The sequence below is a fragment of the Bradyrhizobium sp. SRL28 genome (assembly GCF_018596315.1).
Lineage (GTDB): Bacteria > Pseudomonadota > Alphaproteobacteria > Rhizobiales > Xanthobacteraceae > Bradyrhizobium.
The window spans coordinates 224916-338689 of record NZ_JAHEAG010000002.1 but is presented as its reverse complement, the minus strand read 5'-3'; the positions used below and the strand labels follow the sequence as shown (position 1 = coordinate 338689).

The window sequence follows — 113774 nt, the reverse complement described above, 5'->3', positions numbered from 1 at the left end:
GGCTTCTGCTGGGCGAAATCTTCGAGCACCTTGAGCTTCTTGTCGGTAACTTCGGCGATGTGCACGTCGAGCACGCAATGATGCGTCGGCGGATCGATCGTGACCTTGCCGGACGGCGCATCGATGCTGATCCCGGTTTCGAGAGCATCGATAACCTTGATCCGATCGACGCTCCCGGCCTTCTTGACCGCTTCTGCCCATAACCGGAACCCCTGGTAGGTTCCCATCGCAAGTTCGGTAATGTTTGGGTAATCGGCGCCAAACCGCTTGTGGAAGCTGGCGACAAATTTCTCGTTCACCGGGTTCTTCAGATCCTGGAAGTAGTTGTAGCAGACCAGCATGCCGTTGCATTCGTCGGGCGACAGCACGATGTGCTCGTTACCGACCGCAAAGGTGGTTGACGCCATCGGAATGCTCTTGCGCATGCCGGCCGCCGCCCATTGGCGGTAGAACGAGATGTGCGCACCGCCGACCAGCGCCGACCAGACGAAGTCGGGCTTCGCCGCCTGGATCTTGGAGATGGTCGGACCAAAATTGGTGACGTCGAGCGGGAAGAAGTCGATCGAGGGCACCTCGCCGCCATTTTCGGTGACGTATTTCTTCACCCATTGCGAGGTGATCTGGCCGTAGTTGTAGTCGGCCGCGATCACGTAAACCTTCTTGCCCCATTTCTTCATGGCGTGAGGCACCAGCTTTTCCACCGTCTGCGCCGGTGTCACGCCGGTATCGAACTGGTTGCGGTCGCAGACGCCACCCTCATATTGGGTGTTGTAGAAATACAGTGTCTTGAATTTGCCGAGCACCGGCCGGATTACCTCGCGGGAGGCCGAGGTGATGCCGCCATGGACCACCGCGACCTTGTCCTTCAGCGCCGCCTGCTGCGCGAACTGCGTGTAGAGCTGCATGTTGGACTGGGTGTCGTAGTTGATCAGCTTTATCTGCCGGCCCAGCAACCCGCCTGCCGCATTGGCTTCCTCGATGGCAAGGGTCAAGGCATCGACCATCGGCTTGCCGTAGATATCGAGGCCGCCGGAGAGATCGTGGATGCTGGCCACGTTGATTGGATCTTCCGCCCAGGCGCTGGAGGAAAACATCCCGGCGGCAGCGGTAGCAGCCGTACTTTGCAAAAACGTTCTGCGATCGACTCTCATGGCCCTGTCCTCCTCGCGGTTGCCGATGATTCATGAAATCAGGTATTTTTTCAGTATTGACGCGCCCATCGTGTATTTCGGGTCGACCATGTTGCCGAGCCGGATCCGTCCGGCCTGGCTGAGCAGCATGTAGGCGTCGATCTCGTCGAAGCCGTAGTCCGCGCTCATCCAGCGAACCAGTTCGCGATAGGCGATGCGCGCCGCATCTTCGAGCGGCCGGGCGCTGCCGATCGTCATGACAAAATCCTTTGTCTCAAGCCGCGGCCAGGCAAAGCTCCAGCCCTTGATGACGTCGATCTGCATCGTGACGGTGGCGCGCTGTTCGATCGCAACGCCCGACAATTCGCCATCGCCCTGGGCGGCGTGGCAATCGCCGACATAGAGAAAACCACCTTTGACATGCACGGGGAAGTACAGAATCGCGCCGGGCGCGACGTCCGGCAGGTCCATATTGCCGCCGTGATAATCCGGCTGCAGCGACGAGATCGCCTCGATCTCCGGCGAGATTCCAATGGTTCCGATAAACGGCTGATAAGGCAGCGTGATCTTGTCGCTCCAGCGCACGCCGTTCTTGTCGACGTGCATCACCCTCACCCGTTCGGGTAACGGCGGATTAAGCAACGCGGTGGACGCCGTTCCGACAAGGCCACCGAATTCCGGAATGATGCAGGTCTTGCCGGCCGGCTGCGCGCCCCTTGTCTCCACGGCATGAATATGCACAGCCAGACAATCGCCCTTCTCGATCCCGTTGACGGCAATCGGCCCGCATTGCGGATTGAGGAAGGGAAACTTCAACTTCGCCGTCGGGCTGTCCTGCTCGCTGGTGATGACGCCGCCGAAGGCGTCTTCGGTCTCGACCGCGACGACGTCGCCGGGATCGATGGTGAGAACCGGCTTCGTGTAAGGCCCATAGACGTAGTGGAAACTGCCCTGCCCCTCGATCGTGAGCTCGTGGCGCTTTCCAGCCTGGCCTTTGGCAAGGCCGCGCTTTGCCATGATCGAGGTCTTGAGCCAAAGGTCGTCGGTCATCGCGATATCCTCGAAGCTTGGCGACGATGCAAATCGCACGCCAAAGTCAGATTTGACTCGTTCGTCCTAGTTCAACTTCCAGTCTCCACCGGCCTCGATCGCCCGAGCCAGACGTATCAATGTCGTTTCCTCGAAGTGGCGCCCGACCAGCATCAGGCCGACCGGCAATCCATCGATGCGGCCGCAAGGCACGGTGAAGGCAGGATGGCCGGACACGTCGAACGAGCAGGTGTTGGCCTGCATGTTCAATGCGGTATCGATCACGGTATTCAGCGGCGCATCGGGCGGCGGGATCAGCGTTGCGGTAAAGGGAATGGTCGGCATCACCAGCGCATCGAACTTTTGCAGCGTTTCATCGTAGGCGCGACGCAGCAAAACCCGCAGATTTTGTGCCTTCGAATGATAGCGCCCATGATAATGCCGGTGCATGTACTCGCCGAGCATCAGCACCAGCTTGACGGTCGGCGACACGTCGTTGATCCGCGTTCCCATGCCGCGCGCAAGGGCCTCCTGCATCGATAGCGGATAGTAGCCCGGGACATTGTTGCCGACGCCATAGCCCTTGAGCATCATCTCGGCAGCGCCTTCCAGAATGATGCCGCTCCAGACATGCGGTCCATCGAGATGCCAGGGCACGGAGACCTCTTCGCTTGCGATGCCGGCCCGCCCGAGCGCCGCAATGGTTTGCCGCACCTTCTCGTTGACCGCGGGATCGCTCTCCGGGTGGCCAAATCCTTCGCGCAGCACGCCAATGCGCAGTCCCTTCGCGGGATTGCCGAGCGCGGCCATATAGTCGCCGGTGCGCGCTGCGATCGTTCGCGTATCCCAGCCGTCGTGGCCAGCGATAACGGTCAACAGGCGCGCGACGTCCTCAACCGACGCGCACATCGGACCGCAATGATCGACGGAGTAGCTGATCGGCATCGAGCCGGTGGTCGGCACCAGCCCCCAGGTCGGCTTCAGGCCATAAACGCCACACCAGCTTGACGGCGTACGGATCGAGCCGCCCTGGTCTCCGCCGAGCGCCATCGTTACTTCACCGGCCGCCACCAGCGCGGCGCTGCCACCGGACGAGCCGCCGGCACTGTGGCTCGGATTGTGGGGGTTGCGGATCACGCCGCCTGCGCAAGTATGGCTTGCCCCTGAAAAGCAGAGATCCTCGCATGCCGCCTTCCCGGCGATGGTGCCTCCGGCGTCGAGAATACGCGTCACCACGGTGGCATCGAGTTCGGGGACGTAGCCTTCAAGCAGTGCCGAGCCGTTCATCATCGGGACGCCCGCGACACAGATGTTGTCCTTGATCGCGACCTTCTTGCCGCTCAACAGTCCTTCCGCGCCGGTCTTGATATTCGTTTTCCAGTACCAGGCACCGTAAGGATTTTCCGATGCCGCAGGCCGGTAGCCCGGCGATCGCGGAGCAATCGGCGCCAGGGCTGGCGGCACCAATTCGTCCAACCGGCCGTAAGAGGCCAGCGGTCCCTTGAAGGCCTCCTGAAATCCAGCAATCTCGTCTGCGGTGAGAACGAGACCAAAGTCAGATCCGAGGCGATCAATCTGGTCCAGCGTCGGAAGGCGAACTGCCATGCCCATTTCCCGTCTTTGGGAGACAAAACGAAAAAAGCCATCCGCGGCCCGAAAAGGCCCCGAATGGCATCAATGCCGCTGATATCGATGGTCGCGTAGGTTACGATGCAGAACGAAACTTGGAAGTCTTCACTCAGACGTCATCGGCTGCGCGAGAACTCTTTCGCCATGCACGCGTTCACGTACCGAGATATTCTGTCTTAGCGTCGCCAGCCTTGTCAATGCGAAGCCAGCACGTTTTTTATGCTTGTGGCTCGAATGACGCGCAGCGCAGATTGATGATACAAGGGAACAAGGCCTGCTTTCTTGCGACGAGACAGTTGCCGCACAGCACTCGAGCTACTTGATGACCAAGCCGTCCATCCCTCTTGGCCTCGTATTTTCCCAATCGGGACCTTACGCCATGATGGCTGGCGAGATGCGCAAAAGCGCGTTGATGGCGGTCGACGAAATCAATCAGAGCGAAGGATTCGATTTCACGTTCACGCCTCACCTGCGCGACCCCGGCGGGGTTGTCGCCGGGTATCATACCGCCTGCGCAGATCTGATCCGCGAAGAGCGTGTCGATCATATCGTCGGCTGTTACACGTCGGCCTCACGCAAGCAGGTTATCCCGATCGTCGAACGGACCGAGCGGCTGCTCTGGCACCCGGCACGGTATGAAGGGTTCGAAAGCAGCGACAACGTCATCTATGTCGGAGCCGCGCCCAATCAGCACGTCGTGCCGCTCGTGCGCCATATGCTGGACCACATCGCGATTGACGTGTTCTGCATCGGGTCGAACTATATCTGGACCTGGGAAATGAACCGGGTCATCCGTGAAATCGTGACCAGCGCAGGCGGACATATTCTTGCCGAACGACTGCTGGAACTCGGCGAGACCGCCGTGGACCACATCGTCAATGAGGTCGTCGACCGAAGGCCGCCGGTTGTGTTCAATACGCTGGTGGGTGAATCAAGCTACGCCTTCATGCGCGCCCTGCACGCGGCGGCGTCGCGTGCCGGCCTCTCGATTCCGATGCTGAGCTGCAGCCTGTGCGAGCCCGAGCTCAAGCTGATCGGGTCGGCGGCGTCGGTCGGATGCATCACCTCATCTGCTTATTTCGAGAGCATCGAGGGGCTCGAAAATCGCGCTTTTGTGGCGCGGTGGAAGGCCCGCCACGGCGCGGACAGCAGCCCCTCCGTCGATGGACAGTCGACTTATGTCTGTGTCATGCTGCTCGCTCGCGCCATCCGCCGCGCGGGATCGGCGGACGTTGGCGCCGTCCGGCGCGCTGCGGCCAATCATCGCTACGATTCCCCGCAGGGGCCGGTATGGGTCGACCCCGACAACAATCACTGCTTCCTGACGCCGCGATTGGCACGCTCCGTGCCTGGATGCCAGTTCAACATCTTCTGGGAGGCGGATGCCCCTGAACGTCCCGATCCCTATCTTTCGAACCTCGATCTCGCGGCGATTGGCACGAGGCCGGGAAAGAGCAATGATGCGATGACGAAGCGCTCAACCCATCTGCGTATCGTGAAATGACCAAGCTATCGCCTTTCTCCGTCCGCGGCCGTCGCGCTCTCTTGGTGATGAGAGATGAGCGCGATATCGCTATCGTGCGCCGCCAGCTCAGCCGTCTGGGCATGACGATTTCAGAGCACGATCCGGCCGGGCCACCACCGCCGAACCAGGCCGTTGACGTCATCCTGATGGATGCGGACGCCATTCCCATCAAGTCCGATCAGGCCACATTGTGGAAAGGCAGCGTGCCGATCATCGCGCTGATCGGAACGGAAACGCCCAGCCGGTTAAAATGGTTGCTCGATCTGCGGCCGGCGTCTTTTCTCGTCAAGCCGCTGCGATCGGCGGGACTATACACCGCGCTGGTGGTTGCGTTCGATTCCGCCCAACGAAGGGTTGAAGACGCGGCACACATAGAAAAGCTGGAGGATCGCATTCGATCCCGGCGCGTCGTGCTCTCTGCCGTTCTGCAGATCATGCGCGGTCACGATATGTCGGAGACGGATGCGTTCGCACTCATTCGACAGACCGCGATGCGCCATCGCACGACGATCGAGGTCTTGAGCGCGGAAATCATCGCGGCCGGTGGAATGCCGAACCGGACGACACGAACCGCATAGCAATTACAGCACTAAAGATCGTTGACACGCTGCACGCCGGCCTCGGCCATCCCTGCCCAGGCGGCATCCAGCGAGCCCGCCAGATCGATAGCCCGGCATCCACTCTCGACAAGCACGGTGTCGAAGCCGAGCCGGCGCGCGTCCACGGCGGAATAATGGACGCAAAAATCGGTAGCGAGTCCGACCATGAAGATTCGCCGCAAACCGCGGTCGCGCAAATAGCCAGCGAGACCGGTAGGCGTGTGCCGGTCGTTTTCAAAGAATGCCGAGTAGGAATCGATCTCGGAGCGAAAGCCTTTCCGGATGACCAGCCCTGCCCGGTCGGTCACCAGTTCCGGATGAAAGGCCGCCCCGGCAGTTCCCTGCCGGCAATGTTCGGGCCAGAGGGTTTGCTGGCCATACGGCATGGCGACGCTGTCGAAGGGGTTCGCTCCCGGATGCGACGTCGCGAAAGAGCTGTGGCCTGACGGATGCCAGTCCTGGGTCAGCACGATGTGGTCAAAGCGTTCGGCGAGGCGATTGATGACCGGTACCACGGCATCGCCGTCGGCAACCGCAAGCGCTCCGCCGGGGCAGAAATCGTTCTGCACATCGATTATAAGCAGCAAATCATCGTTGCCTGGCCGGATCAGCATTCTGGGCCTGTGTTTTTCTTGAGCACTGAACTCTAGCGCAAGACAAGGGCGCTGACAGCAGGAATGCAAGCGGGCGATTATTCGCGGCTGCTTGCTGTCAGCCGACATGCGGGCGTAACGGTTCGAGGTCCGCAACGAGAAGAAGCGACCATTTAATTTGCCCTCCCGAAACAATCGGCCCGCCGCTGGCATTGAAGCGCCTTCGGTTCAGCTGCCCCTGTTGGTTGTTTCTGGATTTTCTTTGATCTCCCAGTGCACACATCGCGCACACACCACCCTCTAACTGATTGAAAACACTGAACTATTGCTCCAATCCATCATGGAGAAGTTTGAGCAAGGCCAGCCGCAGCTACGAGATCTAACGTCACCGACCGCTTTGCGCCAACATGGCGGTCTCGTCGTCTTCCGCTTCAATGTTCGTTCGCTCGACCTGGCAGGGTCGGCCACATCCCGCGCAAGACCTCGTCCTTGATCACATGGTGATGGAAAAGCGCGGCCGCGGAATGAAACAGTGCTACGGTGATAATCACATTTGCGATCAATCCGTGCCATGCATTGATGCTGCGCATGAATTCGTCTCCGCCGAATTTCGGAAAGTGCCAAAGATTGAATAGCGGAAAACCATGCGCAAACACATTGGTGATGCCCAGCGCAACCATGATGAGCAATAGAAGATCGAGCAGCCGGTGCGTTGCCACCGCGGTCAAGTGGAGGACACCGCCGTTTAGCGGCGACAATCTACGGCCGTGTGTCGCGCGCCAAAGCAACCCCACCACCACCACGCCGGAGAACGCAAACCCGAACAGGACGTGCACGGACCAGATGTCGACCCGAAGCGGGCCACGCGGCAGAAGGCCCGTCGTTCTGCCGATCAGAAACTCGATCGCAACGAGGATTGCGGTCACCCAGTGCAGCGTGATCGTCGTGCGGTCATAGACTTCCGGCGCACTTTCTGAGTGATCAGTCATGCCGCGGCTCAATTCGCTTGCAGCGGGGCGTACTTCTTCTCGAAATCCCACACCTCTTCAAAGCCAATCAACGAGCTGAACTCGTTGAAGTCATAGAGCGGCGCCTGCACCGGCTTGCCGTCGGCCAGCGAACCATAGACATTGTTCAGTGCATAAGCGGTGGCGAGCAGGCCCGCTGTCGGATAAATCGCCATCCGGTAACCGATTTCCCTGAGTTTATCCCGGCTGAGGATGGGGGTCCGGCCCCCGTGCAGCTGATTTGACACCAGCGGCACGTCCAGGGACGATCCGATCTTTCGCATCTCCGCTTCCGATTCCGGACTCTCGATGAAAATAACGTCCGCCCCGGCTTTGGCATATGCCTCGCCACGTTGGATCGCCTCGTCGAGGCCAAGCGCCGTGCGTGCATCGGTGCGCGCGATGATCAGGAAGTCTTTTGAAGAGCGCGCATCGCTCGCGACCGTCAGCTTGTTGATCATTTCCTTGACGGGTATCACGTGGCGGTTCGGCGTGTGGCCGCATTTCTTGGGGTTCTGCTGATCTTCAAGCTGGATCGCTGCGGCTCCCGCCCTCTCGTAGCCACGAACTGTATGATGAACGTTGAGCAGGCCACCGTAACCGGTATCCCCGTCGGCGATCAGCGGCTTGCGCACGGTTTGAACGATAGCTTGCACGCGATCGAGCATCTGTGAGTAGGTCGCCAGTCCGGCATCGGGCAGTCCGAGATAGGACGCCACGACTCCATAGCCTGTCATGTAAAGCGCATCGGCCTTGGTACGATCGGCGAGCTTGGCGGAGACCAGGTCAAAGACCCCGGGACAGGTCACAAACGACTTTTCCTCAATAAATGTTCTTAAGGCGTTCGATCTCATCGTGATCTCCTCAACTGATTTTGGCCCGCAGCCTCTCTGCTGGATTTGACGCTCGTCGTGAGTACATGGATCACTCCAACGTATAAGTGCGCGGTCTGCCCCCGGGCAGTCGACGCTTTCCGTGTTGGACCTAATTCGGCGCACTCAAAAAGATATGCACGAGGCCACCTCACACCAATTAAGTACAAATTCATTTGCGGGTTCGGCCGATCACGACTCGCTGATGGCCCGTCATCGCATCGACGATACCAGCAAGCAGAATGAATTTTTTTATAATCGATTTCATCGACATCGCACCCCATCTCAGGATGGGCAGGACCTAGATGGACTATGACCATGAGAACGATTCAGAAGGTCGCGATTGCCTCGACAATCGCTTTTTCCGCACTTGCATTCTTCCCGGCGACGGCTCCCACAGCGCAGGCCGGACCAATTGTGCCGTTGGGCCATTTTTGTCTGTCATACGACTACGGTGGCACCGACTGCAGTTTCACAAGCTATGCGGAATGTCAGGCCACGGCGTCGGGACTCGCCGCCGAATGCTACGGCAAGACCGTTCGCAATGACGAGCACGAACGCCCCTGGGGCGCCGGCCGCGATCGCTCCCTGCGGTGAGCGGGAGGCGACGTGATCGCCTTCAATCGCGCCGGTCCGGACAAGCAATCTCCACCCTGCAGGCCGGCCCCGGTTGGATCGTCAGGCGAAAACCATGCAGCTTCACGATGGCGGCGACGAGGCTGAGGCCAAGACCGACGCCCGGCGTATTTCGAATCTTGTCGGAGCGGTAAAACCGCCGCAGCACGGCTTCGCGCTCCTGTTCGCTGATGCCGGGCCCGCTATCGTTCACGCTCACGACGGTCTCGTCTCCGCTGCGGCTCAACCTTATGTCCACCGTTCCGCCCTCCGGCGTGAACTTGATGGCGTTGTCGACGAGGTTGGCGACCGCCTCAATCAGCAAGTCGCGGTCGCCGCGCACGGAGAGCGGATGAGGCGCCTCGACATGCAGGGCGATGTTCTTGTTTTCCGCGATCGGTTCGTAGATATCACCCACCTCACGCAGCATGTCCTGCAGGGCAACGTCGTCGAAGGCGGCCGAGCGGCGGCTGTTTTCTATCTCGGCCAGGCGCAACAGCGCGGTGATGATCGTCAGTGACTGATCGATGCCGGCGATGGCCTTGTCCACGACCGCCTGAAGCTGCTCCAGCGAATGGGCGTTGGTACGCCCGCGCTCCAGCGCAAGCCGGGCACGGGTCAGCGGCGTCCGCAAATCATGGGCGATATCGTTGCCGACCCCGGCAAGCGCGTGGATCATCGTTTCCATTTCATCCAGCATGCCGTTGACGATGACCGCGAGCTTCGAGAACGGCTCGTCGACGGCACGGTGCGGCAGCCGCTCGCTGAGATCGCCGGCGATGATGCGCCGAACCCGTTGATTGACCTCCTCGACCCGCCTCTGCGCACGCACGCTGAGCCATGCGCCCGCCAGCAGGCAGAGGAGAAACCCGGGCAGCAGACCGAGCGCGAGCGCCTGCCCGACGACATGGGAGATCTCGCTGGCCTCGTCGACCTTGCGCCCGAGCAGCAGCACGTCGCCATTAGTCATCCGCTGTGCAATCGCGCGGATCGTCTGCCGCTCCTTGTCCCCCCGATCGATCCTGACGATATCTGCGCCTTGCGCCGGGCCGTCGATCCGCAATTCGGCAGGCAGCTGCTCCACATTTCCGATCATGCGGCGGCCGTCGGCGGCGAAGATCGCCGCGACCTGCACGCCGCGGGGATCCTGCCTCAGGCGCTCTTCGGTTGCCTCCAGACGCCGTTCAGGCGAAAGGCCGGCTATTCCATCCAGTTGCGCCGTTATCACGCGGTCGGATCGCGCGATCAGATAGCCGTCGATCTGCCAGTAGATGAATCCAAACAGCACCAGGATGAAGGCCGCGAACACGCCGGCCACCATGAACGCCCAGCGGAAGGTGTTCGAGCGCGCGAATTGCAGATGGCGCATCGGGATTTCGCCGCCCAGGTTTCAAGGCACGGCGCGAAGGATGAAGCCGGCACCGCGAACATTGTGGATCATTGGCGCTTCGTCAGGGCCGTCCACCTTGTGGCGAAGGCGCCCCATATGCACGTCGACCAGATTGGTCGCGGGCACGAATTTGTAGTGCCAGACCTCCTCGAGCAGCATGGCCCGCGTCAGCAACTGATCCGGACGGCGCATCATGTACTCCAGAAGGCGAAACTCGCGCGGCAGCAATTCGATCCCGCGATCCCCTCGTCTTCCAGTACGCTCGATCAGGTCGAGCTCCAGCGCTCCGACCTTGAGGGTCGTCTCGCGCGATTCCGCTGGCCGGCGCAGCAACGCTTCCATCCGCGCAACCAGCTCGACGATGGCAAACGGCTTCGTCAGGTAGTCATCGCCGCCCATGCGCAATCCACGCACGCGATCGTCCACCGCGCCGAGCGCGCTCAACACCAGCACGGGGGTGCGGACCTGTTCCTTCCGCAGCGTCTCGATAACCGTCAGGCCATCCATGCCGGGCAACAGCCGGTCGACGATCATGGCATCCGGCTCCGTCGAACGCGCCTTGTCGAGACCCTCAATGCCGTTCGCCGACCAATCGACGTCGAAACCGCGATCGGTCAGTTCGGCCCTGATCTCCTCGGCCGTCTCGCCATCATCCTCGATCAAAAGAACTCTTGCCATATGCTTCTCGACTGCCGCGAGATTCCTCACAATACCCTGGTTCGGTATCCCGGGAACGTCGCGCACGCTGACCATATTCAGTGCCATGCCGTCAGCTCCCTGCAAGCGCCAGGATCGTACATCGAAACTGCGTCTCCGCCACAGGGGCCGGACGGCGCCGACCACCTCACCGGGGGCTGCAAGGCGTGGCGCGCGCCGTCCGCTTGGCGGCCATGTTGACACCGCCTCCGGGGGGCGAGTGCGGTGGGCCGCTCTGCAAAACAACATAGGTCCGCAGGGCCTGCCTCGCCATTAAATAGGATTTTAGAAATGAGGCTGCCGCGGGCGAGGCCAGCTCAGGACGTCTGCGTCATCGGGGCGCGGATGCGAACCTTGCTGCCGTCAGTCAGATCGACCGCGGGGTTGAGGATCACCTGATCGCCCGCCTTCACGCCGCTGTTGATCTCAACCTCCTGCCCGAGATCGCGCACGATCGACACCTTGCGCAGATGCACCGCACCGTTCTCGACCACGGCAACCTGCAACCCGCCCGCGTTGAAGATGACGGCGTCGGCGGATACCCTCAAGCTCGGCGTCTTGCGCGGAATGTGCAATTCGATCGTGCAATAGATTCCCGGCGCCAGCGCGCCATCGGGATTCGGAATGTCGATTTCGGTCAGCAGGGTGCGGGAACCCGGCTGCAGCGCATCGGCGATCCGGGTCACCTTGCCTGAAAAGACGCGATCCGGAATCTCGGGCACGTGCACCAGGGCGTCGATTCCCGGCTTCAGGCCGAACGCCTCGTCCTGCGGGACAAAGACCTGGGTCCGGATCACCTTGCCTTGCATGATCGTGAACATGAAGGTGCCGCTGGTCGAATCGGCCTGCACCAGGCTGCCGATGTCGATGTTGCGCTGGGTGATGACGCCGTCGAACGGAGCCACCACGCGCTGGTAGAGCTTCTGCTGGTGCAATACCTGCAACTGGGCCTCTTCCGCTACCACGTTGGCTTGCGCGACCGAGACCCCTGCTTCCTGCGCTTTCAGGGTCTGGACGTCGGTGGTGCCTTGCTGGGCGGTCAGCCAGCCCTGCTTCACCAGCGGCCCGTCGCGATCCCACGTGACCTTGGCGAGCTCGCGGTTCGCCTCGGCCTGTTGCAGCGCCGCCTTGAGCTGACCGAGCGTCGCCTCCGCCTGTGCAATCTGATGATCCAGTTCCGGCGCCACGATTTCGGCGAGCAACTGTCCGGTTTTCACGTGGTCGCCGATATCGACCTCGCGCTTGTCGATGTAGCCGCTGGCACGCGCAAAGATATTGGCGGCCGAGAACGCCGAGGTGGTGGCCGGCAGGGTGACGATTTCGGTACCGGCGCTCGGTCGCACGGCCGCGACACGAACCTGCGGAACCAAGTCGCGGCCCTGCTCTGCGGTGGCCACCACCTGACGATGCTGCTCATAGTGGCTCCATGCCCCGGAAGCCAGCGCCGTCCCCAACGCGAAGGCGGCTCCGAAGAGCGAAAGCCGGCCGAGCCATCGTCTCTGGCCGACGCGAGGCTGTTCGGATCCCTTTGCCGTCTCCTGCGAAGTTTCCGGCTCAATGTTCAAAGGCGGATTGAAATTCATTCCAGCACCTCGTCGAATACCCCGTGATGTTCGTTGCCGTCATTGCCCTTGCGCAGCATGGCGAAGAGATACGGCACCACCAACAGCGTCGTCGGCGTGGCGAACAGCAAGCCGCCAATCACCGCCCGCGCCAGCGCGGCGTTCTGTTCTTCGCCCGGCGCCCCGATCGCCATCGGTATCATGCCCACGATCATCGCCGCAGCGGTCATCAGCACCGGCCGGATCCGGGTGTGCCCGGCCTCGATGGCGGCCTGGAATGCCGTCTTGCCGGCAAGCTGCTGCTCGCGGGCGAATGTCACCAGCAGAATGGAGTTTGCCGACGCGACGCCGACCGCCATGATCGCTCCCATCAGCGAGGGTACGTTCAGCGTGGTGCCCGTGATGAACAGCATGGTGAGAATGCCGCACAGCGTCGCCGGCAGCGCCAGGATGACGACGAACGGGTCGCCGAAATTCTGGTAGTTCACGACCATCAGCAAATAGACGAACACGGCGGCAAACAGCAATCCGATGCCGAGATTGATGAACGCGCCGTTCATGCTCTGGATCTGGCCGATCACCTGGATGGTGTTTCCGGGCTTGAGCTGCTTCTGCAGATCAGACACGATGCCGCCGATCTGGTGGGCGACACTGCCGAGATCGCGGTCCTGCACGCTCGCATAGACCTCATAGACCGGCTGAATATTGGCCTGATTGGCATTGGTCGGCACGCTGCCGCGCCGGAAGGTCGTGACGTTGCTGAGCAGGCCGGGCACGGGAACGTCGGTCAGGGTAGTGGAGATCCCGGTCGAGACCGGCGTATTGCGCAGATCATTGAGCGAACTGATCTTGCTCTCCGGCGTCTGCACCGCGAGATAATACGGAATTCCCGATTTCGGATCGGTCCAGAAATTGGGGGTGACCTGCTCCGACGAACTCAGGCTGACATTGACGTTGGTGGCGATGGTGTTCGCGTTCAGCCCGAGCTGCGCGGCGCGGGTGCGGTCGATATCGGCATAGAATGCCGGCGCATCGACCTCCTGCTGCAGATGCGCATCCGCGATCCCCGGTATCGCCGCAATCCGCCGGCGCAGTTCGTTGGCGACGCGCAGATTGTTGTCCTTGTCGTACCCTACAGTGCGGACGTCAATTTGCGCCGGCAGGCCAAAATTGAGGATTTGCGTGACGATATCGGCGGCCTGGAAATAGAAGGTGCTTTCTGGAAATGCCGCGGGCAGAGCTTCCCTCAGCTTGCGAATATATTCGCTGGTCGGCCGGTGGCCATCCTTCAGCGACACCAGGATGACGCCGTCATTGACGCCAATGGTCGAGCCATCGGTGAACGCCAGATTGTAGGCCCGCGCCGGCAAGCCGATATTGTCGACGATCAGATTGCGCTCGCTCTCAGGAATGATTTCACGGATCTTGTTCTCCACCTCTTGGAAGATCTTCTCCGTGGCCTCGATCCGCGTTCCTGCAGGCGCGCGGACATGAAGCTGGATCTGTCCGCCGTCGATCGCGGGAAAGAAGTCGCGGCCGACGAACGGAAACGTCACGACCCCGAGCGCCAACAGCAATAACATGAACATTGGAATGACAAGGCGATGCTCGATCAGCCCGGCGAGCGAGCGTGAATAGCCGTGCCGCATCGTCTCGAAACGACGCTCGAAAGCGGCATGAAAGCGCGCGAAGAAGCCGCGCGCAGGGCCGGCGGCCGGGCCATGATTCTCGCCCTTGAGCAGCAATCCGATGACGATGGGCGTCAGGGTTCGCGACAGGCCGTAGGACGCCAACATCGCGAACACCACCGCAAGTCCCAGCGGGGTGAACAGAAATTTCGCCGGTCCGTCGAGGAACACCACCGAGGTGAAGACGCAACTGATGGCAAGGGTCGACACCAGCGTCGGAATCGCTATGCCGGCAGCACCATGCAGCGTCGCCTGCGGCAGCGGCAGCCCTTCCTCGGTGAGCAGGCGATGGGTATTTTCGATCGTGACGGTGGAATCGTCCACCAGAATGCCGACCGCCAGCGCCAAACCGCCGAGCGTCATCGTATTCAGCGTCTCGCCGAGGAAGTACAGCACGACCAGCGAAGTGAGGATCGACAGCGGAATCGAGATCATCACCACCAGGGTCGAACGCCACGATCCCAGGAACAGCAATATCATCAGTGCCGTGAGACCGGCCGCGATCGCGCCCTCGCGCAACACGCCGGCCACCGACTGCTTGACGAAGACCGACTGATCGAACAGCTCGTTGATCTGCATGCCCGGAGGCGCCGCGGCGCGTGCAGTCTTAAGCGCCTCATGGACGGCGTTGACGACGCTCAGCGTCGAGGCGTTCCCGTTCTTGATGATACTGAGCAGCACGGAGCGTCGGCCGTTCTGCCGCACCACGTTCTGCTGCACCAGCCAGCCATCGTGAACCTGGCCTACGTCCTTCACGAAGATGGTCGCGCCATTGACGACCTTGATCGGAATGTTGTTGAGGTCGTCGATGGAGGCCGGCGTGGCGTTGGTACGGACCGCGTATTGCGTGTGGCCGAATTTAGCCGTGCCTGCGGGCAGCGTCAGGTTCTGCGCATTGACGGCGTTCACCACGTCGAGCGGCGTAAGTCCCTTGGCGAGGAGCTTTGAGGGATCCAGATCGACCATGATCTGGCGGTACTTTCCGCCGGCCGGCGTCGGCAACGTGATGCCGGGGATGGGTGCCAGCTGCTGGCGGATCCGGTAGATGCCGTAATCATAGAGCTGCTGTTCACTGAGGGTGTCGGAACTCAAGCTGATCTGCAGCACGGGCACACTGGATGCATTGAACTGCACTACCAGCGGGGCCTGGATGCCGGGCGGCAACAGCGCACGGATGGCATTGGTCGCTGAGACGATCTGAGCGATCGCGAGGTCGAGATTGACGTCCGGCTGGAAGTAGATCTTCTGCACCGAAAGGCCGGCCATCGTCTGCGCCTCGATGTTCTTGATGCCGCTGACATTCGAGCTGATGGCGTACTGACTATAGGTGGTGACGCGCTGTTCCATCTCCGGCGTGCTGAGACCGGTATAGCTCCAGACCACCGTCACCACGGGGATGTTGATTTCCGGAAAAATGTCCGTCGGCATCTTGATGGATGCGACGACGCCCAGGAATAGCACCAGGGCGGCGACCACGTAGAACGTGTGTGGAAATTTCAGAGCGAAACGAACGATGCCCATTGGCTCAATTCCTGGTGCGCGGGCTTGGTGGTCACAAGCGAGATCGCTCGTTTGCGAACGAATGTGCACGAGAACAAGATCATCCTACCTCCGCATGAGCGTTTTGCGCGCGAGTTGCTCACGGCCCGGCCTTGCGTTTCACCCAAACATTTTTTGAAGCCGTTCTCGCGGGGAGAACCGAGATACGCTGAACATGACGACCCAATCGATCGCCCTCAATTAAAAACCAGTTTATGATTCCGACAACGCGCGAGAACCTGCAGAGCCCGGCGCTTGGGCCAGGTAAAATGGCTCTCATTCAATCAACGGCGCGTGACGCGCCGAGCGGACAAGCTCACGACTGCTTGAGAAGATGAAAAGCGATATACCGAGGTTTTCAGGGCGCGGGGGCGACGGATCTGAAATGCCTCACCGCGGCGCGCTTGACCTTTTCGAAGGCGACGATCTCGATCTGCCGCACGCGTTCGCTCGAAATGAACAGCTCACGCCCGAGTTGCTCCAGGCTCGGCGGATCATCGGCGAGCCGTCGTGCCTCGAAGATGCGCCGCTCACGTTGAGAGAGAGCTTCAAGGGCCGAACTCAGGGCCTTTGCCTGTTGCGCATTTTCATCCTGTTCAGCGACGATCGCCTCGGCATTCGGCGAATCGTCGACCAGCATGGCTTCCCATTCGGCCGGCCCGTCATCGCTGACGGGCGCATTCAGGGACAGGTCGCCCGTCAGCCGGCGGTCCATCTCGATCACTTCGAGAACCGGCACCGCAAGTTTTTGAGCCACGGCATCTGCCACTTCCAGCGTAAGCCCTGCTCTTTCGCCTCCAACCTTTCGCATCGCCTTCCTGAGGCCAAAGAACAGCTTCCGCTGGGCGACCGTCGTCCCCATCTTGACCAACGACCGCGAACGCAGAATGTAATCGTGGATGGCGGCCTTTATCCACCACAGCGCGTAAGTCGAAAACCTGGCGCCACGGTCGGGCTCAAAGCGCGAGGCCGCGATGACCAGGCCGAGATTGGCCTCGCTGATCAGATCGGCAAGCGAAAGGCCGTATCTCTGATAGCGGCGCGCCACCTTTGCTGCCAGCCGAAGATGACTGGTGACGAGCGCATCGGTCGCCCGGCGATCTCGATGTTCGTGCCAATCTCGCGCGAGCTGCTGCTCCTGGTCCGGTTCGAGCAACCCGTATCGCTTGATGAGGGAAGCGTATTCATCCACGAGGTCTCGCGACGTGCCTTCAGTCAAGGTCTCCAACCTGCCATATGCTACGGCTGTGCTGTGGGCGTTCATAGGTGGCTCCAATCCATGGGGTCCGGCGGCTCGACCCTAGGAAGAGATGACGGGACGTCGCCACTAAATTGGAATTGAGAAATCTAAATTCGCTGTTAGCGAATGCCATCCCGGCAATCTTCCAAATCCGATCTCGATTGCTTCATTGCATCGACGCTCACTGCAAGAAACAGCCACGCCTCAAGATTAGTTGAACTTTGTGAAGGGCAATTTAGTGGGACGATATCGCGCCCACCATACATCCCTGTCGTGCATCCGCCACCCGGATGCAGCCTCAAGCGATCAGTTTGCATTCGGAAGAACCCACGCCCGCTGCGGTGTGTGACCGCGCCTGCGCGTCCGGCGAATTCTAGCATCGACGATATGGAGAAAGACAATGACTTCGATCAAGACAATTGCTGTCGCCGGATTGCTGTCGGTGATGGCAGCAGCACCCGCGTTCGCGCAAGCCGCCATTCAGGAGCCGGGCGCGTTTTCATTTTATTATCCGAATTTGGACGTCCTGAATGATGGCGCGCCGACGCCGGCGTACCGGCTGGCATCGCTGCCGCCTTCGGCGACACAAGCCTATGCGCTGAGGGAAAGCGGCCTCGCCGGCACAAAGGTCTGGCACCATCGTGTCCGTCACGATCGATAACCTCAGGCGTCGAAGACTCACATCAAGTTGAAAGCACGTGAACCGAAGTTTCCTTTGGATGATGGCGAGCCTGTCGCACCTCACAACGAGAAGCCAGCCTGGCTTCCCTGACTTATGGAGATACAAAATGAGCAAAGTAAAATATCTGTCGGTTGCGTTGATCGCTGCAGCCACCTTCGCCACTCCGGCCCTTGCTGCCAAAGGCACGTCGCGGCATGTCACAACCAGCGACTATGCCCGTGCCACGTCGGATATGCGTTCCGGTGGCGATACGTGCGTCCGCGCTCCGCGTGTAGGCGCGTTTGCCACCGAACCGTGGACAGATGCGGCCCCTTGCGAGCCGTACACGGGTTACTGATCCGCTTGCTGGACAGGACCGAAAGCAAAGGCCGGGCTGGCGGATATCCCGCCGGCCCGTCTTGTTTTGAAAGTGCTCGCGCGCCTGAAGTGCTCTTCCGCCGTGCCGGTTCGTGATCGCAAGGCGGTGGCGACTAACGCCGAATTTAATGGATGCCTTGTCAATCGCGCCTATCTGTCTCTGAACCGACGTTCGGTTGCCGCATGCCTCGTTGAGCACGCGCGACACCGCGCCGAACAATGACTGAAAGGAGTGTCATGATGAAACGGATGATCACGATATTGGCGACGGCCCTGCTCGCTTCGAGCCTGCTTACGGGCGCGGCTGAGGCCCGTGGTGGTGGTGGCGGTGGCGGCAGTCACGGCGGGGGCTTCGGTGGTGGCGGCCATATGGGAGGCTTTGGGGGCGGCGGCCACATGGGAGGTTTTGGGGGCGGCGCCCACATGGGCGGCTTTGGTGGCGGACATATCGGGAGCCCCGGCGGAGTTGGCGGTGGGGTCGGCCACTTCGGCGGCAGCTACTTTGGCGGACTGCACCAGCACGCCATGCACCGCTTCGGAGGATATCGGCACGGATACGGCTACTATCCCGGATACGACTACTACTACGGCTACCCCGATTGCTATGACCTGTATTACCGGTATCCCAACTACCCCTGGCCGCCGAGCTGCAGCTGAGTTCGTCGCGCTGGTGCTGCAGGCGCGTTGTTCGGACCGGAGGGATTCCCCAATGCCCTCCGGCCGAGGTTGTCGTCGCCTTCTAAGATCAAGAGGATCCAGTGGCCGATTGACAGAGACTCGCCGCTTACAGTTGCGGGGGCAGCTACGGCGTTGGGGATACCCCCGCACCGCATTCCCTTTTTATCCCCCGGGGCGGGGAAACCGTCGCGATTATGGTAGAAATTTGTCATCACGCGAATCAATGGCCGCTAAGCAACTGTTGACGCGATTGCAGAACACCCAAAAGGTAAAAGAGCCGTCATCGGCGAAAAATGAATTCTCGGGACTGCCGACGGTGCTCCCAGCCAGCCAGCTCCAATTCTGGAATTTCATCTTCATCCAGCGGATAGCCGAGGCAAAAATATCCGATAAGGCGCCAATCCGCAGGGATATCAAGAATCTTACCGATAGCGATGGGATCGAGGATCGATACCCATCCCATGCCAACACCTTCCGCCCGGGCCGCCAGCCAGATTGAAAACATCGCCGTCACCACGGAATAATCGGCCATCTCAGGCATCGTTCGTCGGCCGAGACCGTGGCCGACAACAGTTGAGCGGTCGGTGAATACAGCCAGGTGACACGGCGCTTCGCGCAAGCCGGCCAGCTTCAAGGCGGCATATCGCGTCGACAGATCGCCGGTATAGTCTCCGAGCGCGTCGGCATTGCACGCCCTAAAATTCTCGATCGCCGCCTCGCGACGGCCGGCATCGCCGACGATCACAAAGCGCCACGGCTGGCTGAGGCCGACCGACGGCGCCAGACAAGCGATATCGATGAATCTCTCCAGCATGCCTTGAGGCAGCGGCTCAGTGCGGAAGCGGCGCACGTCGCGGCGCCAGGCAAACAGATCAAGCAAGCTTGCGCGAAACGTGCTGTCGAAATTGGGCGCGGCCGGCTTATGGTTCATACTCGCCTCCCCTGGTGCTCGCAAACAACCCGAGAGGCCGAGCCAGTGTCGATTGTGCAGGAGTTATCAGCTTCCAGGTTGCAGCCCAGTTTTGGTCTGCAGGCAAGCCAATTGGTGCGTTCGGGGCAATTCAGGGTATTTGAACTTGGGGTGACATTGTGCTTTTTAGCAATGGTCATCGGTGCCCTCCAAGAGGGTGAAACGGGAATGCGGTGCGGGCCAATTCGCCCAATTCCGCAGCTGCCCCCGCAACTGTAAGCGGCCATTCTCGATCCAGCTATGCCACTGGACCTGCCACAGGTCTGGGAAGGCGGATCGCGAGACGACCGCGAGCCAGGAGACCGGCCGCTGACGAGGATTCAACTCGTTCGACGGCGGGTCGACGGAAGGGGCGTTATGGGTTTGCTGAAATTTGCTGCCGGCTCGGCAGCCATTGTTGCGTTGGCTTGTTGTCACAGCGCTGCGCGCGCCCAGTCGAAACCCGATCAGCTCCCGCCCGTGGAGGTCAATCCGACCGAGTCGCCGAAGCCGGTCCGCCAAATTCGTCGCGATCGAGATCGCCGTGCGGCGGGCCAGGTTCGGCGGGCCGCAAGCGCCCCCACCTCAGCCCCCCCACAGCCAACGGAGGTGGTGGTAACGGCCGACAGGGAGCCCGAGCCCATCAGCCGCACGGGCAGTTCGATCAGCGTGGTCAAAGGCGAGACGCTAGCGACCAGCAATCCCGGTTCGCTGGTCGACGCATTGAGAACCGTTCCCGGCCTCGACATATCCGAAAGCGGTGGACCGGGTTCGACCACGAACATCCGGCTGCGCGGCGCCAATACGGGCCAGACATTGGTGATGATCGACGGGATCCGGATCAACGATCCGACCGCCGCGAGCGGCGATTTCGATTTCGCCATGTTTGCGCCAAGCGCCATCGACCGGATCGAAGTGCTGAAAGGCCCGCAAAGCGCGCTCTATGGTTCGGACGCGATGGGCGGGGTCGTCAACATCATCACCAAGAAGGGTATGGGCCCGGCGCAATTCAACGTCCGTACCGAAGGCGGAAGCTACGGCACCGCGGCGACAACGGGATCGATGGTCGGATCACAAGGGCCGTGGTCCTATGCGTTCACCGGCGGCGGCCAGAGCAGCGAAGGCTTTTCGCGTTATGGCTATCGCATTCCCGCCATCGAGGCAAAAAATCCCAATCTTGAGCGGGATGGTTTCAGTCGATTGGGAGGCTCTGCGCGGATTGGCTACGATGCCGACGGCGTGCGGGTTGAGACCGGCATATTGTCGACGCTCACTCGGTCAAACTATGACGCGTCGGGGGCGGATGCCCCCTTCTACCAGGCGCGGCGTCTGCTCGATCAGGTGTGGGCGAAAGCTTCGGTGGATACGCTCGACGGCAAGTGGACGCACAGTCTCAATACATTTGCGACCCAGGCCGTTCGGTCGTTCAGCGAACTGTCTTATCCCCTGGTCAGGTCCTCGACTATCACGGACTATACCGGAAATAGCGTCGGAGCTGAATATCAGTCAATCCTGCGCATGGGCTCGCTGGGTTCGCTGATCTACGGGGCAAAGACCCAGCACGAGACCGCGGATATTTTCCAGACCAGCTTCGTGCCGAGATTCTCCGCCTACGTGCCTCAGGTGCGAGGCCAGCAGGACACCAATTCCGTGTTCGGGCTGTGGCAACTGCCGATCGGAGAACGTCTGATTATCACCTTGGGAGGTCGTGTCGATGACGTGGTGAACGTCTCTCGGTTCGAGACCTGGCGGGCCACTGCGGCCTATACGATCTCCGAAACCGGCACCAAGCTGCACACCAGTGCTGGAACAGGCGCGAAGGCTCCCACCTTATATCAGCTCTACTCTGTCAACAGGGGTTCATCGCTTGCCCCGGAACAAAGCTTTGGCTACGACGCCGGCGTCGATCAAAGCCTGCTCAATGGCCGCGTGACTGTTTCGCTCACTGGCTTCTCGAACAAATTCAGCAACCTGATTGATTTTGTCAGTGCTGGTCCTGGCGTCTCCTGTCCCGTGGTGAACTCATCGGGATGCTATTTCAACGTCTCGCGCGCCGAGACCAACGGTCTGGAAGTCGGATCCACTGTCGACGTGCTCCCCGGTTACGTGAAGTTCAATGCGGCCTATACCTATCTTCACGCGATCGATCTTGCGACCGGCCTGGTGCTGGCGCGGCGACCGAAAAACCTGGCAAACTTCAGACTCACCATCACACCCACGGACAGATGGCTGATCGAACCCCGCATTCTCACGGTTTCCAAGCGCTTCAGCAGCGCCGGCCAGACCAACCGGGTCGATGCCTATACCCGGGTCGATCTCTATACCGAGTACAAGATCGACAGGAACTGGAAAGTGTTTGCGCGCGGCGAAAATATCCTGAACGAGCACTATCAGGAGGTTTTCAACTTCGGCACCACCGGTCCCGCGGCGTATGCAGGGTTCAACGCCACATGGTGACACCGGGTCCGCCCAGACGTGTGATGATCGCCACCACCGGGCTTGCCGCGTTGGTGGCATTGCTGGCGCTTGGCTCGCTCGGCACTGGACCCGTACGGCTGTCGCCGCTGACCGTGATCGACGCACTGCTCGGCGGCGGAACCGACATACAGCGGATTATCGTAGGGGAAATTCGCCTTCCGCGAATGATCCTCGGATTGGCAATCGGCGCGATACTCGGCCTGTCGGGCGCTGCCCTGCAGGGCCTGCTGCGCAATCCGCTGGCGTCGCCTTCCCTGTTCGGCGCGCCGCAATCGGCCGCATTCGGAGCTGTGCTGATGATTGCGCTCGGCTGGGCCGACGTCCGGTCCTACGCGTTGCCGGTTGCAGGTATCACGATGGCATTCGGGTCGGTGTTCGTGCTGCTCGGCATCGCCGGAAGGAGCGCCGGGCTGCTGTTGCTGATTCTTTCAGGTCTGGCGATTTCCAGCCTTGCGGGAGCCGCGACTGCGCTGGTGATGAACCTGTCATCCAATCCCTTTGCCGCGCTCGAAATCGCATTCTGGCTGCTCGGCTCGCTGGAGGACCGCAGCTTCCGCCATGTAACGCTCGCGTTGCCGTTCATCATCGCAGGAGCCATCGTCCTGATCAGCCAGCGCAGCGCTTTTCGTGCACTGAGCCTCGGCGAAGAGACCGCGCAAAGCCTTGGCGTCGATGTCAGCCGCTTGAGGTTGCTGGTGATCGCAGGTGTTGCGCTGGGGGTCGGTGGCGCGGTCGCCGTCAGCGGAACCATCGGCTTTATCGGTCTGGTTGCGCCGCATCTGGTGCGGCCGCTGATCGGCCACGATCCGGCGCGCCTGCTGATCCCGAGTGCGCTGACCGGCGCGGCGCTATTGCTGGCCGCGGATATCGCGGTGCGAGTCATTCCGTCCACGACCGACATCAAGGTGGGCGCGCTCACCTCGATCATCGGCGTACCGTTCTTCCTCTATCTGATCGTGCGCGAACGCCGGTCGCTCGGTGGAGGCGTCGCATGAACGGCAAACCGACGTTGGCTGCGCAGCAGCTGGAAGTGGCGCTGTCGGGCCGAACCGTTCTGCACGATGTTTCGCTGTCGCTGCCTTCAGGGCAGCTTGTCGCATTGGTGGGACCGAACGGCGCCGGAAAGACCACTCTGCTCCGCGCCCTGGCGGGTCTGGTGCCCTCGACCGGCGCGATCGAGGTTGGCGGCGATCATTTGTCGTCGCTCCCGCTGCGGGAGCGCGCGAAGCGTTTTGGATACCTGCCGCAGGGCCATCTGGTGCATTGGCCGTTGCCGGCCAAGGATGTGGTCGCACTGGGGCGGTACCCGCACGGCGCCACCGACCCGGCACGGCTGTCGCCGCGTGACGAACAGGCCGTGATGCGCGCGATGCAGGCCACTAACGTTGTCGAGTTTTCTGAACGCCCCGTTACGGAATTGTCCGGCGGCGAGCGCAGCCGCATCGCGCTGGCGCGGGTACTGGCCGTCGAAGCACCGGTCTTGCTCGCAGACGAACCGACCGCCTCGCTCGATCCGCGCTACCAGATCGACGTCATGATCAACCTGCGCGGCGCCGCAGACCGCGGCGTGCTGGTGGTTGTGGTGACGCACGATCTCGGCCTCGCCGCACGCTTTGCCGACACCGTGCTCGTGTTGTCGGGCGGCCGTCTCGTCGCGCACGGAAACCCCGCACAGGCGCTTTCGGAGCAGGTCATGGCGGATGTGTTCCGGATCAGCGCGTACCGCGCCGATTACCGCAACGAGGCCGTGATACTGCCGTGGGCGGGGGTCTGACCGATGGCCAGGCTAGTCGCTCAATGCGACCGCCAGGCGGTCGAGACCGACGGCGTCGGGAGGCAGACCAAATCGCAGGAGGTCGTCGGCCCAGTCGAAACTCCGGCACCAGATATGCCGTCGCGCCAGCGCGGCATGCAGCTTCGAGGCATGAGGATGTCGGGCAAGCCGGAACAATGGCGTACCTCCGGCAATCGTAAAGCCCGCTTTCACCAGCACCTCGTCAAGCTTATGAGCCTGCTGTTCAAGCTTGCCACGCGTGTGATCGGCCCATGGTCGATCGCCGAGCGCCGCCGTACCGATCAACAGTGCCGGCCCGGAACACGGCCATGGCCCCAATGCCCCGGCGATACGATCGATCATATCAGGTGCGCCTATCGCGAATCCCAGCCGCAATCCGGCAAGGCCATAGAATTTCCCGAACGAGCGCAAGATCAGTACAGGCCAATCGGTGCACAATGCGGCTGCACTGATGGCTGGGTCGACATCGGCGAAGGCTTCATCGACGACAAGCCATCCGCCGCGGCCTTTCAGTTGCGCCGCAATCCGCGTCAGCGCGGCGTGGTCAGTGACGCGACCATCGGGATTGTTGGGATTGACGACGACCGCATGGACCGCACTTTCGGGGCAAGAGTCGAGGTTGTCGATCTCGATCACGGGATGACCGGCATTGCGCCAGGCGAGCGCATGTTCGCTGTAGGTCGGTCCGACAATCGCAACGGGCCCGGGTGCGGCAAGATAAGGCAGCGACTGGATCAGCGCCTGAGTCCCGCCAGCAGCGGCGATATCGGCACCGTCAGGCACGCCGTAGGTTTTTCGCGCGACCTCCAGCAACGCCTGCGTTTCAGCGCGCGATGGCAGACGCTGCCACACGCTTTCCGGCAGATGCTGCGGGATTGGCCACGACCAGGGATTGATCCCGGTCGACAAATCCAGCCAACTGCCGGGCGCGCCGCCATGGCACGCGATTGCGTCGGTCAGGTCACCACCATGTTTCATGGGCGCTTCATGCCACCATCGGCATTAAAATGCGAGAGGCTGCGGAGCGCTCTTGTGGCAATCGCCATCCTGACCTCCGTCAGCTTGCAAGGCGTCTCGTACGCCACCGAACTGCCGCGGATCGCCTCGATCAATCTCTGCACCGATCAGTTGCTGGTGACGCTGGCGGACCCTGCGCAAATTCTCGGTCTCAGCCCCTATTCCCGCGATCGCGCGCGATCCTGGGATGCGGCAAAGGCCGCTCAATTCCCAAAACTCTCCGGCGAGGCCGAGGACGTATTGGTTTTGAGGCCGGACGTTGTCGTCGCCGGGCGTTTCACCAAGCGCGCGACACGGGAGCTGCTGAAAGAAAAGGGGCTGCGCGTTGTCGAATTCGATGCCGCACGCTCGCTGGATGACGTGAAAAAGCAAATTCGCCAGATGGGCGATCTCGTGCGGCATCCCGACCGCGCCGCCGCCGAAATCGAGCGGCTGGACGCAGCAATTGCGCACGCGCGCGAAGTCGTGTCGCGCAAGCCCTATCGCGTGCTGGCGCTATCCAGGCGCGGCTGGGTTTCAGGCGGCGACAGCTTGACGAGTTCGCTGCTGGCGACCGCCGGCCTCAGCAATGCCGCTGCCGATCTCGGCTTCAAGCTCGGCGGATTTGCCTCCCTGGAAGCGATAGTCAGTCTGAAGCCCGATTTCCTGCTGGTATCCGACGCCGGCGACTTTGCCGAAGACGAAGGCCGGGCGTTCATGCTGCATCCGGCCCTGGAGCGGCTTTATCCGGCGTCAAAGCGCCTTGTAGTCCCGGAAAAACTGACTGTATGCGGCGGCCCGAGGCTGTCGGAGGCCCTCGATCGCCTCGCCTCGGAACTCGAGCGCGTGGCGCACTGAAATGTTGATCTGGAGCGATACGCTCTTTGTTGTCATCGCTGCCCTGGCGTTCGACGCCTTGATCGGGGATCCCGATTGGCTGTGGCGGCGGCTGTCGCATCCGGTGGCCCTGATCGGATCGTTGATCGGATGGCTCGACCGTTCGCTCAATCTCGATGCGCGCTCCGCCGGGCAGCGAAAATTTGCCGGCGTCTGCGTGGTCGTCCTGCTCCTGGTCGCTTCCACACTCATCGGATTTCTGATCGAATTTGCGTTGCGTCAGATCCCGTTTGGAAATGTCCTGCTTGGACTGGCCGCCTCGACGCTGATCGCACAACGAAGCCTTTATCAGCACGTCGCGCGGGTACGCTCGGCATTCGCCGATGGCGGGCTCGCTGAAGCCCGCCGCGCCGTTTCCATGATCGTCGGCCGCAATCCAGATCAACTTGACGAGGCGGGTGTGTGCCGCGCGGCCATCGAATCCTGCGCCGAGAATTTCTCCGACGGCGTGGTGGCCCCGGTATTCTGGCTGGCGCTATTCGGCCTGCCCGGATTGATTGCCTATAAAGCCATCAATACCGCCGACTCCATGATCGGGCATCGCAACGCGCGCTACGAGTCCTTTGGCTGGGCGGCCGCGCGGCTGGATGATCTCGTCAATTTGATCCCGGCACGGCTATCGGGGTTACTAATTGCGATAGTCGCTCCGATTGCGGGTGGCACGACTGCGACCGCGCTCAAGGCGATGTGGCGCGATGCGGCGAAACATCGCTCGCCCAATGCCGGGTGGCCGGAAAGCGCCACAGCCGGCGCGCTTGGCCTGGCCCTCGCCGGGCCACGCCGGTATGGCGACCGGATCGTCGATGATCCTTTTCTCAATGCCGAAGCACGCAAGGATGCGCTGCCCAGCGATATCGGCCGCGCGCTCGATCTTCTGGTCGCTGCGTGTTTGCTCGAGGCCGCAGCCTACGCCGTGCTCGCGTTGGTCGTTTGACGGCTGCGCGCGATCTTCAGAATTTGCTCGATATCGAGATGCGTTTCCAGATGATCGGCGAGCCCGTCCAGTGCTGCTTCTATGCGAGCCTCATAGGCCAAAGACGATGCGATGCCGAAATGTCCGAGCCACGCTTTTCGAAAGGCGTCGCCGGTAAACAGGCCATGGACATAGGTTCCCTGCACCCGGCCGTCAGCCGAGCTGGCGCCATCGGCACGGCCCTCGATATCAAGCAGAGGCCGCTCGCAGTCGCCACCTTCGCTGCGGCCAAGATGAATCTCATAGCCCCTGATCGCCGCGCCGGTCGCGCAATGCCTGCCGCTAACGAGCGTGGTAGATTTGTCTGAGGTCATGACGGTCGTGATATCGAGCAGGCCCAAGCCTTCGACCATGCCGGCACGGCCATCTACGCCGTCCGGATCGGCTATTGTTCGGCCGAGCATTTGATAGCCGCCGCACAACCCGAGCACATGGCCGCCACGGCGTACATGTGCCTTGATGTCAGTGTCCCAGCCCTGCGCGCGCAAGAAGTCGAGATCGCCGATCGTGGACTTGCTGCCGGGAAGAATGACAATTTCGGATTCGGCAGGAATAGGTTCGCCCGGCTTGACGAAGACCAGCTTGACACCGGGCTCCATCCCCAGCGGATCGAGATCGTCGAAATTGGCGATGCGCGCGAGAACCGGCACTGCGATGACGCGCGTGGACGATGATCCATGTGCGCGCTCGAGGTCGACGGCATCTTCCGCCGGAAGCCAGGCCGCCTGGGGCAACCACGGCACGACACCGAGCGAGGGCCAGCCCGTGAGGCGGGTGATCGCCGTCAGGCCTTCTGCGAACAATCCAACGTCGCCGCGAAACTTGTTGACGATGAAGCCGTGGATCCGCGCCAATTCGTCCGGCTCCAGAACGAGATGTGTGCCGGCAAGGCTCGCGATAACGCCGCCGCGATCGATGTCCCCGAGCATCACCACGGGTACATCGGCTGCTGCGGCAAATCCCATATTAGCGATATCGCCGGCGCGAAGGTTGATCTCCGCCGGGCTGCCGGCGCCTTCCACCAGGATGATATCGGCATCTTGCGCAAGAAGGCCGAAACTCTCCAGCACCGCCGGCAGCAGGACCGCCTTCTTTTCCAGATAGTTTTTTGCCCGCAGCGTGCCCCAACGCTTGCCCTGTACGATGATTTGCGCGCCAGTATCGGTCTCCGGCTTCAGCAGCACCGGGTTCATGTGAACGCTCGGCGGCATCCGCGCCGCCCGCGCCTGCACCGCCTGCGCGCGGCCGATCTCGCCGCCCTCGATGGCCACGGCTGCATTGTTCGACATGTTCTGCGGCTTGAACGGCGCCACCTTCAGGCCACGCCGCACCAGCGCCCGGGCGAGCCCTGCGACAATCGTCGACTTGCCGGCATTCGAGCCGGTGGCCTGGATCATCAGTGCGGGCGTCGGCCGCTCCATCAGAATTCGATACCCTTCTGACCTTTTACGCCGGCACGGAACGGATGCTTCACCAGTGTCATTTCGGTGACGAGATCGGCCATCTCGATCAGTTCCGGCTTGGCATTACGGCCGGTGATGACGACGTGCTTGTCGGCGGGTTTTTCCTCGCGCAGGAACGTCAGGACGTCGTTGAGGTCGAGGTAATCGTAGCGCAGCACGATGTTGAGTTCGTCGAGCAGCACCATACGGTGGCGGCCGTCACGGATAAGCTCCTTGGCACGTTCCCAGCCCTTGGTGGCGGCGGCGATGTCGCGCTCGCGATCCTGGGTTTCCCAGGTGAAGCCTTCTCCCATGATGTGCAGGGTCACCAGCTCCGGGAATTTCGCCAGCACCTTCGCCTCGCCGGTGTCCCACGCCGGCGATTTGGTGAACTGCACGACTGCCACGGGATAGCCATGTCCGATGTGCCGAAACACCATACCGAGCGCGGCCGACGTCTTGCCCTTGCCGGTGCCCGTGTTGACGATCAGGAGCCCCTTCTCGCCAATCTTGGTCGCCATGATCTTGTCGCGCGCCGCCTTGTGCTTTCGCGCCTTCTCCCGGTGCCGTTCATTCTCGGCTTCATCTGATTCAGTCGGGCTCGTGGTCATGCGATTTCCTTCTGCGCGGTCGGCAAGAGTTCGGCGATCAGGTCAGCGGCGCGATTGGAGCGCGGGGTCCAAAGTCCCCGCCGGATCGCCTCGGCAAAGCGATCCGCAGTCTCGCGTAGCGCCGCCGGGTTGGCGGTTTGCATAAAGTCTCGTACGCGCTCATCTTCCAGATAGGAAGCGAACAGTTGATCGAAGTGATGGTTGGAGACAGCATCGGTCGAGGCCGCAAAGCCGAATAGATAATCCACGGTTGCCGCAATCTCGAATGCGCCCTTATACCCATGGCGCATTACGCCGGCGATCCATTTCGGATTGGCGGCCCGGCCGCGTACCACCCGCGAGATTTCGTGGCTGAGCGGCCGCGACAGCGGCGCTTCCGGCCGCGAGGTATCGATATGGGCAACACGCGGTGCCCGCCCCCGCAGGGTCTGCACGGTCGCCGCCAGACCGCCCATGAACTGATAATAGTCGTCGGAATCCAGGATGTCGTGCTCTCGGTTGTCCTGGGTCTGCGCGACCAGATCAACGCCCTTGAGGCGCTCGGCGAAATCGTTCCGCGCGCCCTCGCCTTCGGTGCCGCTGCCATAGGCGAAGCCGCCCCAATCGAGATAGACATCGGCCAGGTCGCCACGATTGCTCCAGCCACCCTCGTCCATCAGAGCCTGCAGGCCGGCACCATAGGCGCCGGGTTTGGAGCCGAACACCCGATATGCGGCGCGGCGTTGCGCCGCCTCGCCGTCCATCCCATCAGCCTCGAGCACCTTCCGCCGGATACGAACGTTGGCGGCAATCGGATTGGCGTCATCCGGCTCATCGAGCATGGCGATGGCGTTGACGGCGCTTCCGATGATATCCATCTGCGTCGGAAAGGCGTCCCGGAATAGTCCGGACACGCGAAAGGTAACGTCCACCCGCGGGCGCTTCAATTCGCTGAGAGGCGTAATCGCAAAGCCGGTGACCCGGCCCGACGTCTCCTCCCACAACGGGCGCGCGCCGATCAGGGCCAGCGCCTGGGCGACGTCATCACCGCCAGTGCGCATGTTGGCAGTGCCCCAGGCCGACAGCGCGATCGCACGCGGCCATTCGCCAGCCTCCTGCCAATACGCTTCAACCAGGCGTTCCGCCGCCAGTTGCCCGATCCGCCACGCCGAGGGCGTCGGCACTGCCCGCACGTCGACCGCAAAGAAATTGCGCCCCGTGGGCAGCACATCCGGCCGTCCCCGCGTCGGCGCACCGGATGGACCGGGCCGGACGAAACGGCCGTCCAGCCCGCGAAGAAATGCGCTGATCTCAGCCGCCCCGCAGGCGTCAATGACGGGACGGAGTTTGGCATCGATCCAGTCCAGCACCTCCCGTGTCCGGCTCCAGGCGCCGTTGCAGGGCTGTAGGCCCGCGACCAGTTGAAGTGCCAGCCATTCGATCCTCTCGACCGCATCGCCTGCTGTGCGCCATGCAGCGGTGCTGGCTCTTGCAAGGATTGCGGGACGCGGTCCTTCGAAATCGGCGGCAAGATCGCGGGTCAACGGATCGAATTCGCCAAGGCCAAGATCGAGCGCAAGCGCCCGATGCAACGAAGCATCCTGGGCCTTCAGATCCGAACGGGGGAGCCGTGCGATCGAAACGATGAGGTCGTTACGTTGAGCATCAGCAGGCACGCGGCCAAATACATGCAGGCCATCGCGGATCTGCATCTCCTTGAGATCGCACAGATGCGCGTCGAGCGCGCGCAAGGCGTCGTTTGTCGGCGTATCTCGCGTTACATTCACGTCGGCATCGAGCCGCTGCGCGCGCGCCAGCGACAAAATGTCTTCGGCAAGCACCGTGGCCCGCTTGGGGTCCAGATCGGCGGCGAGCGCATATTCGTCGACCAGCGTTTCCAGTCGCGCGAGGTCGTCGTGCAATTCGGCACGGGTCATCGGCGGCGTCAGATGATCGATAATGACCGCGCTGGCACGGCGCTTGGCCTGGATGCCCTCACCGGGATCGTTCACGATAAAGGGATACAGATGCGGTAACGGTCCCAGCACCGCATCCGGAAGGCAATCGGCAGATAGACCCGTGCTCTTGCCGGGCAGCCATTCGAGATTGCCGTGCTTGCCGAGATGCACGACGGCATGCAGGTCGAATTCGCGCCGGAGCCAAAGATAGAATGCGAGATAATGATGCGGCGGCACCAGGTCGGGATCGTGATAGGTACTTTTGGGGTCGATATTGTAACCACGCGCCGGTTGCACGCCGACGACGACATTGCCGAAGCGATGCAGGCCAAGGCGAAATTCGTCGGCAACGACATGCGGGTCCTGCTGCGGTTTTCCCCATCGAGACTCAACGGCACGCTGCACGTTCTCAGGCAAGGTCGCGAACGCAGCCGCATAGTTCGCGAGCGGCCACGATACGCCGCCGGAACGTGACGCGCGGCCCTCGATTGCGTTGGTCGGACCTTCCTGCAACAGATCCATCATCGCGGCGGCGTCATCAGGCGCCTCGCCGGTGAGATAGCCTTCGCCGCGCATCGCGGCGAGCACATCGATCAGGCTTTGCGGCGTATCGAGGCCGACGCCGTTGGCGAGCCGTCCATCGCGATTGGGATAATTGGCCAGCACCAGCGCAACACGGCGCGCAGGCGGAGCGCCCCGCCGCAATCGCACCCAGGCCAGGGCGAGATCCGCCGCCGCATCGACCCGATCGGCTACCGGCTGGAATGTCATCGGCGCAAAGCCGACGAGGCTCTCGCCACGCTCCTTGAACGCGATGGCGTTGGCAAAGATGCGGCCATCGACTTCCGGCAGCACGACATGCATAGCGAGATCGCGCGGGTTGAGTCCACGCGATGAGCCCTCCCAGCTCGCGCGGGATATGCCGGCCTGCGCCACCTGCAGAATCGGGCAATCGGATATCGAAAGGATGCCTGCATCGTCATTGGCGGTTGCCGTGGCAAACGCCGTGGCGTTGATAATGATATCGGGTGGATATGCTGACAGCGCCGCGCGTAGGAACGCCGCCAATCGTTCATTCTTCAGGCTCGTGACGAACAGGCACACTGCATTGAGGCCACGCGCCAGAAGCGCCACCCGCAGCGCATCGATTCCGGCGGTATCACCTCCCGCGACCAGCGCGCGGTAGAAGATAACGATGGCATTGGGCCGCTCATTGTCCGCCGGTTCATCGCGCCAGAAGCCGGCCGACGGCATCGGCCGTGCCCGCGGCGGCGCCTCGCCATGCCCGATCAGATGCGCGGCGAAACGTAACGCGAGCTCAGCATTCTCGACACCGCCCTCGCTGCAATAGCGCCAGAGCGCGTGGGTTTTGTCGCTTCCGAGCGTGCCGCGCGCTGCAAGTGCGGCGTTCCAGTCCATCTCGCCGGGTATGCACGCGAACAGCGCCCCGCGGCGCAGCGCGTCCGAACGCAGACTTTCGACACCATGCGGCCAGTAGCTTTCGCCGCCGAGCATCCGGAGCACCACAATTTTGGCCTCGCGCAGGGTTCGCTCGACATAGAGATCGACGGAAGCCGGATGCCCGAGTGCGAGCAAATTGGTCAACCGCACGCTCGGAAAGTCGCCGGCCAGCGTCGCATAGGCCGCACCAAATGCGGCGAGGTCGCTATCTGCCGCCGACAGCACGACGATGTCGGCGGGTTCCTGCCCGAGATCGCGGGCAACGTCGCCATCGTCGATACTGCCGCTGCTGTCGAGCTTCAGGTGCATATGTGTGGAAGTCCTTGGCTACCCCTGCAGCGCCCGGCGGACGGCGTCGCCATCAAAACCCTTCAGTCCGATCACCACGAGATGCTCGGCCTGCTTCAGGTCGGGACGCGCGAATGCGAGGTCAACTCGGCCCCCTACCCCCTGCACCACGATCGGCGCTGCCTTGTCGGCGATGCGAGCGTGACCCTTGACGCGCAACACGCCGGTGAGATTCAGGGCGTTGCTGACGCGCGCGCGCATGGCATCGACGCTGGCAGCCGCGGGCGGCATCACAACGATGCTGTCGAAATCGTCGTGGTCGTGCTCTTCTTCCTCGCCGTGATGACCGGCTCGCGCCGCCATGTCGTCTTCCGCGGCCGCGTTCAGGCCGATCAGCACCTGTGCCGCCAAATCGCCCTTGGAACGCACGATGTTGACGCCGGGCCGCAGTACCGATTTGAGACGCGCCTCGATCCCAGCCAAGACCGTCGGCGAGACCAGATCGCTCTTGGAGAGTACCACCAGATCGGCACAGGCGAGCTGATCCTCGAAGACTTCCTCGATTGGATCATCATGATCCAGGGAATCATCAGCGGCCCGTTGCGCGGCAACAGCATCCTCATCGATGGTGACGCGGCCTTCCGACAGCGCCAACGCATCAACCACGGTGACCACGCCGTCGACCGTGGCGCGGGTGCGCACCGCCGGCCAGTCGAACGCCTTCAAGAGCGGCTGCGGCAGCGCCAGACCAGAGGTCTCGATGACAATGGCATCCAGCGGACGGTCCCGCGCCAACAGTTTGTCCATGGTCGGAATGAAATCGTCAGCAACCGTGCAGCAGATGCAACCGTTGGTCAGTTCAACGATATCGCCGGGCGCGCAGGCTTTTGCCGCGCACTCCTCGACGAGCCCCCCGTCGAATCCTGCATCACCGAACTCATTGACGATCACGGCGATGCGGCGACCATCGGCCTGCGTCAGCAGCGAGCGCAGCAACGTGGTTTTGCCGGCGCCGAGAAATCCGGTGAGCACAGTGACGGGGACACGGGACATTGCAAGATTCTCCTTAAGGCGAACTCTTCAGCCAGAGCGGAAGCCCGGCTGCGATGAACACGACATCGGGAACGGCGGCGGCGACGATCTGGTTGAGGCGCCCCTGCGCGTCGCGAAAACTGCGGCCGAGCGGCGTCTCGGGCACCAGGCCGAGGCCGACCTCGTTCGACACAAGTACGACGGGATATTTGGCCACGCCGAGAAATCGCGTGAGCCGACGCGCTTCCACCTCGGGATCACGCTCCGCGAACATCAGGTTTGACAACCACAAGGTCAGGCAATCCACCAGCACGGCGCGCCCACGGGTAGCCTCCCGGGTCAGTGCATCGACCAGCGCCAGCGGCTCCTCAACGGTAATCCAGCCGTCGCCGCGCCGCTCACGATGATGGGTGATGCGAGAACGCATCTCCTCATCGCCTGCGGTTGCGGTGGCGAGGTAGATCGGCGCAAGTCCACTGTTTCCGATTAATTGCTCGGCAAAGGCGGATTTGCCGGAGCGCGCGCCGCCCAGCACCAGCGTGGTGGCAAGCGCCGTCATTTCGGTGCGCTTCCGTCGTCCGGCGACCAGCGCATCGGCGGCACCCGCGCCACCATGCCCTTGCGCAGAACGTCAGCACGCTCGCGCCACGGCACCAGGCCGTAGTCGGACTTCTGGTAGGATTTCACGAACGACACCAGGGCCGCGGTGCCGCTATCGGTCTGGAGGTCGCCGAACAAAAACGTGTAGCCGTCGACGCTTGTCACCGCGACGGTGGCGGGCCGCTTGCAGACGCTGAGGCATTGCACCGGCCGGACCTGCACGTAACCGGATGTGCCGATCGCAGCCTTGACCGATTCGAACATGTCCGGACCGACCACGGTAGCGCCATCGGCGGCCTTGCAGGTGATGCACACGCTCACGAGGATGGGGCCGGTGGGCGCGTTAGCGCGCGCAACTCCAATCAACGCCAAATCAGCGGAATTTTGATCAGCGTCCTCGCGATCCATCACAGGCTCACATCACGGCCGTCAGGCCACGAGCTTTGTTGGGTCGCGCCGATGGTTCATCGCCATCAGACTCGCTCCCGTCCGGTGCACCCCGCCCCGACGACGCCTCCAAAGCACAGTTCGTGATGGCAGGTCTCCTGGCTCGCGGGTCGTTGCCATCAGCCGCCTTCCCGGGAATTCCCAGTGGCACCGGCTTGGGGCTCGTCGCTTACAGTTGCGGGGGCAGCGCCGGCGTTGAGCGAACTCGCACCGGCTTCCCTTTTCACCTCCCACGAGGGAGGACCATCGCGGATGACGCTAACCGCAGGGGTAGCCGGGGTCAACCGGTGTCGCCGCCGAACCTCACCACTTGAACGATGCGGCCACCTCATAGCTGCGCGGCGCACCGAGGATGATCTGGTCGGTATACCCGGGATCGCCCCACGAAGCGTAGAGCTTGTTGGTCAGGTTCTTGACACGGAAGCTAAGTCGGGTCCGGTCCACACTATTGAACACCGATTTCGGAATATCCACGAAAGCGTGGGCGTCCACGGTCGTGTATCTATCCATGGTAACGAGGTTATCCTGGAAATTAAATCGATTCCCTACGTGGCGCAGCGAGGCGCCGATTTCGACCGGCCACGCGGTTTCAAAGCGATAGGACGCGCCTGCATTTGCGACAAAACTCGGGACGTTAGGTGGCGTCATGCCCGAATACGACTGGAATACTCCGTTGCCGTCGATGTAGCTGAAATCGACAAATCGCGATTGAACAAACGCGGCGTTGCCCCATAGCTTCAATCCGCCAAACGGGTTTGCCGCTGCGGCGACTTCAAAACCTTTCGATGCAATCTTGCCAGCGACGTTGAAAACGATCCCGCTTTCCGGAACGTACACGTTCTTACGCTCGATATCGAAGGCAGACACGACGAATTCCAGCCGCTTGTCGGCAGACAGGAGCTTGACGCCCGTCTCATACGTCCGCGAGGTCGTGAGCAGCAGCGGCACCGTCGGGGCCAGGATGAAGATGTTGGCAACGGTTGGGTCGGCTGCAGTTGCATACTGGCTATAGAACATGATCCCTGGAACGGCTTCCCACGTGTAGCCGACGCGACCGGTTATGGGATTGAAGGTCGTCGAGAACGGATATCCCCTATCGGAACGAAGCACGCCGGTAGGCGAGAATCGCGTGCGCGCCAGTTCGATGTCCTCGAAGCGGATACCGCCGATCAGAGCGAAGGTCGATGTGACCTTCAACCGATCCTCAAACGAGAGCGAAGCCTTGTCGAGGTGGGTATAGATTTTCTCATCGCTGCGCGGTCCATAGAGGCCGCGGTCCGGATTGATCAGATTGACCGTGTCTGAAAAGAACAGCGTATCCTGAGAAACGTTAAACTGTTGGCTGCTCGCCGCAACCGTGGCCACGAGCCGGTTGTCCATCCCACCGATGTTTGAATTGATCGTCAGGTCGGTGACGTTGCCGTAAAGTCTCTGGGCGTGATCGAGCGCAAGTCGCTCGCGATAGACGTTGTTAGGGCCAGAATCGTCGAACGAGCTGATTTCGTTGTTGAACCAGTCGCGATGAGCGTCGTAGCCGTAAACCTGACTTCTGAGCGATATGTTGTTGGTAATGTCCCACTGGAAGCCACTGCGTAGCCATAGCTCCTTGGCTCCACTGTGATTATTGAGCACGTTGAAGTTCGTAGTCAGCGTCCGCGCATCGATAGTTACCGGATTCAAAGCACCGGTATGCCCATTGAGATAATAGTTGGTCCAAACGCCTGACACGATTCCGCTCGTCGGAACGACGCCGGGCGCGTTGGCCGGCACCAGCGGCGTCCCCCAGTAGAAACGGTCCTTGTCCTGCTTATACTCGGCGGCGCCCCAGATCTTGAGACTATCGGTGACGCGATAATTCAGCTGGCCCGAAACATTGCTGAGCCTGGAATAGGTATCGTCGATGAAGCCAACATTGTTTGAATGGGTGATGTCGAAGCGATAATCCAGCCCGTCGACCAGTGTACTACCGCCGGAACCATATCCAGCACGGTAACCTTTGAACGAATCGAACCCTGTGAAGGCTTCGTTGACGATCGGCCCGGTGTGCGGGGCTTTGGTCACATAATTGACCACGCCACCGGTGGCGCCTATGCCCGACAACAGCGAAGCCGGACCCTTCAATATCTCGACCCGCTCGAGATTGGCCGTGTCCATCGGGCGACCTGTCATGGTCGATGGCCCGATCCAGATGTCGTTGTACAGCGTGTTGATCTGGTCGCCGGCAAAGCCGCGCATCGAGAATATGGCAGGAGCCCCGGGGGCATCGCCGCCGATTACACCGGTCGCAGCTTTTGCGACGTCGGTTGTCGTCCGGAGACCGCGGTCTTCGATAACCTGCTTGTCGATAACCTCGACTGTCGCCGGAGTCTGGCGGGCTGTAAGACCGAGTCGCGAGCCGACCTCGGTTACGACGTTCGTGTCGAGCGGAGTTTGGGTTGCCCGTCCGTCGGTTGTAGCTGGAACCACCACGGCCGTTTGCGGACGAGGACGACCCGCAACGCGCGCGGGAGCCTGGCTTCGTCGCGCTCCCGGATCAGCTCGACGCACCGGCTTGCGCTGCGGCGGCGACACGACGATCGGCCCCAGGCTGTCGGGCTTATTCCCCGCTTGCGCCACAGTCTGCGCCAAACCCGCATCCATCGATCCCGAGGCGAGGAAGGCTAGCAGACCAAGCGGAGCCACGGATGATTGCAAATATCGCTTGAACGCGAGTCCACAGCGTTGATCCTGAAACATGTGCTGCCAACGGCGCGAAAAATGACCGGCAATGAAATTTGGCACTGTACGGCTCGACGGCGAAACGATACCCGTCAGCGCGCTTGCTGTCGCATTCTGCCCTCGCCCCAAGCGGCAGATACAACAGCTACTCTTGCGACATCGGAGCACCCCGCCCGACGCGCTCGCGCGTGACCATGACCGGCAGCAGGTTTCCTGGCTCGCGGGTCATCACTTCGGACCACCTTCCCAGAGACCCTGTCCATCCCCAGTGGCATTTATGGTCGTCAGCTATCCGCCTACAGTTGCGGGGGCAGCCGCGGATTTGCACACCCATGTGCGCGCACCGCATTCCCTTGGTTAGCCCTTTCGGGCACTACCGTTCATAAACGTGGCATCGGATTGTGTTGGGAGTCAATCGATTGCCGCCCCCCTGTTAGACAACAAGCTCCGCTAAGTTGCCGCGGGGCCACACCGACGGTCGATTGATGCCATCCAGCAAACCACCCATTTGGCGGAATGATATTGACGCGCTGGCGTTTCAGCCGGGGGACCACATTGGTCTTTGCATGGTGCATCGTCGCGCGTTCCGAACCCTGTTGAGGGCAACGCCGACGCCACGGGAATGCGTTGAATTCTTCAACACCCATCAGGATGCGTTTCACGCCGCGGCACGCGCAAAATTGCTGCGGACAAGGCCGACCTCGACCGCGAATTTTCACCTGACGAGCCGGGATGTTATCAGGCAATTGAAAATTTAGGGTCGCGCCCACGTTTGTTTCGGGCTAAAATGAATGTCTTCGCCGAGGATTAAGATGCAACAGTCCCAGTCTGCCCGTTTGTCCGCTATCGCTGTCGACTCCAACGTTATCGCTCAAGCTGTGCTGGCGATGGCCCTGGGCCTTTTCATCGTCGGCGTGGTCGGCTTCTCCCATATCAGCGCCGTTCACAATGCAGCGCACGACGTCCGCCACGCCAACGCATTTCCCTGTCACTGACGAATGCCTGTTTTCAGGTCTATCGTATTTGCTGCCGCCCTTGCCGGCTTGATCGTCGGGGTAGTGATTTCCATTGCGCAGTTCTTCGGTACGGTGCCGTTGATCCAGCAGAGCGAAGTCTACGAACGCAAAGCTGAAACCGGGGTACCGCCAGCAGCGCATGAGCAAGGCGGCGCAACCCACGATCAAGGCAAGCCGCACAGCCACGATCGTGAATGGGAGCCCGAGGACGGCTTTCAGCGCAACGCCTTCACGGTTGCGGCAAATATCCTGACCGCGATCGGGTTCGCCTTGTTGCTCGCCGGGATTTATGCGATCCGCGGCCGTCAGGTGACGTGGCGGGAAGGCCTGCTGTGGGGGCTTGCCGGCTTTGTGGTCTTCACCGCCGCACCAAGCCTCGGCCTGCCGCCGGAACTGCCGGGCATGCCCGTGGCCCCACTGACGGCGCGGCAAACCTGGTGGATCGCAACCGCGGCCGCGACGGCCGGCGGGCTTTGCCTGCTGGTCTTCCGCCCCGCCGCCTGGGCGGCGGTTCTTGGCCTCGCCTTGATCGCGCTCCCGCATCTGGTCGGCGCCCCGCTGGCGCCGGAATCGCACAGCGAGGTTCCTGCCGCCCTTTCCCATCGATTTGTCGTGGCAGTGACGCTGACCAGCTTGTTATTCTGGTCACTGCTGGGCGTCGCCACCAGCATAGCGTTCGAACGAATTTCACGCCCGCAGATATAGTTGCCGACAAACTTCGTTTGAGGGCAGACGCACTCCGCAAACGTCTTCGCCATTTTAGGAATACCCAGCGGGGCCCAGGTAGGCCCTGAACCCCTCCAAGGCGCTTACAAATTGTTCTGCAAATATTCGAACACGTAGTCTGCGTCGTTGCTCGAATTGAAATTGACCTCGTAGTCGATCGTGCCATCCTTGAGCACAACCGTGCGCTGCGGTCCAAAACTACAAGTCAGGCTTTTGATCTTCTGTTTGACGGCTTCCTTGCCGGCCTGGGAATCACAGACGCGCCGCATGGCCTCGAGCGCAGCGCCGCAGTAACCGTAGGCGCTGTAGATCTTCCGGTCCTCCGGCGCCGGCGGCTTCAACCAGTCAAACTTCGCTGTGAGACTGTTGCCACACCGCTCGTTGGTGGAGGTAACCTCTCCCGCGAGATACTTCTCCTGGTCCGCGAAATACTCCTTGTCCTTCAGCGATTGGGCAAGCGCGACCGAGGAGAAGATCGAGAGTGCGACGACGGCGATACCGGCACGGATATTCATAGCGGATAACTCCAAATTAGATGTTCATGCGCGCATACCGTGCGGGCACGGCGTCCGGCCATTGCGGCGGACCCAGGGATAGACGGACAGCGGCGGCGATTTTCCCGCGTCGCCGCAGCAGCTGTAGCGATGCATCTTGATTGAAACATTTTGAATAATGAATGCGCCGCATTCAACATGAGTGTCGGCCGCAAAAACTCCGCATTTACTTCTCACTTCTCCCCGCGCTCATCAGCGATACCGCATCCCGCGGATTGTCGTGATGCTGTGAGGTCTACCATGTCCGGACGTTTCCGAATGATCGCCCTCGGCGCCGCCCTCACCTTGATCATCGGCCATGGCGACCTCGCCGCGCAAAGCGGCCCGCCGCTTCGCATCGGGCATTACAGCACTGGCACCGGATTGATCGGCTTTGTGATCGACCGCATGGGAACGCCGATCAAGCTGCGCTTCGACGGCTCCGACGAAATCCTGGCCTTGACCCCCGAGCAGGCTCCATACAATTCGCTGACGCTCAAGCGCGACGACGGCGTCTCGGTTCTTCGGATCTACGAAACGGGTCGCATCCTGGTGTTCAGCGACAAATTGTCGGGCGGTTCGGCTGACGCGTATCGCGACCAGGAAGCCGAGCCGCTCGTCGTCAAGAAGGCAACGAAAGAGCAGGCCGAGACCGAGGCTGAGTCGCTCGGGCGCAGGCTCAGACGCGCGGGCGCCCCGGAGCTCGCGATATCGCTCGACGCGCCGCGCCTCTCCGCTGACGCCGCCGCATGGTCCGCGATGGCGGACGCAATCGCCGTCACCGGAGCAACCCTGGCTGAGATGCTCACCTCACCGATCGCACGCGAGATCATCGCGGCGAAACTGCGGCGCGTCGTCATCCGCGACGCCGACTAGGTCGACGTCAGGCTGGCGGGCGACACCCTGATCGTAGAGGTCGAGGCCAAGGAGGCGATCACAGGCCGGCCGTCCTCGGCGCGCCTCAAGTCTGCGATCGGTGATCTCCTGTAGCTGATCTAATAACCGGGGCGCGGATTGACAGCAGTTGGCGCGGAGAAAAATGCTCACCAGTCCGTCTCTCTATCTTGATGTGGTGGCGACGGCCGCGGGCCGTCTCGAAATGTCACCGCAATATGTGCGCAATGTTGTCAAGAAAGAGAGGAATCCAATGTCGGGTCTGATTACTGGGCTGGTTTTGCTGGCGCTCGGCGCCCTCGCGGCCGCTTCGAGCATCGTCGCGAAACGTCCGGACGCGAAGGCGTATATTGAAATGATGATACCTTACCAGGGATGGTTCGGATTCATAACCTGCCTGTGGGGCGCCTGGACCATCATCAGCGCGATCATCAACCTGAATTGGTTCAGCTATGTGCCGGTCTGGTGGCTGACCTACCTCGCGACCGGCATACTAATTGCGTCGCTTGGCCTGCTGCTCGGCTACGCGTTGCTGACGAAGCACATTTTCAGCCGCAGCGCTGAAGCGGCACAGCGCGGCGAGCAGATTCGCGCCATCATTGTGCCCTATCAGACCGTGCTCGGCTATGCCGCAATCGTCCTCGGCCTATGGACGATCGTCGCCACATTTCTCTATCGTATCTAGCTGGAGCTTGATCCGGAAAATGCCTGCCCGCACTTGATGCGGGCGGGACACCGGTTTTCCATAGCTAACAATCGGACCGCGTTCGCGCGGAGACCATGCTCGAACGGCGCGACGACAAAACTCTCATCTAACCCGCCGATCGACAGCATACACATAATCCGGCCACAGAACTCACCAACAATGACTTGACGGATAATGGCACTCAACCGCCGAACGGTTTGGCCAACCGGCGGAGACGAGCGCTCGATGAGCCCGCTATAGCGCGATGCGTTCAGGATGAATCATCATCGCGCTACAAATTATTTTTTGAGCATGATCTCCGCGCAAAACGTATTCCGCGTTTGCCGCAAAGGAAAACCGGTGTCCTGCCCGCATCAAGTGCGCGGGCATGCTTTTCCGGATCATGCTCCAGAGCATCGACGAGAGCATCCATGTCGAAGACAAACTTGTGCGCCGCGATCCTCGCGCTGATCATCGCGATAAGTTTCGCCGCGACCGCTCACGCGGGGAAGCGCGTTGCGCTGCTGGTCGGCAATAACGCCTATCAGAACGTTCCACGGCTGCAGACCGCCGTCAACGACGCGCGTGCGGTCGGCACCGCACTGCGCGGGCTTGGCTTCTCGGTGATTCTAGCCGAGAACCAGTCGCGCCGTGCCATGAGCGAGGCCCTGCTCGCTTTCGACAAGGCGATCGAGCCGGGCGACATCGCGCTGTTCTTCTTCGCTGGACACGGCTTCGAGATCCGCGGCCAGAACTACCTGCTGCCGACGGACATCCCGGAGGTCCGCGAAGGACAGGAAGAACTGATCCGCGATTCCGCATTTGCAGCCGACCGGATCATCGACCGGCTGCAGGGGCGCGGCGCCCGCACTGCGGTGCTCGTACTCGACGCCTGCCGCAACAATCCGTTCGAGCGGCCGGGCGGGCGCGGGCTCAAGGGCAGCGGCGGGCTTGCTGCGATGACGCCTGCCGAGGGCGTATTCATCATGTTCTCCGCTGGCGCCAAGCAGACCGCGCTCGACCGGCTGTCCCACGCCGATCGCGCTTCGAACTCCGTGTTCACGCGAAACCTTCTCCGCAAGCTGGCGGAGCCGGACCTGACGCTGGTGCAGATTGCCAAGCGCCTGCAAATCGAAGTCAAGCAGTTGGCGGCGAGCGTCGGGGGCGACCAAACGCCGGCCTACTACGACCAGGTCGTCGGCGAGATCGTACTCAACTCGAGCGGACACACCACGCCCGCCGGCCCGCCGCCACCACAAACCGCAGCCCTGCTCTCCGACGTCGACAAGCGCGCCGCCGAGGCCGTGCCGGCTCCTTCGGCCGACCCTGCGATCGCCGAACTCGACGCGCTGGCGACCGCGAAGAGCTGGAGCGAGCTCCGCGGCCAACTGATAACAGTGAGGCCAACGGCGCGCGACGCACACTGGGCTTCGTTGGCCGAACAAGCCGCGATCGGCGAATTAACTCCACTTGCAACGTCGGCGCGTCCGTTTGGCGATCGACTTGCGGCGCTCGAGCACTATGCCACGACGTTTCAGATCTTGAACGACAACCCCAAATTCCTGGCCCTGCGCGCGTCGATCGTCCTGTCCGCGTTCGGCGAGTGCCTTGAACAAGGTTACGGGACAGTCCTCGCCGACTGCCGCCGGGGACTGGAGGGTTTCGTGCGCACAACGCCCAAGAGCGTCGGCACGGCGCGCGCCGACCTCGCGCGTGATGCCGCCCGTCTCGTCGGGCGCAAGCTCAACCGCTCGGCCGCCGCGCCGTTTTTCGCCATCGCGATCGAGGCGCCTGCCGAAACGAATGTGGCGGCCTGTACGGATCCAGATCTCACCGACGCCGTCATTGCCGCACTCAGCCGGCCGCCCGACTGGGATGAGGCCAAGGCAGCGGCGGCGCTCACGGAAGCCTGCTGGAGCACGCTCGGCACTGCAGTCGTGGCGCAGGTCGCGCGCGAGACTGGCGACAGCTATTACCTCGGCAATGCCTGCCCGATACTGCTGCAGCGCGACGCTTTAACGGGATTGCGCGCGGCCCGCTGCCGGGAAATCAAATCGCGATAGGCGAGGTAGTCATGCCAGAGCGCGACGGGTTCAGGATGAATCGCCATCGCGCTCCAGATTGTTGTTTGAGTATGATCTCCGCGCAAACGCGCGTCCGCGTTTGTTAGCCAAGGGAAAATCAGCTAGGGGAAAACCGGTGTCCACCCATCGGGTCGTCGCCCGAGGGCATGTTTTTCTGGATCGTGCTCTAGCGCGATGAACTCCAGGTTCTTCGCTTCGACGTGCGCTTCCTCAGAAGACTGGGACCGAGGGACAGCGCACGCCTTTCCGCCCGCGCGGCTACATCAGAACGAGCAGCCGAAGCTTTGCAACGAGGCCTTGATCGCGTCCATCGTCTGCTTGCACGTCCCTTCCATGGTTGACTTCGCCGATGGATTCTTGGCCATGTCGACCCATATCTTGCGCGTCTGGTCGAGCTGCGCCTTGTAGGTCGCGCGCTGCGCCTCCGGAAGCTTCGACGTCACGCAAGTATCGTATTTTTGCAGAAAGTCGTCGCACGCGGCGATGCCGGTGCTCTGCGCACGTGCAGGCCCGGCTACGGCAATCGTGAGCAGAACAGCACCTGCCACATGCAAGAGCGGCAACGCTCTGCGCATGCTCAAGTGTGATCCGATCGCAGCCCTCGTCGTTGTATAACGCATTATCTCTTACTCCATTGCAGCGTGAGAGTTTGGATGACAACATTGAATCAGACGGACAGGCTTTCGCTTTTGGTCTGTCGCCAGCCATCGCGATGTCTCGTTCAGCCGTCCTCATGATTAGAATGCAACGCACCGCCCGCAACCGAGATGCGGCCCGGACGACTTAAGCATCGCGTTGAGGTCAGTTCGATCCTGCGGAAGCGGGGCGCTCATGCTGACCGGCCCCTGCCGGCTTCGGCCCGCATGGATCATTGTTTTTGCTGGACGCCTCGCCTGGACGTACGGCCCCCATGTTATCGGGTGTCGACTTCCCGGCCTGTTCGTTCGCGTCAATGCACGACTGAGCATCTTTCTTCTTGGTCGGACTGGACGGGGTCGCCACGATTATGCGGCTGAGCGTGTCACCTGCGTCGTCCGGCTTGACCGCGGTCGTTGCGCCGTCTCCAACCATCTTCAAAACGGTCGGTACCGCGATCACAGCCAGAACAGCGAGAGCGACGCCGGACCACGCAACCGAACGCCGGTACCGAGCAACTGGAGTGACCGCCACTGCCGACACCTGCGGGCAATTCTGTTCCGACGCAGCAAGAACGCCGGCCGCCCGCTCCATCAAACCCGCAGGAGCTGTCGCAGGCTGCGCCTGGATTTCGTCCAGCAATGCCACCGCGGCAGCCAACTCCGTGCGGGCCACCGGGTCGTTGGCAAGTCTCGTGGCGACAGCATCCCACTCGGCCCGCGACAGGGAACCGTCGAGAAACGCGGCAAGCTGAGCATTGTCGATCTCGCCCCATTGACCTGCAACGGAACCCTGCCCCAAACCCTCGGAAATGCTCCGCGACAGTTGCGCGCGAAGCACCTCAAGCGTTTGTAGCCGGTCGGAGCGGCCGTCGTCCTCGGCGAGCGCAGACGCCGGTTCGTGACTGAGGCGTTCAATCATCGGACAGGGTTCCAGTACCCATGTTTAGACGGACATATCGGAATTATTTTCCAATTGCACCGTAATTTCTTTCAACCACTTCTGGGTACGCTGTTTCAAACGATAGACCTCCTCCACCTGACAACCCATCAGCCTCGCGATGCCGCGTGCCGGCAACGGCTCATTCGCCGAAAATACAATCTGAAGGTACAATCGTTCATCAGTCGGAAGCTTCTCCGCAGCCGCATTGACGGCAGCGACGAGAGCTGCGCGACGCTGTTCCTCCTCAAAGAGCAGCAAACGGTCCTCAGGCGTCGGCGACGAATCCGCGATCGAAAGACCCCCACCTTCGCCAAGCAGTGCATCGAGCGAGATGGCCTCGGTGGCTGGCGATGTGCGTTCCAGCCTCGCGATACCGGCAAGTCGCGCGACCGACTCGGCGATATCAGCGGCTGTCGGATCTTGCGCCAGCCTGCCGCGCAGTGCAGCGGCGAGCCGATCGGCGTCCAGCGGAGAACCCTCCCACACCACAGCTGCATAAATCGCCTGGTCGAGCGGCGCCGAACGGGAAATCGCCGCCGGCATGCGCCGTCGAGGCGTTTCACGCCGCACGAGATCGATCAAGATACGATCGACCACGGTCAGAATATAGCCGGCGAAGCTGCCGCGGCCCCCGTATGAGCGGATGCGATGGAAGTCATTCTCGATCAGCTTGAGGCATACTTCTTGATACGCGTCCTCGCGACCAGCTCTACCAAGTTTGCTTGGCAATTGTCTGCCAATCCGGCTTCGAATATCGGTCTCGAAGTAACGCGAGAATCGCTCCCACGCCTCGTGCGGCGTCTTGCTGAATTGTCCCGCCAGCTGGTCGGCGAGAACATCGCGAGCGACAAGCGACAAGTACGTCGTAAGCCGTGAGCGTCCGTCGACCCCCCGCAGCCGTGCATGATCGTCAGCCTTCAGCGATGCGACGATGTGAAGGAATGCAGCCTCCGCGTCGGCTCCATCGCCTGCCAGCTTCACGACGATCGACCACAGCGTCGTCGAGACGTGTTCGAGAAATCTGCTGGCCGCGCCAGCCTCACCAGAGATGACAGCAGTGACAAGCGCGTGCTCGAAGTTGCCGCTTAGCGGCGGCACAATCTGCATCTCAGCAGAGACTGGTCTTTCGGCGACCGCATCGACACTGTCGGCGTCGTTGTCGTGTGGCTTGGCCTTTTTCGGGACCAACAGATTCTGGACCAACAGGCTGCGCGACCACATGACTTCTCCCCTGACAAACAGTCGACCCACCGAACGACAGTTGAACAGCCAGAGACTGCGGCCTTCCCAAGTTGGCCTTTTTCGTCGCCAAACAACTGGTTTTGTCCGTAAAACAACTGGTGTGCCAATCTGGCGAGATTATGAATTGCAACAATGCAGCGAGCGCCGAAATTGCATAATGAGTAATGTACCGCCCAAGCCTGAGCGCTCCACTCGCTGCGCAAGTGACATCTGTTCGTCGTGTCTGCCCTGACATCGCACCAATTTTGCCACAACTACGCGGCCCGCAAATATCACAAGCCGCATTGCGTCGATTGCCGAGTCCACGCATCCGTTGAAATTGCAGAGTTATCGCAGTCGGCGTCAGCAGCGCTGAGCGCACGAAATCAGGATCACGCTTCCAGGACTCGATACGAACAGGATCTGAACTTTATGATTGCACTCCATGATTGCACCCGTTACCTGGTGTGGCCGAGGCATCACGGTCAGCAAAAATCCGCAATCGTCCTCCGATGAGTTGAGTATTGCGCATTGCCTGGTTCATGACGGTCTTCAGTGGTCACGAACTCGATGGTTGTTCGCAAGACACTCCACGACGAGCTTGTCCCACTATTGTGCAACATGATCGTCGAGGGCGAACTGAATCCTGATGCCGGATACGCGAAAAAGTCCTGTGCGTCCGCTTCGGTGTTTCGCGAACGCCGCTACGCGAGGTGCTCAAGATGCTCTCTGTGGAAGGCTTGGTGAACCTGCTGCTCAACCGCGGTGCGAGCGTCGTGTGCATCACTCAACAGGAAGCGGAAGCTCATTCCGCTGCTTGAAACGATTGAGTCACACGCCAGCGAGCACTTGCGTTGAGAGATAGCGCGCTGCTTCAGGCGGATATTCCTGTTGCTCGTCAGCAAATCCCATCGGCAGTACCAAGCAGGCGCGCTTCCTTAAGGTGTGATGGAGCTACCCACAGTTCAGGCGAACGACAGGCCTCAACCAACCCGTCCGCTTCAAACAGCGTCTTTGGCAACCTTCAGAGGTGACGCCTTGACCGACCTGCTGGCTGGCTTGGCTGCGAACTCCATAGGCTCTTTCGTGAAAGGATTTACGCCGCTGCGGGCTTCAGTAGCAGGCTTGTTTACGACTGACATTTTGACGAAGCCGGGAATGACGAACTCGCCGGATTCATTCAGTTCCTTATAGCCTACAGTCGCCATCTGCTCGATGACGGCCTTTACGTCTCCTTTGGAAAGCTGCGTTCCTTCTGCAATTGCATCAATCAACTGATTCTTGGTCATCTTGGCCATGATGGATTCCTTTGTGGAGGCTCAAAACAGTTTGAAGCGCATAAGCTACCGGGGGTACGTCACTCTGCTTAAAAGGCGACAAGCCACTCAGTTCGCTTCTCGTTCATACCTGTGATCATGAAGTCACCGGGCTTAAAACCCATCAAGGCCCAAAACGCAAGGAGCAGTTCGGCGTATGTTCTTTGCCTGGCACCATGTACCTGAAGCGGTCGTTGGCGCAGAGACGCGACCGGTGCTGATTGCAGTCGGCCCTGTCGGTCAATTGCGTAGTAGATTCAGCAGATTGACCCACACGGAGACAGTGCCCATATGGGACACCAGAATCGAATGAAACCTGCCGTTTCGGACAAGCTTGAACGCGGCCAAGTATCTCTGGCAGCGTTATTCACATAAAAGGTTTCGTTCGGGAGTTCCTATGACGACACTGTCTATCCTCGATCTCGTCCGCGTCACTGAAGACACCGATGCCCGCGGCGCGCTCGATAACGCCCGCGATATCGCGGTCCATGCCGAGGCTTGGGGCTATCGCCGCATTTGGGTGGCGGAGCATCACAACATGGCGGGCATCGCGAGCGCCGCGACGTCGGTTGTGATCGGTCATATCGCAGCGGGAACAAAAACGATCCGCGTCGGCGCGGGCGGCATCATGCTCCCCAACCATGCCCCCTACGTCATCGCGGAGCAGTTCGGAACGCTGGCGCGCCTGTTTCCGGGCCGCATTGATCTCGGGCTGGGCCGTGCACCGGGGACCGACCAGCTTACACTGCGCATTGCGCCGTACGCCCGAAGCGGCCGAAAACTTCCCGCAGGACGTTCTCGAAGTGCAGGCCTTTCTGGCTCCAGCCGGTCCCAATCAGCGCATCCAGGCGGTGCCGGCGGCGGGAACGGAAGTGCCGTTGTGGATTCTCGGATCGAGTAATTTTGGCGCGATGCTGGCGGCTGAACTCGGGCTTCCCTATGCCTTCGCCTCGCATTTCGCTCCCGACCTGCTGATCCCCGCACTGCAGATCTACCGCAGCCGCTTCAAACCGTCCGAGCAACTTGACCGTCCCTACGCGATGGTAGGCGTCAACATCATCGCCGCCGGCAGCGATGACGAAGCGCGCAGGCTGGCGACGACCCAGCAGATGTCCTTCACGAACATCTTCCGCGGCGCGCGGGGCCTGAGCCGGCCGCCGATCGACGACATTGAGAGCTACTGGTCGCCTGCGGAAAAAGCGCAGGCGATGAGCATGCTCGCGCGCTCCATCGTTGGTTCGCCCGATACGGTTCGTTCGGGCATCGATGCGCTCGTTGCGGAAACAGGCGCCGACGAACTCATGATCGTGTCCGATGTCTACGATCACGCAGCTCGGCTGCGCTCCTTCGAACTCATCGCCAGCGCCGCAAATATTGCCTAAACACTTTGTCCTCTTCGCAGCGCGCAACGCGATGCGGAGTGGCCCGCCCGCACGTCTACTTACCCAGCAGGAAGTCGGCTGGCCACGTGACAATGCCGGGGACGAGTGTGATCAATATCCCGAAGCCGCACATGATGAGGAAGAACGGCAGCACCTTCCACGCCACATAGGTCTGTGAATCGCCGGTCAGATTCTGGATCACGAAAAGATTGAAGGCGACTGGCGGACTCACTTGCGCCATCTCGATCGTCAGGATCAGAAAGACGCCGAACCAGACTTTGTCGAATCCGGCCGCCAGCACCACCGGCAGTACGATCGGCAGAGTGAGCACGATCATGGAGAAGCCTTCAAGCACGGTACCAAGCACGATGTAGAAGACCATCAGCAACATGATCAGCGCGAATGGCGCCAGGTTCCAGGACGAGATTGCCGCGGAGATAAATTGCGGCAGTCGCAGGTTCGCCAGCACGGTGCCGACGATGAAGGCTCCGAGGACGATCAAGCCAATCATGCAGGTGGTCTGCACGGTGCCGAGGCAGGATTCCTTCAGCGACTGCCACGTGAGCGCTCGCTGCAGGACCGCTACCAACAGCGCGCCCACGACGCCGATCGCCGCCGCTTCTGATGGGCTTGCGATACCGAGATACATCGTGCCGAGCACGGTGAATATCAGGAACGCGACCGGTCCCAACTCGACGAGGCTTTTCAGCTTATCCGACCAGCTCCATTCCGAAATCCGTCTGTCGTGCTCGGGCACGATGTCAGGCCGCATCAGAGCGCGTATCGCGATATAGGTCATGAAGCTGCCGGCGACGATGAACCCCGGCAGGAAGCTCGCGGTCAGCAGCCGCAGCAGCGATTCCTCCGCCAAAACCGCATAGATGATCATCGGGATCGAGGGCGGAATCAGAAAGCCGAGCATGCCTCCGCCGGCAAGACTGCCCACAGCGATGTCCTTGTTATAGCCGCGCCGCAGCAGCTCCGTCAGCGTGATGCGGCCCACCACCTGCGTGGTGGCGGCCGACGATCCGGAGATCGCCGAGAACAGCGAGCAGCCCAAAATAGTGGTGTGCAGCAGCCGGCCTGGCAGAAAGCCGACCCATGGGGCGATCCCGGTGAACAGCGACTGCGACAGGCGCGTGCGAAACAGCAATTCACCCATCAGGATGAATAGCGGAAGCGAAACGACCTCGGACGAGGTAAGCACGTTGAACGACCACAGTCCGATCTGGCGCATGGTCGGGCGCGACGTGAACAGGTCGAGCATCACGACGCCGATACCGATCAACGCCGGTCCGATCCAGATGCCGACAAGCAGCGTGGCTGAGAGCAGTCCCAGCAGGGTCAAGAGAACGATGGTCATGACGCCTCCGCTTTCGCATCCTGACCGACGCGCAACGTCTCATCCTCGCCGGGTTCACCCCGCAGCACGCGCGTGAACCGCGTCATCGATTGCAGCGTGAACAGCAAGGCGCCCAGCGCCAACGGAAACTGTGCGATCCAGAGCGGAAGTTCGCTCGCCTTGTCGGAGCGCGATTCGCGCATCCAGGAGAGCCAGGTCAGATGCCCGAGCGCAAAGGTCAGGTAAGCGGCGACGATCACGCACAGCGCCGTGGCGAACAAATCGAGGGCGCGCTGGCCGGGTGGCGACAGGTTGTCGAGCAGCACCTTCACCCGCACTTGCGAGCCCGTCCGCAGTGAATAGGCGGCGCCCAGCATGAACGCGGCGCCCATGAGGAAGGCACTGAACTCCCAGGCGAAGTCGATGCTCTTGTTGAAAATGTTGCGGGCGACGACTTCCGCGACAATCAGCATCAGGATGCCAAGGATGCACAGGGCGGACGCCCACGCCCCCCATTCCGACAGGCGGTCGACGCCGTCCAGGACGCGCGCTACGGCCTCCGAGGCGGGCCTAAGGCCCGCCTGCTCGTCCGTCTTGCCGTCTGACGTATCAGCCGCGGCCGCGCCGGCGGCGATATCATGCACGGCCGATATCCTTCCTGTATTTGCTGATGATATCGCCGGCAATGGCCCCCGCACGAGCGATGAAGGCCTGCTCAAGACTTGCCGTCTTCTCGCGCATCTCCTTCAGCAGGGTCGCGGGCACTTCGACCAGTTCCATGCCGCCCTCGATCAGGCGCTTGCTGCTGGCCTTATCGGCCTCGATCGACACGCTCCAGAACTCAGGCTCGAGCCTGGCGACGAGGTCCGTGATCGCCTTCTGGTGCACTGGCGAGATCTTCTTCCAACTGTCGTTGTTGACGGTGACGATCTGCGAACTCCACACATGGTTGGTTCGGTAGAAGTATTTCAGGAACTCCCAGAACTTGCCGTCCACGCCCGAGACGGAAGAGGTGGTCACACCCACAACCGCGCCCGACGCGAGCGCCGGCACCGTCTCGCCCCAGGGGATCTGCACGCCCACCATGCCGAGCGCATTCACCATGTCGCCGGCCTGGCGGTCCGGCACGCGAATTTTCAGGCCCTTGAGGCCCTCCAGGTTGTCGGACTTCACCTTGCTGTGGAGGTACTGCGTTGGCCATGGCACGGTATAGAGGATCGTCTGATTGTACTTGGTCGCTATCTTGTCGAACTCAGGTCGCGCGTACTTTTGCAGAACCTTCAATTCATCCGGGGACGAGACCAGAAAGGGTACACCCTCGATGCCGAGCAACGGCGCTTCACCGACCTGCTGGATGTTCAGGATGTCGGCCATCGGCACCAGTCCGTCGCGCACGGCATTGAGATGCTCAGGGCCCTTGTAGCCGAGCGAGCCGCCTGCATGGACCACGATCTCGATTGCGCCGCCGGTCGCTTTGCTGACCTCGGCTGCGAAGAGTTTTGCATTCTTGGTATGGAAATTACCCTCCGGCCAAACCGTCGACAGGTCCAGCTTGATCGTGCTTTGCGCCCGCGCGATGTGCGGACCGGCCAGAAAACCTGCCGCTGCGGCTCCGGTTGCGATGAATGTGCGCCTGGTTGTCTTCATGAACCCCTCTCCTTTTGCTGAAGCATGTGTGACGTGTCGTTTTCGAACTTGATCAGGCTGCAAGCGCGACGCTGGACCTCCGATCGGCGGACAGCTCCCGCATCACCTTGGCAACCTGACTGATGCTTGCCGCTTCGAGGTCCCGCAGCGGCGGGCGGACCGGACGCATCAGCCGGCGAAACCGTAAACCGCAACCGCATTCGCGCCCGACACCAGGCCGCTTTCGACATCGTCGCGCACGTTTGCCGGCGCGCGCTGCTTTGGATCGCCGATCCCGGCGCCGCCGGGCGTCAACACCACCAGCCGATCGTCCGGCGGCACGGTCTGAAAACCCTTGCCGCGCAGCTTCTGTCCCGACTTGAGCCCGACATAGCCGGCTTCGCCGTCACAGCCGCCGTCGCGGCCGCGAGGCGGGTGATCGATGCGGTCGAAGGCTGCCAGAATGTCGAAGGGAGCATCGACGCCGCTACCGACTTCGATGATCTGGCCGAGACCTCCGCGCGTGCGGCCGGCGCCGCCCGAATCCGGACGCAGCTCCTTGCGCCAGAAGATCAACGGCGTCTGCGTCTCCGCGATCTCGACCGGCGTGCCGCGTACCCCGCTGGGATAGGCCGTGGCCGACAATCCATCCTTGGCAAAACGCGCGCCGGTGCCGCCGTTGCTCGTCACCGCCATCGAGAATCCGTAATTGCCGCCGGCGCCGCTGCGCGTCTGTCCGCGCACATTGAGATTCCACAGGCAGGACGTGCCTTCGGCCGGCACCCGCTCGGGGATGATCTGACGCAGGCAGCCGAACACCACGTCGGGCAGCATCTGGCCGATGACATGGCGCGACGCCACCGGCGCCGGCTTCGGCGCATTGAGGATCGAGCCCGCGGGTGCCGCGACAGTCAGCAGCGAGAGCGACCCCGCATTGTTCGGGATCTGCGAGGCGACCACGCAGCCGAGGCCGAACACGGTGTAAGCGGTGGTGTAGGAAAGCGGCACATTGATGCCGAACTTCGAGGCGCCCGAGGTACCGTCGAAGTCGACGTGAATGCCCTGTTCCGAGATAGTCAGCGTCGCCGCGAGCGTGACCGGCGCATCATAGCCGTCGACGATCATGCTGTTGCGCCAGACGCCCTTCGGCAGCTTGGCGATCTCGGCCAGCACCGCCTCCCGCGAGCGGTCACAGATGAAATCGCCAAGCGCATCGAGCGAAGAGATCTCGAATTCACGCATCATCTCGACAAGACGCTGGCAGCCGACATCGTTGCAGCCGGCCAGCGAATAGGTGTCGCCCTCGGTGTCGATCGGCAGACGGGTGTTGCTGCGGATCATCGCCATCAGCGTTTCATTGACGACGCCCTGATCGATCAGTTTCAGCATCGGAATGTAGAGCCCCTCCATGAAGACGTCGGTGGCATCGGGCCCGAAACCGATACCGCCGATATCCATCAAATGGCTGGTACAGGAAAACAGCGCGACCGCCTTGCCGTCCTTGAAGCAGGGCGTGGTGACGACGAAGTCGTTGAGATGGCCGGTCCCCATCCAGGGATCGTTGGTGATATAGGCGTCGCCCGGCTTCATCGTCTCGATCGGGAAATGCGCGATGAAATGTTTGACCGACTCGGCCATGGAATTGACGTGGCCCGGCGTACCCGTCACCGCCTGTGCCAACATCCGCCCCTTGAGGTCGAACACACCGGCCGAGAGGTCGCCACATTCGCGCACGATCGGGCTGAAGGCCGTGCGCAGCAGCACCTGCGCCTGCTCTTCGACCACGGCGATCAGCCGGTGCCACATGATCTGCAGATCGATCAGGCTCGCGCCGCTTGCCTCATTCATGTTCATGCCGCCTTCCGTTCCATGACGATGCTGCCGGCGCCGTCGATATGGGCGTCGAAGTTCGTCGAGACGAATGTCGATGTCTCGTCTTCCGCGATCACGGCGGGTCCCGCGATGGTCGCGCCGGGCGCCATCTGGTCGCGGCGATACAGCGGAATCTCGACGACCTTGCCCGCGCGGCCATCGAAAAACTTGCGGCTGCCAGCGGCCTTTCCAGCCGGCTTGCGCGTCACCTCGGCAACGCGCGACGGATTCCGCGGCTCGGTGGTCGCGAGCACCGACCAGCTCAGCACCTCGATCGCAGCGCCCGGAATCGACCGCTCGAACAAGGCCGCGTAATCCGTCTCGAAGGCCTGGCGCAGGCCTGCGAGATCCGCTGCCGTCAACCGCTGGTTCGGCAGCTCGACCGTGATCTCGTGTCCCTGTCCGACATACCGCATGAAGGCGGCGCGTCGTTCGCGTACTGGCGCACCGGCGGCGCCGGGCTCGACCAGGGCACGCGCCTCGGCCGCCATCTCGTCCAGCAGGTCGGACACAGCGGTGGCATCGAACGCATCGAGCCTGGCATGACGGCTGCGCACCAACTCATAGGCGATGGGCGCCGCAAGAAACCCTACGGCCGAGCCGACGCCGGCATTGGACGGTACGATCACGCGCGAGACGCCGATCTTCTCGGCGACGCGGGCCGCATGCAGCGGCGCGGCGCCGCCGAAGGCGATCAGGGTGTGCTGGCCAACGACCGCGCCGCGCTCGACCGCATGCACGCGGGCGGCGCTCGCCATGTTCTCGCATACGACCTCATGCACGGCGTAGGCCGAAGTTTCCGCCGACAGTCCCAGCGGTTCACCAATGTCGCGCAATAAGGCCTGTTTGGACAGTTCGAGACTAAGCTTGATCGTCCCGCCCGCAAATGCGTCGGGATCGATCTTGCCGAGCGCGACATCCGCGTCTGTGACAGCGGGCCGTTGACCGCCACGGCCGTAGCAAGCCGGACCCGGCTCGGATGACGCGCTCTCGGGGCCGACCGTGACGCGCTTCAGGGCGTCGACCCGCGCGATTGAGCCGCCGCCGGCGCCGATCTCGACCATCTCGATCACGGGAATGCGCACCGGCAGGCCCGACCCTTTCAGGAAGCGGGCGGCGCGATCGACCTCGAACACGCGCGAGGTTTCGGGCTGGTACTTTTCGATCAGGCAGATCTTCGCGGTGGTGCCCCCCATGTCGAAGGACAGGACCCTGCTCTCGCCGAGACGCGCCGCGATCTGCGCCGCAAAAATCGCACCGCCTGCCGGCCCCGATTCGACCAGGCGCACCGGAAAGCGCCGCGCCGTCTCGATCGAGGTGACGCCGCCGCCCGAGGTGACGAGATAGATGGCGCCGCGAAACTGCTCAGCCTGCAGCCCCTCGGCCATGCGCGCGAGATAGCCGTCGATCAACGGCTGCACATAGGCGTTGGCCACCGCAGTCGAGGTCCGCTCGTATTCGCGGATTTCAGGACACACCGCCGACGACAGTGTGACCCAGACACCCGGCATTTCCTCTTTCAGGATCGCGGCGGCACGCCGTTCATGCTCGGGATTGGCATAGGAGTGAAGGAAGGCGAAGGCGACGCTTTCCACATTCTGCGCGCGCAGTTCGGGCACGAGTGCACGCACGGCGGCTTCGTCGAGCGGCAACCGCACGGCGCCCTGCGCGTCGATGCGCTCGGGGACCGTGAAACGCAGGGCGCGCGGCGCCAGTGGCTTCGGCTTGTCGATCGCAAGGTCGTATTGATCGTAACGGCTCTCGGTACCGATATCGAGGACGTCGCGGAAACCTTGAGTCGCGACAAGCGCCGTCTTCGCGCCGCGGCGTTCGATGATGGCGTTGGTCGCAAGCGTCGTGCCGTGAATGAAGACGTCGATATCGCATATGTGGGCGCGCGCGTCGGCCAAAATGAGACGCATCCCGTCCAGCACCGCTCGCTCTGGTCGCGCGGGCGTCGTCAGCACCTTGCGCGTCCTGCGATCCTGGCCCACATCCAGGACGATATCCGTGAAAGTGCCTCCGATATCGACGGCAAGCCGGACTTCGGCTCCCTCAAGCATTCCAAAACCTCCGCGTGCTGACCGACGAACTGTAGCCAAATGTTCAGCAATTTCCATGCCATAGACTGCGCCCGCGGCGAGGTGCCCAGCTATTTTGCTGGGCACCTATGCAGCGCAACTTCGACGAACTCGAGCCCCCTTTGGCAGAGCCGCTCTCGAGATGATCACGACCGATGACATCGCCGGCAGGCGATCGGCACGCGCTTCCAGAGCGCGCGGAATCATTAAATCGCGATCATCAAGCGTCCCTGCGGTGGCTCTGGGGAGCCTTGAAATTTCGTGAAATGAGTAGAACGGAGCTGGCGCACGCATCGCCAGCGCGCTACGGAGCTTGGACTTCGCTTCGAGCCGCTGGAAGCGACTAGACGGAAATGTGATAGCCGCCGTCCACGGCAATGTGCTGGCCTGTGATGTAGGACGCGGCATCCGAGAGCAGGAAACATACAGGCTTGACTGCTTCCTCCGGCGCTGCCCAACGTCCCATTGGAATCCGCGCCAATATGCCATCCCGAAACTTGTCACCCCTGATCGTTTCGGTCATGGGGGTCTCAACAACGCCGAAGCAGACCGAATTCGTCCGAATGCCGAATTTCGACCATTCCTTGGCAGTCGACATCGTCATGCCGAGCAAGCCGCTCTTTGCCGCGGCATAGTTTATCTGGCCGATGGAGCCGGCTCTTCCGGCATCCGACGAGATATTCACGATCGATCCCGGACTTTCGCGGCCGGCCTTTCCCTGAGCAAGCATGACGCGCCCCACCGCCTGGGTCCACAGGAATGCTCCGGTCAGATGCACGGAGATAACTTCGCTCCATTGCTGCAGGGTCATCTTTTCGATCATTGCAGGCCGCGTAATGCCCGCGTTATTGACGAGGCCGTCAATGGCGCCGACGCGCGCCTTGACGTCGCGCACCGTTGTTTCCGTGAACTCCGGATCAGCCACGTTGCCGACATAGGGCAGCAGCTTCCCATTCGTCTTCGCAGCAAATGCGTCGAGCTTATCGCCATTAAGATCAACACCGATCACCCGCGCCCCCAGGTCGATCGCCAGACTCGTAATTGCCTGCCCGATCCCCTGCGCCGCCCCGGTTACGACAATCGTTTTTCCTTCCAATGACATCACATCTTGCATGAAGCGCTCTTTCCGGCATTCCCAACCCGCTACGACCCAGCATCCTACAAACTATCGATTGAATCCAGATCCGCCATCGCCGTCGTTATTCGTTCGATCATGGTCAGCGTGGTCTCCTCCGGCTGCATGTTGGGCAGCAGTGGTGAGTGACACAGCGTAATCGTCCACATCAGGAGCGCGTGCACCATTTGCTCCCTGTAGTGTCGAAAGCTCCCGTCGAAATCCGGCCTCGAGCCCGTGAGTTCGGCAAATCGTTCGAGATAGCGAGCCAGCAGATCCTTCTCCCACTTGCGGCGATCATCTGGCGTCAGCGCCGCCGTCACCGCGTAGGCGAAGTCCCGCGACCAATGGCCGCGTGAAAGGCACTGCCAGTCGCACAAGCCCATCTTTCCTGCGGCCGTCCGGTACCAGTTTCCGATGTGAACATCGGAGTGGATCAGGCCCTGCCCCTCGCCTTCGTGGACGGCAAGCGCGCGCATCGCCGCCGGCCACACTGCATCGCGCTGCGCCAACACCTTTTTTGGGATGACAGACGAGGCGGCTTCGAATGCCTTCCGGGTGTAATACTCCAGACTCATCTTTTCCGCACCGATCGTGAACCATCTCGGATAGCCGGCAACCCAGCGATATCGCGTCGCAAGCTCGGGCTCACCGTAAAAGCGCGCATGCAGCGCGGCCAGCACATCAATCATGTCGTCCGCCATCTCGCGGGTGACGTAGGTCTGGTGATTGCAGAACGTCGCAGACTTTGTCGCGACCAGATCCTCCAGCAGAAGGATCGATGCAAATGTCCGGCGGTTGAACGCGGCGTGGTAGCCCACCGGCGCCTCGACCTGCAGCAATGGCCGAAGTTGCGTGAAAAACTGGCCTTCGACCCGCGCCGTACCATTAAAGCCGCCGATCATGCGCGTGACGACGCTCGGCAGTGATTTAGTGAAGATCGAGCCGGGCAAACCGGCGCGGTGGCCGGCTTCGTTATAGCTGACGATCAGCCGATGGCGCTCATGCGTTCCTGCGCTGGCCGGCTTAACCACGACCTGCGTGACCATGGCTCCCGGATGCTTTTCGCAGAGTACGGCCGTCAGCCATTCGGGCGTGATCGCGCCTGGTGAGCAAGGAACGTCGTCCCGTCCTCGCGCCTTTGGGCGAACCAGGCGCTCGAAAGCAACGCGCCCCCCGATTTTTAGCGCGGCCAGAGCCGTCGCGCTCGATGCACCCATGATCCCTCCTCGGCTGACAGTATCGCCGTCGAGCCCGCGTCAGCCTTGCCGTAGAGCGACGCAGGTCCCTAAATTAGTACACTTTAGTACGATATGTATCATGGCCGGATCGCCATTCAAGGCTCGACAGCTCCGGCCTCGAGACAATCCGACATCATCTCTTTGCAGCGCAACAAACGACAGAACGAATTCCGCTTGGGATAGCACAGTGTTATAGTATATGATACACTGGTGTACGGACATAGCCGCATTCAGGCGCCGTCCATGCAACGGCAAATAAAATCGGCATCGGGAGGGGAAGCATGAAGTACTCGACACTGAGCATTGTCTCGACTTTGTTAATAAGCGGCTTCGCAGTCGAAGCCGTGGCCGCTGAAAAGAAATATGGCCCTGGTGTCACCGACACCGAAATCAAGATAGGCCAGACCGTGCCCTACAGCGGACCGGCCTCGGCCTTTTCGAGCTACGGCCGCGTCATGACCGGCTATTTCCAGATGTTGAACGAGAAAGGCGGCATCAACGGCAGGAAAGTGAATTTGATTTCGCTCGACAATGCGTTCAGTCCCCCGAAAGCCATCGAACAGACCCGCAAGCTGATCGAAAACGATGAGGTCCTCGCCGAAGTCGGCACCGTCGGCACGGTTCCCAACATCGCCGTCCAGAAGTACCTCAACCAGAACAAGGTCCCTCACATCTTCATCTCGGCGGGTGGCCGACGGTTCAACGATCCACAGAATTTCCCCTGGACCGTGCCGTTCTATCCGCCGTTCGAGATGGAGGGTGCCACCTTCGGACAGTTCATCCTCAAGAAGATGCCGAACGCAAAGATCGCCGTCCTCTATCAGAACGACGACTACGGAAAGGACTATCTCACAGGCTTCAAGAGAGGGCTGGGAACCGGCACCGCCAAGATCGTGGCCGAAGCCACCTACGAGATCAGCTATCCCACCGTCGATTCCGAGATGATCCAGCTCAAAACCTCTGGCGCCGATACGCTGATCCTTTTCACGACGCCGAAATTCGCCGCCCAGGCCATCAAGAAGGCAAACGAGCTGAACTGGAAGCCGACGCAGCTTTTGGCCAGTCCGGTGAACTCGGTGCAGGGCGTGCTGACACCTGCCGGGTTGGAGAACGTTCAGGGCGCCTTCACGACGCAGTTCACAAAGCAGGCCGGTGATCCCGCCTGGGCACAGGATCCAGAGGTCGTCGACTATATCGACTTCATGAAGAAGTGGGCGCCGAATGACAGTCCGAACGATTTCATTGCCCTGTCAGGTTATGTCAACGCCCAGGCTATCGCTCTTGGGCTAAAGCGCTGCGGCGACAATCTGACGCGCGAAAACCTCCTGGCTCAGGCGACGACCTTCAACAAGGAACGCGTCGGCATGCTGCTTCCGGGGATCGAGCTGACCAATTCGAAGGAGAACTACGCCCCCTATCGCACACTGCGCATGGCCGTCTTCGAGAAGACGTCATGGAAGCTGCTCGAGGAATGATTGCGATGCCGAGGGCGAGACCAGACCGTCTCGCCCTCAATCGATCGACTATCGCCCGCTCAGCCGATCACTTCTTCGCGGCGCAATTCCTCGATGGCTGCCGGCGACAGACCTGTCTCCCGCAGGATCTCGTCGGTATGTTGTCCCGGCATCGGCGGCGGCAGGCCGGCGCTGCGTTCTTCTCCGACGAAAGTAACGGGGTGGCCCACGCAGCTGAGACGACCAGCTGCGGCGTGATCGTACTGCATGATTAGCGCATTCGCCCTGGTGTGCGGATGCGCGAGGAGTTGAGCGATCGTATTGATCGGCGAACAGGGAATGCCGACTTCATTGAGCGCCGTGTTCCACTGTTCGACCGTTCGCGACGCGATCACCGACTGCACATGGCCCAGCGTTTCGGCGCGATGGACGACCCGGTCCGCATTGGTGCGAAACCGGGGATCGTCGACGATCGCATTCAGGCCCGCTACCGCGCAGAACTTGCGCCAGAGATTATCATTGGCCACCCCGATCATGATCGGTCCATCGGACGCCTCGAACGCCTGGTAGGGACAAAGCGATTCATGACTGGAGCCGCATTTGGCGGGCTGGGCTCCGCGTTCCCAAAAGGTTTGCAGATTGTAACCCAGCAGCCCAAGCGCGGTGTCGAACAGCGACACCTGGATTGAAGCCCCCTTGCCCGACTTCTCCCGCGCCAGCAGGCAGGCCAGAATACCGCTGAAGGCATGCACGCCCGTCATCTGATCGATCGGCGAAATCGGGCTGCGTATGTATCCCCCGGCCTCATCCCCGGTCATCGACATGACGCCGCTGAAAGCCTGCAGGATCACGTCGTAGCCCGGTGAATTCTTCAGCGGCCCGGAACGGCCAAATCCGGAGATGCTGCAATGGATCAGCCGATCGTTCAGCGCGCGAAGGCTGTCGGCATCGATTCTCAACCGCTCGGCAACGCCGGTGCCAAAACTCTCGATCGCGACATCGGCGGACTTTGCCAGTTCGTGCACCAGCGCCCGCCCCTTCTCCGATTTCATATTGATCGCAATGCTTCGCTTGTTGCGGTTGGCGCTCAGAAACACGGTGCCCAGCCCCGGCGCTGGAAACGGCGGCCAGCCGCGCGTCTCGTCGCCCTGCCCTACCGCCTCAACCTTGATGACCTCCGCGCCGAGATCGCCGAGATACTGCGCGCAGAGCGGCCCCGCGAGCACCTTTGAAAGATCGAGAACCCTGACACCGTCGAGAGGCTTGGCCACAACTTCTCTCCTTTGCGTGCGCCTCGTCTAACCCAAGCCAGCGGCAAACAAGCCGCCGAGGTAAGCGGGAAAGCCTTCCTTTGTTACGAGCAGATAGTCGGCCGCACGGCGCTCGGGCTCGTCAAGCTGGGACCGCCAGCCTGCCGCCGCGTCTTCAGCTTCAGCGAGCCGGGTGCGCAGGAGTTGCTTTCCCCACGTCTTCGGCTCGTCGTCAAACCAATAGCTTGAACCCGAGATCCGGCCATCAAAGACAGACTTCTGCGTCTGGTCGACGCGAAATCCCGCTCGCACGAAGGACTGCGAGAGTTCTTCGCCCCTCCCCGATTGGACACCCAGCACGCGTGAGACCGCCGCGACGGCATCGACGACCTTGGGGTCCATCCCATTCTTTTTCAGCCGCTCGTAGTCGAGTCTTCCAAGGAACAACGTCCGGATCATGTTGCGAGCCTCCCGCCTCTGGATCAGCTTCGCAAAGATTTTCATCTCGGTCCGGATCGCATCGTCGAAAGCTTGCGGAAATCCCTGTTCGACGCAGTTGAGAATGGCGAGCGGCGCCGGATAGTGCCCCAACGTCTCGGCCAGGACGCTCGCGCGCCGTTGTCCGATCTGCGCCGCGAAGCCTTCCGCATCCTTTACGCGCCAGTCAGGCCGGTCCCACGGCTGCGCGGCAGCCGGGCGCGACAGCACCCAGCGCTCCGCGGCCGCCACCTCTTCACCCGGCGCCACCAATGCGTCCGCGAGACCGACCGCGATAGCCGCCGCTCCGCCGATCCTGGCACCGTCGAGCAGAACCGGCAGCGCCGCCTCGACGCCGATCAGGCGCGGAAGACGCTGGGTTCCTCCCCCTCCGGGTAATAATCCCACCAGCGACTCAGGCAGGCCAAACGTGCTCTGTGGTTGATCGGTGATGACCCTGTAATGCGCCGCAAGCGCGAACTCGGCGCCGCCGCCCAGCGCCAGTCCCGCGATCGCCACCGCAACGGGCTTGCCCGCGGTTTCGAGCTTGCGCAATCCCTGGCTCAGCCGAAAGAAGTGATCGAACGCGACGCCGTCGCGTTCGGCCGCGGGCGCCGCCATGATCATATCGTAGGCGGTTTCCAGCTCGGCCAGATCGGCGCCGGCGCAAAACGCGGAAGCCTTGCCGGAGCGGATGACAACGCCCGCCACGTCGCTTTGCGGCAGCCAGTCGGCAAACCTGCCGAGTTCCTCGATTGCCGCGTTTGAGAAGACGTTCATCGAGCGGCCGGGCATGTCGAAGACCAGATGGAGGACCCCGTTCGACGACCGTTCGGTCCGAAATTGCTTCAGCTCCGGCGCTCCCGGCATCGTTCCCTCGTTGCTTGAGTTACCGTTCGTTGGTGTACTATCGTGCTTGCGCAACGCCAGTCTCGCATTGTATACCCATTCCAAAGATGGTACACTAGCAAACTAAATCAGACAGGACGCGTTTTGACAATGATCGAGCGCACGATCTTTCGCGAAGAACATGAAATTTTCCGGGAAACCGTCCGGCGCTTCGTCGATCGCGAGATCGTGCCCTTCCACGCCAAATGGGAAGAGGACGGCATCGTTCCGCGCGAGCTGTGGCTAAAGGCGGGAGCGGCCGGCCTGCTCTGCTGCACCGTCCCTGAGGAATATGGCGGGATGGGGCTCGATTACCTCTTCGACGTCGTTGTCTTCGAAGAGCTCTGGCGGTCCGGCGCCAGCGGGCCCGGCTTTCTCATCCATACCGACCTGGTCGCGACATATCTTCTGTCCTTCGGCACCGAAGAACAAAAGCGCAAGTGGCTGCCCAGGATGGTGTCGGGCGAAGCAATCGGATCGCTCGGCATGACCGAGCCTCATGCCGGCAGCGACCTCAAGGCGATCCGGACCCGCGCCATGCGCGACGGCGACGATTTCGTCATCAACGGCCAGAAAGTCTTCATTTCCAACGGCCAGCTTTGCGACTTCGTCGTATTGGCGACCAAGACCGACAGCCATGCCGGGGCAAAAGGCGTCACGCTGTTCATCGTCGAGAGCGACCGGCCTGGCTTCAAGCGTGGCCGGAATCTGGAAAAGCTCGGCATGAAGGCGCAGGATACGTCGGAACTGTTCTTCGACAATGTTCGCATTCCCGCAAGCAACCTGCTGGGCAAGGAGGGCAAGGGATTTGCCCAGATGATGACCAAGCTGTCGCAGGAGCGCCTCGCCCAGGCGATCCGGTCGGCTGTTGTCACCGAGACAGTGATCGACTGGACGTTGCAATATACGGCCGAGCGCAGCGCGTTCGGTCAGAAGATTGCCGATTTCCAGAACACCCAATTCAAGCTGGCCGACCTCAGGACCAAGGCGGCCGTCGCGCGCGTCTTTACCGACAAATGCATCTCGCTGTTCATGGAAGGCAAGCTCGATCCCGTGGACGCAGCGATGGCAAAAATGTTCACCTCCGAGCTTCACTGCGAAACGGTGGATGAATGTCTGCAGCTGTTCGGCGGCTGGGGATATATGTGGGAATATCCGATTGCACGGGCCTACGCGGATGCACGGATCGTAAAAATCGCCGGAGGTTCGATCGAGATCATGAAGACGATCATCGCGCGGCAGATGTATTCGCAGCACGGATTCACGCTGCAGAAGAACGGCGCGGTCTCGTGAGCTGAGCGCCGCTGGCGCGCGCTGCAACACCGGTAGCGCCATATTCCCGCTTGATCGGGCCGCGCGCGGCAACAACAATGACAAACGACAAGGGAGATTTTCGGTGAAAGGATTATCTGGGAAAGTCGCCGTGGTCACGGGCGGAGGACAGGGAATCGGGCGCGGGCTGACGCTGCGCCTGGCCGAGGAAGGCTGCAAGGTGGCGGTGTTCGACATCAACCCACAAGCCGGCGAAGAAACTGCAAAACTCGCGCCGCAGGCGGTCATCAAGACCTATGCGGTGGACGTTGGAGATGCCGCCTCCGTCGGCGACGCGGTCGCGAAGGTCGAAGCCGATCTCGGCCCGATCTGGCTCCTGGTCAACAACGCCGGCTGGGACCGGCCGATGCCGTTCCTGAAGACCGACAAGGACCTCTGGGACAAGATCATTCGCATCAATCTCTATGGTCCCCTCAACACCCACAAGGCGGTTGCGCCTCTGATGGCCGAACGCGGCGGCGGGCGAATTGTCAACATCGCCTCCGATGCGGCGCGGGTCGGAACCAGTGACGAAGCCGTCTACTCCGCCTGCAAGGGCGGGCTGATCTCCTTCACCAAATCGCTGGCCCGCGAGCTGGCGCGCAAGAATGTCCTGCTCAACGCCATCTGTCCGGGTCCAACCAACACGCCGATGATGGCCACCGTCCTTGGCGAGGGCGAGCAAGCCGTCAAATGGAAGGACGCGATGGTCAGGGGAATTCCGCTGCGGCGTATGGGCGAGCCCGAGGACTACGGCGGGATCGTTGCCATGCTCGCTTCCGACGACGGAAAATACATCACCGGACAGACCATCTCCGTCTCCGGTGGAATGAACATGATCTAAGCCACGCGAGGAAACGCCATGACAGATCCAAAGCAGTTCACCGACGTCATCTACGAAGTCCGCGATCGCGCGGCGTGGATCATCATCAACCGTCCAAAGGTTTACAACGCGTTCCGCGGACAGACATTGGAGGAACTGATCCAGGCCTTCCATCTCGCAGCCAACGATCGGCAGGTCGCAAGCATCGTCCTGACCGGCGCCGGCGAAAAGGCTTTCTGCACCGGCGGCGATCAATCGGCGCATGAGGGGCAGTATGACGGCCGCGGCGTGGTGGGACTGCCGATCGATGAACTGCAGGGCCTGATCCGCGATGTTCCGAAGCCGGTGATCGCCCGCGTCAACGGTTTCGCCATTGGCGGCGGCAACGTGCTCGCCACGCTCTGCGACCTCACCATTGCGGCCGACACCGCCCAATTCGGACAGGTTGGTCCGAAAGTCGGATCGGTAGACGCCGGCTGGGGTACGGCCTTTCTTGCGCGCCACGTCGGCGAAAAGAAAGCCCGCGAGATCTGGTTCATCAATGATCGCTACACCGCCGAGCAGGCGCGCGAAATGGGCCTGGTCAACAAGGTGGTCCCCGCAGCCGAGCTCGACGCTGCCGTCAAGGACTGGACCGACAAGCTGGCGCAGCGGTCGCCGACCGCGATTGCGCTCGCCAAGCGATCCTTCAACGCCGACTCGGACAACATCCGCGGCATCAGCAACTTCGCCCTTCACGCGGTGAAAATGTTCTACGACACCGCTGAATCGAAGGAAGGCGTCACGGCGTTCAACGAGAAGCGCGAACCGAACTTCCACAAGTTCGTGACCTGACGGTTACCGTCGGTCACGTCGGAATCGCAAGCTGAGAGAGGGATCATGGCGTCGCACAAGGTCATCATTTCCTGCGCGGTTACCGGATCGATCCACACGCCCTCGATGTCGCCGCATCTGCCGGTGACACCTGCCGAGATCGCCGAGTCCGCCCTCGGTGCGGCGGCAGCGGGGGCCGCGATCGTTCATCTCCATGCGCGCAATCCGGTCGATGGACGGCCGGATCAATCACCGGAGGCCTTTGAGCCGTTCCTGCGCGTCATCAAGCAGAGCTCCAACGTCGTCGTGAACCTGACAACCGGCGGCTCGCCCTACATGACCGTCGAGGAGCGCGTGCGGCCGGCCGCCACCTGGAAGCCGGAGGTCGCGAGCCTCAACATGGGATCGATGAATTTCGGCCTGTTCCCGATGCTGAAGCGTTACAAGTCGTTCAAGCACGACTGGGAGCCGCAGATGCTGGAGGGCTCCCACGATCTCGTCTTCCGCAACTCGTTCAAGGATATCCGCTACGCGCTGGAAACGCTGAACGGTTCGGGCGCGCGCTACGAGTTCGAATGCTACGATACCAGCCACCTCTATAACCTGCACTATTTTTGGACCGAAGGCCTCGTCAAGGCGCCCTTATTCATCCAGGCCTGCTTTGGGCTGCTCGGCGGCATCGGCTCGCATCCCGACGACGTCATGCACATGAAGCGGACGGCCGACCGCTTGTTCGGCAACAACTACCGCTGGTCGGTTCTCGGTGCCGGCCGCGCCCAGATGCAGGTCGCTGCGATGGCAGCCTCAATGGGCGGCAACGTCCGGGTCGGGCTTGAAGACAGTCTGTGGATCGGCGCCGGCCGCCTTGCCCAGACCAATGCCGAACAGGTGACACAAGTCCGCAAGATCATCGAGGGCCTTGGACTCGAGGTCGCCAGTCCCGAAGAGGCACGCGAAATTCTCCAGCTCAAGGGCGGCGACAAGGTCGCCTTCTAGCTTTTCAACCTACGGCACGACAGACATGCTGCATAATCGCCCGGTATTCGACGAAGAACATGCGCTCCTGCGCGAAAGCGTCCGCCGCTTTGCCGCAACGAGGATACAGCCGCATTTTCAGGAATGGGAGAAAGCCGGGATCATTGACCGCGCCCTGTGGCCGGCAGCCGGCCAGGCCGGCCTGCTCTGCCCCCAGGTACCGGAACAGTATGGCGGGATCGGCGGTGATTTTCGTCACAACGCCGTCGTCATCGAAGAGCTCGCCTATTCGGGGTTTGCAGGACCGGCGACCGACTTTTCAGTGCACAGCGATGTGTGCTGTGGCTATCTGCTGCATTACGGCACCGAGGATCAGAAAAAGAAATGGCTGCCGCGCATGGTCGCCGGCGAGGCTGTGTGCGCCATCGCGATGACCGAGCCCGGTACCGGCAGCGACCTGCAGGGTATTCGCACGCGCGCCGTCCGCGAAGGCGATGAATATGTCATTTCCGGTCAGAAAACCTTCATCTCGAACGGCCAGATGTGCGACCTCGTCATCGTGGTTGTCAGGACCAATCCGGACGGCGGGTCGCGCGGCATGAGTCTCGTCCTCGTCGAGACCGAGCGCGAAGGCTTTCGCCACGGCCGCAACCTCGACAAGCTTGGCCATCTCTCCTCCGATACGTCAGAACTGTTCTTCGATCAGGTCCGCGTTCCCGTCAGCAACCTCCTCGGCTCGGAAGGCGGCGCGATGGCCGCGCTGATGAGCGAGTTGCCGCAGGAGCGCCTGACGATCGCGCTTCACTCAATCGCCGCCGCACAAAAAGCATTCGACATCACCAGGGATTATGTCAGCGAACGCAAAGCGTTCGGGCAAGCTATCGGAACTTTTCAGAACACGCGCTTCAGGCTGGCAGATCTCAAGTCCGATCTTTCGGTTGGATGGGCCTATGTCGACCAATGCCTGCGCGAACACGTTCGCGGCGAGCTCACGACCTATGCGGCTTCGACCGCGAAACTGTGGACCACCGAGATGCACGGAAGGCTGGTCGATCAGTGCCTGCAGTTCTTCGGCGGCTACGGTTTTATGCGCGAGTACGAGATTTGTCGGCTGTTTGCGGATGCGCGGGTACTGCGTATCTATGGCGGCACGTCGGAGATCATGCGCGAGCTGATTTCGCGCAATCTCTGACGCACGGCGGCATAAGCCGCGCCGCGGATTAGTAGCTCTTCGGCAAGTCGAGTACCTTCTCGGCAATGAAACTCAGAATCAGTTGCTCCGTGATCGGCGCTAGGCGGGTAATCGCGACCTCACGGAACAGCCGCTCGACGTGATACTCCTTGGCGTAGCCGAAGCCGCCATGGGTCATGATGGCCTGCCAAGCCGCATCGTGACCGGCGCGAGCGCCCAGAAACTTCGCGCTGTTTGCTTCGGCGCCGCAGGGCCTGCCGTTGTCATAGAGCCAGGCGGCGCGCGTAGCCATCTGCCATGCTGCTTCCAGATACATCCAGCGTTCGGCGAGCGGATGTTGAATGCCCTGGTTCTGACCGATCGGACGGTCGAACACGACGCGTTCCCGGGCGTAGCGCGTCGCGCGGCGTAACGCATCCTGCCCGATCCCGATAGCCTCGACCGCAATCAATATCCGTTCGGGATTGAGGCTGTGAAGAATATAGGAAAAGCCCTTTCCCTCCTCGCCGATCCGGTCCGCTTCCGGAACAAACAGGCCGTCGATGAAGATAGCATTGGAATCCACCGCCTTGCGGCCCATCTTCGGAATGCGGCGAACTTCGATCTTCGAACGATCGAGATCGGTGTAGAAGATGGTGATGCCGTCGGTCGGCCGCTTGCATTCCTCGAACTTGGTGGTCCGCGTCAGCAGCATGATCTTGTTGGCGACTTGCGCGGTCGAGGTCCAGACCTTCTGTCCATGCACGCGGTAGCCGCCGGGCACCTTTTCGGCAAAGGTCTTGATGCGCGTGGTGTTCAGTCCGGCATCGGGTTCGGTGAAGCCGAAGCAGCATTGGTCTTCGCCCGAAACGAGGCGTGGTACCCAGCGCCGCTTCTGGTCGTCCGTTCCCTTGACGACAATCGGATGCGGACCAAACAGATTGATATGCACTGATGATGACGACGTCATGCCGCCGCCGTGGCTTGCCACCTCATGCATCATGATGGCGGCCTCGGTAACGCCCAAACCGGAACCGCCGTATTCCTCCGGCATGGTGATGCCGAGCCAGCCGGCATCGGCCATGGCGCGGTGAAATTCGCGCGGAAATTCGCCGTCCTCATCGCGCGCCAGCCAATATTCGTCGTCGAAGCGGGAGACAACAGCACGAACGCCCTCGCGAATTGCGGCATGATCTTCCGAAACGTCGAGCTGATTGGAGGACGATTTATCCATTGGAGCTTCCCTCTCCGACGGAGGCCAGGGTTCGCCTAGCGGCGACCAGATGCGGAATATCGTACATCTTGCCGTCAATCCCGACTGTGCCGACATCCGGGTCGGCCGCGAATGCAGCGACCACGCGGCGCGCATGCGCGAGATCAGCGTCAGACGGCGTAAAGCAGCTGTTAATGGTTGCGACCTGATCGGGGTGAATCGCGATCCGGCCGACAAATCCGTCTCGGCGCGCAATCCGACAGCTTTCCGCGAGTCCTACTTGGTCCTTGAAATCGGCATATAGCGTATCCAGCGCCGCCGCACCGGCGGCACCCGCGGCGAACAAACATTGCGCCCGCGCCACCTGATAGGGGAACGTCCAGCTTCCATCCGCCTCCTTGTTGGTGAGCGCGCCCAGCGCCGCACCGAGATCCTCCGCGCCCCACGTCATCGCCACCAGGCGTTTGTTCTTGCGCGCATAGCCGTTGAAACCGATCATGGCGGCGGGCGTTTCGGTCGCGACAACCAGCAGCTTGACGTGGCCAGGCGTGATACCGGTGGCCACCTCCAGCACGTCGACATAGTGCGAGACGAGATCGACATCCTCGATACCGTTGACCTTGGGAATCAGAATGCCGTCGAGGCCCGGGCGAACCACCGCCGCCAGATCTTCGAGCGTAAGGTCTGTGCCGAACGGGTTGATCCGAACCAGGAACGACCAATCCCTCTCCCCACCCCCCAGAAGCGCCTTGACGGCATCACGGGCAAAGGCCTTTCGGCCCGGCGCAACCGAGTCCTCCAGATCAAGGATCAGCGCGTCGGCGCCGATGCCGGTCGCCTTGGCGTATTTCCGTTCGCTGTCGGCCGGCACGAAAAGAAGCGAGCGCAATCTCATTTTGGTCGCCTCATCATCAGAGCGTTCCTGCGGCAGTAGACCACTTCTTCATCGCGCTGATTGAACCCGCGGTGTTCGAACGTCACGATGCCCTGCGTCGGACGCGACTTGCTTTCGCGCAGTGATACGACCTTGGTTTCGGCACGCAGCGTATCGCCGCCGAATACCGGGCGTGGAAACTTGGTGTCCTCCATTCCCAGATTTCCGACGGTGGTGCCCAACGTCGTATCCTGCACCGACAGTCCGATGATGAGGCCGAGCGTGAAGATCGAGTTCATCAACGGCTTTCCGAACTCAGTTCCCTTGGCATATTCGTGGTCGATATGAACCGCCGCCGGATTGTAGGTCAGCGACGAGAACAGGATGTTGTCCATGTCCGTGACCGTGCGCCGGATTTCATGGGAAAACGTCTGTCCGACAGAAAATTGTTCGAAGAAGAGCCCCGCCATTTGTTGCCTCTTGCTGGATCCCGGGGTGAATAAGACGGCCTGCGCCGCAAGGACTTCCTTGTCTCCCATCCATTTTCTATCGTATTGTTATATCGTACACAAGTGTACTAATTGGGAGGATTGACCATGGGCGCCCTTGTGAACCGACAGGTGCGGCTCGTTTCGCGGCCGCGGGGAATACCACAAACCGAGCATTTTGCGCTGGCGACGGAGCCGATGCCCGCGCCCGGCAAGGGTGAGATACTCATCAGGAACCGCTATCTCTCCGTCGACCCGGCCCAACGCGGATGGGCGAATGACGAAGGGAACTACAGCGCGCCGGTGCCGCTCGACGCTCCCATGCGCGCGCTCACCGTCGGTGAAATCATCGAGAGCAACGCGCCGGAGTTTCAAGCCGGCGAATTCGTGTATGGCTGGTTCGGCTGGCAGATCTACTGCGTTGCAACGCCGGATGCCGTGCTGCGCCGCGTTCAACCTTCAGCCCTGCCCCTCAGCGCCAATGTGAGCCTGCTCGGCATCAACGGCCTCACGGCCTATCTCGCCTTGCACGGTCTTGGCGACCCAAAACCTGGTGAACATGTTCTGGTATCGACCGCGGCCGGCAGCGTGGGCAGTTTTGTCGGGCAACTCGCACAGATCGCGGGTTGCCGCGCTGTCGGACTTACCAGCTCGGCTGAAAAAGCTGCGCTCGCAAAAGCCCGCTACGGCTATCAGGACATGATCAACTATCGCGAAATCGCCGACCTTGCGGCGGCGATCCGCGAGGCATGCCCTGACGGCAACGACATCTTCTTCGACAACACCGGTGGTTCGATCGCCGATGCCGCCGTCCGCTCCATGCGGCTGCGGGGAAGGATCATCCAGTGCGGCACGGCTGCCAACGCCTCCTGGACACCTGTTCCCACGGGCCCGCGGCCAGAGCGGGAAATCCTCACCCGCCGCCTGCGATGGTCGGGCTTCATCATCTTCGATCACGTCAGTGAATTCGAAACCGCGGCAGCTCGCCTGACGCAGTTCGCGCTCGACGGCAAGATCGTCCACGACGAGGAAATTCTGCCGGGACTCGAACACGCTCCCGGCGCCATTGCCCGGCTCTACCGGGGAGAAAACCACGGCAAGCTGATCATCGCTGTCGACTAGACTACGCGCTGGCTTTCCGCTTCATCACTTCCGGCAGCGTAGCGCGATGAAAGCCTTCAAACGGCAAGCTGCGGCTGTGCGGTTCCAGCTTCCAGGTGGTTCGCGCATTCGGCGTTCCGCCATCGACGCGGAGGCAGGAGCCGGTGACATAGGCTCCCGCCGGCGACAACAGGAAGACAATGGCGGCAGATATTTCCGCTTCTGTCCCGAAGCGTTGCAGCGGCACCCGTTCCGTAAAGTCGTGCAGCTTCGTTTGCATTTCCGGCGTGTAGGTATCAAAACCGCTCGACACGATGCCGCCGGGCGCCACCGCATTGACGCGCACGCCTGATCCCGACCATTCGCAAGCAGCCGTTTCGGTCAGGGTCAGCATGCCGCCGCGCGCAGCAGCGGAATGGCCGAACTCGGGCCAGCCGTGCCAGATATCGGCGATGATGTTCACGATGGCGCCGCCATTGGCCTCCATCCAGCGGTTATAGACCTCGCGCATGAAGATGAAGCCGCCGGTCAAATTGTTGCGCACGACCGCCTCGAACCCCTTGGTGGAAATCTCCTTCAGCGGCGAGCGATACTGACCGCCGGCGTTGTTGACGAGGCCGTCGATGCGACCGTATTTCGCGAGCACCGCCTCGATGGCGGCCACGACCATCGCGTCATCGCGGATGTCGCAGGCGTGGCTCATCACCTGACCGCCATCCTCCTCGATCTCCCGCTGCACTTCATTAAGCTTTTCCACCGTCCGGCCCATGATCGCCACGTTCGCGCCGAGCGCGGCGAGTTCGTGGGCCGTACAGCGCCCGATCCCGCTGCCGCCGCCGGTCACGATGATCGTCTGCCCCTTGAACAGATCCGGCCTGAACACGGACTGATATGGCATTGTCTCGTCTCCCTGACGTCTTGTCGCTATCTTGCGGCCTTTGTTACAGCACCGCTGGAGGCTTCACCGAGCATTGCGCTCGATTATGGTACACTATATTACTATCTGTCATCAAAGACAATGAACGATGGGAGCGCAGCCGTGACGCAACCGAAAACGATCACTATCGAAACCCATGGCGCGATCGAGATCCTGACGTTGGATCGCCCTGCCCAGCGCAACGCGGTCACGCCAGAAATGATCGCGGATTTGACCGACTATTTCTCTGGTCTCCACGACCGGCCGACGACGCGCGTCGTGATCCTGCGCGGCAACGGACCCGAATTTTCGGCCGGCGCCGAACTCGGATCGGATGCGTTTGCCGCGCCCGGCAAGGGACGGCCACAGCGCCAGCTCCGGATGCAGCAAAACTATTCCGGCGTGATCCGTTTGATGCGGTCGTGCCCGCAGCCGATCATCGGCCTTGCCCATGGCGCCGCATGCGGCGCCGGTTTTTCCTTCCTGCTGGCCTGTGACATCCGCTTCGCCGCGCCGGATGCTCGGATGAATGCCGCCTATATCCGCATCGGCGTCGGCGGCTGCGACATGGGCTCGGGCTACCTCCTGCCCCGGCTCGTTGGTCTTTCCGTCACGTCGGAGCTGTTGCTCACGGGTCGCTTCCTCAAGGCCGAGCGGGCAAAGGCGATCGGGCTGGTCAGCGATATCGTTCCCGCCGATGAACTGCTCGCGACGGGGCTCGAATTCGCCTCCGAAATGCTGCGTGTTTCTCCCATGGGGCTGCGACTGACAAAGCAGGCCCTCAACGTCCTGATCGACGCCCCGAGCCTGGATGCGGCGCTCATGATGGAAGACCGGCAGCAGGTGATGCTGCTGGAAACACATGACCACGCCGAAGCCGTCGCGGCATTTCGCGAGCGGCGGGACCCGTCCTACTCCGATCAATAACCAGGACGGATGCCGCCTCTGCGCTACTTCGTTTCGGCAAATGTCGCAGCGATCTCCTTCAGCTTGAACTTCTGAATCTTGCCGCTGGCGGTGCGAGGAAGGTCAGCTATGGCCTCGACGCGCTCCGGCCAGAACTGTTTCGCCATCTTGCAGTCGCGCAAGTAAGTTTGCACCGTGGCCAGATCGATCGTGCTCCCGGGGCGCGGAACGATGAAGGCGCAGCCTCGCTCGCCGAGCCGTGCATCAGGAAAACCAACCAGAGCGACCGCGGCGACGGCAGGATGCTTGTAGAGCAGGTTTTCGACCTCGACGACCGGTACGTTTTCCCCGCCCCTGATCAGGATGTCTTTCACCCGGCCCGAGATGCGGATGTAGCCATCCTCGTCCATGTACGCGAGGTCACCGGAATCGAACCATCCCTCACCGTCAAATGTCTGCAGCTCCGGCCGCTTGTAGTAGCCCTTGAACATCTGGGCGCCGCGAACGAGCAGCCGTCCCGATTGACCGGCGGGCATCGGCTTGCCGTCGAGATCGACAATGCGGACTTCCATCCCATCTTGCGCTCGGCCATCCGTGGTCGCCGACTTTTCCCCTGCCCGCGAAGGTTCGGTGAGTGTGCCCGACAGGATCTCGGTCATGCCCCAGAGCGAACAGACCTTGAGGCCGAGTTCGTTGGCTGCACGTTCGATCAGGACGGAAGGAATCGGCGCGCCGCCACACAGGAACGAGCGCAGATCCCTCGGATGGGGAGCGCCCGCCTTCACGGCCTCGCAGATGTCGTTCAGGAACGGCGTCGAGGCGGCGGTATAGGTAACGCCTTCACTCGCCATCAGGCTGACGCCGCGCTTGGCCTCCCACACGTCCTGAAGGATCATCGTGCCGCCAAGATAGACCGAGAGCAGAACGATTGCCGCATATCCCGTCATGTGGCCTACCGGTGAGGCCACCAGCATGACATCGCTGGAATCGAGGCCGAACCTGCCCGTCAGCGCCTTGCAGCAGGCGATGAGCGAGTTCGAGGTGTGCATGACGCCCTTCGGCTCGCCCGTCGTGCCGGAGGTGAACATCAGGACGGCCATGTCGTCCGGCGCCAGACCTGGGGGAAGTTTTCCGGGATCAGACGCCAGCAGCGCGCGCTCGAAACTGTCAGGTCCATCGCCGTCGACGACGATCACGTGCTGGAGATCGGGCAGATCGCCTCGCATACCCTGCGCCATCGCCGCGTAGTCGAAGCCGCGATAGTTCTTCGGGACGATGAAGACCTTGGCCTTGCAGAAATTCAGGATGTAGACCAGTTCGCGTTCCCGCAGGATCGGCATCACCGGATTCATCACCGCGCCGATCTTGCTGCAGGCGAAGGCCGTGACGACGAATTCCCACCAGTTTGGCAATTGCACCGTGACGATATCGCCGCGCCCGACGCCGAGCCGCAGCAGCGAAGTGGCGGCGCAATTTGCGCGCCTTTCGAGCTCCTTGTAGGTCAAACGATGAGCGTGCTCGCGATCTGCCCGATCGGCGACGATCGACACCTTGTCGGGCGCCTTGGCCACCGCCTCGGTAAGAAGCTGATCAACGGTCTTGTCGAGCCAGTATCCGGCCTCCCGGAAACTGGCGGCAGAAGTGTCTCGCTTGGCAGCGGCTGCGGTCATCTTTCCCTCCTGCGGCGGATGTTCCGAATTCTATGTTCGGATTAATATAGTTCACTAGTGTACCTTATTCTGAGTTACGATAGTTTGCAACTGGTCAAGGTTGTCGCATCCGGGGTGCCGGGCGCCGGTTTCACCGCCCAATGAATGCGGGCTTCCGCTTTTCGACGAATGATTTGACGCCTTCGCGCGCATCGGCCGTCCGCGCGATGGCGGCGAGCGTCTGCGCCTCCTCCTCCAGCTGGCTTTCCAGCGGCCGGTCCAGCGTCTGCGAAAACAGGCGTTTGATCGCGCCATAGGCCTCGGTGGGACCGGCCGCCAGTTCCCGCGCTATTCGTTCCGCCTCGCGCTGCACTTCGCCATCGGGAACGACGAAATCGACGAGGCCGAGCGACAGGGCCGTCCCCGCGTCCAGCGTCTCGGCCAGCAGGAAAAATCGTCTCGCGCGCGCCACGCCGATCCGGCGTGTAACCGTAGTGGTCGAGCCGCTGTCCGGGCTGAATCCGATCTTTGAGAAGGCCGACGAGATGCGCGCCGATTCCGCGATGACGACCAGATCCGCAGCCGCCATCAGGGAAACGCTTCCGCCGGCGACGTTACCGTGCACGGCGGCAACGACGGGTGCCCGCATCCGGACCATTCTTGCAATCGCGGCATGCAAGTCCGCCGTCCAGGCCTTGATCGTTCGGGGCAGCGCGTCTCCCTGCTTCACCAGCGACGTCAGGTCGCCGCCGACGCTGAACAGCCGGCCGCGCGCGGAGATCAGCACCGACCGCACGTCGGCTCGTTCGCTGAGTTCGGCAATGCACAGGCTGAATTCGCGGCAGAACTCCCCATCGATGGGATTGCCCCGGTCGGGCTGATCAAGGACGATATGGGCAAGCCCATCGTCGATCGTGCACTGAAAGCTCTTTGTCGAGATCGCCAGATCCATTCGATGCCTTTCCCTGTTTGTTGCCGCAGGCTGCCGGGAATCGGCCGACGTCAGATCGACCGCGTTTCCTTTTCCTTCCGCACCGAGGCTTGAATAGCCTCGCGCGCGCGCTGCCAATCGGCTGGCGACAACTTCGCCAGACCTGCAAAGGTGCTGGGCGCAGCCAAATGGTGGCCGCCATCGATGCTGATCGTGTCGCCGGTGATGTAGCTGCAGCCGTCCGACATCAGGAAGATCACGAGATTGCGCAACTCGTCCATCTTTCCGAAACGACGCAACGGAACCTCGTCCGCCTGCGTTGCGCCGACACCGGTCTCCGCCAGTGGATTGAGCTTGTCCCACGCGCCTTCGGTCGGAAACGGACCCGGCGCAATCGCATTAACGCGAATGTCTTTGGGACCCCACTCGACCGCCAGCGACATGGTCATGGCGTGTACCGCTGCTTTTGCCATTGCCGCCGGCACCACATAGGCCGATCCGGTCCAAACCCAGGTGACGAGGTTACTGATGATCACGCCGGGCAAACCTTCGGCAATCCATCGTCTGCCGCAGGCAACGGAAGTGTAAAAGGAACCGTCCATCACCGTCGACCGGATCGCCTCATAGCCTCGCGGCGACAGGCTTTCGGTCGGGGCCAGGAAATTGGCCCCTGCATTGTTGACGAGGCCGGTGAGCGGGCCGTCCGCCCATATCGCCGATATCATCGCCTCGATGCTATCAGGGTCGCGAACGTTGGCGATCAAGGCGTCCGCTTGTCCGCGCGACCGTTCGCGGATCTCGGCCACCGCCAGATCCAACACTTCCTTGCGCCGCCCGCATATATAGACCTTCGCGCCATGGGCCGCGAACCCTACCGCCATCTCCTTGCCAAGCCCGGTGCCTCCACCCGTGACCAGGATCCGCTTGCCTTGAAGCAGGGCGGCGTCGAACATGGTGTCTTCCTTCCCCGCGGCGCGATTTTGATCGCGTTTCGCTGTGCCTGGCCAGAACCGGCACGCAATTCATACACTAGCGTACTTGTTTTGTAAACCGGTTAACGGCGGGTTAAGATGCTCAGTTTGAGCCTGAAATCGCGATATGCCCTTTAAAATACGCTGGTGTATGGTATTGGTTGAGGGCCTGCTCGCGACTCGCTTTAAGGGAAACATCAATGGCTGATCAGCCCGATTGGGATCTCCGGCTTGGATATCTCATCCACGACGTGTCGCGGCTCAGGAGGATGATGTTCGACCGCGCCCTGGCGCCGCTCGGAATCACCCGCTCGCAATGGTGGGTGCTCGCGTTCATTTCGCGCAAGGACGGCCTGCCCCAGACCCAGCTCGCCAACGAGCTCGACGTCGGAAAGGTTGCCGTGGGGGCGCTGATCGACCGCCTGGAGTCTTCCGGCTTCGTGATACGCCAGGCCGATCCGGTCGACCGGCGCGTCAAACGCGTCTACGTCACCAAGCAGGCGCGCGGCTTCCTCGAGAAGCTCCGCAAGGAAACCGACAAGTTCAACGCCATGATCGTCAACGGTATCGACCGGAAGCAATTGGAGGGCGCATCGGATGCGCTCCTGGCGATGAAGCACAACCTGCTCGCCATGTCGGACGGTACGCTGCCCGAGGGCCAAAAAGCGGACGAAGAGGCTGACGTGCAACGCTCCAAGCCCCGCAAAAAGCGGCGGGCGGCCTGAAGCTCGATAGCCAGCAGATCATTTCTTCTCGATTTTCGCGATCTCGACGATCTCCGCCCAGCGTTTGGTATCAGCCTCCGCAAAGGCTCTCAGCTCTTCGGGGCTAGCGCGAAACGGCTTTGCGCCGATCGATTCCAGATAAGCCTTCGTCTCTTCGCGCGTGACAAACGCCGTCACAAGCTGATTGAGCTTCGCGATGATATCGGGTGGCGTGCCCGTGCGCACGAAGACGCCGACCCAGGCAGTCAACTCCGATCCGGCTAGCCCGGCTTCCGCGATTGTCGGAACAGTCGGCATGGTCGCCAGCCGCTCGCTGCTGGTCACCGCCAGTACACGCAACCGTCCATCCTGCACCAGCCCTTGCGCGCTGGCCGGATCGGCGAATACGCAGTCGATCTCGCCGGAAAGAATGTCGGTCAATGCCTGAGGCATTCCGCGATAGGGAACATGCTGCATCGCGATTCCAGCACGAAAGCGGAAGAGTTCGGCAGCTCCCCGGCTCGACGTGTTGCCGCTGCCAAACGACAACGGCTTCTCACGCGCCTTTGCCAAGGCGACGAATTCGGCCACGTTGCGGGCGGGAAACTCCGCCTTCACCGTCAGCATCATCGGAATGGTCATGATCCCGGCAACGGGCGCAAAATCGCGGGCGGGATCATAGGGCATCGAACTGAAAAGATTGACGTTGGCTGCTTGCGTCGAGTTGGTGGTCACGAAGACCGTGTATCCGTCGGCCTCCGCCTTCAGAACCGACAACGCCGCAAGGTTGCCATCGGCGTCCGGCTTGTTCTCGACCACCACGGCTGCGCTTGTGGCGGTCCCGATGCTTTCAGCCAGACGCCGGGTCACGGCGTCGGTCGCGCTGCCCGCCGGGAACGGCACGACGAGATTGATCCGCCGAGACGGATAGGATGCGGCATCCGCCACATCCATCCCGAGCAAGGCAACGAACAGGCCGAACGCCATCGCCAGGTACGCACGCATGAATCGTTCCTCGACATCAACAGGTTGCCGCCATTGGCGGGAGACAGTCCTCGATTTGTTCTTACTTGTACGCTGGTTTACTATTCATGAGAACATTTTGTTACAAGCAGTCCATCCGGTTTATTGACGCGACGCCGCAACACTCGGCCCAATGCCGATGTGCTGGAGCCTACCGGCAAGGTTCCGATTCACCGGTCGTCCCGGCCAGCTCAATTCGGTCAACCCTGGCGAAGAGATTATCGGCCATGGCCAGATCCGTTACGAAATGCATGGGATCGGCGTGGCCGCAGATCACGTCGGGGAAATGCCAGTCCGCCGTTGCCAGAACCTTGTCTTTCGCCAGGATCGCCACTTTCAAAGGGCATCTCTTGCCGACACCGCGCTCGCTCTGATAGCCGTCGGCAATGCAATAAAGCTCCAGTCTCACCTTACCGTCGGCGATATGCTGCACCGACACCTCGATCTCGCAAAAGCCGAACGCAGGATCGTCGCTCGAGCCCTCCATGTAGAAATAAAAGGCGCCTATCTTGCCGTGCGCACATGCGCCGAGCGCACTGTCGCGCGGTACTTGCGGGTCGGGACGGGCCGGTGTGCGCGGTGGCAGCGGCCCAAGCGAACAAGACTGGGGATAGGAATAGCACGTACCCAGGACAACCTCCCTCTCAAAGAGCGCGGCGCGCAGTCGACCCCGTTTGGAGGCCGAGCAGCGTTCGCGCATTGTCGGCGAATGTTTCGCGCGCAATGCCCAGCGCCGCTTCTGCGAATTCCGCCGGACGGTCCTGCTTGATGGTAAATGGATAATCCGACCCTACCACCAGCCGCTCCTTGCCGACCTTTGCGACGAGATAGTCCAGCGCTGCGCGATCATAGAGAATAGTGTCGTAGTAAAATGCCTTGGCCATCTCGCCGGGATCGCACGAAAACAGGCTATCCAGAGGCGCTCCGATTGTTCTCGCATGCCGCAAACGCGGCAATATCCAGGGCAGCGCGCCGCCTCCATGGCTGAGCAAGAACCGCAATTTCGGAAACGCCTCGACAATGCCACCCGTCATCAGGGACACCGCCGCGAAGGCAGTCTCCAACGGGAATGCAGCAACGGCGGCGAGTTCCGGACGGCCGCCCATGCGGTCGAGACCGAGCGGATGCAACGGGTGGATCATCACCATGAGCCCGGCCTGCTCAGCAGCAGCATAGACCGCGTGCAGGCGCGTATCCCCAAGTGCAATGCCGTTGATATGGCTGCCGATCTCGATGCCGCGCAGGCCGAGCGATCTTATCTCGTCCAGCCGCTTGACGGCGAGCGATGTGTCCTGCATCGGCACCATTCCGATCCCGACGAAATGCCGGGGATGCGCGGCGCAAAGCTCCGCGATCCCCTCGTTCACGTACCGGCACAGCGCGTCTGCGTCGCTGGGCGGAAACCAATGCGACAGCAGTTCCGGCATCGGAGAGACGACCTGCACGTCGACGTCGTCGGCAGCCATGTCGTCGATACGACGCCTGGCGTCCCAGCTTCGCGAATCGATGACGCGAAACACCTTGCCGCCGACTATTACCGCAGCGCCGTCGCGATCCCTGCGTTCGATCGACGGCCAGCGCGGATTGCGGCCCGGTTCCGACGGGATGTGCGCCGGAACGAAATGAGTATGGGTATCGATGGCCTCGGCCACGACGCGTTTCCTCGATCCTGTTTATGCACCGCACCAGCCACACGGCCAACATTATCGGGCCGAGTGTGCGATCCTACTTTACAAGCAGGTTGGACTGTTTTTATTATCGATGCAATGAAGGAATGGATTGCAGGGTTTGGCGTCTTTCGCTCAACCGGTCTGCGATAAAGGTGCGACGATCGAAGATCGCGTCAGGGAGCGAAAGCTAAAAAGTTGCCGGCACAGATCGAAAACATCGTGATTGCAGGAGCGGGCCAGGCTGGCGGCCGCGCCGCCGAGGCCTTGCGTGCACGCGGCTTTCGAGGCGCGATCACCATGCTCGGCGAAGAGCCGCACCCGCCCTACGAGCGGCCGCAGCTTTCCAAGGCCATGCTGCACGCGCCCGATGCCCCGGTGGCCTATATCAAACAGGCCAGCGACTGGAGCGACATCCTCGCTGTGCGGCTGGAGACCGGCAGCGCGGTGATCGATTGCGACGCGGACCGCCGCATCGTGGCCACAGCGGATGGTCGCTCCTTCGCTTTCGACCGCCTGCTAATAGCGACCGGCACCCTGCCCCGACGCCTGGCAGCGCTTGAGAATTCAGCCATTGAGATCCAGTACCTGCGCAATGTCGAAGATGCGTTGCGGTTTCGCAAATCGATCCACGACAAATCGCGCATCGTGATCGTCGGTGGCGGCGTGATCGGCCTTGAGGCCGCCTGCGCGGCAGCGAAGAACGGTTGCCGCATCACCGTCGTCGAAAGCGAGCAACGGCTGCTGGCGCGCGCATTCCCTGCTGTCGTGAGCGACCTGGTCGCGGCAAGGCATCGCAGCCATGGCGTCGAATTCATCTTCGGCGCGACGGTCAGCGGAAGCTCATCCGATGGCGTCAGGCTTAGCAATGGGGCTGACATCGCGGCCGATCTGGTGCTGGTCGGTATTGGCGTCGAGCCGGTCGCCACGGTAGCGGAGCGACTCGGCTTGCCGTCGGCCGGCGGGATCTCCGTCGATGCCTACGGGCGCACCGCGGCGTCCGGCGTGTATTGCGCTGGTGATGCGGCGCTGCAATTCAGCCGCTGTCACGACCGCGCCATCCGCGTCGAGACCTGGGCCAATGCGCAGAACCAGGCGATCGCGGTCGCCGGCAACATGATCGGCGAGACAAGGGAATATGGCGATCCGCCGTGGTTCTGGACCGACCAGTATGACCTCAACATTCAGGTCGCCGGCGACATGCTGGAAGCAGACCACATCATCCGCGGCGATACGAACTGCGGAAAATTCTCCGTCATCGCCATGCGCGGCGCCGACATTGTCGGTGCGCTCTCGGTCAATTCCGCCAAGGAGATGGCGATGCTGCGGCGGGTGATCGCGGCCGACAAGCGCCCTGCCCGCGCCGATCTGGAATCGTCCGCCTACGATCTGCGGGCCGCCTTGAAATGACGCACAAGAGCCTTTGAGGGAGACAGTGATGAACGCCTTCCAACGGATGAACACCGCACTGATGATCGATGAGACCAGGAAGATCTTCAAGGTTTCGCGTCAGGCCTTTGTCGATCCTGACATTCTCGCGGCCGAGCGGGCGCAAATATTCGACAAGTGCTGGCTCTATCTTGGCCATGGGTCCGAACTCGCCAAGCCCGGCGATTTCGTCACCCGCATGGTCGGAGGGCGGAGCATACTATTCGCCCGCGATGCCAAGGGCGCTCTCAAGGCGATGTTGAATACCTGCCCGCATCGAGGCGCGCAGGTTTGCCGGGAAAAGCACGGCAACGCAAAGTCGTTCCAATGCTTCTATCATGGCTGGGTATTCGGCCTGGATGGAACGCTGCGCAGCCAGCCCGGAGAATCCTCCTACGCCGAAGACTTCAAGGAGCGTTCTACCAGCAATATGCAGCAGGTTCCGCGGTTCGAAAGTTACCGCGATCTCAATTTCATCTGTTTTGACAAGGGCGTCGAAAGCCTCTCGGACTACCTGGGTCCGGTCAAGGACTATCTCGACGTGATCTGCGACCAGGCCGAAACAGGAATGACCATCGTCGGCGGCACGCAGGAATACTCGATGCGAGCCAACTGGAAGCTGCTGACCGAAAACAGCATCGACGGCTATCACGCACTCACGACGCATGCGACTTATCTGGACTATCTGAAGTCCGCGACGGGTGCACTGGCCCAGGTAGCATTCGAGGGGTCGGCCCGTGATCTCGGCAAAGGACATGCCGTGCTCGAGTACAAGGCCCCTTGGGGCCGCCCCGTTGCGCAATGGATTCCTTCCTGGGGTGAGGAAGGCAAGCGCGAGCTTTCGCGCCTTTACGACGGCCTGCTCAAGCGGTTCGGCAAGGAGCGCGCCGATCGTATCGCGACCTTCAATCGCAACCTGTTCATCTTTCCCAACCTGGTGATCAACGACATCATGGCGGTGACGGTGCGGACCTATTATCCCGCCGCACCCGATTTCATGAATATCAGTGCCTGGGCTCTTGCCCCCAAGGAGGAGACCGAATGGGCGCGGAAGTACCGGCTATTCAACTTCCTGGAATTTCTCGGGCCCGGGGGATTTGCGACGCCCGACGACGTCGAGGCGCTCGAACAGTGTCAGCGCGGCTTTCGCAACTCCGCCGAGGCCCAGTGGAACGACATCTCGAAGGGCATGGGCAAGGAAAACCCGTCCTACGACGACGAGTTGCAGATGCGCGCGTTCTGGTCGAACTGGAACGAACACGTTTTCAGGGTGCCGGCATGAGCGACGGAGTAACAGTCATGCAAGCCATAGCTCGCACGGAAGTCGAGGATTTCCTGTTCGCCGAAGCCGAACTGCTCGACGAATGGCGCCTGCCGGAATGGCTGGAACTGTTCACGGACGACGCGATTTACTACGTCCCGGCGACTGATCTCGCCGTCGATGCCTCGCCCGACAACAACCTGTTCTATGTCGCGGATGACCGCTTCCGGCTCAGCGAGCGGGTCAAGCGCTTGATGAAGCGAACCGCACATGCCGAGTTCCCGCATTCGAGAACGCGTCACCTCGTCAGCAACGTGCGAATCCGAAAACAGATCGGCGACGACCTGGAGGTCAGTTCGGCATTCATCACCTATCGCACCAAGGATGGCGTGACCGATACCTACTTCGGCAGCAATCGCTATCGCCTGGTGCCCGGCAACGGCACGTTCCGGATCAAGGAAAAGCGCTGCCTTCTGGACAGCGAGGGCCTGCGCGCCCAGGGCCGCGTCAGCATTATTCTCTGAAGAAATGACGAAATGGACAAGAAACTCAGGGATAATGTTGCCATCGTCACCGGTGCAGCGAAAGGTATCGGTCTTGCGATCGCCGAGCGGCTGGCAAAGGACGGCGCAAGGCTGGTGCTTGCCGATCTCGACGAGGGCGGACTGCAACAGGCCGCCGCGCATCTCACCAAGGCGTTCGGCGCGGACGTCGCGAGCCATGCCGGCGATCTCGCCGATCAGGGCACTGCGGAAAAAACCATCAATCTCGCGAGCGAACGCTTCGGCCGGCTCGACATTCTCGTCAACAATGCCGGCGGTGGCATCATCAAGGCGTTCGCCGAGCACTCGCCGGAGACGCTGAAGACGACGATCGACCGCAATTTGTGGACCGTGTTGTGGTGCTCCTGGTACGCGGTCCCCAAAATGCGCGCCCAAGGCTATGGCCGCATCATCAATCTCGGCGCCGATTCCGTGCGCAACGGCCTGTGGGACCATGCCGCCTACAATGCCGCCAAAGGTGGCGTGCACGGCCTCACCACCGGCATGGCGCGGGAATTCGCCAGGGACGGCATAACCGTGAACACGGTGGCTCCCTGTGCGGTGAACACACCGCAGATGGTGGCAATCACCAAGAGCAATCCTGCGCTCGCTGCGAAGTTCGTCAGCGTTATTCCGATGGGCCGTCCGGCCGAAATGGAGGAAGTCGCTTCGATGGTTTCCTATCTCGCTTCCGCCGAAGCCTCGTTCGTGACCGGTCAGGTCATCAGCGTCAACGGCGGCAGCACCATGCTTTAGGTTTTCGCGATGGGTGAAACAGTCGTCCTTTGCGCGGCCAATGAAGTGGTCGAAGGTGAAATCCGGCAGGCTCCCCTGCCCGATGGAACCAACGTCGCCTTGTATCGGGTGGACGGGGCGATCTACGCCACCGCAGATATGTGTACCCATGGCGAGGCATCGCTGGCGGAGGAAGGCATCATCACCGGCAAAATCGTCGAATGTACCTTCCACTTCGGCACGTTCGACGTGACCACCGGCGAGCCGACGGGCATGCCCTGCGAAATTGCGTTGAAGACATATCCCGTCACCATCGTGGACGGGAAGGTTCAGATCGAGGTTTGACATGGCCAGCCGTCCCGACCGCGTCCCCGCTCCGCTGAAATCCGCCCGCCGTTCGCTCGGCACCGCCAGGCGCCGGACCCAGGCCGAACGAACCGAGGAAACCCGCACACGAATCCTGAAGGCTGCATCGGAGCTCATTCGCCGGCGCGGCTACGCCCGCTTTCGAACCGCCGATGTCGCCGCCGAGGCCGGCCTGTCCCGCGGCGCGCAGCTTCATCACTTCCCAACCAAGGATTCACTCGTCGTCGCCACGCTTGAATATGTGTTCGAGCAGGCGCAGGTGCAGAGCCGGCGCCGCGCCGCGGCCGTCAATCGCCCGCGCGACCTGATCGAGGCCGTGATCGAGGACGCCCGCGAATTCTTCTTCAGCGAGCACTTCCTGGTGGCGATCGACATCGTGCTGTCGACCTCGACCGATCAGGCCGTGCGCAAGCAGATCCTGGATATTTCCCGCAAAGCGCGGCGACCCGTGGAGACGGCATGGACCGAGGCACTCGCCGCCAGCGGCGTTCCTCCCTCCCTCTCGGCCGATATCGTGGCGCTGACACTGAGCCTGGTTCGCGGCATGGCGCTGCGCACGCTCTGGGATAACGACCCGAAATGGTTCGACGAGCTGTTCGCGGTGTGGCGCAAAATGATCAAGATTTTTCTTGAATCCCAGCATCCGAAGGCGCGGGCGCGATGAAGAACGGCAGCGCCACAGCCCTGATCAGCTCGGTTTGCTATGTCCGCCTTGTGGTGAGCGAGCCGAATGCCTGCGCGCACTTTGTGTCGGATATTTTCGGGCTACAACGAGTTGCTGATCAGGATGGCGAAATTGCCTTCCGCTCCGACGATCGTTTTCGCACCGTCAGCCTCGCAAAAGACCTCAGCGAAGGCGCAAGTGTAGGAATCGAGGTCTGGGACGATACAGCCCTCCAGGAGATCGGTCGGCGCCTGCGCGAACTCGGTTTTACCGTCAGGGATGCGACGGCTGGTGAGTGCCGGCGCCGCTACGTGCAATCGGCGCTGCTCACCGAGGACGCCTCGAACAACAGCATCGATCTGGTGGTTCGTCCGACCCGGAGCGGCCGGCGCTATTTTCCGCCACGCGATGCCGGCATCGTCGCGTTTCAGGGCGTAGGCCTTCGCTCCACCGACCACGTCCGCGATCTGGCCTTCTGGCGCGCGCTCGGCGCAGATGTCAGCGACTGGGTCGGCGACATCGCCTATTTGCGGATCGACGGCATGCATCACCGCTTGGCGCTCTATCCGTCAAGTCGGAACGGCCTGTTGTATGCAGCCTTCGAGGTCGAGGCGCTCGATCAGATCATGCAGAACAGCTACTTCATGCAGGAAAGCCAAATCAAGATCGTGCATGGCCCGGGACGCGAGCCGGCATCGCGGCAGATTTTTCTGCATGTCGAGGGGCCGGACGGGCTGATCTTCACTTACGTGAACGGCATGGCGGCGTTCGACGGAAAACCGCGGCTGGCGCGGCAGTTTCCACTGGCCGCCGCGTCGCTGTGCGACTGGGGCAGCGAAAGCAATGACGTACCGGAATTTCGCGCGCCGGGTTGAGGCCCGAAAAAGGAAGATAACATGATCCAGCTAAGGGATGTGAGCTACGTTCGCCTCGGTTCGCCCGATCTCGAATCGGCGGAAACCTTCGCGACCGCCTGCCTCGGCCTGCAGATTGCCGAACGCGGCAAGAAGGACCTCTACCTTCGCTCCGACGAGCGCGCGCATACGCTGTGCTACTCCGAAGGCGATCCGCGCGACCAGACCGTCGGCTTCGAGGTCGAGGACGAAGCGAGCCTGCAGGATGCCGCCGCCACACTGGAATCGCTCGGGCATGCCGTTCACGCCGGTTCCGCGCGGGAGGCCGAGCAGCGCAAGGTAAGGGCTTTTATCGGCTTCCGCGATCCCACCGGCAACCATATCGAGCTGGTGGTGCGACCGGAGCGGAGCGGCCGGCGCTATTTTGCGAGCCGCAACGCAGGGATCACCGGCTTTAGCCACATCGGACTGAACTCCACCGATCCCGCCCGCGACGAGCGCTTCTGGACCCAAGTCTGCAATGCCCGCGTCAGCGACCGCATCGGCGATATCCCGCTGATGCGCGTCAACGCGATCCATCACACCATCGCGCTGGTGCGCGCGCCAAAGGCTGGCATCCAGCATATCAACCATCAGGTGGAGAGCAGCGACGATGTGTTGCGCTCCTATTATTTCCTCAGCGATCGCCGCGTGCCGATCGTGTTCGGCCCAGGCCGGCACCCGACGTCAGGCGCGCGCTTTCTCTATTTCACCGGCCCCGACGGAATGATCTTCGAATATTCGGTCGGAGTCGACGAGATCGAGGACGAGGCCACGCACCGGCCGCGGCAGTTCGGCTTCGAGCCGACGAGTTTCTGCATGTGGGGCTCGAAACCAGCAGGCATGGCTTTGCCGAACAACTAGCTGGCACTGCAACGGACACGGTTAGTTCCTGGAAACGGTACAAGGCGCGGCAATATGGATCTGGGATTAAAAGGACGCACCGCGATTGTGTGCGCGGCGAGTCAGGGGCTCGGCAAGGCCAGCGCAATGGCGCTCGCGCGCGAGGGAGTTGACCTGGTCATCGCAGCTCGGCGCCGCGATGTCCTGAAGGACGCCGCCGACGAAATCGCGTCTGCTACCGGAAATCAGCCGAAGATCGTCGTTGCCGACGTAACCACCAAGGAAGGCCGTGACGCCATTCTGGCCGTCTGCCCTGCACCCGACATTCTCGTCAACAACGCTGGCGGACCGCCGCCCGGCGATTTCCGCAAATTCGAACGCGACGACTGGATCAAGGCGCTCGACGGCAACATGCTGGCGCCGATCGCCCTGATCAAGGCGATACTGGATGGCATGATCGCGCGGAAATTCGGACGCATCGTCAATGTGACATCGCATGCGGTAAAGGCCCCGGTCGCGATGCTTGCGCTCTCCAACGGCGCGCGCACCGGCCTCACCGGCTTCGTCGCAGGGCTCGCGCGCTCGACCGCCGAGCACAATGTGACGATCAACAATCTGCTGCCCGGCACGTTCGATACCGACCGGTTGAAATCAAATCTTGCCGCGCTGGCGAAGAATTCGTCGCGCGAGGTCGGCGCGGTCACCGAGGAGATCAGGACCGCCAACCCGACAAAACGGTTCGGCCACCCGGACGAATTCGGCGCGACTTGCGCGTTCCTTTGCTCGGCGCACGCCGGCTACATCACCGGGCAAAATATCCTGATCGATGGCGGCGCCTATCCCGGTACATTTTGATCTCGACTTCCCCCGCAAACCGTTTCGGTGTGGACGTCTCATCCGCTGCTACCGCCGGGCCCGCGCCGTATACGAGGGCAACGAGCCCCATCCCGGTGGAGCCGAGGAATTGCCTTCGCGTGAAGTCGCCCCTCATGCCTCCCTCCACAACTCGATCGATATTTCCGCAACCGTGACGAGCTAGGATGCGCGTTCGAGCAACGCAGCGAGGCGAGGATCGGAGTATTTGTTGGTGACTCCGGCGCGGCGCAGGTCCTCCGCGTACATCTCCAGCAGAGCACGGATGACGGCGGGGTGCTTTGCCGCCACGTTGGTGGTTTGCTTCGGATCAGAGCTCAAATCGTAGAGCTCGACCGGTTCGCCCGGAATCGCATAGAGCAGCGACCATTTTTGCGTCGTGATAGTGACGGGTTGCCATTCGACCACCGTCCGCATCAGATCGTCGACGACTTCAACCGTATCGCCGGGATTGGCGAGCGGCAGCGCCGTCAGCACGTGGTCGCGCCCCTCGAAGGCCTCGCCAAGCACGCCAGGAAGCAGCGAGAGCCCCTGCATCTCCGGCTGGCGCGGCAGGCCGGCCATGTCGCAGATCGTGGGAGCGAGATCGAGCGCGCAGGCAAGCTTGCTGGTTCGTCCGGGCTTTGCGCCCGGCACATGGATCAACAGCGGCACCTTGGCGATCTCCTCGTAGAGCGGCGAACGCATCCACGTCGCTTCGCCGGGCGCCCTGCGGACCATCTTGCCCATCAGTCCATGCTCTCCGAGCAGGAAGCCGTGGTCGGAGACGAAGATGATGGCGGTGGAGTCCTCGATGCCGAGATAGGCGAGCTGGTCGAGCAGATGCCCGATCCAGCGATCGACGAGCTCGAGCTCGCCGCTATAGAGCGCGCGCGCCACCGCGATATCGCGGTCGGTCATGCCGTGCTTCTTGCATTCGCCATAGGGCGGATGCACGCGCTCGCCGGCATAATCGGGAAGGTAGTGACGGGTGTAGTAAGCCGGCGGGTCCCACGGCTCGTGCGGATCCCAGGTGTCGACCAGCGCGAAGAACTTGTCCTCGTAGATTTGCTCCAGGCATTTGGCTGCCTGCACCATGGTGAGCGGTGCCGGACAGTCCATCTCGCCGGTGCGTGGATCCGGTTTCACCTTGCCGGTGATCGGCCATTGCGGCAGCTTGCCTTCGCCCTGCCGCTTGGTCTTGTTGGGGGCGGTGTAGGAGCTGTAATGCGGCGTTCCCAGGAGCTGGGACTTCATGTCGTAGAAGAAATTGAATCCGCGATCATATGAATAGCCGTTGACCTGATAGAACGGCGTGTCCACCACGCCGAGCGTCGTGTAACCCGCTTCGGTCAATGTGGTTGCAATCGAGCGATCCGCGCGCGGCAGCGCGCCCCATCCTACACCGGCGAACGCAGGCTTGCCGGTGAGATAATCGTAGCGCGCAGGCACCGTCGGAAAGCTCGACGCATAATAACGATCGAACACCATCGATCGCGCGGCGAGCCGATCCAGATTGGGAGTTCGGACGTGCCCCCCGTTGTATCCCAGCATGTCCGTCCGAACGGTGTCGGACACGATCATGAGGATGCGATCTACCGCCATCTGTTACCTCCCTAATCTTTTGTTGAGTAAAATATCACACATCACATTTCGAGCGTCAATGATAATATATCACACATCACACATTGTGAATTGGCATAGCGGCGTGTTAAGGAGGAGCGCATGGAAACGATGCATAAGGGTTCGGCGGGTCTGGTTTCGGCGCCAAGCTTGCGCGAGCAGGCGCGAAAGGTGATCCGCGGGCTGGTCATCACCGGGCAGATGCAACCGGATCAGCTCTATTCGGTGCCGCGGTTGGCGGCCGAACTCGGCGTATCGGCGACCCCGGTGCGGGAAGCCCTGCTCGATCTCGAGCGCGAAGGTCTACTCGAAGCGGAGCGTAATCGCGGCTTTCGCGTGGTGTCGCTGTCGCTCAACGAACTCAATGATATTTTCGCGGTCCGACTGCTGCTGGAGGTGCCGAGCGTTGGCGATATCGCCCAGGGCGGGTTGTCGGACAGACAGCTCGATGAGCTTCATCAACTGGCGGAGGCGACGCGGCAGACGGCGGATACCGGCAATCTGATTGCCTTCCTTGATACCGATCTCAAATTCCACGTTCAACTGATCGCCACGCTTGGCAATCAATACCTCGCCAAACTGGTCGAGACGCTCAGAGACCGCGTGCGGTTGCAGGGCTTTGCGAGCGGCGAGTCGCCGCGAGACTTTCTCAAGCAATCCGCAAACGAACACTTCAAATTGCTCGATTACATCGCAAAGCAGGACCGAAGCGGAGCCGAAGCGACCATCCGACGGCACCTGGAAAGGTCGCGCGGCGTATGGGGCAGCAGGCACAACACGACGCAGGCGGCAAAAGCGAGCGTTCTCGACGAATCGTCCTGACCGGAAGGCCTGCGCTTCTCGCTCCCGGAACGACAGCTTCCTTCTGCAAGGCGGACCGGTTCTCGCGGTATTTGGATCGATCGCAGCCTTTCCGTCAACGGTGCCCTCCCCTCCCTCTATCGGCTGATGCCAGCCAATGTTGAACACTCTCCAACAGCGAGGACCGCCATGAGACTGAAAGACAAGATCGCGATCGTGACAGGCGGCGGCTCCGGCTTCGGCGAAGGCATCGTCCGCAAATTCGTCACCGAAGGAGCCCGCGTCGTCGTGGCCGATCGCGATCAGGCCGCGGCAGAACGCGTGGCCGGCTCGCTCAGCGGCAAAGCCATTGCAGCAGTTGCGGATATCTCCAACGAATCCGGCTTCGCTTCAGTCGTGCAAAAAGCCCATCGGGAGTTCGGAGGACTCGATATCCTCGTCAACAATGCCGGCGTCGGTCACACGCCGCAACCGCTCGAAACGGTGACAGACGACATGTTCGACAGAATAGCCAACGTCAACATGAAGTCGATCTATTACGGCGCCAAGGCCACCGTGCCGCACTTCAAGCAGCAGAAATATGGAGTTGTGCTCAATGTAGCCTCCACCGGCGGCGTCAGTCCGCGACCGAACCTGACCTGGTACAATGCCTCGAAAGGCTGGGTCATCACGGCTACGCGCGCCATGGCCGTGGAGCTTGCGCCGTTCGGCATCCGGGTCAACGCCATCAATCCCGTCGCCGGCGAAACGCCGCTCTTGAAGACCTTCATGGGGCAGGACACGCCCGAGATCCGCGCCAAGTTCCTGTCGACGATTCCAATCGGTCGCTTCTCCACGCCTGAAGACATGGGCTACGCCGCTGCTTTCCTGTGCTCCGACGAGGCAAGCATGATCACGGGGGTCGCCATGGAAGTCGACGGTGGCCGCTGCATCTGACGCGAGACTCGACCCGCGCGTGCCCGATCACGTGTCGAATGCCGGCGGCGTGATCACCGCCGGCGTTCGCAGTCGTCAGCCGTGATAGATCGAAATGGTCTTCGTCGTTGCAAAGCCGTAGAGGGCTTCAAAGCCCTTCTCGCGGCCGTGGCCCGAACGCTTGACGCCGCCGAACGGCAACTCGATTCCGCCGCCGGCGCCGTAGTTGTTGATGAAGACCTGTCCCGAGTGAATGGCGCGCGCCAGGCGGAATTGCCGCCCGCCGTCGTTGGTCCAGATTCCACAGACGAGGCCATAGGGCGTACCGTTCGCCAGATCGATCGCCTGCTGCTCGCCGTCGAACGGCATGATGACCTGGACCGGCCCGAAGATCTCTTCCTGCACAAGGCGGTGACTGGGCGTAACGTCGCGGATCAGCGTCGGCGTGACATAGGCGCCGCCGGCAGGCGCTTCGGGCACGATCGTGCCCTGCGCGGCGAGACGCGCGCCGTCGCGCTCGGCCAGGCCGATATAGCCTTCGACGATGTCCTTCTGCCGGCGGGAGACCATGGGGCCGACATCGAGGTCGGACAGCGCCGGCCCGACCTTCAGCTTTCGGTAGGCATCGGCCATGCGTGCTGCGACCTCTTCATAGATCGACCGTTCTACCAGGATCCGCGACGAGGCGGAGCAGGTCTGGCCTGCGTTCTGAATGCCCGCCATCACCAGGAACGGCAGCGCCCGATCGAGATCCGCATCGGCAAAGACAAGCTGGGGCGATTTACCGCCTAGCTCCAGCGTCACCGGCACCGCATTCCGCGCGGCTGCCGCCTGCACCAGCGCGCCGGTCGCGACCGAACCCGTGAAGGAAATGTGGTTGATGCCGGGATGGCCGGACAACGCAGCACCTGCCTCCTCGCCGGTCCCCGTGACAAGGTTGAGCGCACCGTGCGGCAATCCCGCCTCCTCCGCGATGCGGGTAAACTCGATCACCGTGAGGCAGGCTTCCTCGGCCGGTTTCACGACGGCGGCGTTGCCCATGGCAAGGGCCGCACCGAGGCTGCGTCCGATGATCTGCATCGGATAGTTCCAGGGAATGATATGGGCGGTCACGCCATGGGGCTCATAAAGCGTGATTGCCGTGAATCCCGTCCGGTAAGGGATGGTGTCGCCGTGAACCTTGTCAGCTGCAGCACCGTAGAATTCGAAGTAGCGCGCCAGCGCCTCGACGTCGGCCCGCGCCTGCTTGAGCGGCTTGCCGACGTCCCGTGCTTCGAGCTCCGCCAGCAGATTGATATTCTTCAGGACCCCCTCGCCGATCCGATGCAGGATGCGACCACGGTCGGTCGCCGACATGCGTCCCCAGTCGCCAGCGAGCGACGTCCGGGCTGCCTGCACCGCGCGATCGACGTCCTCGCTGCCGCTGCGGGCAATGTCGGCAAGATGCGAACCGTCAGACGGATCCAGGATCTCGAGACGACGTCCATCGGCGGCATCGATCCATCGGCCGGCGATGTAGTTGCGATAAGTCCGTTTCGACACGATGCGCTCCAGAGTTTGATCCTGCTGCAAGTCGTGCAGGACGTTTCTGCCAAGTCCTCGAGCACGGCCCCATTTCAATGGCAAGTGCCAGCGACGACGTCAATTCCGAAACTCTCGCCCCCACCGCCTGCGCTCCCAGCACGAGGTGATCGCTGGCCCGCGCGACGATCCGCACGAAACCCTCATCACGTCAGCGCTGAAGCATCACGCGAAGGTGAGGCAGGACGTTCATGACGCCGTGGCTTCCGTTCTGACCGGCGATCGTCCGACGACCTCGACCGAACGGAGAGCGGGATGTCGTGCGAAGCGGGAGCAGAGAACCGTGGGATCGTGGTCCGGCCTTGCGGCGACGCCGAAGTCGATGGCCGCCCCTCCCTCCACATCAACCATCATCCGGAATTCGACCATCTGCAGTCCAAAGCGCTGCACGTCGGCCAGAAGCTGGGACGCCGCGGCAAGCGAATCCGTGGCAATGGCCCTGAAGACGACGGACGAAGCGCGAGACGCGGCGGACGGCATTTGCTGATCTCCTCGACAGGACTGTATCGCCGAGTCAGCAGGTGAATTTCCCAATATTTTGTGAGATGGTCGTATCTTGCAGAAGAATCATCTGCATAGATCTGTGATGAAATCATCTTCCCTGGCGAAGCCGCGAACCAAGGCGGACCTCGACCTGATCGATCGAAAGATTCTTTCGATCCTCCGCAACGAAGGACGACTGACCGTAAATGAACTGGCCAATCGCGTCGGATTGTCGTCTTCGCCATGCTGGTCGCGGGTCAGACACCTGGAGGAGATCGGCGTGATCAAGCATTACTCGGCTGTCATCGACCACGTCGCCATCGGCCTGAAGGATATCGTCTTCATCGAAGTCACGCTGGACAAGCACGACGACAAGGTGCTCTCCCGGTTCGGCGACGCCCTTGCAAGAATCCCGGAAGTTATCGAGGCCAATCTCGTCACCGGCGAATACGACTATCTGGTCAAGGTAGCGGTCGCCGACACCACTCACTACGAGCGCTTTCTTCGGGAGAAGCTCTACCGGATCCAAGGCATCCGGCACACGCGATCGACCTTTTCGCTGCGGACCCTGAAGCTCGTGACTTCCGCCGATCCGCTGCTCGTCAATGCGAGTGTTTAACCCTCACCGCAGGCAAAGCGGGGCGACCGGCAGCCATGCCGACAAGAGCGCCGACGCACAAGCGGTTCTCATCCCCGAGACGCTGGATCAGTTCGCCGCTTATCTCAGATCGTCGGACGTGATGGCCCTTGTGCGAGCGTCTGGAGAGCCGCAGCGAGTGCCGCGGCGGCTTTGTCGGGTCGCGCCTTTTCGTAGATCGCGAACTCGAGGTCTGGAAGCCGCGGCAGGCCTTCCGCGGCACCGAGAATGCGCAAGCCCGCGATGACCGCGCTCGCGGGAAGCGGTGTAATGGCGAGGCCGGCAAGCGCCGCTGCCCGCAAGCCGGTGAGGCTCGGGCTGGTGAAGACGATCTCCCAGGTGAGGTCGCCGTCCTGAAGCGCGGCCAGCGCCGCCTCGCGCGATACGGACCGCTCGCGATAGAGCGCCAGCGGCAGCACCACCCCGGGAACGAAATCGAACGTGTCGGCCGCGACCCAGACCAGAGCTTCGCGCCACACCAGACGCCCTTTCGACGTGCCGAGCGGACGCTTGGCAAACACCACGTCGAGCCGTCCCGCATTGAGCTGTTCGATCAATGGCGCGCTGACGCCGATCTGCACCTCAAGCTTCACGCCGGGATGGAGCGCTGCAAAGCGGCTGAGCGCCGAAGGAAGCGAGCCGCCGGCGACCTCCTCGACTACGCCGAGACGCACCGTGCCGGACAGGCGCGGTGCCGCAAGGCGATGACGCGCCGCCTCCTCGAGTTGCAGCAGGCGACGGGCGTCGCCGAGCAGCATTTCGCCATCGTCGGTCAGCGCCACGCTCCGCGTCGTGCGGCGGAACAATGGGCGTTTGGTCTCGAGCTCGAGGCGCTTGATCTGCTGGCTTATCGTCGACTGCGTCAGGTTGAGCCGTTCGGCTGCGCGATGGAAACCGCCGCAATCGGCGACGGCAACGAAGGCGCGCAACAGCTCGAAATCCAGCATAATTGATCCATTATTACGATCAATGATATTATAAAATACCGTTTTTATAATCAATGGCAATCTCCTACGTTTCGCTTCGAAGGTAAGCAGCGAGCGAAGGAGCTTCACCATGTCAGACCCGTCCCGCCACAATCGCACCTCGCGCCTGGCGCGAGCCGCCGCGGTTAACGGCGTACGCGGAAAACTCTGCCCAGCGGAAGCCGCGACGCAGTTGCTGGAAGCGATCGTCGAGCCCGGCGACCGCGTCGCGATCGAAGGCGACAATCAGAAGCAGGCGGACTTCCTTGCGGCGGCGCTGGCGAAGGTCGATCCTGCACGCATCCATGATCTGCACATGGTGCAATCGGTCATCGCACTGCCCGAACATCTTGGTGTGTTCGAGCGCGGTGTCGCAAACCGCCTGGACTTCGCCTTTGCCGGACCGCAAAGCCGCAAGCTCGCCGAACTCGTCGCGTCGAAAGCGCTCAGGATCGGCGCAATCCACACCTATCTCGAACTCTACGCCCGCATGCTGGTGGACCTGACGCCCCAGGTCGCGCTCGTCGTTGCCGACAAGGCCGACCGCGATGGCAACCTTTATACCGGTCCAAACACAGAGGACACGCCCACCATCGTCGAAGCAGCGGCATTCCGCGGCGGCATTGTCGTGGCACAGGTGAACGAGATCGTCGATCGCCTGCCCCGTGTCGACATTCCCTCCGACTGGATCGATTTCGTGGTGCCGAGCCCAAATCCTTATCTGATCGATCCGCTCTTCACACGTGACCCTGCCAAGATCAGAAACGAGAACGTGCTGATGGCGATGATGGCGATTGCCGCGGTATACGAGCCTTACCAGGTGCAGCGTCTCAACCACGGCATCGGCTATGCCACGGCGGCGATCGAACTGATCCTGCCGACCTTCGGCGCTCAGCGCGGATTGAAGGGCAAGGTCGCCCGGCACTTCGTGCTCAACCCGCATCCGACCCTGATCCCCGCGATCGAAACCGGTTTCGTCGACAGCGTCTACTGCTTCGGCTCCGAACTCGGCATGGAACGCTACATCTCGAATCGAACGGACGTGTTTCCGGTAGGCGCCGACGGCAATCTCCGCTCGAACCGTGCCCTCGCCCAGGTCGCCGGCCAATACGCCTGTGACCTCTTCATCGGCGGCACGTTGCAGATCGATACAGCGGGCAACAGCTCGACAGCTACCAAGGACCGGATCACCGGCTTCGGCGGCGCGCCGAACATGGGCGCCGACGCGCGTGGCCGGCGCCACGACACGCCTGCCTGGCTGCGCGCTGGCCAGGAAGCAGGAGAGAGCCTGCGCGGACGCAAGCTCGTGGTGCAAATGGTGCAGACGCATCAGCCGAACGGCGCACCGAGCTTTGTCGAACGGCTGGACGCGTTCGACCTCGCAGTTTCCGCGGGCTTCGCGCTGCCGCCGGTGATGATCCATGGCGACGACGTCAGCCACGTCATCACCGAACGGGGCGTAGCCAACCTGTTGCGATGCCGGTCACCGCAAGAACGCGAAGCCGCCTTGCGCGCCGTTGCAGGCGACACCGATTTCGGCAGGCAACGGTCGCCTGAAGCAACCGATAACCTGCGCCGCCGCGGCATCGTGATGTTCCCCTCCGACCTCGGCATCGACGACGGAACAGCGACGCGCGACTGGCTCGCTGCCAAGACAATCGACGAACTGGTGACGGCCTCGCGTGGGCTTTACATGCCGCCGGCAAAATTCCGCCGAACCGTCGGTGCTGCTGCTTGAAATGGAGGCACCGATGACCCCAGCCAGTCAAATCCCAAGTGACCTGTCCAACGTCAGACCGGCACTGCTCGACCGCGCGAAGCAACTTGCAGCGACACTGCTGTCGGAGCGCGGCGAAGCGTCCGGCGCACTGGTCGCGCGCCAACTGCATGAGGTCCTGCGCGCGCTCGACCCTGACGATCGGCACGGCTTCCAGCGCTATCTCGCGACGGATTTTCAGCCCGACAGAGCGGCGCTGCGCGCGGCAGCGGAGCACTATCTCGCCGACAGCACGGCGGAAGCCGCGGCCGCCCTCGCCGAGGCCGTCGATCCGCCTCGGCAGGAATTGCTGCGGCGAATGAACATGGCGCCCGGGGGCACCAGCGCACTGATCGCGATGCGCAGCGAAATCACGCCGCGCCTGCGCGCCGAGCCCGAACTAAGACTGCTCGACGCCGACCTCAGGCATTTGTTCGCCTCCTGGTTCAACCGCGGCTTTCTCGAACTGCGGCGCATCGACTGGCAGTCGCCGGCCGCGGTGCTGGAGAAGCTGATCGCTTACGAGGCGGTACACGAGATCAAGGGTTGGGACGATCTGCGGCGCCGCCTTGCGCCCGACCGCCGCTGCTTCGCCTTCTTCCATCCCGTGCTGCCCGACGAGCCCTTGATCTTCGTCGAGGTCGCGCTGGTGGAGGGACTGGCCACCGCCGTGCAGCCGCTGTTGTCGCACGACACCGACGAAAATGTCCGGCGTGCACAGGCCGAGCGCGCCGACACCGCGATCTTCTACTCGATCTCCAACTGCCAGGACGGCCTGCGCGGCGTCTCCTTCGGCAATTTCCTGATCAAACAGGTGGTCGAGGAGCTGCAGGCTGAGTTTCCTGGATTGAAGCGCTTCTCCACGCTGTCGCCGGTGCCGGGTTTTCGGCGCTGGCTCGCCCAGCCGACCGCGGATGGTCGCAACCGCGGCGCAGACCTGTTGCCGGAAGCCGAGACCGACGGCTGGTGGCATGACCCGGCGCGGAGCGCAAAACTGCGCCCCGGCTTGATGCGGCTTTGCGCGCACTATCTGACGCGGCCATCCGTGCCCGGAAGCCGCATCGATCCGGTGGCGCGTTTTCATCTCGGCAACGGCGCGCGGCTCGAGCGAATCAACTGGCTCGGCGACACCGCGCCGCGTGCTATCGCGGAGTCCTTCGGCATCATGGTCAATTATCTCTACGACCATGACAGCATCGAGGACAACCACGAACACTTCGTCCGTGGCGATGCCATCGTGCGTTCGCATAAAGTCGATACGCTGCTTGCAGATACGGAGCTGCGGGGCTGCTCTGCTTGAGACAACGTAACGATGACCCCTACCAAGTCGTACTTCCAGTGACACCCCAAATGAAGGAGTAGACATCATGATAAGCCGACGCGCCTTTTCGACCGCCTTGCTTGCCGGTGCCGCAGCTTCGCTGGTCTCCACACGCGGCATGGCCGCAAGTGCAACTCCGGTAAAGGCACGCAATGTCGTGCTCGTGCACGGACTGTTCGCCGACGGATCGTGCTGGACCGAAGTGATTGCGCGATTACAGGCAGCGGGCCTCAATGCCACTTCCGTGCAAAACCCGTTGACTACGCTGCCCGAAGCGGTCGCTTCGGCCGAGCGCGTGCTGGCGCGCCAGGATGGCCCGACGGTTCTGGTTGGCCATTCGTTTTCCGGCATGATCGTCACGGAAGCCGGCGTGCATCCGAATGTTTCTGCGCTGGTCTATGTGGCGGCGCGCGCGCCGGATGCCGGTGAGGATTATACCGCTTTGGCCAAGACATTCCCGACGCCGCCAGCGAGCGCGGGGATCGTGTTCGACGGCGATGAAGGACGTCTTTCCGAAGAAGCCTTCTTGCGTGATTTCGCGGGCGACCTGCCCGCAGCAAAGGCAAAGGTTCTTTACGCGGTGCAGCAGCCGTTCCATAAGGCCCTGCTTACCGGCAAGACTGCGCACGCGGCATGGCGAACGAAGCCGAGTTACTACGCCGTCTCAACGGAAGATCGCACCATTAATCCCGACCTTGAGCGCTTCATGGCCAAGCGGATGGGAGCCAAGACCATCGAGGTGAAGGCCAGTCATCTCTCTCTGATTTCACAGCCCGAGGAAATCACGCGGCTCATCCTCGAAGCCGCGGGACAGCAAGCTTGACGAAACCGTGCATGCAAGGTCGGCAAAGGACGTCATGAAACGTGACGCGCAGCGGCGCCTGGCCACTTCCTGTGCGGCGGCCAGGCGCCGGATCTTTCTCGCAGTCATTTCTTGACGGCGAACACCCAAACGACGCCGCCCTGCGGCACGTTGTTCTCCAGGCCAGGCACCTTGCCCACCAATGCGTCTTGGATGCGCTGTGCGTCTACGCCCCAGCCCGACTGGACGGCGATGTACTGCGTGCCGTCCACCTCATAGGCGATCGGCATGCCCACGATCCCGGAGTTGGTCTTTTGCTCCCAAAGCAGTTCACCGGTCTTGGCATGGAAGGCGCGGAACATCCGGTCGTTGGTCCCACCGACAAAGATGAGGTCGCCGGCGGTAGCGGTCACCGAACCGAACAGTTGTGACTTCGGGAAATTATGCGACCAGACCTTCTTGCCCGTGGCCGGATCCCACGCCTGCAGTTCACCAAAGTGGGTAGCGCCCGGACGGGGCGTCAAGCCGATATCTTCGGCCTTGGTGCCGAGCCAAAGCTTGCCGGGAACGAGCGGCACTTTTTCGCCGGAAAAGCCGCCGCAGAAATTCTCGTTGGCGGGAACGTAGACCAATTTGGTATTCTGACTATATGCCGCCGACGGCCAATCCTTGCCGCCCCACAGGGACGGACAGAATTCAACCCGCTTGCCGATTCCCGGCTTGTGGGCGGAATCGGCAATCGGCTTGCCGTTCGGATCGATACTCTTCCAGACGTTGGTATAAACGAAAGGCCAGCCGGCGACGTATTTGATGCCCTCCGGCTTGCGCTCGAGCACCCAGAAGATCGCGTTGCGTCCCGGATGGATCAGACTCTTGATGGTGCGGCCGTCCCTTTGCAGGTCGATCAGCATGGGGGCGTCGACCTCGTCCCAGTCCCAGGAATCGTTTTGATGGTACTGGAAGTACGATTTCATCTTCCCGCTGTCGGGATCGAGAGCGAGCACCGATGTCGAGTAGAGATTGTCGCCGGGGTGGGTTTCGCCCGGCCAGGGCGCGGCGTTGCCGGTGCCCCAGTAGACCGTTCTGGTGTCCACATCGTAGGTGCCTGTCATCCAGGCAGGCGCGCCCCCCGTTTTCCAGTCGTCGCCGCTCCACGTTTCATGACCCGGCTCGCCCGGGCCGGGAATGGTGAAGGTTCGCCACAGCTCCTTGCCCGTGTCGGCATCGTAGGCAACGATATAACCGCGGATGCCGAATTCGCCGCCGGAACCGCCGACGATCACCTTGCCGTCGACAACCAGCGGCATCAGGGTCAAATACTGCCCCTTCTTGTAGTCCTGAACCTTGGTATCCCAGACCACTTTGCCGGTCTTGGCATCGAGCGCGACCAGATGATCGTCCGTCGTGGCGAGGTACAGCTTGTCCTGCCACAATCCTACGCCGCGGTTGGTCGGGTGCAATTGAAAGAGGTCTTCGGGAAGCTGGCGCTTGTATCGCCAATACTCGTCGCCGGTCTTGGCGTTGAGTGCGATCACCTGCCCTTCCGGCGTTGAGACGAACATCACGCCATTGTTGATGATCGGCGGGGCCTGGTGTCCTTCGACCACACCGGTCGAGAACGTCCACACCGGAACTAGGTTTTTCACGTTGGAGGTATTGATCTGATCGAGCGTGCTGTATCCTTGGCCGTCATAGGTCCGACGATAATGCATCCAGTTGCCGGGTTCGGGATTCTTGAGTCGATCGGCAGTCACCGGGCTGTAGTTTTCGATCGGGCCGGCGGCGGCAATCGAAACGAGGCATGTGGACGCGAGCAAACCCGACAAAAGCCATTGCTTCAAGGCCATAGCGCAACCTCCCCTTTGTTTTCATCTCACGAATTCTGTTTTTCCTTGTCGTGGATCGACGGCGGGCCGCCGTCATCTGGCCTGCTGCGCACCTACCTTTCCAATAAATGTTGCGGCCACTGTCAGTGGGCCGTCGTCCGCCACCAACGGAAGCGCCGGCAGACGCCGGGGCGCCGGTCCGAACACAACTTGCGCGCTTTGCCTGGGATCAAATTCCGAATTGTGGCAGACGCATTTGAACACATCCTTGTCGCTGGATGCAGCTTTCACCCATGCGGTGATCGGACAGCCCGTGTGGACGCAGATTGCCGAATAGGCCACGACGCCGCCGGCCGCACGCGAGCGCGTATCTTCATCCAGCTCGGCCGGGTCCAGTTTGACGACGAGCACCTCGTTCAGGCGCGAGCCCTTGCGGACAACGGATGTGTTGGGATCCTTTGGCCAGGCCCGCACCGGCGGTCCACCGGCTTTCAGATCCTGCGGCTTGATCACTTCGCCCGCGCGGTCCCCTTCGGCGAAAACCAGAACGTCGGCTCTCTGAGGCCGCTCGTTACTGCCTGGCGCATCTTCCTCGGCGATGGAGGACCTGGCCGACGCCAGGCAAGCGCCGGTAGCGAGAGCGGTCAGAATGAGTGCGCGCCGCGTCGGATCCTGACACATCGCTGTCGCGAGCTCCGCGTCTGTGCTTGTGATCGACGTTGTGGGCTGATCGGATTTGCACATGACACAAACTGAAGGAGGGAGTCGGTCAAAAGAAAGGCGACGAACAAATTTGTCTTTTGCGCAATTCCCCTACCAGTTGCATCGGCGATTCAGGGAAAAGCCAGCAATAGTAAGCCTCCATCGCATTTCATGCGATCATCACTGCAGCTTGTCGCCTCATGCGTATTTCGCAGAACAGCTCAGCCTTCGGTTATGTGCGGTGCGTTATCGCGCATGCGGCCAAGATCGAGAATTGCAGAGTCGGTGCGAAGCGTCGGTGAACGTCGGTGGCCGTTGCGTGCAAATCGTGAAAGCTCATGCTGCGCCGGGCGAGTTGAACGATCCTGCGTCTCGTCATGACAACGACGTTCAGGTTTGACGACAATTTCTTTTGCTTGTAGCCGCTGCGTCAGCGTTACTGACCAAATGCAATTCTTTGCCGGTGCCCCGCTTTCGACAAACATGCGGACGCAAATGTAGAACGCCTTGTGGCGGCCGATCCGCCAACCGCGGCCTACTGAACAACAGCCAAATAATAATGATCAGGAGGATGGCTCAAAGAAATCCCAGCCAGACGAGACAGCCAGGAATTTCGAAGCCACGGCGTTGAGCGGTGAGCCGTAACGTTTTCGCTCACGTCGGAGCTACCATCAGCAGCTTACGAAGAGCGAGGATCTATCATGATTACTTTGAAGATTAACGGCCAGCAAAAGAACTGGGATGGCGATCCCGATCTTCCACTCCTCTGGTTTCTCCGGGATGAAGCCGGATTGACGGGTACGAAATATGGCTGCGGCCAGGCGCTTTGCGGCGCCTGCACCGTGATCGTCGACAAGCAGGCGATACGCGCTTGCATCACATCGGTATCCGACGTGGTCGATCGGGAGGTCACGACGATCGAAGGTCTTCACCCCACCGGGGATCACGCGGTTCAGAAGGCCTGGCGCCAGCTCAACGTCCCGCAATGCGGCTTTTGCCAGGTCGGCCAGATCATGCAGGCGGCCGCGCTGCTGTTGGAAAATCCAAAACCCAACCACGATCAGATACGCGAGGCGATGGCGGGCAATATCTGCCGCTGTGGCTGCTATCAGCGCATCGAAAACGCGGTTCACCTCGCTTCGACGGGGGTCTGACCATGAACATGTCAACCAATCCCAAAAAACTCCGTGGCTTTGAGCGATACGTCAAAGTCGACAACGTTTCACGCCGCAGCATCCTGAAGGGCCTCGGGCTGGCCGGTGGCTTCGTTTTGGCCGCCCCCGTGATGTCACGCCCCGGCTTTGCCGCGTACAAGACCGGTGCGGGCGAGATGCCGCACGGTACCGTGGTGGACCCGCGCGTGTTCGTCGCGATCGCACCGGACGGCATTGTCACGATCGTCGCGCACCGCGCCGAGATGGGAACCGGCGTCCGCACCAGCCTGCCGATGATCGTTGCCGAAGAGATGGAGGCGGACTGGTCGCGCGTTCGCATCCAGCAGGCGCATGGCGACGAGGTCAAATTCGGCAACCAGGATACCGACGGATCGCGCAGCACGCGTCACTACCTGATACCGATGCGCCAGATCGGCGCTTCGGCCCGCACGATGCTCGAAGGCGCAGCGGCGAAACGCTGGGGTGTGCCGGCGACCGAAGTGAAGGCGGTCAATCACGAGGTCGTCCACAGCGCGAGCGGACGCCGCATTGGCTTTGGCGACCTGGCAGCCGATGCCGCCAAGCAATCGGTGCCGAGTGTCGAAGGCCTGAGGCTGAAAGACCCAAAGGATTTCCGCTATCTGGGCAAAGGCCAGATCAGCATGGTCGATCTGCGCGACATCACGGTAGGCACCGCGCGCTACGGCGCCGACGTCCGCCTGCCCGGCATGAAATACGCCGTCATTGCCCGGCCGCCGGTGACCGGGGGCAAGGTCGCGTCGTTTGACGGGGCGGCGGCGATGAAAGTTTCCGGCGTCGAGAAGGTCATGGAAGTCAAGGGCTGGCCGTGGCCTTCAAAATTCCAGCCGCTCGGCGGCGTTGCGGTGATCGCGCGCAACACCGGCGCGGCGATCAAGGGCCGCGACGCCCTGAAGATCGTCTGGGACGATGGCGCCAATGGCAAATACGAGTCGGTCGCCTACCGGGCCGAACTGGAGGCAGCCGCGCGGAAGCCCGGCCTCGTGGTACGCAAGGAGGGCGACGTAGAAGCCGCCTTGAAGGGCGCCGACAAGGTGATCGTGGGTGAATACTATCTGCCGCATCTCGCCCATGTCGCCATGGAGCCGCCGGTTGCAGTCGCGGACGTCAAGGGCGACAAGGCGGAGATCTGGGGACCGGTGCAAAGCGCGGGCGGAACGCGCGAGGACGTCGCTAAAACGCTTGGCATTCCCCAGGAGAATGTCACCGTCAACGTCACCCTGCTCGGCGGCGGCTTCGGGCGCAAGTCGAAGTGCGATTTCGCCATCGAAGCCGCTCTGCTTTCAAAGGAACTCGGCGCTCCCGTAAAGGTGCAATGGACTCGGGAAGACGACATTCGCAACGGCTTCCTGCACACCGTCTCGGTGGAACGCATCGAGGCCGGCCTCGACAAGAGCGGCAAGGTGACGGCCTGGCGGCATCGCAGCGTTGCGCCGAGCATCGCCTCGACCTTTGCCGCTGGTGCACTGCATCAGGCGCCGTTCGAACTCGGCATGGGGCTGGTCGACATGCCCTTTGAGATCGCCAATGTCCAGTGCGAGAATCCGGAAGCGGCCGCGCGTACACGCATCGGCTGGTTCCGCTCGGTATCGAATATCCCGCGGGCCTTTGCGGTGCAGTCCATGGTCGCTGAACTCGCACAGGCGACTAAACGCGATCCAAAGGATATGCTGCTGGAGTTGATCGGATCTCCGCGGATCGTCAAGCTCGATTCCGTGAAAGACCTCTGGAACTATGGCGAGCCCTATGACAGCTATCCGATCGATACCGCGCGTCTGCGCAAGGTCGTCGAGCTGGTCGCGGAGAAAGGCGGCTGGGGCCGGTCCATCCCCAAGGGACACGGGCTCGGCATTGCCGCGCATCGCAGCTTCGTCAGCTATATCGCGACGATCGTCGAGGTAGCCGTTGACGACAAGGGCAAGCTCACCGTCCCCCGAGTCGATACCGCCATCGATTGCGGAACCTACGTCAATCCGGAGCGCATCCAGTCGCAGATCGAGGGCGCCGCGATCATGGGCCTGAGCCTCGCCAAACACGGCGCGGTTACCTTCAAGGATGGCAAGGTGCAACAGGGCAATTTCGACGATAGTCCATTGCTCCGGATCGACGAGTCCCCGGCCGTCACGAACGTCTACATCGTACCTCCCGGCCCCGACACGCCGCCCAGCGGCGTTGGCGAGCCGGGCGTGCCGCCCTTTGCGCCGGCGCTGATCAACGCGATCTTCGCCGCGACCGGCAAGCGCATCCGCGCACTGCCGATCGGCAAGCAATTGGAGGCGTAAAGGGAACGTTAGACCGGACGGGCCGTTTCCTTGATCTGAGAGGAGTTCAGATCGATGAAACCCAACTCAACGGCGCTCGCGGTGTCGCTACTGTCGAGCGTGCTTCTATTGAATACGCAGGCGGCGACCGCTCAAACGACGTCGCCGCCGAGCGCGACCGCAACGCGGCCGGCCACGACACCGCCCGGGCAAACCTCCCTGCCAAACGAAAGCCCGCCGGCCACGACAACCCAGACCACCGGCGAAGCCAGTCGCGATCCCGTGGTAAAGAAAATGAACGAGGACGAGAAACAGAAGGTCGATACCAAAGGCAAGTAGCTCCAGCACGCGTAGCCAGGAGCAATAAAAGGGGCGGCGAACATTCGTTGGCCGCCCTTTTTTCATCTCTGGTACTGGGTAGCAGGCGCAATGCCTGCCAATCACTTCTTGGACGGCGAACATCCAGACGAGGCCGCCCCGCGACACGTTGTTCTCGACACCTGCATTATTGTGGGTCGCCAACGTATCCTGGATGCGTTGCCCCTGCGAGCCGCGGCCCATTGTACTTTGCATGGGGTTGTTTTGGCGATTTTGTGTCGGGGCCCTGCGGTGTACCGCCGAAGAGTACCTGCACTGCGTCCCGGACACGAGATCGTTAGTGCTTCGCGCTAACGGCTAATCGATTCGACTCCAACCCATCCCGCTCCAGGCTAAATCCGGCTAAGCTGCAGCGCCCGTCGGCAATACAACTTTGATATAGCCGGTTTTCACAGTCACTAATTCAGCAATGATGGCTGATCGACTACGGTCGCCCGCTATCGACCATCCGTTCGGTCGCCGCTCACGGCTCTATGAGGTCCACCATAATGCGCCTGCCATTGACCATGCTCGCCGTTGTCCTGATCACCGTCCCTGCGCACGCAAGCGAGCTGACCGGGACGCTGCAGAAAGTCAAGGAGACGAACAGGATCGTACTCGGCTTCCAGGAAGCTTCGGTGCCCTTCAGCTATCTCGACGGGAATCAGAAGGCGATTGGATACGCCGTCGATATCTGCATGAAAATCGTGGACGCGGTGAAACGCGAATTGAAGCTTTCCAGCCTTGACGTCGAGACGAGTCCCGTCACGTCGTCCAACCGCATTCCACTCATGATGAACGGCACCGTCGATCTCGTCTGTTCCGCCACCACCAACAATGCGGAGAGGCAGCGCCAGGTGGCGTTCACGAATTCACATTTTCTGTCCGCAACCCGGTTTGCCGCGCGAAAATCCGACAACATCACCGCGATCGACCACCTCAAAGGCAAACCTGTTGTCGCGGTGGCGGGCTCGACCAACATGGTACAGCTCAATCAGGTGAATGCCGCACGTAATCTCGGCATCTCGCCGCTGGCCGCAAAGGATCAGGCGGAAGCATTTCTCATGCTGGAGACCGGCCGCGCCGCCGCCTACGTTCTCGATGACGTGCAACTCGCCGTCGCTATCGCAAGATCGAAGGACCCGTCCGCCTACATTATCAGCGAAGAAGCCTTCTCCAAGGCCGAACCCTACGGGATCATGCTGCGCAAGGATGATGCAGCTTTCAAGGCCGTGGCAGATCGTGCGACCGCGGAACTTTACCGAAGCCCGGGGATCGAGACGATTTACAAAAAGTGGTTCGAATCGCCGGTCCCGCCCAACGGGCTCAATTTCAAGACTCCGATGACGGCGGTGCTGCGCAACGCATACGCGCATCCATCGGATAGCCCGGACCCCGCAAGCTACGAGCGCTGACGATATGCCGCCGCAGAAGCCGCTGCCTGAGGCTTCACACGGCCCTGCTCTCGCCTGTCAGCCGGCGGGCTTCACGCCGCCAGAACTTTCTCGGGCGCCGCCGCGGGCAAATTCTGGCTGTCGGCGACTGCGCGGTTGGTGATCTGCCCGCGGTGCACATTGAGCCCGGCGCGTAGATGCGGATCTTCGATCAGCGCGCGGATGCCCTTGCCGGCCAGCGCAAGGCCGAACGGCAGCGTGGCATTGTTGAGCGCGTGGCTCGACGTCACCGGAACGGCGCCGGGCATATTGGCGACGCAATAATGCACGATCTCGTCGACGAGATAGGTCGGCGCCTGATGGGTCGTCGGCCGCGACGTCTCGAAGCAGCCTCCCTGGTCGATCGCGACATCTACCAGCACAGCGCGGCGCTTCATGCGGGCGAGATGCGCGCGGGAGACGAGTTTCGGCGCGCTGGCGCCCGGCACCAGCACCGCGCCAATGACGACGTCAGCGCCGATGATCTCCTCCTCGATCGCTTCCAGCGTCGCGTAGCGCGTGCGAACCCGACCAAGGAACATCTCGTCCAGGATACGAAGCCGCGGTAGCGAGCGGTCAAGGATGACGATATCGGCGCCAAGACCGGCCGCCATCCTGGCGGCATGGGTGCCGACCACGCCGCCGCCGATCACGGCAATCCTGCTCGGAGCGACGCCGGGCACGCCGCCGATCAGCTTGCCCATACCGTCCGCCGATTTTCGCAAGGCGGCGCCCGCCGCCTCGATCGCCAGCCGTCCCGCCACCTCGCTCATCGGCGCCAGCAGCGGGAGCCCGCCATGGGCGTCCGTCACCGTCTCGTAGGCAATCGCGGTGCAGCCAGATGCGAGAAGCCCCTTGGTCTGCGCGGTGTCCGGCGCCAGGTGCAGATAGGTGAAGAGGATCTGGTTCTCGCGAAGCTGGCGCCATTCCGCCGGCTGCGGTTCCTTGACCTTGACCACCATGTCGGCGGTCGCGAAGATCTCGGCTGCCGTGTCCACAATCGCTGCGCCGGCCGAGCGGTAGATATCATCGCTGGCGCCAATGCCGAGCCCGGCGCCCTGCTCGACGATCACGTCGTGTCCATGCGCCACATATTCCCGCACCGAAGCCGGCGTCAAACCAACGCGATATTCCTCGACCTTGATTTCCCTGGGCACACCGATCCGCATCGCCTTGCTCCTGCATTGGAAGCTGCTGTCCGACGCCAGGAAACTACGCTTGAACGCGCAACGCTTCTCTGCGAATTGCGGCTTGCCGGGAGAAGTTTACGCATATATTCTGCGCATGAACACTAAATATTAGAGAATAGTGGCGTGATCGAGCTAGATCGCATTGATCTTCGGATTCTGGCTGAGTTGCTCTCCGATGCGAGGGCGAGCCAGATCGAGCTCGCCGAAAAGGTCGGGCTGTCGCCGACCGCCTGCGCGCGTCGCATTCGTCAGCTCGAGGAAACCGGCATCATTCGCGGCTATCGGGCCGACCTCGAACCGACCGCCCTCGGGCTCGTCACGACGGTTGTCGTCACCATTACGCTGGAGAAACAGAGCGAGGAATATCTCGCCGCGTTCGAAGCAGCGATCGCCCGTTGTCCCGACGTGGTGTCCTGCCACCTGATGTCGGGCAGCGATGACTATCATCTGCAGGTGATCGCGCGTGACATCGCGGACTTCGAGCGGATCCACAAGCAGCATCTGTCGCGGATGCCCGGCGTCGCGCGCATCCATTCGAGCTTTGCGATGCGCGAAGTGGTTCGCAGGGCGATCCCTGAAACGGCGTTACAGCGTTAGCTCCAACCGATCGTGTCCGTCTATCCCGACACCCGGAGAAGGTGGGCTCTAACCCGCTTCGGCGGATTTTCCGCCCTTCCCGAACACGCGGCTCGCCAGCACGTCCGACGCCTCGATCGACCTGATATCGTCCGCTGTCAGGACATGATCGAGATCGGCGACGAGGCGGTTGGCCTGGCGCAACCGCAGGCGATCCAGCGCGTTGCGGATCGAGCGTGCGTTGGAGAACAGCGGCTGGTTCTTGCGCAATGCGATATAACGAACAAACTCCGCTCGCGCATCCGGCGTGAATCCGTAGTTCATGTCACGCAGCATCAGTTCTGCGATGGCGAGCAGCTCATCGTCGGCATAATCCGGAAAGTCGATGTGGTGCGCGATCCGCGAGCGGAAGCCGGGATTGCTGGCGAAAAACTTGTCCATGCGGTCGCCGTAGCCGGCGAGGATCACGACCAGGTCCTCGCGCTGCGATTCCATCACCTGCAGCAGGATCTCGATCGCCTCCTGGCCGTAGTCGCGCTCGTTGTCGGGCCGGTGCAGATAATAGGCCTCGTCGATGAACAGCACGCCGCCCATCGCCTTCTTCAGGATTTCCTTGGTCTTCGGCGCGGTGTGACCGATATATTGCCCGACCAGTTCGTCGCGCGTGACCGACACCACCTGGCCGCGGCGTACGAAACCCAGCCGGTGCAGGATGCTGGCGATCCGCAGCGCCACCGTCGTCTTTCCGGTGCCGGGGTTTCCCGTAAACGACATATGCAGCGTCGGTGCTTCCGACGCCAGTCCCATGCGCTTGCGGATACGTTCGATCAGAAGCAGCGACGCAATCTCGCGGATACGCGTCTTTACCGGCTTCAAGCCGATTAGTTCGCGGTCGAGCTGCGAGAGGATCTCCTCAATGCCGACGGTTTCGAGTTCATCGCGCAAGTTGACCGCTTCAGTCATTGGGGCGGTATCCAGGTCCATCTGCTAAACCTCAATGCGCTGCACGCGTTGTTTCGGAAAAGACTCCGTCGCCGCTTGCGCAGCGACGGAGCAGTGCATCCGGCAGACGCAGGCACGTTCAGGGAGAACTCGCCCGCCGGATCGAACGCATGCCTAACCGTAGCGCCGGCCCTCCGGACGATCCGCGGCGTATGATGTGGTCGTGTAGCGGATGTTGCGGCCGGCCATTTCGCGCCGCTCCAGGCGGAAGCTAGGTTCCTCCTTCGGCCGGTTGACGATGAAGGACAGCCGCACCGATTCCCAGCCGTGACTGGAATCGAATGCCGACAGGCGGATATAGCGGTCGCCATACACTTTGCGGCATTCTTTCAACTCCATCATCACGCCGGCGGCGTCGCGGAGGTCGAACATCGGCAATCCCCACATTTCCCAGAAATGGTTACGGGGATGCGGGTCATCGGTGAATTCGATGTTCACCGCCCAGCCCTGTTCCAGGCAATACTGGACCTGGCGGGAAATCTGCTCGTCGGTGAGATCGGGCAGGAACGAGAAGCAGCCTTGGGTTACGCGCATGATTTGCTCTCCTTACATCGCGACCGAGGGCGTGGGGACGTAGTCCGGCATGTCGGTCGATTCATAGTTGAAGGTGACGTCCTTCCAGACCTCGAGCGCCGCCTTCAATGGTGTGCAGGTCTCTGCCGCCTTGGCGAGAATCTCCGGGCCCTCGTGCAGATAGTCGCGGCCTTCATTGCGCGCGAGGATCATCGCTTCCAGAGCCACGCGGTTAGCGGTGGCGCCGGCCTGGATTCCCATGGGATGGCCGATGGTGCCGCCGCCGAACTGCAGGATCACATCTTCGCCGAGATGATCGAGCAGCTGATGCATCTGGCCGGCGTGAATTCCGCCCGACGCCACCGGCATCAGCTTGTTGAGGCTCGCCCAGTGCTGGTCGAAGAAGACGCCGTGCTCCAGCCGCGCCGGGTTATAGTCCTCGCGGCAGATGTCGTAATAGCCGCGCGTGGTCGCGGGATCGCCCTCCAGCTTGCCGACCACGGTGCCGGCATGGATGTGATCGACACCGGCGAGCCGCATCCATTTCGCGATGACGCGGAACGAAACGCCGTGGCTGCGCTGCCTCGTATAGGTCGAGTGCCCTGCCCGGTGCAGATGCAGGATCATGTCGTTGCGGCGCGCCCATTTGGCCATCGACTGGATCGCAGTGTAGCCGATCACGAGATCGATCATGATGATGACCGAGCCAAGCTCCTTGGCGAACTCGGCACGCTCGTACATGTCCTCCATGGTGCCGGCGGTGACGTTGAGATAAGTGCCTTTGATCTCGCCAGACGCAGCCTGCGCCTTGTTGACGGCTTCCATGCAGTAGAGGAACCGCTCCCGCCAATGCATGAACGGCTGTGAGTTGATGTTCTCGTCGTCCTTGGTGAAGTCGAGCCCGCCCTTCAGCGCCTCATAGACCACGCGTCCATAGTTGCGTCCGGACAGGCCGAGCTTTGGCTTCACGGTGGCACCAAGCAGCGGTCGACCGAACTTGTCCATCCGCTCGCGCTCGACCACGATCCCGGTCGCCGGGCCCTGGAATGTCTTCACGTACGCTACGGGCAACCGCATGTCCTCAAGCCGCAACGCTTTCAGCGGCTTGAAGCCGAACACGTTGCCGATGATGGAGGCCGACAAATTGGCGATCGAACCGGGCTCGAACAGATCGATGTCGTAGGCGATGTAGGCGAAATACTGCCCCGGTGAATTCGGCACGGGATCGACCCGGAAGCATTTGGCGCGGTATTTCTCCGCCGCCGTCAGCCGGTCGGTCCAGACCACCGTCCATGTCGCGGTCGAGGATTCGCCGGCCACCGCTGCGGAGGCTTCGATCGGATCGACACCGTCCTGCGGCGTAACCCTGAAAAGCGCGATGACGTCGGTGTCCTTCGGAACGTAATCGGGCTCCCAATAGCCCATCTTCTTGTATTCCATGACGCCGGACTTGTAGCGATCCTTGCCGCGAACGGTCATCGAATGCATGTTCATGTTGCTCTCCTCAGGTGGTGTGCGGCGATTGGTTGGGATCGAGGCGGTCATCAGTTCATTCGGCGGCATCGGCCATTCCTCCCATGCGTGGATCGAGCGCGCCCGAACGGTAGCGCTTGGCCATCTCGGCCAACGGAATGACCTTGATCCGCGAGGCGTGGCCTGCGGTGCCGAACTGCTCGAAGCGTTCGCGGCAGAGATCGCGCAAGCTATCCATTGCCGGCTTCAGGAATTTGCGCGGATCGAATTCGTTTCTGTTTTGCGTCGCCACCTTGCGGAACGCCGCGGTCATCGCCAGCCGGCAGTCCGTGTCGATATTGACCTTGCGGACGCCGTGCTTGATGCCACGGACGATTTCCTCGACCGGCACACCCCAGGTCTGCGGCATCTCGCCGCCGAACTGGTTGAACGCATCCTGCAGCGGCTGCGGCACCGACGACGAGCCGTGCATCACCAGATGCGTGTTGGGCAGCCGGCGATGGATTTCCTCCACCACCCGCATCGCAAGAATATCGCCGTCCGGCTTGCGCGAGAATTTATACGCGCCGTGCGAGGTCCCCATCGCAATCGCCAGCGCATCGACCTTGGTGGCGCGAACGAAGTCGACCGCCTGGTCGGGATCGGTCAGCAGTTGTTCGTGGCTGACCTCGCCTTCGACGCCATGGCCGTCTTCCTGTTCACCGCCGCCATGCTCCAGCGAGCCGAGCACGCCCAGTTCACCTTCGACCGAGGCGCCGATCCAGTGCGCCATGTCGACCACGCGGCGGGTGATATCGACGTTGTATTCATAATCCGCCGCAGTCTTCGCATCGGCTTTCAGCGAACCATCCATCATGACGGAGGTGAAGCCGTGCTGAAGCGCGGTGGCGCAGGTCGATTCCTCGTTGCCATGGTCCTGATGCAGGCAGAGCGGGATCTGCGGATGCATCTCCTCCAGCGCGTCGATCATCTTCGCCAGCATGATATCGTTGGCATAGGAGCGCGCGCCCCGCGAGGCCTGGATGATCACGGGCGCATCGACGGCCGCCGCCGCGTCCATGATCGCGAGCCCCTGCTCCATATTGTTGATATTGAATGCCGGCACGCCGTAGCCGTGCTCGGCGGCATGATCCAGCAATTGTCTCAGCGTGATTCTGGCCATCGGCGCCTCCATTCGTTCCCTGGCATTTTGTTCGGCATCATGAGTAAGTTGTCTCCATTCTCGTTCGGGCGAGACAACGCATGGCAGCCGTCGCAACGGCCTCCGGCGTGATGCCAAACTCCCGATAGAGAGTTTCCGCCGGCGCCGAGGCGCCGAAGCCCGTCATGCCGACGAATTCGCCGCCATCGCCAAGCCAGCGCGCCCAGTCGCCCTCGATCGCGGCTTCGACACCGACCCTCGGCACGCGACCCAGAACGGCGGTGCGGTATTCGCGGGATTGCCGGCGAAACAGCTCGAAGCACGGCGCCGAGACGACCGCGGCACGGACGTTGTCTTTCTCCAGCAGCTTGACCGCCTCAAGCGCGATCGATAGTTCGGAGCCGGTCGCGATCAAGGTGACGTCGCGCTCCTCCTCCGGTTCGACGACGACGTAGGCGCCAAACGCGACCAGATTGGTTTCGTTGGTCTCTTCGCGGAATGTCGGGAGCGCCTGCCGGGACAGGCACAGCACCGACGGAGTGCTATCTGCCCGCAACGCGCAATCCCATGCCTCCGCCGTCTCGACCGCATCGCCCGGGCGGAACACCAGCAGGTTCGGTATCGCCCGCAGCGATGCCAGATGCTCGACCGGCTGATGCGTTGGACCGTCTTCGCCCAGCCCGATCGAGTCATGCGTCATCACATGGATGACGCGGATCCCCATCAACGCGGCCAACCTGATCGCAGGGCGGCTGTAATCTGCAAAGCTGAGAAACGTCCCGCCATATGGGATGAAGCCGCCATGCAGTGCGATCCCGTTCATCGCGGCCGCCATGGCATGCTCACGGACGCCGTAGTGGATATAGCTGCCATCGAAGGCATCGGGCCGCACCGACTGCTGCGTCTTTGCGCGCGTCAGGTTCGAATGGGTCAGGTCGGCCGAGCCACCAAGCAGATTGGGCAGCGCTTCCGCGATCACGTCGATCACCAGTTGCGACGCCTGCCGGGTCGCGATTTTCGGCCGTTCGGTGCCGAACCGGGTCCGTATCCGCGCCATCACGTCGACATACCCACAGGGCAGCTTTCGATTCAGCGCGTCATGAAACGGCGACCGTCCTGTCGAACTGAGGCGTCTGCTGCGCTCGATCCATGCCCGCCGCGCTGCATATCCTTGTGCGCCAATTTCACGCCAGGCATCGGTTACGGCCCCTGGAATCTGAAATGGCGCGTGCGGCCAATCCAACGTGCTGCGCGTCTTCTCGACTTCATCCGCACCGAGCGGCGCGCCATGCGCCTTTTCCGTCCCCTGACGGTTGGGCGCGCCGAAACCGATCACCGTGCGGCAGGCAATCAGGGATGGCCGGCTGTCGTTCCGGGCCTGCCGGATCGCTGCAGCAATCGCTTCGGGATCATGGCCATCGATCCGGGTCGCCGACCAACCCGACGCCTTGAAGCGCGCGAGCTGGTCATCCGAGCACGACAGCGATGTCGATCCGTCGATCGAGATTTCGTTGTCGTCATACAGCACGATCAGCCGGCTGAGCCCGAGATGTCCTGCCAGCGAAATCGCTTCCTGGCTGATGCCCTCCATCAAACAGCCGTCGCCGGCGATCACATAGGTGTGGTGATCGACAAGATCGTCGCCGAAGCGCGCATTCATCAGGCGTTCCGCCAGCGCCATGCCGACTGCGGTAGCGATCCCCTGCCCCAGCGGCCCCGTGGTCGTCTCCACGCCGGGCGTATGCCCGTACTCCGGATGGCCAGGGGTTTTCGATCCCCACTGCCGGAACGCCTTCAGCTCGTCCGTCGTCACGCCTTGGTAGCCGGTCAAATGCAGCAACGCATACAGCAGCATCGAGCCGTGACCG

Annotated in this window: 103 protein-coding genes, 2 pseudogenes and 4 riboswitches (2 of these 109 cut by a window edge); of the genes and pseudogenes, 47 read left to right on the top strand and 58 right to left on the bottom strand. The window is 61.8% G+C overall.

Features of this window, described 5'->3' with window-relative positions:
• The 3 genes from KIP88_RS06010 to KIP88_RS06000 all read right to left on the bottom strand — a co-directional run.
• Window positions 1-1151, bottom strand: partial view of an ABC transporter substrate-binding protein gene (locus KIP88_RS06010; protein WP_214486940.1) — the 5' portion only. 73 nt of this gene lie to the left of the window's left edge; the window shows 1151 of its 1224 coding nt (coding positions 1-1151); its start codon is at window positions 1149-1151; the stop codon falls past the left edge of the window.
• 30 nt (window positions 1152-1181) lie between these two features.
• The gene (locus tag KIP88_RS06005; protein ID WP_214486939.1) at window positions 1182-2180 is read right to left on the bottom strand and encodes an acetamidase/formamidase family protein; all 999 of its coding nucleotides are present in this window, start codon (window positions 2178-2180) and stop codon (window positions 1182-1184) included.
• Between the two features lie 66 nt (window positions 2181-2246).
• On the bottom strand, window positions 2247-3764 hold the full coding sequence (locus tag KIP88_RS06000; protein WP_214486938.1) for an amidase: 1518 nt from the start codon (window positions 3762-3764) through the stop codon (window positions 2247-2249).
• 346 nt (window positions 3765-4110) lie between these two features.
• Between KIP88_RS06000 and KIP88_RS05995 the strand changes: the two genes are divergently transcribed.
• Both KIP88_RS05995 and KIP88_RS05990 read left to right on the top strand, forming a co-directional pair.
• On the top strand, window positions 4111-5292 hold the full coding sequence (locus KIP88_RS05995; protein WP_214486937.1) for a transporter substrate-binding domain-containing protein: 1182 nt from the start codon (window positions 4111-4113) through the stop codon (window positions 5290-5292).
• Window positions 5289-5891, top strand: a complete 603-nt coding sequence (locus KIP88_RS05990; protein WP_214486936.1) for an ANTAR domain-containing protein — start codon at window positions 5289-5291, stop codon at window positions 5889-5891. Before KIP88_RS05995 ends, KIP88_RS05990 begins: the two co-directional genes overlap by 4 nt.
• A gap of 11 nt (window positions 5892-5902) precedes the next feature.
• Here the strand turns inward: KIP88_RS05990 and pncA are convergent, their stop codons facing one another.
• From pncA to KIP88_RS05975, 3 genes are all read right to left on the bottom strand, one after another.
• Window positions 5903-6526, bottom strand: coding sequence for a bifunctional nicotinamidase/pyrazinamidase (gene pncA, locus KIP88_RS05985; RefSeq protein WP_214487294.1), 624 nt, complete (start codon window positions 6524-6526; stop codon window positions 5903-5905).
• Between the two features lie 410 nt (window positions 6527-6936).
• Window positions 6937-7494: a cytochrome b gene (locus KIP88_RS05980; protein ID WP_214486935.1), complete on the bottom strand. Its 558-nt coding sequence runs from the start codon at window positions 7492-7494 to the stop codon at window positions 6937-6939.
• A gap of 8 nt (window positions 7495-7502) precedes the next feature.
• A complete protein-coding gene (locus tag KIP88_RS05975; RefSeq protein ID WP_214486934.1) occupies window positions 7503-8366 on the bottom strand; it encodes an oxaloacetate decarboxylase in 864 nt (287 codons plus the stop codon).
• Between the two features lie 336 nt (window positions 8367-8702).
• Between KIP88_RS05975 and KIP88_RS05970 the strand changes: the two genes are divergently transcribed.
• On the top strand, window positions 8703-8981 hold the full coding sequence (locus KIP88_RS05970) for a DUF3551 domain-containing protein (RefSeq protein WP_214486933.1): 279 nt from the start codon (window positions 8703-8705) through the stop codon (window positions 8979-8981).
• 22 nt (window positions 8982-9003) lie between these two features.
• On the opposite strand, the gene KIP88_RS05965 is transcribed toward KIP88_RS05970, so the two are convergent.
• From KIP88_RS05965 to KIP88_RS05945, 5 genes are all read right to left on the bottom strand, one after another.
• Window positions 9004-10134, bottom strand: a complete 1131-nt coding sequence (locus KIP88_RS05965; protein ID WP_308163257.1) for an ATP-binding protein — start codon at window positions 10132-10134, stop codon at window positions 9004-9006.
• Window positions 10135-10389: 255 nt separating this feature from the next.
• Window positions 10390-11067 carry a response regulator transcription factor gene (locus tag KIP88_RS05960; protein ID WP_214487293.1) on the bottom strand — a complete coding sequence of 226 codons (678 nt, stop codon included), beginning with the start codon at window positions 11065-11067 and terminating at the stop codon, window positions 10390-10392.
• Between the two features lie 335 nt (window positions 11068-11402).
• On the bottom strand, window positions 11403-12668 hold the full coding sequence (locus tag KIP88_RS05955) for an efflux RND transporter periplasmic adaptor subunit (RefSeq protein ID WP_214486931.1): 1266 nt from the start codon (window positions 12666-12668) through the stop codon (window positions 11403-11405).
• Window positions 12665-15856, bottom strand: a complete 3192-nt coding sequence (locus KIP88_RS05950) for an efflux RND transporter permease subunit (RefSeq protein WP_214486930.1) — start codon at window positions 15854-15856, stop codon at window positions 12665-12667. Before KIP88_RS05950 ends, KIP88_RS05955 begins: the two co-directional genes overlap by 4 nt.
• Before the next feature lie 376 nt (window positions 15857-16232).
• A complete protein-coding gene (locus KIP88_RS05945) occupies window positions 16233-17138 on the bottom strand; it encodes an RNA polymerase factor sigma-32 (protein WP_214486929.1) in 906 nt (301 codons plus the stop codon).
• Window positions 17139-17514: 376 nt separating this feature from the next.
• Here KIP88_RS05945 and KIP88_RS05940 point away from each other — a divergent pair, with 376 nt between their 5' ends.
• The 3 genes from KIP88_RS05940 (at window position 17515) to KIP88_RS05930 (ending at window position 18810) form a co-directional block, all read left to right on the top strand.
• Window positions 17515-17775 (top strand): hypothetical protein, encoded by a 261-nt coding sequence (locus KIP88_RS05940; RefSeq protein WP_214486928.1) that lies wholly within the window; start codon window positions 17515-17517, stop codon window positions 17773-17775.
• Window positions 17776-17902: 127 nt separating this feature from the next.
• Window positions 17903-18133, top strand: coding sequence for a hypothetical protein (locus KIP88_RS05935; RefSeq protein ID WP_214486927.1), 231 nt, complete (start codon window positions 17903-17905; stop codon window positions 18131-18133).
• Between the two features lie 260 nt (window positions 18134-18393).
• Complete coding sequence (locus KIP88_RS05930; RefSeq protein ID WP_214486926.1) at window positions 18394-18810, top strand: hypothetical protein; 417 nt, start codon at window positions 18394-18396, stop codon at window positions 18808-18810.
• A 3-nt stretch (window positions 18811-18813) separates the two neighbouring features.
• A riboswitch (cobalamin riboswitch) is annotated at window positions 18814-19034 on the bottom strand.
• Window positions 19035-19111: 77 nt separating this feature from the next.
• Here the strand turns inward: KIP88_RS05930 and bluB are convergent.
• Window positions 19112-19762, bottom strand: coding sequence for a 5,6-dimethylbenzimidazole synthase (gene bluB / locus KIP88_RS05925; protein ID WP_214486925.1), 651 nt, complete (start codon window positions 19760-19762; stop codon window positions 19112-19114).
• Between the two features lie 162 nt (window positions 19763-19924).
• A riboswitch (cobalamin riboswitch) is annotated at window positions 19925-20127 on the top strand.
• A gap of 262 nt (window positions 20128-20389) precedes the next feature.
• Between bluB and KIP88_RS05920 the strand changes: the two genes are divergently transcribed.
• From KIP88_RS05920 to KIP88_RS05910, 3 genes are read left to right on the top strand one after another with little or no spacing between them, the layout of a single operon-like run.
• On the top strand, window positions 20390-22237 hold the full coding sequence (locus tag KIP88_RS05920; RefSeq protein ID WP_214486924.1) for a TonB-dependent siderophore receptor: 1848 nt from the start codon (window positions 20390-20392) through the stop codon (window positions 22235-22237).
• Complete coding sequence (locus KIP88_RS05915) at window positions 22231-23253, top strand: iron ABC transporter permease (protein ID WP_214486923.1); 1023 nt, start codon at window positions 22231-22233, stop codon at window positions 23251-23253. The genes KIP88_RS05920 and KIP88_RS05915 overlap by 7 nt, the downstream gene beginning before the upstream one ends.
• Complete coding sequence (locus tag KIP88_RS05910; RefSeq protein ID WP_214486922.1) at window positions 23250-24032, top strand: ABC transporter ATP-binding protein; 783 nt, start codon at window positions 23250-23252, stop codon at window positions 24030-24032. Before KIP88_RS05915 ends, KIP88_RS05910 begins: the two co-directional genes overlap by 4 nt.
• A gap of 12 nt (window positions 24033-24044) precedes the next feature.
• On the opposite strand, the gene cobD is transcribed toward KIP88_RS05910, so the two are convergent.
• Window positions 24045-25031 carry a threonine-phosphate decarboxylase CobD gene (cobD, locus tag KIP88_RS05905; RefSeq protein ID WP_214486921.1) on the bottom strand — a complete coding sequence of 329 codons (987 nt, stop codon included), beginning with the start codon at window positions 25029-25031 and terminating at the stop codon, window positions 24045-24047.
• Window positions 25032-25085: 54 nt separating this feature from the next.
• Here cobD and KIP88_RS05900 point away from each other — a divergent pair, with 54 nt between their 5' ends.
• Both KIP88_RS05900 and cbiB read left to right on the top strand, forming a co-directional pair.
• Window positions 25086-25907, top strand: coding sequence for an ABC transporter substrate-binding protein (locus KIP88_RS05900; RefSeq protein ID WP_308163252.1), 822 nt, complete (start codon window positions 25086-25088; stop codon window positions 25905-25907).
• Between the two features lies 1 nt (window position 25908).
• A complete protein-coding gene (gene cbiB, locus KIP88_RS05895) occupies window positions 25909-26880 on the top strand; it encodes an adenosylcobinamide-phosphate synthase CbiB (protein WP_214486920.1) in 972 nt (323 codons plus the stop codon).
• Here the strand turns inward: cbiB and KIP88_RS05890 are convergent.
• From KIP88_RS05890 to KIP88_RS05860, 7 genes are all read right to left on the bottom strand, one after another.
• The gene (locus KIP88_RS05890) at window positions 26853-28340 is read right to left on the bottom strand and encodes a cobyric acid synthase (protein ID WP_214486919.1); all 1488 of its coding nucleotides are present in this window, start codon (window positions 28338-28340) and stop codon (window positions 26853-26855) included. The genes cbiB and KIP88_RS05890 overlap by 28 nt on opposite strands.
• Window positions 28340-28972: a cob(I)yrinic acid a,c-diamide adenosyltransferase gene (cobO, locus tag KIP88_RS05885; RefSeq protein ID WP_214486918.1), complete on the bottom strand. Its 633-nt coding sequence runs from the start codon at window positions 28970-28972 to the stop codon at window positions 28340-28342. The genes KIP88_RS05890 and cobO overlap by 1 nt, the downstream gene beginning before the upstream one ends.
• A complete protein-coding gene (gene cobN, locus KIP88_RS05880) occupies window positions 28969-32679 on the bottom strand; it encodes a cobaltochelatase subunit CobN (protein ID WP_214486917.1) in 3711 nt (1236 codons plus the stop codon). The genes cobO and cobN overlap by 4 nt, the downstream gene beginning before the upstream one ends.
• Window positions 32680-32697: 18 nt before the next feature.
• Window positions 32698-33711 (bottom strand): cobalamin biosynthesis protein CobW, encoded by a 1014-nt coding sequence (gene cobW / locus KIP88_RS05875; RefSeq protein ID WP_214486916.1) that lies wholly within the window; start codon window positions 33709-33711, stop codon window positions 32698-32700.
• Window positions 33712-33724: 13 nt separating this feature from the next.
• Window positions 33725-34249, bottom strand: a complete 525-nt coding sequence (gene cobU / locus KIP88_RS05870; protein WP_214486915.1) for a bifunctional adenosylcobinamide kinase/adenosylcobinamide-phosphate guanylyltransferase — start codon at window positions 34247-34249, stop codon at window positions 33725-33727.
• Window positions 34246-34611, bottom strand: a complete 366-nt coding sequence (locus KIP88_RS05865; protein WP_308163250.1) for a DUF1636 domain-containing protein — start codon at window positions 34609-34611, stop codon at window positions 34246-34248. Before KIP88_RS05865 ends, cobU begins: the two co-directional genes overlap by 4 nt.
• Window positions 34612-34807: 196 nt before the next feature.
• Window positions 34808-35000, bottom strand: a riboswitch (cobalamin riboswitch).
• Window positions 35001-35040: 40 nt separating this feature from the next.
• Window positions 35041-37377: a TonB-dependent receptor plug domain-containing protein gene (locus KIP88_RS05860; protein WP_249790595.1), complete on the bottom strand. Its 2337-nt coding sequence runs from the start codon at window positions 37375-37377 to the stop codon at window positions 35041-35043.
• A 263-nt stretch (window positions 37378-37640) separates the two neighbouring features.
• Window positions 37641-37848: riboswitch (cobalamin riboswitch) on the bottom strand.
• 419 nt (window positions 37849-38267) lie between these two features.
• Between KIP88_RS05860 and KIP88_RS05855 the strand changes: the two genes are divergently transcribed.
• Window positions 38268-38450, top strand: coding sequence for a CbtB domain-containing protein (locus KIP88_RS05855; protein ID WP_214486913.1), 183 nt, complete (start codon window positions 38268-38270; stop codon window positions 38448-38450).
• Window positions 38451-38453: 3 nt separating this feature from the next.
• Window positions 38454-39176 carry a CbtA family protein gene (locus KIP88_RS05850; protein ID WP_214486912.1) on the top strand — a complete coding sequence of 241 codons (723 nt, stop codon included), beginning with the start codon at window positions 38454-38456 and terminating at the stop codon, window positions 39174-39176.
• Window positions 39177-39280: 104 nt separating this feature from the next.
• Here KIP88_RS05850 and KIP88_RS05845 read toward each other — a convergent pair whose 3' ends face one another.
• Window positions 39281-39712 (bottom strand): hypothetical protein, encoded by a 432-nt coding sequence (locus KIP88_RS05845; RefSeq protein WP_214486909.1) that lies wholly within the window; start codon window positions 39710-39712, stop codon window positions 39281-39283.
• Window positions 39713-39991: 279 nt separating this feature from the next.
• Here KIP88_RS05845 and KIP88_RS05840 point away from each other — a divergent pair, with 279 nt between their 5' ends.
• The 3 genes from KIP88_RS05840 to KIP88_RS05830 all read left to right on the top strand — a co-directional run bounded on the left by KIP88_RS05840 (window position 39992) and on the right by KIP88_RS05830 (window position 43372).
• Complete coding sequence (locus KIP88_RS05840; protein WP_214486908.1) at window positions 39992-40606, top strand: DUF4908 domain-containing protein; 615 nt, start codon at window positions 39992-39994, stop codon at window positions 40604-40606.
• 163 nt (window positions 40607-40769) lie between these two features.
• Window positions 40770-41309: a hypothetical protein gene (locus tag KIP88_RS05835; RefSeq protein ID WP_214486907.1), complete on the top strand. Its 540-nt coding sequence runs from the start codon at window positions 40770-40772 to the stop codon at window positions 41307-41309.
• A gap of 431 nt (window positions 41310-41740) precedes the next feature.
• Complete coding sequence (locus KIP88_RS05830; RefSeq protein ID WP_214486906.1) at window positions 41741-43372, top strand: caspase family protein; 1632 nt, start codon at window positions 41741-41743, stop codon at window positions 43370-43372.
• Window positions 43373-43656: 284 nt separating this feature from the next.
• On the opposite strand, the gene KIP88_RS05825 is transcribed toward KIP88_RS05830, so the two are convergent.
• The 3 genes from KIP88_RS05825 to KIP88_RS05815 form a co-directional block, all read right to left on the bottom strand.
• Window positions 43657-43974, bottom strand: coding sequence for a hypothetical protein (locus KIP88_RS05825; RefSeq protein WP_214486905.1), 318 nt, complete (start codon window positions 43972-43974; stop codon window positions 43657-43659).
• Window positions 43975-44194: 220 nt separating this feature from the next.
• Complete coding sequence (locus tag KIP88_RS05820) at window positions 44195-44950, bottom strand: hypothetical protein (protein ID WP_214486904.1); 756 nt, start codon at window positions 44948-44950, stop codon at window positions 44195-44197.
• Between the two features lie 24 nt (window positions 44951-44974).
• Window positions 44975-46192 carry a sigma-70 family RNA polymerase sigma factor gene (locus KIP88_RS05815; protein WP_214486903.1) on the bottom strand — a complete coding sequence of 406 codons (1218 nt, stop codon included), beginning with the start codon at window positions 46190-46192 and terminating at the stop codon, window positions 44975-44977.
• Between the two features lie 656 nt (window positions 46193-46848).
• Here KIP88_RS05815 and KIP88_RS48460 point away from each other — a divergent pair.
• The gene (locus tag KIP88_RS48460; protein ID WP_214487290.1) at window positions 46849-47013 is read left to right on the top strand and encodes a GntR family transcriptional regulator; all 165 of its coding nucleotides are present in this window, start codon (window positions 46849-46851) and stop codon (window positions 47011-47013) included.
• A 180-nt stretch (window positions 47014-47193) separates the two neighbouring features.
• Here the strand turns inward: KIP88_RS48460 and KIP88_RS05805 are convergent, their stop codons facing one another.
• Window positions 47194-47490, bottom strand: a complete 297-nt coding sequence (locus KIP88_RS05805; protein WP_214486901.1) for an HU family DNA-binding protein — start codon at window positions 47488-47490, stop codon at window positions 47194-47196.
• A 415-nt stretch (window positions 47491-47905) separates the two neighbouring features.
• On the opposite strand from KIP88_RS05805, the pseudogene KIP88_RS05800 reads away from it, so the two are divergent.
• Window positions 47906-48890, top strand: a pseudogene (locus KIP88_RS05800) (LLM class flavin-dependent oxidoreductase).
• 55 nt (window positions 48891-48945) lie between these two features.
• Here KIP88_RS05800 and KIP88_RS05795 read toward each other — a convergent pair.
• From KIP88_RS05795 to KIP88_RS05765, 7 genes are all read right to left on the bottom strand, one after another.
• Window positions 48946-50253, bottom strand: coding sequence for a TRAP transporter large permease (locus tag KIP88_RS05795; RefSeq protein ID WP_214486900.1), 1308 nt, complete (start codon window positions 50251-50253; stop codon window positions 48946-48948).
• Window positions 50250-50876: a TRAP transporter small permease subunit gene (locus tag KIP88_RS05790; protein WP_214486899.1), complete on the bottom strand. Its 627-nt coding sequence runs from the start codon at window positions 50874-50876 to the stop codon at window positions 50250-50252. Before KIP88_RS05790 ends, KIP88_RS05795 begins: the two co-directional genes overlap by 4 nt.
• Window positions 50869-51879, bottom strand: a complete 1011-nt coding sequence (locus tag KIP88_RS05785) for a TRAP transporter substrate-binding protein (RefSeq protein WP_214486898.1) — start codon at window positions 51877-51879, stop codon at window positions 50869-50871. Before KIP88_RS05785 ends, KIP88_RS05790 begins: the two co-directional genes overlap by 8 nt.
• Before the next feature lie 168 nt (window positions 51880-52047).
• Complete coding sequence (locus KIP88_RS05780; RefSeq protein WP_214487289.1) at window positions 52048-53706, bottom strand: hydantoinase B/oxoprolinase family protein; 1659 nt, start codon at window positions 53704-53706, stop codon at window positions 52048-52050.
• Window positions 53707-53708: 2 nt separating this feature from the next.
• Window positions 53709-55793 carry a hydantoinase/oxoprolinase family protein gene (locus tag KIP88_RS05775; protein ID WP_214486897.1) on the bottom strand — a complete coding sequence of 695 codons (2085 nt, stop codon included), beginning with the start codon at window positions 55791-55793 and terminating at the stop codon, window positions 53709-53711.
• A gap of 361 nt (window positions 55794-56154) precedes the next feature.
• Window positions 56155-56925, bottom strand: a complete 771-nt coding sequence (locus tag KIP88_RS05770) for an SDR family NAD(P)-dependent oxidoreductase (RefSeq protein WP_214486896.1) — start codon at window positions 56923-56925, stop codon at window positions 56155-56157.
• 44 nt (window positions 56926-56969) lie between these two features.
• On the bottom strand, window positions 56970-58145 hold the full coding sequence (locus tag KIP88_RS05765; RefSeq protein WP_214486895.1) for a phosphotransferase family protein: 1176 nt from the start codon (window positions 58143-58145) through the stop codon (window positions 56970-56972).
• Between the two features lie 302 nt (window positions 58146-58447).
• On the opposite strand from KIP88_RS05765, the gene KIP88_RS05760 reads away from it, so the two are divergent.
• Window positions 58448-59641: an ABC transporter substrate-binding protein gene (locus KIP88_RS05760; protein WP_214486894.1), complete on the top strand. Its 1194-nt coding sequence runs from the start codon at window positions 58448-58450 to the stop codon at window positions 59639-59641.
• A gap of 59 nt (window positions 59642-59700) precedes the next feature.
• On the opposite strand, the gene KIP88_RS05755 is transcribed toward KIP88_RS05760, so the two are convergent.
• Both KIP88_RS05755 and KIP88_RS05750 read right to left on the bottom strand, forming a co-directional pair.
• Entirely contained in the window at window positions 59701-60891 is a 1191-nt protein-coding gene (locus tag KIP88_RS05755; protein WP_214486893.1) for a CaiB/BaiF CoA-transferase family protein, read from the bottom strand.
• A gap of 27 nt (window positions 60892-60918) precedes the next feature.
• Window positions 60919-62217, bottom strand: coding sequence for an enoyl-CoA hydratase-related protein (locus KIP88_RS05750; protein WP_214486892.1), 1299 nt, complete (start codon window positions 62215-62217; stop codon window positions 60919-60921).
• A gap of 129 nt (window positions 62218-62346) precedes the next feature.
• On the opposite strand from KIP88_RS05750, the gene KIP88_RS05745 reads away from it, so the two are divergent.
• The 5 genes from KIP88_RS05745 to KIP88_RS05725 all read left to right on the top strand — a co-directional run bounded on the left by KIP88_RS05745 (window position 62347) and on the right by KIP88_RS05725 (window position 67349).
• Window positions 62347-63528, top strand: a complete 1182-nt coding sequence (locus KIP88_RS05745) for an acyl-CoA dehydrogenase family protein (RefSeq protein WP_214486891.1) — start codon at window positions 62347-62349, stop codon at window positions 63526-63528.
• Window positions 63529-63631: 103 nt separating this feature from the next.
• Window positions 63632-64390, top strand: coding sequence for an SDR family oxidoreductase (locus tag KIP88_RS05740; protein WP_214486890.1), 759 nt, complete (start codon window positions 63632-63634; stop codon window positions 64388-64390).
• Between the two features lie 18 nt (window positions 64391-64408).
• On the top strand, window positions 64409-65203 hold the full coding sequence (locus tag KIP88_RS05735) for an enoyl-CoA hydratase-related protein (RefSeq protein WP_214486889.1): 795 nt from the start codon (window positions 64409-64411) through the stop codon (window positions 65201-65203).
• Between the two features lie 45 nt (window positions 65204-65248).
• Complete coding sequence (locus KIP88_RS05730) at window positions 65249-66178, top strand: 3-keto-5-aminohexanoate cleavage protein (protein WP_214486888.1); 930 nt, start codon at window positions 65249-65251, stop codon at window positions 66176-66178.
• Between the two features lie 25 nt (window positions 66179-66203).
• Complete coding sequence (locus tag KIP88_RS05725; protein ID WP_214486887.1) at window positions 66204-67349, top strand: acyl-CoA dehydrogenase family protein; 1146 nt, start codon at window positions 66204-66206, stop codon at window positions 67347-67349.
• Between the two features lie 28 nt (window positions 67350-67377).
• On the opposite strand, the gene KIP88_RS05720 is transcribed toward KIP88_RS05725, so the two are convergent.
• From KIP88_RS05720 to KIP88_RS05710, 3 genes are read right to left on the bottom strand one after another with little or no spacing between them, the layout of a single operon-like run.
• Entirely contained in the window at window positions 67378-68562 is a 1185-nt protein-coding gene (locus tag KIP88_RS05720) for an acyl-CoA dehydrogenase family protein (RefSeq protein ID WP_214486886.1), read from the bottom strand.
• Window positions 68555-69436 carry a CoA ester lyase gene (locus tag KIP88_RS05715; protein WP_214486885.1) on the bottom strand — a complete coding sequence of 294 codons (882 nt, stop codon included), beginning with the start codon at window positions 69434-69436 and terminating at the stop codon, window positions 68555-68557. Before KIP88_RS05715 ends, KIP88_RS05720 begins: the two co-directional genes overlap by 8 nt.
• Window positions 69433-69885: a MaoC family dehydratase gene (locus KIP88_RS05710; RefSeq protein WP_214486884.1), complete on the bottom strand. Its 453-nt coding sequence runs from the start codon at window positions 69883-69885 to the stop codon at window positions 69433-69435. Before KIP88_RS05710 ends, KIP88_RS05715 begins: the two co-directional genes overlap by 4 nt.
• Window positions 69886-70011: 126 nt before the next feature.
• Between KIP88_RS05710 and KIP88_RS05705 the strand changes: the two genes are divergently transcribed.
• The gene (locus KIP88_RS05705) at window positions 70012-71025 is read left to right on the top strand and encodes an NADP-dependent oxidoreductase (RefSeq protein WP_214486883.1); all 1014 of its coding nucleotides are present in this window, start codon (window positions 70012-70014) and stop codon (window positions 71023-71025) included.
• Window position 71026: 1 nt separating this feature from the next.
• Here the strand turns inward: KIP88_RS05705 and KIP88_RS05700 are convergent, their stop codons facing one another.
• Complete coding sequence (locus KIP88_RS05700; RefSeq protein WP_214486882.1) at window positions 71027-71902, bottom strand: SDR family oxidoreductase; 876 nt, start codon at window positions 71900-71902, stop codon at window positions 71027-71029.
• A gap of 141 nt (window positions 71903-72043) precedes the next feature.
• Here KIP88_RS05700 and KIP88_RS05695 point away from each other — a divergent pair, with 141 nt between their 5' ends.
• On the top strand, window positions 72044-72847 hold the full coding sequence (locus KIP88_RS05695; RefSeq protein ID WP_214486881.1) for an enoyl-CoA hydratase/isomerase family protein: 804 nt from the start codon (window positions 72044-72046) through the stop codon (window positions 72845-72847).
• Window positions 72848-72870: 23 nt separating this feature from the next.
• Here the strand turns inward: KIP88_RS05695 and KIP88_RS05690 are convergent, their stop codons facing one another.
• The 3 genes from KIP88_RS05690 to KIP88_RS05680 all read right to left on the bottom strand — a co-directional run bounded on the left by KIP88_RS05690 (window position 72871) and on the right by KIP88_RS05680 (window position 76359).
• Window positions 72871-74496: an AMP-binding protein gene (locus KIP88_RS05690; protein WP_214486880.1), complete on the bottom strand. Its 1626-nt coding sequence runs from the start codon at window positions 74494-74496 to the stop codon at window positions 72871-72873.
• A 130-nt stretch (window positions 74497-74626) separates the two neighbouring features.
• The gene (locus tag KIP88_RS05685) at window positions 74627-75427 is read right to left on the bottom strand and encodes an enoyl-CoA hydratase/isomerase family protein (RefSeq protein ID WP_214486879.1); all 801 of its coding nucleotides are present in this window, start codon (window positions 75425-75427) and stop codon (window positions 74627-74629) included.
• 50 nt (window positions 75428-75477) lie between these two features.
• On the bottom strand, window positions 75478-76359 hold the full coding sequence (locus tag KIP88_RS05680; protein WP_214486878.1) for an SDR family oxidoreductase: 882 nt from the start codon (window positions 76357-76359) through the stop codon (window positions 75478-75480).
• A gap of 287 nt (window positions 76360-76646) precedes the next feature.
• Here KIP88_RS05680 and KIP88_RS05675 point away from each other — a divergent pair, with 287 nt between their 5' ends.
• A complete protein-coding gene (locus KIP88_RS05675) occupies window positions 76647-77102 on the top strand; it encodes a MarR family winged helix-turn-helix transcriptional regulator (protein ID WP_214486877.1) in 456 nt (151 codons plus the stop codon).
• Window positions 77103-77120: 18 nt separating this feature from the next.
• On the opposite strand, the gene KIP88_RS05670 is transcribed toward KIP88_RS05675, so the two are convergent.
• The 3 genes from KIP88_RS05670 to KIP88_RS05660 all read right to left on the bottom strand — a co-directional run bounded on the left by KIP88_RS05670 (window position 77121) and on the right by KIP88_RS05660 (window position 79756).
• Window positions 77121-78086 carry a tripartite tricarboxylate transporter substrate binding protein gene (locus KIP88_RS05670; RefSeq protein WP_214486876.1) on the bottom strand — a complete coding sequence of 322 codons (966 nt, stop codon included), beginning with the start codon at window positions 78084-78086 and terminating at the stop codon, window positions 77121-77123.
• Window positions 78087-78255: 169 nt separating this feature from the next.
• Window positions 78256-78804 (bottom strand): hypothetical protein, encoded by a 549-nt coding sequence (locus KIP88_RS05665; RefSeq protein WP_214486875.1) that lies wholly within the window; start codon window positions 78802-78804, stop codon window positions 78256-78258.
• The gene (locus KIP88_RS05660) at window positions 78749-79756 is read right to left on the bottom strand and encodes an amidohydrolase family protein (protein WP_214486874.1); all 1008 of its coding nucleotides are present in this window, start codon (window positions 79754-79756) and stop codon (window positions 78749-78751) included. The genes KIP88_RS05665 and KIP88_RS05660 overlap by 56 nt, the downstream gene beginning before the upstream one ends.
• A 237-nt stretch (window positions 79757-79993) precedes the next feature.
• Between KIP88_RS05660 and KIP88_RS05655 the strand changes: the two genes are divergently transcribed.
• The 9 genes from KIP88_RS05655 to KIP88_RS05615 are packed head-to-tail and all read left to right on the top strand — an operon-like array spanning window position 79994 to window position 87358.
• A complete protein-coding gene (locus KIP88_RS05655; RefSeq protein WP_214486873.1) occupies window positions 79994-81181 on the top strand; it encodes an FAD-dependent oxidoreductase in 1188 nt (395 codons plus the stop codon).
• Window positions 81182-81209: 28 nt separating this feature from the next.
• Entirely contained in the window at window positions 81210-82481 is a 1272-nt protein-coding gene (locus tag KIP88_RS05650; RefSeq protein WP_214486872.1) for a Rieske 2Fe-2S domain-containing protein, read from the top strand.
• Between the two features lie 17 nt (window positions 82482-82498).
• Window positions 82499-82984 (top strand): aromatic-ring-hydroxylating dioxygenase subunit beta, encoded by a 486-nt coding sequence (locus KIP88_RS05645; RefSeq protein WP_214486871.1) that lies wholly within the window; start codon window positions 82499-82501, stop codon window positions 82982-82984.
• Between the two features lie 12 nt (window positions 82985-82996).
• Window positions 82997-83758 (top strand): SDR family oxidoreductase, encoded by a 762-nt coding sequence (locus KIP88_RS05640; RefSeq protein WP_214486870.1) that lies wholly within the window; start codon window positions 82997-82999, stop codon window positions 83756-83758.
• 9 nt (window positions 83759-83767) lie between these two features.
• Window positions 83768-84082, top strand: a complete 315-nt coding sequence (locus KIP88_RS05635) for a non-heme iron oxygenase ferredoxin subunit (RefSeq protein WP_214486869.1) — start codon at window positions 83768-83770, stop codon at window positions 84080-84082.
• Between the two features lies 1 nt (window position 84083).
• The gene (locus KIP88_RS05630; RefSeq protein WP_214486868.1) at window positions 84084-84767 is read left to right on the top strand and encodes a TetR/AcrR family transcriptional regulator; all 684 of its coding nucleotides are present in this window, start codon (window positions 84084-84086) and stop codon (window positions 84765-84767) included.
• A complete protein-coding gene (locus tag KIP88_RS05625; RefSeq protein WP_214486867.1) occupies window positions 84764-85642 on the top strand; it encodes a VOC family protein in 879 nt (292 codons plus the stop codon). The genes KIP88_RS05630 and KIP88_RS05625 overlap by 4 nt, the downstream gene beginning before the upstream one ends.
• A 21-nt stretch (window positions 85643-85663) precedes the next feature.
• The gene (locus KIP88_RS05620; protein ID WP_214486866.1) at window positions 85664-86524 is read left to right on the top strand and encodes a VOC family protein; all 861 of its coding nucleotides are present in this window, start codon (window positions 85664-85666) and stop codon (window positions 86522-86524) included.
• A gap of 54 nt (window positions 86525-86578) precedes the next feature.
• Window positions 86579-87358: an SDR family oxidoreductase gene (locus KIP88_RS05615; protein WP_214486865.1), complete on the top strand. Its 780-nt coding sequence runs from the start codon at window positions 86579-86581 to the stop codon at window positions 87356-87358.
• 180 nt (window positions 87359-87538) lie between these two features.
• Here the strand turns inward: KIP88_RS05615 and KIP88_RS05610 are convergent, their stop codons facing one another.
• Complete coding sequence (locus KIP88_RS05610) at window positions 87539-88960, bottom strand: sulfatase (RefSeq protein WP_214486864.1); 1422 nt, start codon at window positions 88958-88960, stop codon at window positions 87539-87541.
• Window positions 88961-89080: 120 nt separating this feature from the next.
• On the opposite strand from KIP88_RS05610, the gene KIP88_RS05605 reads away from it, so the two are divergent.
• Window positions 89081-89800: a GntR family transcriptional regulator gene (locus KIP88_RS05605; RefSeq protein ID WP_214486863.1), complete on the top strand. Its 720-nt coding sequence runs from the start codon at window positions 89081-89083 to the stop codon at window positions 89798-89800.
• Window positions 89801-89968: 168 nt separating this feature from the next.
• A complete protein-coding gene (locus KIP88_RS05600; RefSeq protein ID WP_214486862.1) occupies window positions 89969-90715 on the top strand; it encodes a glucose 1-dehydrogenase in 747 nt (248 codons plus the stop codon).
• Between the two features lie 75 nt (window positions 90716-90790).
• Here the strand turns inward: KIP88_RS05600 and KIP88_RS05595 are convergent, their stop codons facing one another.
• From KIP88_RS05595 to KIP88_RS05585, 3 genes and pseudogenes are all read right to left on the bottom strand, one after another.
• The gene (locus tag KIP88_RS05595) at window positions 90791-92236 is read right to left on the bottom strand and encodes an aldehyde dehydrogenase family protein (RefSeq protein ID WP_214487330.1); all 1446 of its coding nucleotides are present in this window, start codon (window positions 92234-92236) and stop codon (window positions 90791-90793) included.
• 67 nt (window positions 92237-92303) lie between these two features.
• A pseudogene (locus KIP88_RS46330) lies at window positions 92304-92423 on the bottom strand (hypothetical protein); the annotation flags it as partial.
• 41 nt (window positions 92424-92464) lie between these two features.
• Entirely contained in the window at window positions 92465-92755 is a 291-nt protein-coding gene (locus KIP88_RS05585; RefSeq protein WP_214486860.1) for a hypothetical protein, read from the bottom strand.
• A 106-nt stretch (window positions 92756-92861) separates the two neighbouring features.
• Here KIP88_RS05585 and KIP88_RS05580 point away from each other — a divergent pair, with 106 nt between their 5' ends.
• Window positions 92862-93377 (top strand): Lrp/AsnC family transcriptional regulator, encoded by a 516-nt coding sequence (locus KIP88_RS05580; protein ID WP_214486859.1) that lies wholly within the window; start codon window positions 92862-92864, stop codon window positions 93375-93377.
• Between the two features lie 104 nt (window positions 93378-93481).
• Here KIP88_RS05580 and KIP88_RS05575 read toward each other — a convergent pair whose 3' ends face one another.
• Entirely contained in the window at window positions 93482-94342 is an 861-nt protein-coding gene (locus tag KIP88_RS05575; RefSeq protein WP_214486858.1) for a LysR family transcriptional regulator, read from the bottom strand.
• 109 nt (window positions 94343-94451) lie between these two features.
• Here KIP88_RS05575 and mdcA point away from each other — a divergent pair, with 109 nt between their 5' ends.
• From mdcA to KIP88_RS05560, 3 genes are all read left to right on the top strand, one after another.
• On the top strand, window positions 94452-96098 hold the full coding sequence (gene mdcA, locus KIP88_RS05570) for a malonate decarboxylase subunit alpha (protein WP_214486857.1): 1647 nt from the start codon (window positions 94452-94454) through the stop codon (window positions 96096-96098).
• Between the two features lie 13 nt (window positions 96099-96111).
• Window positions 96112-97416: a malonyl-CoA decarboxylase gene (locus KIP88_RS05565; protein ID WP_214486856.1), complete on the top strand. Its 1305-nt coding sequence runs from the start codon at window positions 96112-96114 to the stop codon at window positions 97414-97416.
• A 64-nt stretch (window positions 97417-97480) separates the two neighbouring features.
• Window positions 97481-98260: an alpha/beta fold hydrolase gene (locus KIP88_RS05560; RefSeq protein ID WP_214487288.1), complete on the top strand. Its 780-nt coding sequence runs from the start codon at window positions 97481-97483 to the stop codon at window positions 98258-98260.
• A gap of 104 nt (window positions 98261-98364) precedes the next feature.
• Here the strand turns inward: KIP88_RS05560 and KIP88_RS05555 are convergent, their stop codons facing one another.
• From KIP88_RS05555 to KIP88_RS05545, 3 genes are all read right to left on the bottom strand, one after another.
• Window positions 98365-100086, bottom strand: a complete 1722-nt coding sequence (locus KIP88_RS05555) for a methanol/ethanol family PQQ-dependent dehydrogenase (RefSeq protein WP_214486855.1) — start codon at window positions 100084-100086, stop codon at window positions 98365-98367.
• Window positions 100087-100158: 72 nt separating this feature from the next.
• Window positions 100159-100746 carry a ubiquinol-cytochrome c reductase iron-sulfur subunit gene (locus KIP88_RS05550; RefSeq protein ID WP_214486854.1) on the bottom strand — a complete coding sequence of 196 codons (588 nt, stop codon included), beginning with the start codon at window positions 100744-100746 and terminating at the stop codon, window positions 100159-100161.
• Between the two features lie 242 nt (window positions 100747-100988).
• Window positions 100989-101252 (bottom strand): hypothetical protein, encoded by a 264-nt coding sequence (locus KIP88_RS05545; protein WP_214486853.1) that lies wholly within the window; start codon window positions 101250-101252, stop codon window positions 100989-100991.
• A 216-nt stretch (window positions 101253-101468) separates the two neighbouring features.
• Here KIP88_RS05545 and KIP88_RS05540 point away from each other — a divergent pair, with 216 nt between their 5' ends.
• From KIP88_RS05540 to KIP88_RS05525, 4 genes are all read left to right on the top strand, one after another.
• A complete protein-coding gene (locus KIP88_RS05540; RefSeq protein WP_214486852.1) occupies window positions 101469-101921 on the top strand; it encodes a (2Fe-2S)-binding protein in 453 nt (150 codons plus the stop codon).
• A 2-nt stretch (window positions 101922-101923) separates the two neighbouring features.
• Window positions 101924-104242, top strand: coding sequence for a xanthine dehydrogenase family protein molybdopterin-binding subunit (locus KIP88_RS05535; RefSeq protein ID WP_214486851.1), 2319 nt, complete (start codon window positions 101924-101926; stop codon window positions 104240-104242).
• A gap of 54 nt (window positions 104243-104296) precedes the next feature.
• Window positions 104297-104560 carry a hypothetical protein gene (locus tag KIP88_RS05530; RefSeq protein WP_214486850.1) on the top strand — a complete coding sequence of 88 codons (264 nt, stop codon included), beginning with the start codon at window positions 104297-104299 and terminating at the stop codon, window positions 104558-104560.
• Window positions 104561-105087: 527 nt separating this feature from the next.
• A complete protein-coding gene (locus KIP88_RS05525; protein WP_214486849.1) occupies window positions 105088-105993 on the top strand; it encodes an amino acid ABC transporter substrate-binding protein in 906 nt (301 codons plus the stop codon).
• A 71-nt stretch (window positions 105994-106064) separates the two neighbouring features.
• Here KIP88_RS05525 and ald read toward each other — a convergent pair whose 3' ends face one another.
• Window positions 106065-107180: an alanine dehydrogenase gene (ald, locus tag KIP88_RS05520; RefSeq protein WP_214486848.1), complete on the bottom strand. Its 1116-nt coding sequence runs from the start codon at window positions 107178-107180 to the stop codon at window positions 106065-106067.
• Between the two features lie 147 nt (window positions 107181-107327).
• Here ald and KIP88_RS05515 point away from each other — a divergent pair, with 147 nt between their 5' ends.
• Complete coding sequence (locus KIP88_RS05515; protein WP_214487287.1) at window positions 107328-107798, top strand: Lrp/AsnC family transcriptional regulator; 471 nt, start codon at window positions 107328-107330, stop codon at window positions 107796-107798.
• Between the two features lie 48 nt (window positions 107799-107846).
• Here KIP88_RS05515 and cbbX read toward each other — a convergent pair whose 3' ends face one another.
• The 5 genes from cbbX to tkt all read right to left on the bottom strand — a co-directional run.
• A complete protein-coding gene (cbbX, locus tag KIP88_RS05510; RefSeq protein WP_214486847.1) occupies window positions 107847-108740 on the bottom strand; it encodes a CbbX protein in 894 nt (297 codons plus the stop codon).
• Between the two features lie 153 nt (window positions 108741-108893).
• A complete protein-coding gene (locus KIP88_RS05505; protein ID WP_214486846.1) occupies window positions 108894-109313 on the bottom strand; it encodes a ribulose bisphosphate carboxylase small subunit in 420 nt (139 codons plus the stop codon).
• Window positions 109314-109325: 12 nt separating this feature from the next.
• The gene (locus KIP88_RS05500) at window positions 109326-110786 is read right to left on the bottom strand and encodes a form I ribulose bisphosphate carboxylase large subunit (RefSeq protein WP_214486845.1); all 1461 of its coding nucleotides are present in this window, start codon (window positions 110784-110786) and stop codon (window positions 109326-109328) included.
• A gap of 55 nt (window positions 110787-110841) precedes the next feature.
• Window positions 110842-111927: a class II fructose-bisphosphate aldolase gene (fba, locus tag KIP88_RS05495; protein ID WP_214486844.1), complete on the bottom strand. Its 1086-nt coding sequence runs from the start codon at window positions 111925-111927 to the stop codon at window positions 110842-110844.
• Window positions 111928-111964: 37 nt separating this feature from the next.
• Window positions 111965-113774, bottom strand: the 3' portion of a protein-coding gene (gene tkt, locus KIP88_RS05490; RefSeq protein WP_214486843.1) for a transketolase. Its footprint extends 230 nt past the window's final position; the window shows 1810 of its 2040 coding nt (coding positions 231-2040); the start codon falls outside the window, past its right edge — the gene reads right to left on this strand; it ends in the stop codon at window positions 111965-111967.

What these genes read in the sequence shown, in the direction of transcription:
- KIP88_RS05720 (WP_214486886.1), bottom strand. Translation starts at nt 68,562, where the DNA reads ATGGATAAATCGTCCTCCAATCAGCTCGACGTTTCGGAAGATCATGCC.
- KIP88_RS05970 (WP_214486933.1), top strand. Translation starts at nt 8,703, where the DNA reads ATGAGAACGATTCAGAAGGTCGCGATTGCCTCGACAATCGCTTTTTCC.
- KIP88_RS05990 (WP_214486936.1), top strand. Translation starts at nt 5,289, where the DNA reads ATGACCAAGCTATCGCCTTTCTCCGTCCGCGGCCGTCGCGCTCTCTTG.
- pncA (WP_214487294.1), bottom strand. Translation starts at nt 6,526, where the DNA reads ATGCTGATCCGGCCAGGCAACGATGATTTGCTGCTTATAATCGATGTG.
- KIP88_RS05830 (WP_214486906.1), top strand. Translation starts at nt 41,741, where the DNA reads ATGTCGAAGACAAACTTGTGCGCCGCGATCCTCGCGCTGATCATCGCG.
- KIP88_RS05550 (WP_214486854.1), bottom strand. Translation starts at nt 100,746, where the DNA reads ATGTGTCAGGATCCGACGCGGCGCGCACTCATTCTGACCGCTCTCGCT.
- KIP88_RS05615 (WP_214486865.1), top strand. Translation starts at nt 86,579, where the DNA reads ATGGATCTGGGATTAAAAGGACGCACCGCGATTGTGTGCGCGGCGAGT.
- cobU (WP_214486915.1), bottom strand. Translation starts at nt 34,249, where the DNA reads ATGACGGCGCTTGCCACCACGCTGGTGCTGGGCGGCGCGCGCTCCGGC.
- KIP88_RS05670 (WP_214486876.1), bottom strand. Translation starts at nt 78,086, where the DNA reads ATGCGTGCGTACCTGGCGATGGCGTTCGGCCTGTTCGTTGCCTTGCTC.
- KIP88_RS05860 (WP_249790595.1), bottom strand. Translation starts at nt 37,377, where the DNA reads ATGGATGCGGGTTTGGCGCAGACTGTGGCGCAAGCGGGGAATAAGCCC.
- KIP88_RS05535 (WP_214486851.1), top strand. Translation starts at nt 101,924, where the DNA reads ATGAACATGTCAACCAATCCCAAAAAACTCCGTGGCTTTGAGCGATAC.
- KIP88_RS05530 (WP_214486850.1), top strand. Translation starts at nt 104,297, where the DNA reads ATGAAACCCAACTCAACGGCGCTCGCGGTGTCGCTACTGTCGAGCGTG.
- KIP88_RS05815 (WP_214486903.1), bottom strand. Translation starts at nt 46,192, where the DNA reads ATGTGGTCGCGCAGCCTGTTGGTCCAGAATCTGTTGGTCCCGAAAAAG.
- KIP88_RS05960 (WP_214487293.1), bottom strand. Translation starts at nt 11,067, where the DNA reads ATGGCAAGAGTTCTTTTGATCGAGGATGATGGCGAGACGGCCGAGGAG.
- KIP88_RS05845 (WP_214486909.1), bottom strand. Translation starts at nt 39,712, where the DNA reads ATGAATATCCGTGCCGGTATCGCCGTCGTCGCACTCTCGATCTTCTCC.
- cobD (WP_214486921.1), bottom strand. Translation starts at nt 25,031, where the DNA reads ATGAAACATGGTGGTGACCTGACCGACGCAATCGCGTGCCATGGCGGC.
- KIP88_RS05725 (WP_214486887.1), top strand. Translation starts at nt 66,204, where the DNA reads ATGCTGCATAATCGCCCGGTATTCGACGAAGAACATGCGCTCCTGCGC.
- KIP88_RS05680 (WP_214486878.1), bottom strand. Translation starts at nt 76,359, where the DNA reads ATGTTCGACGCCGCCCTGCTTCAAGGCAAGCGGATCCTGGTCACGGGT.
- KIP88_RS05575 (WP_214486858.1), bottom strand. Translation starts at nt 94,342, where the DNA reads ATGCTGGATTTCGAGCTGTTGCGCGCCTTCGTTGCCGTCGCCGATTGC.
- KIP88_RS05540 (WP_214486852.1), top strand. Translation starts at nt 101,469, where the DNA reads ATGATTACTTTGAAGATTAACGGCCAGCAAAAGAACTGGGATGGCGAT.
- KIP88_RS05760 (WP_214486894.1), top strand. Translation starts at nt 58,448, where the DNA reads ATGAAGTACTCGACACTGAGCATTGTCTCGACTTTGTTAATAAGCGGC.
- KIP88_RS05910 (WP_214486922.1), top strand. Translation starts at nt 23,250, where the DNA reads ATGAACGGCAAACCGACGTTGGCTGCGCAGCAGCTGGAAGTGGCGCTG.
- KIP88_RS05890 (WP_214486919.1), bottom strand. Translation starts at nt 28,340, where the DNA reads ATGGAGCGGCCGACGCCCGCACTGATGATCCAGGCCACCGGCTCGAAT.
- KIP88_RS05690 (WP_214486880.1), bottom strand. Translation starts at nt 74,496, where the DNA reads ATGACCGCAGCCGCTGCCAAGCGAGACACTTCTGCCGCCAGTTTCCGG.
- KIP88_RS05700 (WP_214486882.1), bottom strand. Translation starts at nt 71,902, where the DNA reads ATGCCATATCAGTCCGTGTTCAGGCCGGATCTGTTCAAGGGGCAGACG.
- mdcA (WP_214486857.1), top strand. Translation starts at nt 94,452, where the DNA reads ATGTCAGACCCGTCCCGCCACAATCGCACCTCGCGCCTGGCGCGAGCC.
- cbbX (WP_214486847.1), bottom strand. Translation starts at nt 108,740, where the DNA reads ATGACTGAAGCGGTCAACTTGCGCGATGAACTCGAAACCGTCGGCATT.
- KIP88_RS05665 (WP_214486875.1), bottom strand. Translation starts at nt 78,804, where the DNA reads ATGCGCGAACGCTGCTCGGCCTCCAAACGGGGTCGACTGCGCGCCGCG.
- KIP88_RS05850 (WP_214486912.1), top strand. Translation starts at nt 38,454, where the DNA reads ATGCCTGTTTTCAGGTCTATCGTATTTGCTGCCGCCCTTGCCGGCTTG.
- KIP88_RS05930 (WP_214486926.1), top strand. Translation starts at nt 18,394, where the DNA reads ATGAAACGGATGATCACGATATTGGCGACGGCCCTGCTCGCTTCGAGC.
- KIP88_RS05765 (WP_214486895.1), bottom strand. Translation starts at nt 58,145, where the DNA reads ATGGGTGCATCGAGCGCGACGGCTCTGGCCGCGCTAAAAATCGGGGGG.
- KIP88_RS05785 (WP_214486898.1), bottom strand. Translation starts at nt 51,879, where the DNA reads ATGAAGACAACCAGGCGCACATTCATCGCAACCGGAGCCGCAGCGGCA.
- KIP88_RS05705 (WP_214486883.1), top strand. Translation starts at nt 70,012, where the DNA reads ATGGGCGCCCTTGTGAACCGACAGGTGCGGCTCGTTTCGCGGCCGCGG.
- KIP88_RS05750 (WP_214486892.1), bottom strand. Translation starts at nt 62,217, where the DNA reads ATGCCGGGAGCGCCGGAGCTGAAGCAATTTCGGACCGAACGGTCGTCG.
- KIP88_RS05730 (WP_214486888.1), top strand. Translation starts at nt 65,249, where the DNA reads ATGGCGTCGCACAAGGTCATCATTTCCTGCGCGGTTACCGGATCGATC.
- KIP88_RS05820 (WP_214486904.1), bottom strand. Translation starts at nt 44,950, where the DNA reads ATGATTGAACGCCTCAGTCACGAACCGGCGTCTGCGCTCGCCGAGGAC.
- KIP88_RS06005 (WP_214486939.1), bottom strand. Translation starts at nt 2,180, where the DNA reads ATGACCGACGACCTTTGGCTCAAGACCTCGATCATGGCAAAGCGCGGC.
- KIP88_RS05525 (WP_214486849.1), top strand. Translation starts at nt 105,088, where the DNA reads ATGCGCCTGCCATTGACCATGCTCGCCGTTGTCCTGATCACCGTCCCT.
- KIP88_RS05585 (WP_214486860.1), bottom strand. Translation starts at nt 92,755, where the DNA reads ATGCCGTCCGCCGCGTCTCGCGCTTCGTCCGTCGTCTTCAGGGCCATT.
- KIP88_RS05600 (WP_214486862.1), top strand. Translation starts at nt 89,969, where the DNA reads ATGAGACTGAAAGACAAGATCGCGATCGTGACAGGCGGCGGCTCCGGC.
- KIP88_RS05650 (WP_214486872.1), top strand. Translation starts at nt 81,210, where the DNA reads ATGAACGCCTTCCAACGGATGAACACCGCACTGATGATCGATGAGACC.
- bluB (WP_214486925.1), bottom strand. Translation starts at nt 19,762, where the DNA reads ATGAACCATAAGCCGGCCGCGCCCAATTTCGACAGCACGTTTCGCGCA.
- KIP88_RS05640 (WP_214486870.1), top strand. Translation starts at nt 82,997, where the DNA reads ATGGACAAGAAACTCAGGGATAATGTTGCCATCGTCACCGGTGCAGCG.
- KIP88_RS05505 (WP_214486846.1), bottom strand. Translation starts at nt 109,313, where the DNA reads ATGCGCGTAACCCAAGGCTGCTTCTCGTTCCTGCCCGATCTCACCGAC.
- KIP88_RS05500 (WP_214486845.1), bottom strand. Translation starts at nt 110,786, where the DNA reads ATGAACATGCATTCGATGACCGTTCGCGGCAAGGATCGCTACAAGTCC.
- KIP88_RS05635 (WP_214486869.1), top strand. Translation starts at nt 83,768, where the DNA reads ATGGGTGAAACAGTCGTCCTTTGCGCGGCCAATGAAGTGGTCGAAGGT.
- KIP88_RS05605 (WP_214486863.1), top strand. Translation starts at nt 89,081, where the DNA reads ATGGAAACGATGCATAAGGGTTCGGCGGGTCTGGTTTCGGCGCCAAGC.
- KIP88_RS05795 (WP_214486900.1), bottom strand. Translation starts at nt 50,253, where the DNA reads ATGACCATCGTTCTCTTGACCCTGCTGGGACTGCTCTCAGCCACGCTG.
- cobW (WP_214486916.1), bottom strand. Translation starts at nt 33,711, where the DNA reads ATGTCCCGTGTCCCCGTCACTGTGCTCACCGGATTTCTCGGCGCCGGC.
- KIP88_RS05630 (WP_214486868.1), top strand. Translation starts at nt 84,084, where the DNA reads ATGGCCAGCCGTCCCGACCGCGTCCCCGCTCCGCTGAAATCCGCCCGC.
- KIP88_RS05840 (WP_214486908.1), top strand. Translation starts at nt 39,992, where the DNA reads ATGTCCGGACGTTTCCGAATGATCGCCCTCGGCGCCGCCCTCACCTTG.
- KIP88_RS05675 (WP_214486877.1), top strand. Translation starts at nt 76,647, where the DNA reads ATGATGTTCGACCGCGCCCTGGCGCCGCTCGGAATCACCCGCTCGCAA.
- cobO (WP_214486918.1), bottom strand. Translation starts at nt 28,972, where the DNA reads ATGACCACGAGCCCGACTGAATCAGATGAAGCCGAGAATGAACGGCAC.
- KIP88_RS05625 (WP_214486867.1), top strand. Translation starts at nt 84,764, where the DNA reads ATGAAGAACGGCAGCGCCACAGCCCTGATCAGCTCGGTTTGCTATGTC.
- KIP88_RS05565 (WP_214486856.1), top strand. Translation starts at nt 96,112, where the DNA reads ATGACCCCAGCCAGTCAAATCCCAAGTGACCTGTCCAACGTCAGACCG.
- KIP88_RS05835 (WP_214486907.1), top strand. Translation starts at nt 40,770, where the DNA reads ATGCTCACCAGTCCGTCTCTCTATCTTGATGTGGTGGCGACGGCCGCG.
- KIP88_RS05980 (WP_214486935.1), bottom strand. Translation starts at nt 7,494, where the DNA reads ATGACTGATCACTCAGAAAGTGCGCCGGAAGTCTATGACCGCACGACG.
- KIP88_RS05745 (WP_214486891.1), top strand. Translation starts at nt 62,347, where the DNA reads ATGATCGAGCGCACGATCTTTCGCGAAGAACATGAAATTTTCCGGGAA.
- KIP88_RS05715 (WP_214486885.1), bottom strand. Translation starts at nt 69,436, where the DNA reads ATGAGATTGCGCTCGCTTCTTTTCGTGCCGGCCGACAGCGAACGGAAA.
- KIP88_RS05645 (WP_214486871.1), top strand. Translation starts at nt 82,499, where the DNA reads ATGCAAGCCATAGCTCGCACGGAAGTCGAGGATTTCCTGTTCGCCGAA.
- KIP88_RS05855 (WP_214486913.1), top strand. Translation starts at nt 38,268, where the DNA reads ATGCAACAGTCCCAGTCTGCCCGTTTGTCCGCTATCGCTGTCGACTCC.
- KIP88_RS05935 (WP_214486927.1), top strand. Translation starts at nt 17,903, where the DNA reads ATGAGCAAAGTAAAATATCTGTCGGTTGCGTTGATCGCTGCAGCCACC.
- KIP88_RS05555 (WP_214486855.1), bottom strand. Translation starts at nt 100,086, where the DNA reads ATGGCCTTGAAGCAATGGCTTTTGTCGGGTTTGCTCGCGTCCACATGC.
- KIP88_RS05620 (WP_214486866.1), top strand. Translation starts at nt 85,664, where the DNA reads ATGATCCAGCTAAGGGATGTGAGCTACGTTCGCCTCGGTTCGCCCGAT.
- KIP88_RS05780 (WP_214487289.1), bottom strand. Translation starts at nt 53,706, where the DNA reads ATGAATGAGGCAAGCGGCGCGAGCCTGATCGATCTGCAGATCATGTGG.
- KIP88_RS05805 (WP_214486901.1), bottom strand. Translation starts at nt 47,490, where the DNA reads ATGGCCAAGATGACCAAGAATCAGTTGATTGATGCAATTGCAGAAGGA.
- cobN (WP_214486917.1), bottom strand. Translation starts at nt 32,679, where the DNA reads ATGCACCTGAAGCTCGACAGCAGCGGCAGTATCGACGATGGCGACGTT.
- KIP88_RS05915 (WP_214486923.1), top strand. Translation starts at nt 22,231, where the DNA reads ATGGTGACACCGGGTCCGCCCAGACGTGTGATGATCGCCACCACCGGG.
- KIP88_RS05580 (WP_214486859.1), top strand. Translation starts at nt 92,862, where the DNA reads ATGAAATCATCTTCCCTGGCGAAGCCGCGAACCAAGGCGGACCTCGAC.
- cbiB (WP_214486920.1), top strand. Translation starts at nt 25,909, where the DNA reads ATGTTGATCTGGAGCGATACGCTCTTTGTTGTCATCGCTGCCCTGGCG.
- KIP88_RS05610 (WP_214486864.1), bottom strand. Translation starts at nt 88,960, where the DNA reads ATGGCGGTAGATCGCATCCTCATGATCGTGTCCGACACCGTTCGGACG.
- KIP88_RS06000 (WP_214486938.1), bottom strand. Translation starts at nt 3,764, where the DNA reads ATGGCAGTTCGCCTTCCGACGCTGGACCAGATTGATCGCCTCGGATCT.
- KIP88_RS05955 (WP_214486931.1), bottom strand. Translation starts at nt 12,668, where the DNA reads ATGAATTTCAATCCGCCTTTGAACATTGAGCCGGAAACTTCGCAGGAG.
- KIP88_RS05940 (WP_214486928.1), top strand. Translation starts at nt 17,515, where the DNA reads ATGACTTCGATCAAGACAATTGCTGTCGCCGGATTGCTGTCGGTGATG.
- KIP88_RS05950 (WP_214486930.1), bottom strand. Translation starts at nt 15,856, where the DNA reads ATGGGCATCGTTCGTTTCGCTCTGAAATTTCCACACACGTTCTACGTG.
- ald (WP_214486848.1), bottom strand. Translation starts at nt 107,180, where the DNA reads ATGCGGATCGGTGTGCCCAGGGAAATCAAGGTCGAGGAATATCGCGTT.
- KIP88_RS05685 (WP_214486879.1), bottom strand. Translation starts at nt 75,427, where the DNA reads ATGGATCTGGCGATCTCGACAAAGAGCTTTCAGTGCACGATCGACGAT.
- KIP88_RS05710 (WP_214486884.1), bottom strand. Translation starts at nt 69,885, where the DNA reads ATGGCGGGGCTCTTCTTCGAACAATTTTCTGTCGGACAGACGTTTTCC.
- KIP88_RS05945 (WP_214486929.1), bottom strand. Translation starts at nt 17,138, where the DNA reads ATGAACGCCCACAGCACAGCCGTAGCATATGGCAGGTTGGAGACCTTG.
- fba (WP_214486844.1), bottom strand. Translation starts at nt 111,927, where the DNA reads ATGGCCAGAATCACGCTGAGACAATTGCTGGATCATGCCGCCGAGCAC.
- KIP88_RS05735 (WP_214486889.1), top strand. Translation starts at nt 64,409, where the DNA reads ATGACAGATCCAAAGCAGTTCACCGACGTCATCTACGAAGTCCGCGAT.
- KIP88_RS05995 (WP_214486937.1), top strand. Translation starts at nt 4,111, where the DNA reads ATGACCAAGCCGTCCATCCCTCTTGGCCTCGTATTTTCCCAATCGGGA.
- KIP88_RS05770 (WP_214486896.1), bottom strand. Translation starts at nt 56,925, where the DNA reads ATGCAAGATGTGATGTCATTGGAAGGAAAAACGATTGTCGTAACCGGG.
- KIP88_RS05545 (WP_214486853.1), bottom strand. Translation starts at nt 101,252, where the DNA reads ATGTTTGTCGAAAGCGGGGCACCGGCAAAGAATTGCATTTGGTCAGTA.
- KIP88_RS05775 (WP_214486897.1), bottom strand. Translation starts at nt 55,793, where the DNA reads ATGCTTGAGGGAGCCGAAGTCCGGCTTGCCGTCGATATCGGAGGCACT.
- KIP88_RS05975 (WP_214486934.1), bottom strand. Translation starts at nt 8,366, where the DNA reads ATGAGATCGAACGCCTTAAGAACATTTATTGAGGAAAAGTCGTTTGTG.